The organism is Arthrobacter sp. 05T420 (assembly GCF_056396305.1).
The window spans coordinates 1-112,641 of sequence record NZ_JBFTLG010000006.1 but is presented as its reverse complement, the minus strand read 5'-3'; the positions used below and the strand labels follow the sequence as shown (position 1 = coordinate 112,641).

The following is a 112,641-nucleotide window of genomic DNA, read 5'->3' as shown; positions in this document are numbered from 1 at the left end:
GCCTTCGAAAAAGCCCGGGCCGAGCTCGACCGCAAGAGCGGCCACGTGACCATCTGGGCCACCGAGATCGACGACGACGGCGCCCCGATCGGCGAATTCGAAGACACCCCCGCGGGCTTCGGACGCATCGCGGCCAGCACCGCACGCCAGATCATCCTGCAGCGCCTTCGCGACGCTGAGGACGACAACGTGCTGGGCCAGTTCAAGGGCCGTGAAGGTGAGCTTGTGGCTGGCACCATCCAGCAGGGCAACAACCCGCACATGATCCAAGTGAACCTGGGCGCGGTGGAGGCACTGCTGCCGCCGCCCGAGCAGGTTCCCGGCGAGAAGTACATTCACGGCAACCGGCTGCGCGCCTTCGTGATCGACGTCCACCGCGGCACCAAGGGCCCGTCCATCACGCTGTCCCGCTCCCACCCCGGTCTCGTCCGGAAACTCTTCGAACTCGAAGTTCCCGAGATCGCGGACCGTTCTGTCGAGATCGTCGCGCTGGCCCGCGAGGCCGGCCACCGCACCAAGATCGCCGTCAAGGCCAACACCCCCGGCGTCAATGCCAAGGGTGCCTGCATCGGTGAAATGGGTTCGCGTGTCCGGGCGGTCATGACGGAACTGAACGACGAAAAGATCGACATCGTTGACTACAACGACGATCCTGCGACCTTCATCGCCAGCGCCCTCTCTCCGTCGCGCGTGAATTCGGTCACGATCACTGACGAGGCGACGCGTTCGGCACGGGTGGTGGTTCCCGACTACCAGCTCTCCCTGGCTATCGGTAAGGAGGGCCAGAACGCCCGTCTCGCCGCCAAGCTCACGGGATGGCGAATCGACATCGTCTCCGACGCCGCCGTCAACAGCGGCAAATAGCTCGCAAGCGGGCACGCGCGCAGGCGCACGCACCTCACGCGCACCGGGCCGCCGTCGCGGCTCGGTTCGCGTGCCCGCTCTCACGGGTCAACCGTGATTTCTCACCTGACCGGCACGTCTGGGTTCGGGACCCGGGCGCCGGAGGGGCTAGAATAGACATGACCGCGCCTAAGGGCCGGTATCCGTGTGTCTTTGGCGCGTCTGGGGTTTTCCCAGATTCGCGGGATGCGATGATTCACCAAGCAGTTGTACTGGCAGGAAGATACTCGAACGTGGCACATGTGCAACACCTCGGGAATCAGCCGCAGCGCACCTGCATCGGATGCCGACAAAAAGGGTCGCGGTCGGAGTTACTCCGGCTCGTCGCCGGCGCCGGTGGTTCGTCCGCCGTCGTGGTGGATGAACGACGCCGGATGGCTGGCCGGGGAGCATGGCTGCACCCCAGCGAAAAGTGCCTGGCACTGGCGGTCAAACGTCGAGCGTTCGGCCGCGCCCTCAACGGCGCAGCCGGTACAGCTGATGTTGAACGCCGGATCACTGCCGGCACGGAAGCCGTGGGCACCCCGGTGGCCGCAGCAACAACCGTCCAACCTGAAAGCGGGTCAGAAAACTGATGGAAACCCGATGAGTTCCCAGCGATGAGTGCGCAACGATGACAACTTTGTTGCGCTCTGCAATGGGCCTTTCAGCTGCACTCGCGGCGGAGGCCCGCAGTAAGAAGTAGACGGTTCGTGCCTGGCTCGGTGCGGACCGAGACAGGAGAAATGTGGCCAAGGTCCGCGTACACGAGCTTGCTAAAGAGCTCGGTATTACTTCCAAAGATGCAGTAACCAAACTGCAGGAATTGGGCGAATTCGTTCGCTCCGCCTCGTCAACAATCGAGGCTCCCGTTGTGCGGAAACTGCGCAACGCTTTCCCCGACGCCCCCGCAGCTTCGAAGTCCGAAGCTCCGGCGTCCGCCCCCCAGGCATCTGCCAGCCCGGCAGCGACCCGTCCGGCGCCTGCGCCTGGCCCCGCTGCGCCCAAGGCTGCGGAACCCAAGGCTGAAGCTCCGGCTCCGGCCGCTGCGGCACCTGCCGCCGCGCCCGCCGCTCCGGCAGCCCCCGCCGCCCAGGCCCCGGCAGCCCCTGCTGCCCAGGCCCCGGCTGCTCCCTCGACGGGCGTCAAGCCCGGCGCGCGTCCGGCCCCCAAGGCTGAAACCCCGGCTGCTCCGGCACGCCAGGGCGGATCGGCACCGCGTCCGGGCGGTCCCCGTCCCGGCAACAACCCGTTCGCCACGTCCCAGGGCATGCCCCGCGGCCGCGGCGGCGACAACGATCGTCCCTCGCGTCCGGGCAATAACCCGTTCGCTCCTTCCCAGGGCATGCCCCGTCCGGGACGCACCGAGGGCGAACGCCCCGGTGGTCCGCGCCCCGCAGCAGGCGCAGGCGGCCCCCGTCCGGGTGGTCCCCGTCCGGCAGCAGGCGCAGGCGGACCCCGCCCCGGTGCCCCGCGTCCGGCCGGCGCTCCCGGTGCTGGTCGTCCGGCAGGAGCCGGCGGCAACCGCCCGACTCCCGGCATGATGCCGAACCGCACCGAACGTCCCGCACCCGCTGGTGCCGGCCGTCCCGGCGGCGGAGGCCGTGGTCCGGGCCGTCCGGGCGGCGCTCCAGGTACCGGTGCTCCCGGTGCCGGTGGCGGCGCTCCGGCCGGTGGTGGCTTTGGTAAGGGCGGCCGCGGTCGCGGCGGCACCCAGGGTGCCTTCGGTAAGGGCGGCGCAGGCCGCGGCAAGCAGCGCAAGTCGAAGCGTGCCAAGCGTCAGGAACTGGAGCAGATGAGTGCTCCGTCGCTGGGTGGCGTGAGCGTACCCCGTGGCGACGGCAACACTGTAGTCCGGCTTCGCCGTGGCTCGTCCATCACGGACTTTGCCGACAAGATCGAGGCGAACCCCGCCGCACTGGTGACGGTCCTCTTCCACCTCGGCGAAATGGCCACGGCCACTCAGTCGCTGGATGAAGAGACCTTCGCCCTGCTGGGCGAGGAGCTTGGTTACAAGCTCCAGGTCGTGTCCCCGGAGGACGAGGAGCGCGAGCTTCTCTCCGGCTTCGACATCGACTTCGAAGCCGAACTGGAAGCCGAAGGCGATGAGGAACTCGAGGCGCGTCCTCCGGTTGTCACCGTCATGGGTCACGTTGACCACGGTAAGACCCGCTTGCTCGATGCCATCCGCAAGTCCGACGTTATGGCGGGCGAGCACGGCGGCATCACGCAGCACATCGGTGCTTACCAGGTCACGCATCAGCACGAAGGTACCGACCGCAAGATCACCTTCATCGATACTCCGGGCCACGAGGCGTTCACCGCCATGCGTGCCCGTGGTGCGAAGGTCACCGACATCGCCATCCTGGTGGTGGCAGCGGACGACGGCGTTATGCCGCAGACGATTGAGGCGCTCAACCACGCGCAGGCGGCCAACGTGCCGATCGTCGTGGCCGTGAACAAGATCGACAAGGAAGGCGCCAACCCGGAAAAGGTCCGCGGCCAGCTGACCGAGTACGGCCTGGTTCCGGAAGAGTACGGTGGCGACACCATGTTCGTGGAGGTCTCTGCCCGCCAGAACCTGCACATCGACGAGCTGCTCGAGGCTGTTCTGCTCACCGCGGACGCTGCCCTGGACATGCGCGCCAACCCGAACAAGGACGCCCGCGGTATCGCGATTGAAGCCAACCTGGACAAGGGCCGCGGCGCGGTTGCTACCGTCCTGGTTCAGTCCGGCACCCTGCACGTCGGCGACACCATCGTGGCAGGCACGGCCCACGGCCGCGTCCGTGCGATGTTCGACGACGACGGCAGCGCGCTGACCGAGGCCGGCCCGTCCCGCCCCGTGCAGGTGCTGGGTCTGTCCAACGTCCCGCGCGCCGGTGACACCTTCTTCGTGACCGCTGACGAGCGCACCGCCCGCCAGATCGCCGAGAAGCGTGAAGCCGCGGACCGCAACGCCGCACTGGCCAAGCGCCGCAAGCGCATCAGCCTGGAAGACTTCGACCAGGCCGTCGCCGATGGCAAGATCGACACCCTCAACCTCATCCTCAAGGGTGACGTGTCCGGTGCCGTGGAAGCCCTCGAAGACGCGCTGCTCAAGATCGACGTCGGCGAGGGTGTCCAGCTCCGCGTCATCCACCGCGGTGTCGGTGCGATCACGCAGAACGACGTCAACCTGGCAACGGTCGACAGCGCCGTCATCATCGGCTTCAACGTCAAGCCCGCCGAGCGTGTTGCCGAACTGGCAGACCGCGAAGGCGTGGACATGCGCTTCTACTCCGTCATCTACGCAGCAATCGATGACATTGAGGCAGCCCTCAAGGGCATGCTCAAGCCGGAGTACGAAGAGGTCCAGCTTGGCACCGCCGAGGTCCGCGAAGTGTTCCGTTCCTCCAAGTTCGGCAACATTGCAGGCTCGATCGTCCGCTCGGGTGTTATCCGACGCAACGCCAAGGCCCGCGTCACCCGCGACGGCAAGATCATCGGTGACAACCTCACCGTTGAGACGCTCAAGCGCTTCAAGGACGACGTCACCGAGGTCCGCACGGACTTCGAGTGTGGTATCGGTCTTGGCTCGTTCAACGACATCACCGAAGGCGACTTCATCGAGACCTTCGAGATGCGCGAAAAGCCGCGCGTCTAGATTGTCTTAGCGTTACAGGTGCGGGGCCGTTGGGTTTTTCCCGGCGGCCCCGCCCCTTCGCCGGCCGGTTTTCGATCTTCGATCGCAAACCGTCCGGCTCCGATAGGCCCGATGCCACTCCCAGGCCGCCGGAAAAAACCCAACGGGAGTCCGTCGTAGACTCGCCTTAGGGGCGTGGCATCAAAACCCAACAGTTGTGCGGCCACCGTTCCGGCGCCGTCGTACATCCAAATTTTTAGGAGTGGAAATGGCTGATCCCGCACGGGCTGCCAAGTTGGCGCAGCGGATTAAGGTTGTCGTTGCCGAGGCGCTGGGCCGGAGGGTGAAGGATCCCCGTCTGGAGGGCGTCACCGTGACCGACTCGCGGGTGACCAACGACCTGCAGCACGCGACTGTTTACTACACCGTCTTCGGTGATGAAGTGGCACAGGCCGATGCCGCCAAGGGGCTCGAGAAGGCCAAGGGCGTGCTGCGGCAGGAAGTAGGCCGGAACATCACCGTGCGGCTGACCCCGACGCTCGAGTTCGTGGCCGACCAGATCCCCGTCAACGCCTCGAACCTCGAGGAACTGCTCCGCGCCGCCAAGAAGCGCGACGCCGAGGTGGCGGCGCTGGCCGAAAGCGCCACGCACGCCGGGGAAGCCGATCCTTACAAGAGTGACACGCCCCAGGACGTGGAGCTCGACGAGGACGACTTCGACGAAGAGGACATCGACCTCATCGACACCGACGCGATCGACGAGGACCGCAACAAGTAAGTGTGCCTTCCACAGCAGGGGCCGGAACCGGAAACGGATCCGGCCCCTGCTGTTTCCGCATCCGGGGACCTTCGACCCTTGGCCCGTTCATGGGCAGGGGAGTCCCATGGAACCATGACTGCGGGTATGCGCAAGGGCGCCGGAGTGTCGTGGCATCCAGCCTGATCAAATGCCAGAACTGCGGGAAGACCAACCGGATTCCTGCGGCCGCTGCCGGGCACCCGCGTTGCGGCAATTGAGGGAAGGTCCTCCCCTGGATCGTGTCGGCGTCAGACGCCGACTTCCCGGTTGTTGCGGAGCAGTCTTCGGTCCCGGTTCTGGTCGATTTCTGGCCGGCTTGGTGCGGGCCATGCCGCATGGTCAGCCCGGTGCGGACAAGCTGGCGCAGGAACGGGCCGGGAAGTTCAAGCTCGTGAAGGTCGACGTCGACATCTCACCGGGCTTGTCCCGGCGGTTCGATATCCAGGCCATCCCAACGTTGCTTGTCATCAAGAAGGGGACGGTCGCGGCCCGTCAGGCTGGCGCGCCGCCGGCCGCGGCCCTCCGCAGCTGGCTCGACGAGGCATTGGCGGCAAGTCCGGGGTGACCACCGGGCAGATGCCGCCGAGAGGGCAGATCATGGCAGTGTGCGGGAGAAACATTGCCGCGAAATGCCTTCTCGAAATGCGCTAGCGGCGCCGAGAGCGCCCGACGCCCAAGCCGCCCAGCACGGGCGATCCTGCGCCGAGGAGGAAACCGAAGTCGTACCAGTTCCCGGCGCGGGCGGAGTTGTAGAACGGGAACTCGCTCCAGGCCCCGAAGACATGGGCGATCAGGACGATCCACGCCGTCAGCCCATTCCAGAAGCCCCACAGCAGGTCTTGCCACCACACGATGTACCCCCTTGGCTGGAATTCCAGGGCGCCCGGGCGAGCCAGGACAGCCCGAAGTCAGGATAACCAGGTCGGCTGGGAGCACCGTGTGATTAGGCTATGGCTCCAGAGGTGCCGGCAACAGGGCCGGTGGTCCCGGCGCGGTCAGCTGCCGGCTACGCGGGCCGGAAGGCGGCCAAGGCCCTCCTCAAGGTCCGCCTGGTTACCGCAGAGCGCAATGCGGATCCAGCCTTCGCCGATGGAGCCAAACGCCGTGCCGGGGGCGAAGGCCACGCCGGAATCCGCCAGGAAGCGTCGGGTCCAGGCCCGGACATCCCCGCCGCTGGCGTGGGAGACGTCCGCCCAAAGGTAGAAGGCACCTTGGGCCGCGAGGTAGGGGATGCCGTGGGAGCGCAGTACCGCCGAGGCCGCGTCGCGGTTGGCCCGGTAGTGGGCGTGGGCGTTGCTGACATAGTCCTGCGGACCGGTCAACGCCGCCAGCGCGGCATACTGCGACGGCGAGGCCACGCAGGACACGATCGACTCCATCACGTTGTTCATTTTCTGCTCCAGCCCGGGCGGGCAGATCAGCGCGCCGATGCGCAGACCCGTCAGCCCGTACGTCTTGGAGAGCGTGAGAGAGGTGAACACGCGCGCTTCGCCCGGAACGTCGCTGTCGAAGCTGGCCGGGCTGACGTGGGGGACATCGTAGGTGAACGCCTCGTAGCATTCGTCGGAGATAATCCACAGATCGCGCCGCCGCGCCAGCTCCACGAGGCGGCGGGTCAGGTCCTCGCCCAGGACCGCGCCAAGCGGGTTGGATGGAGAATTCAGGATCAACACCTTGGTTCGCGGCGTGATGAGCGCCTCGATGTCCTCAATCCGCGGCTGGAAATCGTGCTCCGGGTACAGCGGATAGCGGACGGGAACGGCATGCAGCAGGCTGCTGGTCATCGCGAAAGTGGGGTAGCCGGGGTTGGGAATGAGGATCTCATCGCCGGGGGAGAGCAACAGGCTCATGGCGAAGTGCAGGCCCTGCTGGGCGCCGTCGACCACGTAGACGCGCTCGGCGCCGACCGGCGTCGCGTTGTGTTCACTGAAACGGGCTGCGAAGGCCTCCCGCAGTGCCGGGATTCCGGCGTTCGGTGTGTAGTTGGTCTCGTCCCGGTCAAGGCAGGCCATCCCGGCCTCGAGGACGTGGCGGGGTACCGCAAAGCCCGGCTCCCCGATACTGAGCACGATTGCACCCGGCGTTCCCCACGCGGCTTCGGTGATCTCGCGGATCTGGTTGATCGGGACGTCGCGGACATGTGCGGCAAGCTCGGGCATGTGTGCCATCCTAACGCCCGGCGTCCACGGTGGGCTGTGAGGGCCGTGGGCAGTAGGGCAGGGCTGGCCCGCATATACTGGGAGGCGTGCTTTCTGGACTGGTGATAGTGGACAAGCCGCAAGGCTGGACCAGCCACGATGTGGTTGGACGGATGCGGCGGATCGCCGGTACCCGAAAGGTCGGCCACGCCGGGACACTTGATCCGATGGCCACCGGCGTTCTTGTGGTGGGCATCAACAAAGCCACCCGGCTGCTGACCTACATCGTCGGCACCTCCAAGACCTACACCGCCACCATCAGGCTCGGCGAATCCACCGTGACGGACGACGCCGAAGGCGAGGTCACCGCCACCCGCAGCGCCGCTGGGGTCACCGAAGACGCCGTCCGCGCCGGCGTCGCCGCACTGACCGGGGAAATCGAACAGGTTCCCAGCAGTGTCAGCGCCATCAAGGTCAACGGCGAACGCGCCTACGCCCGGGTCCGGTCCGGTGAAGAGGTCAAGCTCGCGGCCCGGCCCGTGACGATCCACCGCTTTGAAGTCCACCAGGTCCGCTTCGTGCGCGAGGCCGAGGCAGACAGGGAAGCCCTGGACGTAGATGTCACGGTGGAGTGCTCTTCCGGCACCTATATCCGTGCCCTCGCCCGCGACCTCGGTGACGCTCTCGGCGTCGGCGGGCACCTGACTGCACTGCGCAGGACGCAGGTGGGCCCGTACACCCTGGACCAAGCACACACCCTTGAGCAATTGGCGGAAAAGCTGGACGTCCTGGAGATCTCGGACGCGGCCCGGGCGCTGATGCCGAACCGTGAACTCAGCGAGGCGGAGACCACCGAGATTTCTTTCGGCCGGAGGGTCGCCGCAGGAGCCGCGGCCGGCACGCCGGAGGCAGCGACCGCGGACAAGCCGGCAGCGGCGTTCGCGCCGGACGGGACGCTCGTGGCGCTCCTGGCCGACGCGGGAAGCTACGCCAAGCCTGTCCTGGTGTTCGCGCCCGACAACGAAAAGCGCTCCAGTGAAAAGCAGGCCGACCAGTAGTGGACGCGTATTTCTACATCATTCTTGTGGTGGGCCTGCTCTCCAGCATTATCTGCGCCGCCGCGGGCCTCCTGAAGAAGGCACCCAACGACACGACGATCCTGTCGGTGGCCGCCGTCGAACTTGCCCTCCTGGTGTATCTGGTGGGATCGATTGTCCGGGTGGCCAGCGGGGAGCGCATCGCGGGGGAGTCCTGGGAGTTCTGGGGCTATCTGGCCACGGCGCTGATCCTCCCGATCGGCGCCGTGTACTGGTCCATCCTGGAGCGGACCCGCTGGAGCAACTTCGTCCTGGCCGCCGTCGGCGTCACCGCCCTGGTGATGGCAGCCCGCATGAACCAGATCTGGTATTGAGATGGAAGAGGCAGAAAACGTGAACGCAAAATCCTCGCAGGATGGCACGAACACCCCGGCGGGGCCGGCCTCCGGCATCACCGGGGCAGCGGATGCCCGACAGGCAGCCGCGGGCTCCACGGAAACTGCTCCGGCGGAAACTGGGGCGTCGGCGACTGGAGCCCCGGCTGGAGCGGCTGCGACCGGGGCTGCCCAAACTGCGCCGCCGGCGACCGACACCCGCAATACTGGGCCGGGACGGCTGCTTATTGCTGTCTATGCCGTGTTCGCGATTTCGGCGACGGCCCGGGCCGGCTACCAGATCCTCACCAAGTTTTCCGAAGCGCCGCTGGCGTACCTGCTGTCAGCCTTCGCCGCAGCCGTCTATGTCGTGGCCACCGTTTCCCTCGCGAAACCGGGCCGCACCGCGTTCAAGGTATCCGTGGCAGCAGTCCTGGTGGAGCTTGTGGGCGTCCTCGTGGTGGGGGCACTGAGCGTCTTCGACTCTGTGAACTTCCCGCACGAGACGGTGTGGTCCTTGTTCGGCCGCGGCTACGGATTCATCCCGCTCCTGCTGCCTATTCTCGGGCTCATCTGGCTGTATCGCCGGCGGCCCGCGCCCCGGCAACACTAGGCGGGCTGCGCGTCCGGGGCTCGCACCGAGGCTTCTCCGTCCTGGGGCCCGACCCGGACACGCGGCTGGGTGGACCGTGCCCGTTACGCCGGGCTGGTTACGCCTGGCCGGCGTTACGCCGGGCCTCCGTGAGCCTGCTTCGCAGTCCGGGCCAGGCGGCCGCGAAGCCCGGGTGCAGTTCCTTGCTGCCGACGGCGTCAATCCCCACCCATTGCAGGTCGAGGCTTTCCGGATCACTGATGGCGGCCTCGAAGGGCTCCAGTGCTTCGGCAACCACCGTGGTGTAGGACCAGTAGCCGACGTCGAACACCGACGTGAACAGGACGCGGACGTTTTCCGGGGGGACGGCGGCTTCTTCGCGTGCTTCCCGCAGCGCCCCGTGGATGGCCTCTTCCCCTTGGTGCAGGGCGCCTCCGGGGAGGCCCCAGGTGCCACCTTGATGGCTCCACAAGGCGCGGTGTTGGAGGAGGATCCCCTTTGCGGCGTCGTGGACCAGCAGCCCGGCGGAACCAAACCGACCCCAGAAGCGTCCGCGGTCGCCCTCGACCCAGGCGTCACCGGGATCGCGTGGACCCAAATGGTGGTGCGGATTGCCCGGCAGCGGTGGTGCAAAGGATGGTTCCCCGGCTTGGGGCGCGGCTGTGCTGTCCATCCCTACAGCTTGCCACGCGCCGGTCCGTAGGAGGGCGGGCAGCGTACGCAGTGTTACGCGCGGTGGGTGGCGGCCGGCGCCGTCTACCAAATTCTTGGAGCCCCGCGGCCAAATTCCTCGACCGAACCTCGCGACCCGAAATCCTCGGTACACGGAGTCACTCCGCGACCCAACCCACGTCAAAGCCGCCGTGGCAGCCTGGGCCGGCGTCACGGCCAGGCGTCATGGCCCGGCGGAACCGGGTCCATTATTTCTGTCGTACCCCTCTGGCAGAGTTTAGCTATGGAAGCCATTGGTGAGTTCATACCGGATCAGGCCGTGTGGGCCGATCCGGTGGTTTGCTCCCGGCCGCACCGGCTGGCTGCCGTTGCCGGCGCAGTCGGTGCAGCGGGCGATGCCGTGAATGGCGCGGCGAATGTTGGATCGGTCGGCGCTGTGCCTGGCACGGCGCGTGGCCCAGGAATGGGCAATAACACAGGCACAGCGGACCTCGCTGTCGGCGACGCCGTGGACTCAGCGCTGGCCATGCTGCAATCTGCCAGCCGGACGGTATGCGCTGAAGCGGAGCGGTTTGGCCTGTTGGAGGCCGCGGACTTCGCCGGCAGCGTGGAGGACATGTCCCGCACGCTGGAGTACCTGCAGCTCGTAGCCGCCGGCGCGGTGGACCGAACCCGTAAGCAATCCGCCGGGACCTGGCCGGCCGCCGCGGGCCAGAGTCCGGACGCGGTGGCGCCCGCGGGCTGGCTCACCGGCTGGACACATGAACCAGACACCGGATCCGGTACCAGAACTGGAGACGAAACTGGAGCGGGGACTGCTGCCGGGACTGACGCCGGGACTGACGGCGGTTCCGACGCCTGGGCAGACTCCCGCAGTGGCTTGGCCGGGCCGGGTGCCCTGTCGGCCGCAGACGACGGCTGCCGGAACGCCACCGAGTTCCTGCGGGACCGGCTGCGGATCAGCGCCGCCGAAGCCCGGCGCCGGCTCACGCTGGCCGCCGAGCTGCTGCCCCGCGCAGGTGCTGGCGGCCACATCGAACCGCCGGTGCGGGAGGAGCTCGCCGCTGCCGTCGCGTCGGGTACCATCGCGTCCCGCGCCGCTACCGTCATCACGCTCGCCCTGGACCGGGTCCGGCACACCTGCCGCCCCGAGGCCGCGGCCACGATGGAACACGCCCTGATCCTGACGGCGATCGATAACGACGCCGACTTCCTGGCGCGGATGGCCCGGCGATGGACCGACGCCCTGGACCAGGACGGCGCCGAACCCTCCGAGGAACTGCTGCGCCGGATCCAGGGCGCGTTCATCCGCAAACCCCGGCACGGATTGCACCACCTGGAAATCTTCGCCACCCCCGACCAGTTCGAACACCTGATCACGGTCATGAACACCGCCACCAACCCCCGCAGCGGACCAGCCACCGGAGAGGGAACCGGTGCGCGGGCGGACACCCGAGACGGCACAGAGCAGGCTGCCAACGCCACCACGGACTCGGACGCCGGCGGGAGCGCGGCGGGGGACACAGGTATGGGAGCGCCCGAGGTCTCGGCTGCGGCCGCCATGAGCGCCGGCGTGGGCGCCGACGCGGGCGCCGCCTTCGGCGACGCCGGTGCAGCTGCCCTGCTCGACCAGCGCTCCCGGCCGCAACTGCTGCTCGACGGCCTGGTCGGCGCCTGCAAGGCCGCACTCGCCACCGGCGGGCTGCCCGCGGCCGGCGGACTCCGGCCCCAGGTCATGGCCACCATCGACTACCGCGACCTCCTCAGCCGGCTCGAGGGCACGGGACCCCGCCACGAGGGCACCGGATCGCTGACGTTCACCGGTCCCATCACCGCCTCCACCGTGCGCAAACTCGCCTGCGACGCCGACATCATCCCGGTCCTCCTCGGCGGCGAGGGGCGGGTCCTCGACATCGGCCGCGCCTCCCGGGTGTTCCCGCCGCATGTCCGCAAGGCCATCACAGCCCGGGACCAAGGCTGCGCCTTCCCGCAATGCACCATCCCCGCGCCGTGGTGCGAGGCCCACCACATCACGTACTGGTCCCGCGGCGGGACCACCGGCACGGACAACGGCACCCTGCTCTGTTCCCATCACCACCACGTGATCCACAAGGAACACTGGACCGTCCGGCTCAAATCCGGCGTCCCCTGGTTCATCCCGCCGCCACACATCGATCCCGCCCGGACGCCCCGCAGGAATATCTACTTCCGCCTCGAGTGACCCTGCGCCGCGTCCGACCGTTCCGCCTCGTCTGCCTGAGCGTCTCGACTAACGCATGCGCTGGCGTCGGGCCCTCCGCCTCGTGGCCCCTACCGGGCAGGAGCCACGGACCTGAGGCGGGCCCGGACCGAATTCCTCTGAACCAAGGGCCCGCTGTGCACGCATGGCCCAATGACTAGGCTGGAGACATGGACCATCGCCGTCTGCTGCTTCGAGTAGTGAAGTCGATTCACACCATTGCCTGGTTCACGATCGAGGCCTGCATGGCCTACGTCCTGTACACCGGAGTCAGGGGCCGCGCCGACCGGAAGACGGGCGTTGCCGCCGTCGTGGTTGCGGGCGAAACCCTGATCTTTGCCGCCAACGGATTCCACTGCCCGCTGACCGCTGTCGCCCAGGACCTCGGCGACAGAAACGGCTCCGTCACGGACATCTACCTGCCGCGATGGTTCGCAAGAAGGCTGCCCGCCATCCACGTCCCGCTTATCCTTGCCGCTGCGCTGCTGAACTGGCGGAATTGGCGCAGTCGCGCTGTCCGGGACAGCCAGCGGAGGCTACTGCTCGGGAGATAGCAGGCTGTTCCCATCATCCGCTACGAACCCAGGGGCGAATCGCCTACTTCTTCCCGAACAGGCCGCCGAGGATATCGCCAAGGCTGCCCAAGCCGCCTTGTGCGTCTTGTCCCCCCGGTCCGCCCTGACCCGCGGCGCCGCCCTGGCCGCCGACCATTCCACCGAGGATCCCGCCTAGTACGCCGCCGAGGTCCATTCCGCCGCCCTGACCGGAATCGGCCGGAGCGCCGGCTTCGGTCTGGGAACCAGCCCCTGCCTGGTTTCCGCCGAGAAATTTCTTCGCCAGATAGGACATGACGATTGGCGCCAGGATGGGCAGCAGTTTGCGGACCAGGTCGCTTCCGGCGCCGCCCAGTTGTCCAGTCCCGGCGAGTTGGCTGGCCACCTGATCCTGCTGGCCGCCAAAGACGTGATTGACGATCTTCTCGCCGTCGGCCGTGTCCACCTGACCGACGTCGACGCCCCCGTCGATCAGTCCATCCTGGTGCTGGCCCAGGGCCGACTCGAGTGACGCAGCACCGTCAGGGGCCTGCGCATTATTATGCATACCGGCGAGGAGCGTGGGCACGGCGGCCTCTACTGCGGCGCGGGCTGTGGGTTCGTCAGTGCCCAGCATGCCGGCAATCTGGTCCATCGGGATCTGGCCGATGATGTCTTGGGGCTCTGTCATGGTCGTACTCCTTCAGCCCTGCGCAGCCGCGGGCATAGCGGGAAACGGCGTCTGCATGGACGCCGCCGAACTAGTGCCATTGAATCGTAGTCCTGCGGATCAGGCCGTGGAAGGCTCGCTCCGGGACCCGAGAACCGTCCGGGGGCGGGCCGGAATGCGGGTAATCTTAGAGAGTTCCGGGGCCGGCACGGTCGCTCCGGGGGAGTTCATGGCAGGCAGCAAAAGGCGAGGTTGATGGTCCACATTTGGAACGATCTGTCCGAAGTCCCGGCGGACTTTGGTCCTTCGGTTGTCACTTTCGGCAATTTCGACGGCGTGCACCGCGGCCACCAGCAGGTGCTGTCGCAACTGATCCGCACGGCCCGATTGAACCACGCCCGCGCCGTCGCGATCACCTTCGATCCGCACCCCGCGCAAGTGCACCGTCCCGAGTCGGCCCCCGAGCTGATCATGGGCCTGGAGGACAAGCTCGTGGCCTTGGGCGAGCTCGGCCTCGATGCCGTGCTGGTGATGAAGTACTCGATGGAACTCGCCAGCCTGACCCCTGAAGAGTTTGTCGCCACGGTTCTGGTGGACGGCCTGAAAGCGAGCCATGTGGTGATCGGCCACGACGCCCGGTTCGGCCGCGGCAATTCCGGGGACCTCTCCACCATGCAGGAACTGGGGCGGAAGCTCGGTTTCGAGGTGCTGGTCATCAGCGAGTTCGGCTCTGAAGGCTTCCCCATCCACGACGACGACGGAATGGACCGCCGCTGCTCGTCCACCTGGGTGCGCGAGGCCCTGCGCGCTGGCGACGTCGCCACCGCCGCTGCGGTGCTCGGCCGGCCGCACCGGATGCGCGGCGAAGTGGTGCACGGCGCCGCACGCGGCCGCGACCTCGGCTTCCCCACTGCAAACCTCGCCTCTACCGCCAGCGGCTACATTCCCGCGGACGGGATCTATGCCGGCTGGCTTGTGGACCAGGAGGGCACCCGCTGGCCCGCCGCCATCTCCGTTGGATCCAACCCCACGTTCGACGGCGTGAGCCGTCAGGTCGAGGCCCATGTGATCGACCGCCCGGAAGAGTCCGCCGACGACTTCGATCTGTACGACCAGACAGTTGTGGTCGAATTTGTCTCCAGGCTCCGCGGCATGGTGGCGTACCGTGGGGCGGAGGCTTTGGTGGACCAGATGCGCCTGGACGTCGTCCAGGCCCACGACATCCTGTTCGCCCGCTGAGAACCCGGCCGGACCGGCGTCGGCCCCCGCGCTGACGGCGTTCTGACTCACTGAACCCGCGCGCTGATTTGCAGCCATGCGGCAAGGAAGGCAAGAGACGTGACCATCGAGAAAAACACGAGGGAACTGGACCAGGACATTGTCCGGGATTTCAGTGCGCGGATGAGCTACGCGTCGTACCTGCAGTTGCCCACGCTGCTCAGCGCCCAGCAGCCGGTCAGCGCTCCGGAACACCACGACGAGATGCTGTTCATCATCCAGCACCAGACCACGGAGCTGTGGTTGAAGCTGGTACTGCATGAACTCCGCAGCGCCGCCGCGTGGCTGCGCTCGGACGATCTGGGGTCCGCCCTGAAGGCGATCGCCCGGGTCAAGCACATCCAGAAGACGCTCACCGAGCAGTGGTCCGTGCTGGCCACCCTGACGCCTACCGAGTACTCCCAGTTCCGCGGCTTCCTGGGCAACTCGTCCGGATTCCAGTCCAGCCAGTACCGTGCGGTCGAGTTCATCCTCGGCAACAAGAACGCCAAGATGCTTCCGGTCTTCGAATCGGACCCCGAGGCCCATGAGATGCTGCGCGAACTGCTCAACGCTCCCAGCATCTATGACGATTTCCTCGCCTATCTCAAGCGCCAGGGCTTTGATGTCCCGGCCTCCCTGCTGGAGCGCGACGTCACCAAGGCGCACGAGTTCTGCCCGGGACTGGTTCCGGTGTTCAAGTACATCTACGAGAACGCCGCCGACAACTGGGGCGCGTATGAAGCATGCGAGGAACTCGTGGACCTCGAGGACAATTTCCAGCTGTGGCGTTTCCGCCACCTTCGCACCGTCCAGCGCACCATCGGGATGAAATCCGGCACTGGCGGATCCAGCGGTGCCGCGTTCCTGCAGAAGGCCCTCGAACTGACCTTCTTCCCCGAGCTCTTCGCCGTGCGGACGGAGATCGGCCAGTGAACATCCCCGCCGCCAACGACGCAACGGACACCCTGCGGCAGCGCGCCCGGGATCTCGACGCCGCCGATCCGCTGGCCGGCTACCGTGACCACTTCGTCGGCACGGACACGGACCTGTCCTACCTGGACGGCAACTCCCTGGGCCGGCCCCTCAAGCGGACCGTCACCGACATCAGCAGCTTTATCCAGGACAGCTGGGGCGGCCGCCTGATCCGGGGCTGGGATGAGGAATGGCTCGAACTGCCCCAGGCCATCGGCGACCAGCTCGGCCGCTCGGTGCTCGGCGCGGCGCCGGGACAGACCATCATTGCCGATTCCACCACCGTGGTGCTCTACAAGCTCATCCGCGCCGCCCTGGCAGCCGTGACGGATCCGGCACGGACGGAAATCGTCCTGGACACGGACAATTTCCCCACCGACCGCTACCTGGTGGAGGGCATCGCCCGCGAAGAAGGCCTGACCCTGCGTTGGATCGACGCCGATCCCGCCTCCGGTGTCACCGTCGAGCAGGTGCGGGCCGCCACGGGCCCGGCCACCGCCGTCGTGGTCCTGAGTCAGATCGCCTACCGCTCCGGCTTCCTCGCGGACCTGCCGGCCATCACCGCGGCAGTCCACGACGCCGGTGCCCTGGTGGTGTGGGACCTGTGCCACTCGGCCGGGTCGGTGGAGATCGCCTTGGACGACGCCGACGTCGACTTCGCGGCCGGCTGCACGTACAAGTACCTGAACGGGGGACCGGGCTCGCCCGCGTTCGCCTACGTCAACAAGAGGCACCTGGCCGAACTGCAGCAGCCGATCTGGGGCTGGATGGGACGCAAGGACGCGTTCGAAATGGGTCCCGGCTACGAGGCCGCTCCCGGCATCCGGGGCTTCCTCAGCGGCACCCCGGCCATCTTCGGGATGCTTGCCATGCGCGGCACCCTGGACCTGATCGAGGAAGCCGGGATGGCCGCCCTCCGGGAGAAGTCACAGCAGCTCACGGCCTTTGCCCTCGAACTCTTCGACGCCTGGCTCGCACCGGCCGGGGTGCAGCTGTCCACCCCGCGTGACCCGGCCCTGCGCGGCAGCCACGTGACGGTGGACCACCCTGCGTTCCGTGCAATGACGGCCACCTTGTGGGATCAGGACGTGATTCCCGATTTCCGCGCCCCGCAGGGCATCAGGATCGGGCTGTCGCCGCTGAGCACCTCCTTTGCGGAGGTGTACCGGGGCGTCGCCGCCATCCGCGAGCTGCTTTCGGGCCGGGAAAGCGGAACACCGGGTCCGCCGCAGATAGACGGTGCAGTAGACGGCGAGGCAGGCGGCGCGGCAACCCGCGCGGCAACCGACGCGGCCGGCGGTTTCGACAAGACCGCGGACGTGCCACTAAACTGAACGTTGGATCCGGCTGCAGTCCGTGGCGGCTGGCTCCTGTTGTGTACGGGAAACCAGGCTTCGGCGAGGGATCCCGGGGCAACACCCCCGGCAGTGCATTACTGATTCGGGCCTCACGGCACATCTCTAGGAGTTATTGTGGCACTTGAAGCCGCTGTAAAGCAGTCCATCATCAAGGATTTCGCAACGTCCGAGGGCGACACCGGTTCGCCGGAGGTCCAGGTTGCAGTCCTGACTCAGCGGATCAAGGATCTCACTGAGCACATGAAGGAGCACAAGCACGATTACCACACCCAGCGCGGTCTGCTGGCCATGGTTGGTCGTCGCAAGCGCATGCTCACCTACCTCAAGAACACTGACATCACCCGCTACCGTAAGCTCATCGAGCGCCTCGGCCTGCGTCGCTAGTCAGCTTTAAGGGGCGGCCCCTTCCGGACCGGAAAGGGCCGCCCTCTTCAGGAAAAAACTAAACAGGAGGATCAACCGCATCACGCATTCGCGGTCCTCGGTAGTGATCCCCGGGAACGGCCTCAAGGAATGAGGCCCGGCCCGTGGGTCTCGATCGATGACCGGGTGCAGTGCAGGCCAGTAGACAGATGCTGGACTGGGTTGATGCGGCTGGGCTCCGTGAACCATGAAACGGAGGTGACTCTCTATGGAGGGTCCCGAAATCCAGTTCTCAGAAGCAGTCATTGACAATGGCCGCTTCGGCAAGCGTGTAATCCGCTTTGAAACCGGCCGCCTCGCCAAGCAGGCAGCCGGCGCAGCGATGGTCTACATCGACGAAGAGACCGCGCTGCTGTCCGCAACCACCGCCGGCAAGCACCCGCGTGAAGGTTTCGACTTCTTCCCGCTGACCGTCGACGTCGAAGAGCGTATGTACGCCGCCGGCCGCATCCCGGGCTCGTTCTTCCGCCGCGAAGGCCGTCCCTCCACGGAAGCCATCCTGGCCTGCCGCCTCATGGACCGCCCGCTGCGCCCCGCGTTCGTCAAGGGCCTGCGCAACGAGGTCCAGATCGTCGTTACCGTGCTGTCCATCAACCCGGACGAGCTCTACGACGTCGTCGCGATCAACGCGTCCTCGATGTCCACCCAGCTTTCCGGCCTGCCCTTCTCCGGCCCGATCGGCGGCGTCCGCGTTGCCCTCGTCGCTGACGAGAACGGCTCGCAGTGGGTTGCGTTCCCGAAGCACTCCCAGCTGGAGAACGCTGTCTTCAACATGGTCGTCGCCGGCCGCATCGCCGGTGACGACGTCGCCATCATGATGGTTGAAGCCGAAGCCACCGACAACTCCTGGAACCTCATCAAGGAACAGGGCGCCACCGCCCCGACCGAAGAGGTTGTCTCCGAAGGCCTCGAGGCTGCCAAGCCGTTCATCAAGGCCCTTTGCGAAGCTCAGTCCGACCTGGCAGCCCGCGCCGCCAAGCCGACCGTCGAGTTCCCTGTCTTCCTGGACTACCAGGACGACGTCTACGCCGCTGTGGAGTCCGCTGCCGCCGAGAAGCTGGCTGCTGTCTTCCAGATCGCCGACAAGCAGGAACGCGACACCGCATCGGACGAGCTCAAGGAAGAGGTCACCTCTTCCCTGGCCGGCCAGTTCGAAGGCCGCGAGAAGGAGCTGTCCGCAGCGTTCCGCTCCGTCACCAAGCAGGTTGTGCGCCAGCGCATCCTCAAGGACCAGATCCGCATCGACGGCCGTGGCTTGACGGACATCCGCCAGCTCACCGCCGAGGTTGAGGTTCTGCCCCGCGTCCATGGCTCGGCCATCTTCGAACGCGGCGAGACCCAGATCATGGGTGTCACCACGCTGAACATGCTCAAGATGGAACAGCAGATCGACTCGCTGTCTCCCGTGACGCGCAAGCGCTACATGCACAACTACAACTTCCCGCCGTACTCCACCGGCGAGACCGGCCGCGTCGGTTCCCCGAAGCGCCGCGAAATCGGCCACGGTGCCCTCGCAGAGCGCGCCATCATGCCGGTGCTGCCGTCACGCGAGGAATTCCCCTACGCCATCCGCCAGGTGTCTGAGGCCCTCAGCTCCAACGGTTCGACGTCGATGGGTTCCGTCTGCGCCTCCACGCTGTCCCTGCTCAACGCTGGCGTGCCGTTGAAGGCTGCCGTTGCCGGTATCGCCATGGGCCTGGTCTCTGACCAGGTCGACGGCCAGACCCGCTACGCCGCCCTGACCGATATCCTCGGCGCCGAAGATGCCTTCGGCGACATGGACTTCAAGGTTGCCGGTACCGCCGAGTTCGTCACGGCCATCCAGCTGGACACGAAGCTCGACGGCATTCCGGCCTCGGTCCTGGCCGCCGCCCTGAAGCAGGCCCGCGAAGCGCGCCTGCACATCCTGGACGTCCTGAACTCCGCGATCGACACCCCGGACGAGCTCTCCGAGTTCGCGCCGCGCGTCATCGCGGTCAAGATCCCGGTAGACAAGATCGGCGAGGTCATCGGCCCGAAGGGCAAGATGATCAACCAGATCCAGGAAGACACCGGAGCCGACATCTCGATCGAGGACGACGGAACTGTCTACATCGGCGCCACCAACGGCCCGTCTGCCGACGCAGCACGGTCCGCGATCAACGCCATCGCCAACCCGCAGATCCCGGAAATCGGTGAGCGCTACCTGGGCACGGTCGTCAAGACCACCACCTTCGGCGCCTTCGTTTCCCTGACCCCGGGCAAGGACGGCCTCCTGCACATCTCCGAGCTGCGCAAGATCGCCGGCGGCAAGCGCGTTGACAACGTCGAGGACGTCGTCGCCGTGGGCCAGAAGATCCAGGTGGAAATCACCAAGATCGATGACCGCGGAAAGCTTTCCCTGTCGCCCGTTGTGGCTGACGAGGCAGGCTCCGAGAACGTAGACAACGCTGAGGTCTCCGCGGACGCCGCAGAGTAGTCTCTCCTGAGTGAAACAGCGGGGCCGGTGGATCATCCACCGGCCCCGCTGCTGTTAAAGGTAGGATTGCAGGCAGATTTGGCACGTGTTCAATGAAAGGCCTCGATGACTGTCGTCCCCCTGCCGCTAGAGCAGAACCAGCACGCTGACACCCTGATCCACGGAGCCGACGGCGGCTCGGAAGTGCGTCGCTCGGTCCTGCCCGGCGGTGTCCGCGTGCTGACCGAAGCGATGCCCGGCCAGCGCTCCGCAACGATCGGTTTCTGGGTCGGGGTCGGCTCCCGCGACGAAGCCCCCGGCCAGCACGGCTCCACGCACTTTTTGGAGCATCTGCTCTTCAAGGGCACCAAGCGCCGCACCGCACTGGAGATCGCCTCGGCCTTCGACGAGGTCGGCGGGGAATCGAACGCAGCCACCGCGAAGGAGAGCACCTGCTACTTCGCCCGCGTGCTGGACTCGGACCTTCCCATGGCGATCGACGTCATCGCGGACATGATCACCGGCGCCGTCCTGGACCCTCAGGAGATGGAGCAGGAGCGGGACGTCATCCTCGAGGAAATCGCCATGGACAGCGACGACCCCACTGACGTCGCGCACGAGAACTTCGTTGCCGCCGTGCTGGGAACGCACCCGCTGGGCCGCCCCATCGGCGGTACCCCCGCAGCGATCCGGGCCGTGGCGCGCGACTCGGTGTGGGACCACTACCGCCGCTACTACCGTCCCGACGAGCTCGTGATCACCGCGGCCGGCGGGCTCGACCACGACGTCGTCTGCCGGCTCGTGGTGGATGCCCTGCACTCCGCGGGCTGGAACCTTGAGGCCGCTGCCGCCCCCGTGCAGCGCCGCTCCACTGAACGTGCGGCCATCACCGGCACGGCCGGCCTGCATGTGGTCAAGCGGCCGGTGGAACAGGCCAACATCATCATGGGTTGCCCCTCGCTGGTCGCCACGGACGACCGCCGGTTTGTCATGAGCGTGCTCAACGCAGTCCTCGGCGGCGGCATGTCCTCCCGGCTCTTCCAGGAAGTCAGGGAAAAGCGCGGCCTCGTGTACTCGACCTACTCCTTCGCCTCCTCCTACGCCGACGCCGGCTATTTCGGCATGTACGCCGGCTGCACACCGTCGAAGGTCCGGCAGGTCATCGACCTGCTCGGCGCCGAACTGGACAAGCTGGCAGCAGACGGCATCTCAGACGAGGAGCTCCGCAAGGCAGTGGGCCAGCTGTGCGGCGGAATCGTGCTGGCGCTTGAGGACACCGGTTCCCGGATGTCCCGGCTGGGCCGGGCGGAACTGGTCTCCGGCGAGTACCAGGACATCGATGAAACCCTCCGCCAGATCAAGGCCGTCACAGCGTCGGAGGTCCAGGAGCTCGCCCGTGAGCTCGCGGCAGCCCCGCGGACCGTCACGGTGGTGGGCCCGTTCGAGGAAACCGAGACGTTTGGGCTGTAGGTAGTTCGCCGGGGCAATTTCTGCACTGGCCAATTTCTTAGCAGGGGCCGTGCTCACGCCGGGCTGGGCACGGCCGGCTGGCGTGCGGCCGGTATTTACACCACAGTAGGCGCGGCGTCATGATGGTGGCGGGGCCACTCGGGAGGAACTCCACATGGGAGAAACTGTGCACCGGCCACTGCCAGGGAATGCATGCGAGGCGCTTGAGGCCTTCCTGGGCCATTGGACGGGGACCACGCATTGGGAGTCAACCGCGTGGGGTCCGGCGCGCAGCGCGGATACCGAGGTCATCTTTTCCCCGGCGGCTGCAGGGCGTGCCGTCACCCAGAGCTACCGGCATACGGATGCGGACGGGACCCGCTCCGAAGGCCATGGTGTTTTCACGACGGACCCCGACCACCCGGAGACCCTCTGGTACCACGTCAACAGCCTGGGACTGCCGCCCGAGGCACCGGCGCGCGCCAGCATGGAAGGGGACACCTTGACCGTGGAGCGGCGCAGCGACCGCGGCACCGCACGGCACACCTTCCGGGTGGACGACGGCGAACTGACGCACACCGCCGGTCTCCGCCTGGGCACGGCGAGTGACTTCACCACCCTCATGACCACCGTGTGCCGGCGGGTCGCCGAGGGCGCTGCCGTACCGGCGTGAGGTTTTAGGGGGCGGCCTGAAGGATCCGGGTCTTCGGAGTTCCCTCAAGGGTGGGGGCGGCCTCGGCGGAGTTCCAGAGCTTCGCCTGAAGATTGGCTAACAAGGCCTCCGCCTGCTCACGCTGCTCGAAATCCAACTCAACAACCACAGAGTGGGGGTCGTCCACGGGTTGGTTGATGCGGTACGCGGTGAGGCCCGACGCCGCGCGGTTCGCCGGATCACGGTCGAACGCCTTCCACGTGGCGAAATCCTTGATCCTATGTTCGATCTGCAAGGTGAACATGCTGCCCTCCTCAGTGGTGTTCGTTGCCCGCTGCGGCGGATACTCCACACTCTAGGACCGGCCAGGTAACTGCGATACGCCAGAACTTCTGGACCCGACACACCGGCTTCACGCCGCCGGCCATGCTGCGGCTAACCGCCGGCGAACGGCGGCAGGACGTCCACGACGTCGGCCGGCTTGAGCGCCGCGGCGTGGTCACGCACGGCAACTTCGTTGAGCAGGAAGCTGGAGCGGGACAGGATGCGGGCCAGCGGCGGCGTCCCGGCCGGCGGTTCGGGGCGCTCGACGGCGAGGACCGCCTCGAGCAGGGAGGCGAGGGTGTCGCCGTCGGCGAGCTCGTAATGTTCCTCATCCACGCCGGCGGCAGCGCGCGCTGCAGCGAAGTAGCGTACGTTCACGAAAAAATCAGCCTCCGATGGCGCTCATGCTGCGGTCCGGCTGGACGAAGTCGGGGGCGTCGAGCCCCACATGGTCCATGCCGTGGGCCTTGGGCTTGATCCACATCGCATCCTGCCAGCGTTCGGCGAGCTGTTCATCGCTGGCGCCCTCGCGCAGCAGCCCCAAAAGGTCCACTTCCTCGCGCGAGAACAGGCAGCTCATGATCTTGCCCTCGGCCGTGATGCGCGTCCGGCGGCAGTCTGAGCAGAACGGCTCCGTGACGGAGGCGATGATGCCCACCGTGCCGAGCACGGGGCCGGTGGCCCGGTCGGTGCCGGGAACCCGGGCACGGACCTCGAACCGTTCGGCAGGGGCGCCGTCGCGGTCCCGCGGGTCGGAACTGAGCACGTAATCGGTGGAGAGCAGTTCGCGGATCTCCGCGGCGGTGACCATGTTCCGTCGGGTCCAGCCGTGGTCAGCGTCCAGCGGCATCTGCTCGATGAAGCGCAGTTCATAGCCGCGGCCCAGTGCCCAGGCCAGCAGGGCCGGCGATTCGGTGTCGTTGATCCCGCGCATGAGAACGGCGTTGAGCTTGACGGGGCCCAGGCCTGCAGCCCAGGCGGCGTCGACGCCGGCGAGGACCTTGTTCAGGAAGGGGCGGCGGGTCAGCTGGGTGAAGGTCTCCTCGTGCAGGGAATCCAGCGAGACGTTGATCCTGGTGAGTCCAGCGGCCTTGAGTCGGGCGGCCTTCTTGTCCAGGCCCACGCCGTTGGTGGTCATCGAGATCGGCAGCCCGGGGTGGGCCTGGCGGAGCGCGGCGATGATCTCCAGCAGGTCCGCGCGCACCAGCGGCTCGCCGCCGGTCAGCCGCAATTCACGCACACCGAGCGTGTCGACGCCGATCCGCACGATCCGGACGATTTCCTCCGCGGACATCACCGCCTGCTTGGACAACCACTCCAGGCCCTCGGCGGGCATGCAATAGGTGCAGCGCAGGTTGCACTTGTCCGTCAGCGAGAGCCGCATGTCCGTGGCACGCCGGCCGTAGCGGTCCACGAGCCCGGCAGGCACGCCGTCCGGGCGCCCGGACAGTGCGGGCGCAGGAGGCATCCCCGTTCGGGGACTGCCTGCCACGCGGGGCTGGGGCATCCCCAGTTGAACTGTCATAGAGTCAGGCTACGCCACCTCGCGGCCCACGTCACAGCCGCATGCCGGCACGGATATTACGTGTTCGGGAAGGATGTCCCGCCGGGATCCGGAGCCCTGCCCGCGGCGCGGCCGCGAACCTATGCTGGAAGCGTGAACAACACCCAGCCGGCCGCGGACGCAACGGAACACCGGCGCATCCTCCTTGTCGAAGACGAGCCGACCATTGCCGGTGTGGTCCGCGACTACCTCGTCCAGGCGGGATTCCAGGTGGTCCTCGCCGCCGATGGCTTCACCGCCCTGCGCCTCGCGGACGAACGCCGCCCGGACCTGGTGCTGCTGGACCGGATGCTGCCGGGCCTGGACGGCGTGGAAGTCTGCCGCCGGCTCCGTGCCGCACACAGTGTCCCGGTCATCATGCTCACAGCCCTCGGGACGGAGGACGACCGCATCCTTGGCCTGGAAGCCGGCGCGGACGACTACGTCACCAAACCCTTCTCGCCGCGTGAGCTGGTACTGCGGGTCCGGTCGGTCCTGCGCCGGAGCGTTCCTGAATTCAGCCCGGAGCCCTCCGTCGAAGTGGGCGGATTCGACCTCAGCCCGGCCGCGCGCACCGTCTCCCGCCATGGCAGGCCCTTGGCACTGACTGCCCGGGAATTTGACCTGCTGGCCTTCATGCTCCGCCGCCCCCGGCAGGTCTTTAGCCGCGAGGAACTCATGAAGGCCGTCTGGGGCTGGGACTACGGGGATCTGTCTACGGTGACGGTGCACGTGCGCAGGCTGCGGGAGAAGATCGAGGACGACCCCACCCGCCCCTCCGTGCTGAAAACGGTTTGGGGCGTGGGCTACCGGCTGGACCCCAGCGACGAGGAAGAGTCCGCCGGTGCAGACCTCTGAGCTCCTGACCATCATCGGCTGGGCCCTGGCGTGGGGAGCCGTGATTGGGGCTGCGTCGCTGCTCATCCTGAAATCGCTGCGCAGGGCATCGTTCGCGGTCCAGATCTGCGTAGTGGTGCTCTCCGCCGTGGCGGTCCTGACGGCCGGAATGGTCAGCGCCTTCAACGCCATGTTCATCTCGGCACGGGATCTCGAGGTCATGTGGTACGTCCTGGCCGTGGCCTCGGCGGTGGCTGTTTCGATCGCCCTCGTGCTCGGATCAAGGGTTTCTCGGAACGCGAAGGCGCTGGCCGACGCCGCCCGGAGCATCGGCCGCGGCGAGAGTCCTGGGATCCAGTCCCCGGTGATGAGCCACGAACTTGCCACCCTCGCCGCCGAGCTCGAATCCAGCAGCCGCATGCTGGAGGCATCCCGGCAGCGTGAGGCCGCCGTCGAGAACGCCCGCCGCGAACTTGTCAGCTGGATCTCGCACGATCTCCGGACGCCGCTGGCCAGCATGCGGGCCATGACCGAAGCCCTGGAGGACGGCATGGCGGCGGACGTCCCCGGCTATTACCGCAAGATCATCGCCCAGACGGACCTCATGGCCGGCATGGTCAACGACCTCCTGGAGCTGTCGAAGATCCACGCCGGAACCATGCGGCTCAAGGCCGAACCGCTGGACCTGTACGACCTCGCCAGCGACGCCATTGCCGATCTCGCCGCGCTGGCGCAGCAGCACGGCGTCACGCTCGACGGCGGCGGACGGCGGGAAAGCCTGGCTCTCGCCGACGGCCCTTCGATGGGACGCGCCATCCGGAACGTTGTGCTCAACGCGATCGTCCATAGCGCGCCCGGTTCCCGCGTCACGGTGGAAGTCGGCAGGGAAGGGGACAGGGCCGTCGTCGCGGTCACCGACGGCTGCGGCGGGATCCCAGAGGCAGATCTCCCACACGTGTTCGAGACCGGCTGGCAAAAGGACCCGGCCCGGAGACGGCCCGGCCGTTGGGCCGCCGGGGACGGCGGGGACGGCGGGACCGGGGTGGACGGCGGCGGCCCGGACGACGGCAACCTGGTGCCCGGGATGGCTGAGACGGCAGGCGCCATGCGCTACAGCGGCGCCGGGCTTGGCCTGAGCATTGTCGCCGGAATAGTCAGCGCCCATCAGGGCACCGTCACCGTGGAAAACGTCGACGGCGGATGCCGGTTCTCGCTACTGCTTCCTGGCCAGGGACCTGGCGGTGAGGCATCACCTGCGGACGCGCTAGGCGCCGAGGTGGCGGCTGCAGAGCGAGCAACTGCAGCAGGATCGGCTGCAGAGCGAGCAACCGCGGAGCGAGCGCAGGACCGGATTGCGCGCGATGCCGCGGACGAACAACTCCGGGCGGGACGGGCACAGTGAGCAGCGGCGTTGGCTTTGACGGGCAGGGGAAGGACATGGACGAGACAATCGCGGGCAAGGACCACGAACAAGGGGGCGCGCAGGGGCAGCGAGGCTGGACCCGGCAACAGCCCACCCAGGAACCGCGCACCCGACAACCGCGCACCCAACAACCGCGCAGTCAACAATCACCCACGCGGCAACGACGTGAGCGGGACTTGTGGGCCGCCGTGGCCGGTCTGGTGGCCGTCGGCACGGCCGTGGTGCTCGGTGAGCTCGCGGCCAGCCTGGTGAGCCCCACGGTTTCTCCAGTGACAGCCGTGGGCGGGGCCGTGATCGACGCCGTCCCGCCGGGGGTCAAAGAGTGGGTTATCTCCGTGTTCGGCACGGCAGACAAGGTGGCCCTCCTGGTCGGCATGGCGCTGGTCATCGCCGCACTCGCGGCCTTGGCCGGTGTCCTCGAGGTGCGGCGCCGCTTCGCCGGCGTGATTCTCATTGCGGTGTTCGGCGCGGTAGGCCTCGTGGCCGTCCTGAGCCGGGCCGACCTGACCGCCAACGCCATCCCCGTCCCGGTGCTCGTGGCACTCGTGGGAATCGCGCTGCTGCGGTGGCTCATCCGGAAACTGTTGGAATGGCAGCCGGTGGCGGCCGACGTGCCCGCGCCGGACACCGACCAGTCAAATGCCCAAGACGCCGTGCAGCCTGTCGTGCAGGAGGCACCCTCCGCCGCACCGCAGCCAGCCGTGCAGCCTGTCGTGCAGGAGGCCCCCTCCGCCGCACCGCAGCCAGCCGTGCCGCAGTCTGTCGTGCAGGAGGCACCCTCCGCCGCGCAGCCTGCTCAACCGACAGCCAATGAAACCGGGCCCGCCCGCCGCCGGTTCCTGCTGGCCCTGGGCGGGACCGCAGCAGTCGCCGCCGTCGCCGGTGTGCTCGCCTCCACGCTCAGGGGAGCAGCCGCCGTCGTCAGTGACGTGCGCAGCAAGCTGGTCCTCCCGAGGCCGGCCGCTCCCGCGCCGCCCATACCGGCGGGAGCTGAAATACAGTTGGCTGGGCTGAGTCCGCTCGTGACGCCGAACAGGCAGTTCTACCGGATCGACACTGCCCTGCGGGTCCCACTGGTGGATCCGGCGGAATGGACCCTGAAGGTCACGGGCCTGGTGGAGCGCGAGATCGAGCTCGACTTCGCCACCCTCCTGGCCAAGCCCCTGACGGAACGGCACGTGACCATCGCCTGCGTCTCCAACGAGGTGGGCGGGGACCTGATCGGCAACGCCCGCTGGCTTGGGTGGCCGGTGCGCGAACTGCTCGCCATGGCCGGCCCCAAGGCCGGGGCGGACATGGTGCTCTCCCGCAGCACGGACGGCTGGACGGCCGGGACGCCGCTCGAGGCCCTCACGGACAGCCGCGACGCCCTGCTGGTGGTGGGAATGAACGGTGAACCGCTCCCGCTGGAACACGGATTTCCTGTCCGGCTGATCGTGCCTGGGCTGTACGGCTACGTCTCGGCCACAAAATGGGTCACCGAGCTGAAAGTGACCCGTTACGCGGACGACGTCGCCTATTGGACGCCGCGCGGCTGGAGCGAGCGCGGGCCCATCAAGACCTCGTCCCGCATCGACGTGCCGCGCGACGGCAGCAGCGTGACGGCCGGGACCGTGGTGTTCGGCGGCGTCGCGTGGGACCAGCACACCGGCATCGGCAAAGTGGAGCTGCGCGTCAACCGCGGCGATTGGCACCAGGCCGAGCTGGCGCCGGGCATCTCCAAGGACACGTGGTACCAGTGGAAGCTGGCGCTGCCCCTGACGCCAGGACAGTACGAGGTCCAGGTCCGGGCCACGGCCCTTGATGCTGTGCCGCAGGTCGAAGAGTCCACACCCGTCGCGCCCAACGGAGCCACCGGTTTCCACACGGTTAGAGTTGACGTGAAATCCTAGCGAGCCGAGCAAAGGTCAGGAAACGCATGCACCGCACCGAGACAAGGCACGTCAGCGTTCAAGCGCACCGGGACAAGGTGCGCGCCCTGCTGGCCCCGCTCCGCACCGAGGAGCGGGTGGAACAGCTTCCATTGTTCGAAGCCTTGAACCGGGGGCTCGCCGCCGACATCCTGGCGCCGCTGGACCTTCCCCCCTTTGCCAACTCGCAGATGGACGGCTTCGCGATCCGCAGCGGCGACGTCCCCGACGGCGGCACCGAACTGCGCGTCGTCGCGCCCGTCCCGGCCGGTGCCGCACCGGCCGCACTGGCCGCCGGCACGGCCGCCCCGATCATGACCGGCGCGATGATGCCGGCCGGCGCCGACGCCGTCGTGCCCATTGAACAGGCCGTGCCCGATTCCTTCCCCCCGCCCGGGGAGCCCGCCACGGTCCACCTGCCGGCCGCGGCTGCGGGAACGTTTGTGCGCGACGCCGGCAGCGACATCCGCTCCGGCGAGCTCGCCCTCGCTGCGGGGACCTTCCTGGGCCCCGGCCAGCTGGGACTGCTGGCGGCCATGGGCTACACGGATGCGCCCGTCCGTTTCCGCCTCCGGGTGCTCCTGGTCACCACCGGCGACGAAGTGGTCGAACCGGGCAACCCGCTGGGACCGGGCAAGATCTTCGACTCCAACGGCACGCTGCTCGAGTCCGCCATGCGCCAGGCCGGGCTCCGGGTCACCCGGACCGGCGTCTCCACGGACCAGCCGGAGGAGCTCGCCGCGTTGCTGCGCCGGCATGGCCCCGGCGTGGACCTGATCGTCACCACCGGCGGGGTCAGCAAGGGTGCCTATGAGGTGGTGCGGCAGGCGATGGCGGGGCACGACGTCGAGTTCGGCGCCGTGGCGATGCAGCCGGGCGGACCGCAGGGGATCGGCAGCTTCGACGGTGTTCCTGTGCTGGGATTCCCCGGCAATCCGGTGAGCTGCCTGGTGTCCTTTGAGATGTTCCTCCGCCCGGTCCTCACCGAGTTGTTCGGCGCTCCGGCGCTGCGGCCGGCCGTGCGCGCGCGCCTCGCCGAGCCGCTGACCTCCCCGCCGGGCAAGCACCAGGTCCGGCGCGGCACGCTGGCTCCGGACGGTACGGTCCGGCTGGAGGGCGGTGCGGGCTCGCACTTGGTCCATGCCCTGGCCCGCTCCAATGCCCTGGTCCACGTTCCCGAGGGGTCTGGGGCACTCGCAGCGGGCGACGAAGTGGAAGTATGGATCTTGTGAATGAAGCAGAAACCCCTGAAGCGGATGCCGCACCAGCGGCCAACACCGCGGCGGACCACCCCCGCCTGACCCACCTCCGCCACGACGGCACGGCCCAGATGGTGGATGTGTCCAACAAGGCGCAGTCCACGCGGGAGGCCACAGCCACCGCGACCGTCCGCAGCACGGCCGAGGTCCTTGCCCTCCTCGGCGGCGGCGAGCTCCCGAAGGGCGACGCCCTGGCCGTTGCCCGCATCGCCGGGATCATGGCGGCCAAGAAGACGCCAGACCTGATCCCGCTGTGCCACCCGCTGCCCATCGCCAAGGTCACCATCGATTTTGAGCTCGACACCGACTCCGTGACGGTCTTTGCCACGGTCAAGACCCGCGGCGTCACCGGGGTCGAAATGGAGGCCCTGACCGCGGCGTCGGTCGCGGCCCTGAGCGTGTACGACATGATCAAGGCCGTGGACAAGCACGCGGTCCTGACCGATATCAAAGTGCTCGCCAAAAGCGGCGGCAAGAGCGGGGACTGGATCCGATGAACATGCCCGAACCGCACCGCCACGGCGACGCCACGGGCCGTAAGGCCGGCGTCGTGATCGCCTCCACCCGAGCGGCCGCCGGAATCTATGAGGACCTCACCGGTCCTGTCATCATCGATTGGCTCACCGAACACGGCTTTGAGCCGTTTCCCGCCATGGTGGTGCCGGACGGGGCGCCTGTCGGGGCCGCGCTGAGGGCCCTGCTGAGCCAGCAGCCCGCCGTCATCATCACCAGCGGGGGCACCGGACTGAGCCCCACCGACGCGACGCCTGAGCAGACCCTGCCCCTGCTGGACCGGGAAATCCCGGGCATCATGGAGGGCATCCGGAGCGCCGGGGCAACCAAGACGCCGATGGCCATGCTCAGCCGGGGCCACGCGGGCGCGGCCGGCCAGACCTTCATCGTGAACCTCCCCGGCTCGCCGAAAGGCGTGATGGACGGCCTGGGCGTGCTGGACCCCATTCTTGGACATCTTTGCGACCAGTTGGAAGGCAGCCATGGGCACTGAAACCGGATTTGAAATCGTGCACGCCGTGCTGAGCGCCGAACCGATTTCCGTGGAGCAGGCCATCGCGGCGGTCGAGTCGGACACCGCAGGAGCGGTGGTCAGCTTCAGCGGCGTCGTCCGCAACCACGACGGCGGCAAGCAGGTTTCCCGGCTCAGCTACAGTGCCCACCCGACGGCGCACCAGGTGATGGCCGACGTCGTCGCCGGGCTCGGGGCGGAGCACTCGGTCCCGGCCGGCGGCCAGGCTTCCGGCGGATCCCCGGATGGTGGCGCCGCCGGTGCCGAGGGCGCCGGGGAACAGCAGCAGCCCGTGCGGATCTGGGCGGCCCACCGGATCGGCATGCTGGCGATCGGCGACCCTGCCCTGGTCTGCGCCGTCTCCGCGGCCCACCGCGGCCAGGCCTTCGAGGTCTGTGCCGAACTCGTGGACCGGATCAAGGCCCAGGTGCCGATCTGGAAGGAACAGTTTTTCGCCGACGGCACTGTGGAGTGGGTCGGGGCGGGGGAGTAGGCAGCGAGCCGGCTCGATGAGGAGTAGCCGGCCCGCGATCAGGAGGAAACGACCCTGCGCCGGACCTCGGCCCGGTCCACCCCCAGTTCGTTGAGGAGCGCGGCCGCCGGATCATGTTCTTCGCGGTCCAGCAGCGACAACAGAAGATTCGCCGTGGTGATCTGTCGTGACTTCTGGTCCATGGCGTACCGGAGCATGCCTTCCATTACCGACCGGGCACCTGAACTGAAGGGCGGCTTTTTTCCCCGCCCGGGCATGGTGACGCGTTCAAAGCCGTGGGTATCTATGCCGATTGACGCCAGTGCTGTGCGGTCTAGCGCCGCTGCCGCTGCCCTTGCCTGATCGAGCGTGACACCAAGAATGCCGGCCGGACCGGGATCGTGAAGCGCCCCTAGCAGCAGATGGTCCGTGCCCAGCCGCTTGTCGCCGCTGTAGCGGGCCTCTTCCATCGCAAAGCCAAGGATCTTACGGGTGTCGTCTGAAAATCGTTCGAACATCGCGGTCTCACTCTCGGTATTTTGCGTGAACGGACTGCCGCGAGACGCCCAGGGCGTCACCGATCTGCTCCCAGGTCCATCCCTGGTGTCGGGCAGCTCGCACCTGCGCGGCCTCGACCTGTTCTGCCAGGCGATGCAGGGCGCCGACCGCCCGCAGGCCGATGGCGGGGTCAAGTGAATGAATGTGCGCGGACAGGTCGTCGGTCTCCATGCCTGTCAGTCTAGGTTGACACGTAGCGGCCGTCAATCCAGCCTGACAGGCGTGGGGCTGCTGTGGTGTCGGGTGGGCCGGCGGGTCCGTGGCGTCGCGGAACGGTGCGGAGGCTTCCTAGCGATCAGGTTGTCCGGGGCGGGGGCCTGTAACCCAAGGCCGCCGGTTCCGGAACGCAACGCCCCCGGCGGTAGGGTTGATGGCATGATCGAACAACTCTCAGTCGCCGTGTTGGGCGCCAATGGGCGCATGGGCGAAGAGGCCGTAAAGGCCATCGACGCCGCCGCGGACCTGAACCTCGTCGCGGCCCTTGGCCGCAATGACTCCCTCGACACGCTGGTCAGCTCCGGGGCGCAGATCGTGGTGGACCTGACGGTCCCTGAAAGCACCGAAGCGAACGTCCGCTTCGCCGTCGGGCACGGCATGCACGCCGTGGTCGGCACCACCGGCTGGGACGCCGGGCGGCTCGCGGAGCTGGAGGAACTCCTCGCCGGCCGGCCCGGCGTCGGCGTCCTCATCGCCCCCAACTTCGCCCTCGGCTCGGTCCTTGCCTCCGCCTTCGCCGCCAAAGCGTCCAAGTACTTCGAGTCCGTCGAAATCATTGAACTGCACCACCCGGACAAGGTTGATGCCCCCTCCGGCACCGCTGTGCGCACGGCGCAGCTGATCTCAGCCGAGCGCACCGACGCCGGCGTCCCTTCCAGCCCGGACGCCACCACCACGGAGCTCGCGGGCGCCCGCGGCACGGACATCGACGGCATCCGGGTCCACAGTGTCCGGCTCAGCGGTCTCGTCGCGCATCAGGAGGTCCTGCTGGGCGGGCCGGGGGAGCAGCTGACCATTCGCCACGACTCCTTCGACCGCGCCTCCTTCATGCCCGGAGTGCTGCTGGGGATCCGCAACGTCGCCGCGCACCCCGGGCTCACCGTGGGACTCGACGGCTACCTGGACCTGGGGCTCTGAGCCCGGTGTCCGCCGCCTTGACAGCACTGAAAGCCAACCGCACGAAGATCTGGGTGGGGGCCGTCACGCTGCTGCTCGTGTTCTACCTGGTGGTGTCCCTTCAACGTTCCGTGCTCCTGATGTCGGACCCCAACCTCGTGGCGAAGGCGATCGGAGCCGCTTACCTGGTGCTGCCGGTCATCGGCGCGTGGGCCATGATCCGGGAGCTGCTGTTTGGGGCCCGGACGGAGCGCTTGGCGAAGATCCTCGAAGCCGAGGGGGGCCTGCCCGAGGACACCCTGCCGCGCACGCCCGCCGGCCGGATCATTCGCGAAGCCGCCGACCTCGAATTTGAGAAGTACCGCGCTGAGGCCGAAGCCGCCCCAGAGGACTGGCGTTCCTGGTTCCGGCTCAGCTGTGCCTACGATGCCGCCGGAGACCGCAAGCGGGCCCGCGCCTCCATGCGCGACGCCGTGCGGATGTTCCGCGCCGGGGTGCAGGAGTCGTAGGGTGCAGGAGTCGTAGGTGCAGGAGAGCTGGAAAGCAGGAGCCCCAGCAACTCGTGGCCGGCCGCTGAGCCCCGGCGGGTAGGGCTGTGGGGTCTCTGCGGCGTCTCTGTGGCGTGCCTCGCTCAGTGAACGCCGGCGGAGGCTAGCGGAAGCGGGGAGACTGGCGGACCTGAGCCGACTGGTAGCTGCCCGCCTGGTTGGCCGCATGAGTTACCCACTCCAATGGTCCGCGCCATGCCAGTGCCGCGAAAACCGCGCCTGTCACCAGCACTCCCATGAACTGCGCCCAGTACACACCCTCCACAGTCCAGCCGGGCAGCAGTGGCTGGCCGTGCAGGGCCCCCATGATGCACAGATGCGCCGTGTAGAGGCTTAATGTCATGGCCCCGGCTCCGCGCAGCGGGAGCAGCAGGTCAAGTTCCAGCCAGTTGCCCAGCCTGCCGAGCAGGAGACACGCGCCGATCACGGCGGACGCCGTCCCCAAGGTGTGCAGCAGATCCAGTGTGGTGCCGGCGTGCGGTGCGCTGGAAGCCAGCCACCACGCCGAGCCAGACTGGTTGACGCCGGCAAGGTTGACCTGCAGCAGGCTCGCCAGCGGGTAGGTGGGATCGCCGATCTGCGCTTCCAGCGCCTGCCTGCCGCCCCAGTCCTCCATCATGACTGTCCCCAGCCACTTGGAGATGATGGCCACCACCGTTCCGGCGGCCAACAGCAGGAACGACGCAGTTGCTTTCGACAGCGCCATCCGGCCGATCGCGAGCCCCACCAGGAGATAGGCAATCCACTGCAGTACGGGGTAGTAACCCGTGAGGAAGAGGTCGCCAAGCAGTCTGTCCGGGGTGGCCAGGTCCTCCCAGCCCGGGTTGTGCCCCAGCCGCAGGGGCGGATCGGCGGACAGCAGCCAGGGCCGCAGCAGGAAGGCCAGGACCGGGGCTGCCAGGATCCAGGCGGCGGCCAGCATCAGCAGGCGTTTCACCCCGAGCCCAACAAAAGGCAGCACGCACAGGAACAGGAGGGCATAGTGGACCAAAATGATGGCGATGTTGACTTTCAGGCCGCCCAAGGAGAGCCCGACGGCGCCGATCACGAGCGCCCGTAGGGCGATACCCCGGCGGGCCGCCCAGAGTTCGGAGCCTTGGAGGGGCTGCTGCTTCCCCGTGGACAGGGCCAGGCCGACGCCGGCCAGCACGGCGAACAGCGCGGCTGCCCGTCCGGAAAACGCAAGCCCGATCCAGGTGGGCGTGAGTTGCGAGTCCGACTCAAAGGTGGCCAGCACGTGGGTGGCCATCATGGCCAGCAGCGCCAGCCCGCGTGCGGCGTCAATGCCGGCCAGCCGGGTGCCGGAGGCCGTGCCCTTGACGGTCCGGGAAGCAGTGGTCGTTCCGCGCGCGGTCATCATGTGATCGTCTCATGTCCGGCCGGGCACGACTGGTACTTGCACCTGCCTAAGGGAACCGCGTCCGTTGATGGGCTGACCGGCGGCCTTAACGCCGCCTTGTCTGAGGGAAGAATCAGTTGCTAGTGGACGACGGTGCCGGTGGAATGCACAACGGTTCCGGTGCTTTGGCTTCGTCCGCTGATCTCGATCTGCAGCCGGCTGCGCTGCAGCGGCGCCTCCAGGGCGGCGGAGAGATCCGGCAGGGTGGATGTTTGGATGCTGTGGATGAGGTCCCGGACGTCGGCCCTGTCATTGACCGTCACCTTCAGGGTCAGGTCGGGGGCTCTGGCTGTTCCTCGCAGCAGGGCCGCGGAAGTCACGACACCCGGCAGGGTGTTGATCCGGTTTTCGACGACGGCGGCGAGGACGGACGGGTCGCAGACGGTGAATTCCTTACTGCCGTCGTCATGGAGGCGATACACGCCTGCCCTGTTTTTCCTTGGGATCTGGGCGATGATCCACAGCAGCCCCAGCACGCCGATGATGACTCCGATGATCAGTATGATGGCCGCCACCCACGGCGGCGCGAAGAGCGCGGACAGATCGCCAGTGACGACGGACTTCCAAGCGGGGGCGGTGTTGAAAGGAGCCTGCAGCGTCCCGTTGGCCTGGAGGAGCATCGCGGTGCCGGCGGCTAGGACAAGGATGCCGAGAACTGACAGCCCGATTCGGTTCAGGGTTCCTGCGGTCTGTCTCATCGGAAACCATCCTTCAAATAGTCGCTGCGGGTGGGCGCGCGAATGGTCTTAATCTCTGGACCGGACCGTGGCGGTAACCTGAGGAACTGGGGAGAGCCCGGTTTCTTCCAGGCGGGCGCGGACAGCGTCGGTGATCCTGGTGTGCAGGTCCCCTGGCTCGTGCAGGTAAGTCTTCACGCTCAGGCGTACGCGCCCTGTGGTGGCTGTCGCTGCGGCCGTGTCTACGCCGTCGATCTGCAGGCACCGGGCTTTCGCCAGGCGGGCTACGGCACGGCGGGTCATCACAGTTTCCTGCTCTTGCACCGGCCGCTCCCCATCTCCGGCGCCGGTAGTGCCGGAATCATCGATCGAGAGGGCACTGAACCCTCCGGGAATGACGGCGCACAGTAACAGGATCCCCCCTGCCACGATGGCCGCTATCCCGATCTGCCGTACGGCGGGGTCGTTCCACGCCAGCGCGGCGAGCCAGTCGCGTGGTCCCTGCAGCAGGGCGGGCCACGTGCCGTTGACCAGCCGGCTGATGGCCAGCCAGACCAGGGCGACGCCGACGGCCAGGAGCAGGATACCGGCGATGAGTGCCGGGACGGCGCGGCTGGGACGGTGCCGCAGGTGCGGGGACCGTCGCTCGTGCCTGCTCACAGCAATTTCCTTCGTCCGTTGGTGTCGGTGCCGGTGCTCAGCCACGAGATCCTGATGTCGATCTGTCGGACGTCAACTCCGGTCAACTCCGTCACCCTGGTCCTGATCCGGCGGCGCAGGGCCTCGGTGGCCTGGCGTAACGGCACCGGATACAGCATCCCGACCTCCACATTTAAGGTCGCAATGTTCCCGGAGAGTTCCACGGATGCCTTCGGCCGGGCGGAGAAACCAGCACGGGGTCCGATGCCCGGAAATCCGCCAGCGGATGATTCGTCGCTGACCACCTGGGCGGCGATTTTCTCGATCACCCTGGCCGCCATGACGGTCTGCCCCCGGGCGCCCGTCTCGCCGAAGTCCTCGCCGGCGTCCCCGGCCCCGGGCAAGGGCAGGGCGTGGGCTCCTTGCGGGATCATCGGCTCGATGCTCTACCGAACAGGGCCTGCAAATCGAGTTTTCCTTCCGCGACCCGACCGACCAGCAGGCCGACGAATCCGAGGATCACCGCGGCCAGCAGCGCCAGCCAACCGCCAAAGCCCAGAACGATTCCCAGAACTAGACCTATCGTCAGGCACCAACGTGTAGTAGACATAGCCATCCTTTTCCTCATCGTCCCGTTCCCCTTAGCGGAGGATACTGGGCGGGTGGTTACTGCAGTTGGGTCTTCTGGACCTGCTGGTCGCTGTGGTCGTCGTCGGGCAGGTGGACATCGGTGACATTGATGTTCACTTCGAGCACTTCCAGTCCGGTGGCGCGCTCAACGGACTGAATGATGTTGCGGCGGATGGCCTGGCTGACCTCCACCACGGAGAACCCGTACTCGATGATGATGGACACATCGACGGCCGCCTGGCGTTCGCCCTTTTCGACGCTGACGCCGCCGCTGACATTGGTCTGGGACCCGGGAATGCGTTCGGTCAGGGCGCTGAACGCGCGCCGGCCGGCACTGCCCATGGCGAACACGCCGGGAACCTCGCGGGTGGCCATGCCAGCCAGCTTCTGCACTACGGTTTCCTCGATCGTGGTGTCGCCGCGATCGGTGTGCAGTGCGTCCCTCGCCTTCAGATGTTCCAGCGCGCTGCCTTGCTTCTGCTCCTCGGGTGTGGTCATGACGCCGCTGGAAGCTCCGGGGGTCCTGGGTGTCTCTGTCATGGGAAACATCTCCTCGTGGGACTGGGGAATCGTGCTTACACCGATAAAGACGAAGCCCGACAGGAATCGTCACGTGATGCCGCAGATTATTTTCCTCACGGGGCAACAGAAGCGCGGTTCGGTTCCCGGCGTTGCCCGGCTGTGGCATATTGGGGCCAGGGGCGGGTATGTAACCGGACGGATGGGCAGCGAATGGGTGATCATGGCCCCGGCTTCGAACCGGACCTGGACGAGGGGAGTGTCGTCGCCCGTGCCCAGGACGGCGACCTGGCGGCATTCGAACACCTGGTGCTCACCTATCAGTACAGACTCTTTCGGCTGGCGTATCGGATGCTCAACGACCGCGGTGAAGCCGAAGACATCGTGCAGGAGACCCTGACAACGAGTTGGCGCGGTCTTCCCATGCTCGCTGATGTCGACGCTTTCTGTGGCTGGATCTACCGGCTGGCAACGAACAAATGCCTGGACCTGCTGCGCAAGCGGTCCGCCCATGCCGAGAACATCGTCGACTTGGAGGACATGGACACCATTGCCGAGGCCGGCTGCCGCGCGGTGTGGGCCGCATTGGATCCTGCCCAAGAGGCTGAATGGTCGGCCGAACAGGATGGCCTGATCGCAGTCCTGGACACTCTTCCGCCGGCACAGCGGGCATGCTGGCTGCTGCGGGAAATGCACGGACGCAGTTACGCCGAGATTGGTGTAACACTGAAGATAAGCCCGGCAGCAGTTCGCGGCACACTCGCGCGGGCACGGCACCAGATAGCAGAAGGGATGAGCCAATGGCGCTAGACGACGTCCCCCGGCTCGGCTGCGGCCGTAGCATCGACGGCATCTGGGGCGCGATCGACCGGCCACCCACCGCACACGAAGAACAGTGCGACCAATGCCAAACTGCCAGAACTCGGCTGCAAAGACTCAGCAAAGCAACCCGTTCGCTGCGCGAAAGCGACCTTCACAACCCCACACTGAAACCCCGTCCCGGGATCAAAAACGCCATCATGGACGTGGCCCGCGCCAAAGTCGCCCGCGGCAGCAGAATCCTCCTGCGCAGCGCAGACAACGGCACTACGGAGATCAGCGAACAGGCCCTGAGCTCCCTCATCCGGTCCGCGGCAGCAGCGATCCCCGGTGTCCACTCACGACGCTGCAGCATCGAATTAGGCTCAGCCGTTGCCAGCGCCGCCGATGAAGACCACCCGACCGGTACCTCCACCAATGCCGGTCCTCGCCTCATCATTAATCTTCGGGTTGCCGCCGCCCCGGGCATCGTCATCCCCCGAACAGTGGAGGCGCTGCGCCACGAGATCAGCAACGCGATTCCGGCCAGCGTCGGTATTGGCGCCGGAACCGTCAACATCACCGTCGAGGACCTTTACGATGTCTGACCAATTCCTCCAAGGCTCCGTCATCACCAGTCAGCTCATCGCCTCCATCGCCACCCGCACCACACTGGAAACACCCGGAGTCCTCAGACTTGAACCCACCATCCAAGGCTTCCTGCCCCGGCTCGGTCCCGCCGCCTTCCAAAACCTCCGCCATCCCGGCAGCCAAAACGGCACCTACCAGCACGACGGCGTCACCGCGACAATCAGCGACGGCACCGTACGCGTCCACCTCTATATCGCCACCGACATTGCCTTCACCGCCCTCCACGTCGCCGAAAAAGTGCAACAACGAGTGCGTGAAAGCATCAGCCACACCGGCCTCGTCGCAGGCGCGATCGACATCACCATCCTCGCCATAGAACGCCGCCGCGGAACAACAACCATGTAACTCGGGGGTAATCAACGGCGGCACACCGCCCATGCAATGCCGCAGAGTCCTTGCCATGAATGACCCTTGAATTCGAATATATGTTCGAATACGATGGGCGCATGAACAACGCCCCAGAGCCCGCCTTCCTGAATCCGGAATTCACAGGCCACGAAATCACACGTCGGGAACCTGCAGGTCGGCAATTTCCGGGCACAGATCATTCGGACCCTGACCGGGCCAGTACCCCGCCGGGCGGACGGGCGGGCGATGGCGAATCGGGGGCCGGTGTCCTCAAAGCCATGAGCCCGGGCGTCGTGGACTTCCTCTTCCGGCGCTTGGTCGCCGGTGAGCCGGCCGAGGACGTCCAGTGGGGCAAGGAGGGCACGGCGCTGGCTGTGCAGCCGCCGGGAGCGGAGCTGGCCCGGCGGCTGGCCGAGACCGACCTCGATGCCCTCACTCCGACAGAGCTGTTCCACTACGTGCGGGCGGCCCAGCGCCTGGCCGCCTGGGCGGAGGTCCTTCGCGAAACCGCCGTCGGGCGCTACTGCTCGGCACCATCGGCGCCCTCCGGCGAAAGACGAGGTGCCTAGGATGGCAGAGTGACTACTGGCTCAAGCACCGGCTCAATCACCGCACTGACGCTGTCCGCCATCCAATACGAGGCCCTGGACGGCGGCGTTGCCGCCAACGTGCCCGAGCACATACGGCTGATCGAAGACGCCGAGTCACACGGAGCCCGGCTGGTCATCTTTCCTGAGCTGTCCCTGACGGGGTACCGGCTGGACCTGCTGGACGGGCCGGGGGAGTGGCTGAGTACGGCTGACGGGCGGCTGGACGGCATCCGGGAAATCTGCCGGCGTACCGGAATCACCGCCGTGGTCGGAGCCGCGTTCAAGGAGGAAGACGGCACGCCGCGGCTGGCCGCCCTCGCCGTCCACCCTGCAGGCGTCATCGAGGCCAGCTTCAAGACGCACCTGCACGCTTCGGAGCAGGATCTCTTCGTGGCCGGCAGCCAACCCGCGATCTTGGAGATTGACGGGTGGAAGGTCGCCTTGGCTATCTGCTTCGACGCCGCCCGGCCCGGCCACGCGGAATGGGCCGCGGCAGCCGGCGCGGACATCTATTCTGTCTCGGCTCTCTACACCGCTGGCGAAGACCATCGGCTGGGACTCCATCTTGGCGCCCGCGCCATGGACAACCGGATGTTTTCCGTCCTGGCGAACCTGGCAGGCGCCACGCGGCTCGGCCCCTCTTGCGGGTTGAGCGGCTTCTGGGGTCCTGATGGGCTTCCGCTCCGGCAGTCGGCCGGCACCGGCACCGAGGTATTGACCGTGAGCCTCCAGCACAGCGTTCTGGAGCGGTTTCGGCGGCCCTGAGTCCGGCCGGACCGCGGAAACGTGACGTGCGGCCCGGCGAGTTTGACGTTCGTCACACCATCGCCATTGTCCTAACATGCCGCGGACAAGGTAACGTTTTTCATATGGCTGACTCTGATATTCGCTCTTACACGTTCGGGACCCTCGTGACTGCCATGGTCACGCCTTTCACAACGGACGGCGAGGTCGACTACCAGCAGTCGGCGGAACTGGCGAGCAAGCTCGTCGACGAAGGCAATGACGCCCTCGTCATCTCCGGCACCACGGGTGAGACCTCCACGCTGGAAGACGACGAAAAAGAGAAGCTCTTCCGCGTCATTGTCGAGGCCGTCGGCGACCGCGCCAAGGTCATCGCCGGAACCGGGACCAACCACACTTCGCACTCGATCGAGATGGCCAAGCGCGCCGCTAAGGCGGGAGCCCACGGCCAGCTGATCGTCACGCCGTACTACAACAAGCCGAGCCAGGCCGGCATCCAGGCGCATGTCGAGGCCGTTGCTGACGCCGCCGACCTCCCGGTCATGGTGTACGACATCCCCGGCCGCGCCGGCGTGCCCATCGAGCCAGAGACCATGATTCGGCTCGCCGACCATCCCAACATCGTTGCCTTGAAGGATGCGAAGGCCGATTTCGCGGCCATTACGCGCGTTCTGGCGAACACCGACATTGATGTCTACTCCGGCGACGACGGCCTCACGCTGCCGTGGATGGCTGCCGGCGCCGTCGGGGTGGTCAGCGTTTCCGCGCACGTCGCGTCGCCGCAGTTCCGCGCGCTGATCGATGCCGCACTTGCAGGCGATTTTGCTACCGCCCGCACCATACATTTCGAACTGGACCCCGTGGTCCGCGCAGTGATGACCCACATTCAGGGTGCTGTCGCTGCCAAGCAGGTTCTTAAGTGGCAGGGAGTCCTGCCCAACTCGGTTGTCCGTTTGCCCCTCGTGGAGCCGGGCGAGGCCGAGATCGCAATCATCCGCGAGGATTTGGCGGAAGCGGGGATGGTCTTTTCCTGATCCGGAGTCACTCCTGATCGTTGAGAACCAGCCCGGCCTCCGCCTGGAAAGTAGTGCACTATGACCCAAACCGCCCTTCCCGGCCTTGTCACGCCGCCGCGCCTCCCGAAAAACACCCTGCGGATCGTACCGCTCGGCGGACTCGGGGAAATCGGTCGCAACATGACCGTCTTCGAGATCGATGGCAAGCTCCTCATCGTTGACTGCGGTGTCCTCTTCCCCGAGGAGACCCAGCCAGGTGTCGACCTGATCCTGCCGGATTTCTCCTACATCGAGAACCGTGTCCAGGACATCGTCGCGGTCGTCCTGACCCACGGTCACGAAGACCACATCGGCGCCGTCCCGTACCTCCTGCGCCTGCGCGCCGACATTCCCGTCGTCGGTTCGCAGCTCACGCTGGCCCTCATCGAGGCCAAGCTGCAGGAACACCGGATCAAGCCGAACACGAAAACCGTCGTTGAAGGCGAGGTCGAGAAGTTCGGGCCCTTCGAATGCGAGTTCGTCGCCGTCAACCACTCCATCCCGGACGCCCTGGCCGTGTTCATCCGCACGTCGGGCGGCACCGTCCTGCACACCGGTGACTTCAAGATGGACCAGTTGCCGCTGGATGGCCGCATCACCGATCTCCGGCACTTCGCAAAGCTCGGCGAAGAGGGCGTGGACTTGTTCATGTCTGATTCGACCAATGCCGACGTTCCCGGCTTCACCACCGCCGAGAAAGAAATCGGACCTACCCTGGACCGGCTGTTTGGGCAGGCTTCCAAGCGCATCATCGTCGCCTCCTTCTCCTCGCACGTGCACCGCGTCCAGCAGGTCCTCGACGCCGCCGCCAACCACAACCGCAAGGTTGCCTTTGTGGGCCGCTCCATGGTCCGGAACATGGCCATCGCCGCGAAGCTGGGCTACCTTGAGGTGCCGGCCGGGATCCTGGTCGACATCAAGAACATCGACAACCTGCCGGACAACCGGGTTGTGCTGATGTCCACCGGCTCCCAGGGTGAGCCCATGGCCGCCCTGTCCCGCATGGCCAACGGCGACCACCGCGTCGTCGTCGGCGACGGCGACACCGTCATCCTTGCCTCGAGCCTTATCCCGGGCAACGAAAATGCGGTCTTCCGCATCATCAACGGCCTGTTGAAGCTCGGCGCCGACGTTATCCACAAGGGCAACGCCAAGGTGCACGTCTCCGGCCACGCTGCCGCCGGCGAGCTGCTGTACTGCTACAACATCCTTGAGCCGCTCAACGCCATGCCGGTGCACGGCGAAACCCGCCACCTGATCGCCAACGGCAAGATCGCTCTCGAATCCGGAGTGCCGGAGGAAAGCATCCTGCTGGCGGACAACGGCACCGTGATCGACCTTCGCGATCACCAGGCCGACATCGTGGGCCAGGTCGAGGTCGGATTCGTCTACGTTGACGGCTCCAGCGTCGGCGAAGTCACGGAAGCGGACCTCAAGGACCGCCAGACTCTCGGCGACGAGGGCTTCATCTCCATCATCACCGTTATCCACCGTGCCACCGGCAAGGTGGTGTCCGGGCCGGAGATCCACGCCCGCGGCGTGGCGGAGGATGATTCCGTGTTCGACGAGATCATCCCCAAGATCAACGAGGCCCTCGAAGAGGCCGTGCTGAACCGCACGGAGCACACCACGCACCAGCTGCAGCAGGTTGTCCGCCGGGTCGTGGGCACGTGGGTCAACCGCAAACTGCGCCGCAAGCCCATGATCATCCCGGTGGTCCTTGAGGCGTAAGCCTCAGTTGGTTCACCGGGCGTAAGCCCTTCACACGAACGGGGCGCATGCCTGGTAAACGGCCTTCCCGGCCAACCGCAGCCTGAGCGCCGCGGTAGGCGGGGGAGGCCGCTTTTCTGTAGGCGCTGGCGGCAACATGATCCCGGACGGCCCGGAAATTCGGGGTTTTCGGCCCGGCATCCGGTACCGTGGCGAGTATGGCGACTCGTACTTCTTCCGCGCCTAGAGGAAACTCAAGCGGCAAATCAGGCAGTTCTCCCGGCCGGGGGTCCAGTCCCGCCGCATCCAAATCCGCCCGGCCGCGCGGAACCGCGGGCGGAACCACCGGAACAGCGCGGACCCGGCAGTTGGCCGTAGTTGAGCCGCACCAGCCCTGGCTGGTGCGGGTGCTGGCCGGTGCATGGCTGGGCATGGCCCACGTCATCGGCGCCGGCATCAGACGGGTCGGCCACGACGTCAGCGACCTCGCTCCGGAGGACCGGCGCGACGGTGCCGCCCTGTTCAACCTGGCGCTGGGCGTCTTTGTCGCCACCTTCGCATGGTGGGGTTTCCGGGGCTGGTTCCCGGACCTCGTCTTCGCGATCGTCAACGGCACCTTTGGCTGGATGTCCCTGCTGCTGCCGCTCATGCTGTTCGTTTGTGCGTTCCGCCTGTTCCGCCAGCCCGACGACGGCCGCGGCAACAACCGGATCGGCATCGGCTTCCTCATCATGACGTTCGCCGGTTCCGGCCTGGCCCACGTCATCGGCGGCCAGCCGACGGTCGCCGACGGCTTCGACGGCCTGCGCAGGGCCGGCGGCATGCTCGGGTACCTCGCCGCCGCCCCGCTGGCCGCCCTGCACACCGCAGTTCCCGTGGCGGTGTACGGCCTGTTGGCCTTCACCTCGCTGCTGATCGTCACCGCGACCCCCTTCGGCGCCATCCCCGGCCGCCTGCGGGACGGATACGAGCACCTGATGGGCATCGACCTGCAGGACGACGACGGCGGCGACCGCCACGACCGCAGCTACCTGTACGAGAACGACGCCCCGGCCCCGCCCAAGAAGAAGCGCAAGCGCCTCTTCGGCAAGGACCACGACGACGAGTCCGGCCTGGAAGGCTACGTCGGCGACGAAGCGTTCGAGCGCGCGGTCATCGACGCTGAGGAAGCAGCCGACGAAGCGCCCGCCAAGGGCGCGAAGGGCATAAAGAACCAGGCCGGCGTCGCCCCCGGCGTCCGCCGTCCCACCCAGGCCGAGATCGCCGTCGAAAAGATCAAGGCCGCCCAGGGCCTCGGCACAGGGTCCGCTGGCGAAAACGCCACCGAGGCCATCCCGCTGGTCACCCCGGGGATGGTGGCTGCCGGATCCCTCAATCCAAGCGCCGTCGCGGCCGCCGCCATGGTCCCCTCCAACCCTGTGGCGCCGGCACCGCTGCCCACCCCGATTCCGCAGCGCACCGAACAGCTCTCCCTGGCCGGCGACGTCACCTACACCCTGCCGGCGTCGGACGTCCTGACACCCGGTTCCATCCCCAAGGAACGCACCGAGGCCAACGACGCGATTGTCGCCTCGCTCACCGAGACCCTCAACCAGTTCAACGTGGAGGCCCAGGTCACCGGTTTCAGCCGTGGCCCCACCGTGACCCGCTACGAGATCGAACTGTCCCCGGGCACCAAGGTGGAGCGGGTCACCGCCCTGTCCAAGAACATCTCCTATGCGGTCGCCAGCTCGGATGTGCGCATCCTGAGCCCCATCCCGGGCAAGTCCGCCATCGGCATCGAAATCCCCAACACGGACCGCGAAACCGTGTCCCTCGGCGACGTGCTCCGCAGCCAGAACGCCCGCCGCACCGACCACCCCATGGTCATGGGCGTCGGCAAGGACGTCGAGGGCGGGTACGTCGTGGCCAACCTGGCCAAGATGCCGCACTTGCTCGTGGCCGGTGCCACCGGAGCCGGCAAGTCCTCGTTCGTGAACTCCATGATCACCTCGATCCTGATGCGGGCCACCCCGGACGAGGTCCGCATGGTCATGGTGGACCCCAAGCGCGTGGAACTCACGGCCTACGAAGGGGTCCCGCACCTCATCACGCCGATCATCACCAACCCGAAAAAGGCGGCCGAGGCCCTGCAGTGGGTGGTCCGGGAAATGGACGCCCGCTACGATGACCTCGCCAATTACGGCTTCAAGCACATTGACGACTTCAACAAGGCCGTCCGGGCCGGCAAGGTCCACCCGCCGGTCGATTCCAAGCGCGTCATCAAGCCGTATCCGTACCTGCTGGTGATCGTGGACGAACTCGCCGACCTCATGATGGTGGCCCCGCGCGACGTCGAAGACTCGATTGTCCGCATCACCCAGCTGGCCCGCGCCGCCGGCATCCACCTGGTCCTGGCCACCCAGCGTCCGTCGGTCGACGTCGTGACCGGCCTGATCAAGGCGAACGTGCCCTCCCGCATGGCCTTCGCCACCTCTTCCGTCACCGACTCCCGGGTGGTCCTGGACCAGCCGGGCGCCGAAAAACTCATCGGCCAGGGCGATGCCCTGTTCCTGCCGATGGGGGCCTCCAAGGCGATGCGTGTCCAGGGTGCCTGGGTCACCGAGTCGGAGATCCACAAGGTGGTCGAGCACGTCAAGGGCCAGCTCAAGGCCGTCTACCGCGACGACGTCGCGCCCGAGGCGCAGAAGAAGCAGATCGACGACGACATCGGGGACGATCTCGAGGTCCTGCTCCAGGCCACGGAGCTCGTGGTCACCACCCAGTTCGGTTCCACCTCGATGCTGCAGCGCAAGCTCCGGGTCGGCTTCGCGAAGGCCGGGCGCCTGATGGACCTGCTCGAGTCCAGGGGAGTGGTGGGGCCCTCCGAGGGATCCAAGGCGCGCGACGTGCTGGTCAAGCCGGACGACCTCGCTGCCGTGCTGGCCGCGATGAAGGGGCAGGATGGGCCGGTGGCCGCTGACTCGCAGACCGCTGCCCTGAGCGATAACGCCAACGCGAACATCGCCCAGGGCGGCTACGCGGAGGACCTCGTGGCGGCCGACCTTGAGAACCGCACCCAGGCGATCGAGTACCACGACGGCGCCGACGGCGGCTCGGACGAGGACGGCTCAGAGGACGCCTGGTCGCTCACCGGACGGTAGCGTGCGAAGCGGGTAGCCTAGGAAGGTGAATAGCGCCAAAGCCAACGCCGGATCCGCCTCGCGGATCTGGAACCTGCCGAATATCCTGACGATGCTGCGGATAGTGCTGGTGCCGTTCTTCATTTGGTTCCTCATCCTCGATGCTCCGGGACTGCAGGCCCAGAACGGCCCTTGGCGCTGGGCGGCCGCCTTCGTTTTCGCGGTAGCCATTTATACTGACAAGCTCGACGGCGACATCGCCCGGTCCCGCGGCCTGGTCACCGACTTTGGCAAGATCGCCGACCCGATCGCCGACAAGCTCCTGATCGGCTCCGCGCTGGTCATGCTCTCGCTGCTCCAGGAACTGCCGTGGTGGGTCACCATCCTGATCCTCGTCCGGGAGTGGGGCATCACCGCGCTGCGGTTCTATGTCATCCGCTACGGCGTTATCCCGGCCTCGCGCGGCGGCAAGCTCAAGACGGTGGTGCAGACAGTAGCCATCTTCCTGTACGTCCTTCCGCTGGCATCCCTTGCCCCGTGGCTGGGCGTTGTGGCGTTCGTCGTGATGATGGCTGCGCTGGCCATCACACTATGGACAGGCGGCGAATACGTCATCGAAGCCCTCAAGCTGCGGGCCGCCGGCATCAGGGCAGAGAAGGAACGGGTAAGGGAGAACAAGCAATGAACCATCCGGACCCCCATCTGCACCCCAACCTGCACCGCCTGGCGGAGCAGGCCGTCACCGGCGCCCTCGGCCGCGGAATGACGGCCGCCACTGCCGAGTCCCTCACCGCCGGGATGGTCACCGCCGTGCTGGCCGACACGCCCGGCGCGTCCGGGATGCTGCAGGGCGGCGTGGTGTCCTACGCCAACAAGGTCAAGGCTGAGGTCCTGGGCGTCCCCGGCGAGCTGCTCGACGCCGTCGGCTCCGTGGACGGCCAAGTCGCCGCTGCCATGGCCGACGGCGCGCGGCGCGTCTGCGGCGCCGACATCGGCGTGTCCACCACCGGCGTGGCCGGGCCCGAACCGCACGACGGCAAAGCCGTGGGCACTGTCTTTATCGGCATCGCCACTGCGGGGGGATCGACGTCGTACCCCTATTCCTTTGAAGGGAGCCGCGCGGAGATCCGCGCACTTGCGTGCGGCGCGGCCCTGGAACGTCTGCTGGAAGCTCTATCTTCCGAAGGCTACCGGGCGTAAAGTTGCCGGGAACAAAAGTTGATTCCGAATAGTTGTTACATTGTGTCGCTTCCAAATAAGGGAGGCGCCTAGGATGAAATCATCAGCAGAGTCCGCCCCCACCGGCGGACTCGACAGTACGAGGAGCAAGGCGATACAGATGGTAAAGCAGCCCGTATCCGTAAACGGCGTTGTCCGCTGGAAGGATGTGGGCCTCGCCGATCAGGCCAAGAGCGAACAGAAGGAGCGCAAGATGGTTGTACTTCGTCACGAAATCGGTGATGTCCTGCGCGATGTCCGCCAGCGCCAAGGCCGTACGCTCCGCGAAGTCTCGCACAGTGCCCGTGTTTCCCTGGGCTACCTGAGCGAAGTGGAACGCGGCCAGAAGGAAGCCTCCTCGGAGTTGCTGTCCTCGATCTGCTCGGCCCTCGATGTTCCGCTTTCGAGCATGCTCCGCGAAGTCAGCGACCGCGTTGCGGTCGCCGAGGGCGTCGCGGTTCCGGACACCGTCCCCCAGGAGTTCGCGCAGCGCTACGGCCGCGACCTCGACCGAGAACTCAACTCCGACCTCAACGACGAGCTGGCGAAGGGCCTCCTTTCCGGAGCTCGCTAGACGCCAACTCACCTAAGACGCAAGAAAGGACCTCCGGCTCAGGCCGGGGGTCCTTTGACGTGTGCCGCGGATGACTTGTGCACCAGGCCGGGGGAGTCAGGCGGGCTCGTCCCGGGGGAACCCGTCACGTTCGTAGGTGGCATTGAGTTTCGCCATGTACATGGCAAGAGCCTGCAGGTCCTCGGCCGGCCACTCTGCCAGGCGTTCCCGAAACACTTCACGCCGGGCGTCCTGGACCTGATGCATCCGTGCCTCGCCTTCGGGGGTCAGCTGGATGGACTGCGCCCGGCCGTCCAGGGGGTCCGCCTCCTTCGATACCAGGCCAAGGCCCTCGAGGAAGGCGATCTGCCGGCTCACCGAGGGCTTGCCGACGCCGATGCAGGACGCGAGCTCGGTCAGCCTGATCGGGCCCTGCTTGCGGATCACACTGAGCAGCCCGTAGGCGGCGGGCTCCATGTCCGGGTGGACCTCGCGCGAGAGCTGATGGGAAATCGACCGGCCCCGGCGCCAGAGCAGGCTCAGCTGGTCCTCGACGGCGTCCAGGGCGGCGTCAGCGCCGGCAGTTTCGGGAGAGGAATCTCCCGCGGACTCAGTTGGGTTGCTCATGGCAACCATTCTAGAGTCCTGGGCCGTGAGAGACTTTACTCGTGCGAATCAGTGACTTTTGGCGGCTTATGGACGACGAGTTCGGGGCGGGGTACTCCCGCGTCCTGAGCAGCTCGCTGGTCCTGGCCGGAGTCGGGGGACGCACCGCTGACCAGGCCCTCAGCGCCGGCGTTCCTCCCCGCCAGGTGTGGCTTGCCCTGTGCGACGTCCAGGACGTCCCGCCGGAGCGCCGCTTGGGCCGGGACGTCAAACCCCGCGACACCACCGGACCCCACTGACGCTGACGCGCGCCTGCATGGGCTGGCGCCTGACGCGCCGCCTGCATGGGCTGGCGCCTGACACGCCGCCTGCTTGTTCGAATACCTGTTCGGATAGCGATATGCTTTTTTCAGAGCGTTTTCCACATACTGTGTTATCCATTCACGTGGTTTCCACATACGCGGCTCCCTCGACAACTTTGTCGGAGGGAGCAAGTAGCGTCAGTGATGACAGACGAAGGGCCTACTGGGCCACTCCACAGCGAGAAAGTATTAGAGGTGTGAATCATGGCCGCAGCCCCGGATCGCCAGAAGGCGCTCGACGCAGCGCTTGCCCAGATTGACAAGCAGTTCGGCAAAGGCTCGGTCATGCGCCTCGGCGATGAAGTCCGTGCGCCCATCGAGGTCATCCCGACCGGCTCCATCGCATTGGACGTCGCCCTGGGAATTGGCGGCCTGCCCCGCGGCCGCGTCGTGGAAATCTACGGTCCGGAGTCATCCGGTAAGACCACGGTCGCGCTGCACGCCGTTGCCAACGCCCAGCGCCTGGGCGGCATCGCCGCCTTCATCGACGCCGAGCACGCCCTCGATCCGGAATACGCCGCGAAGCTGGGCGTCGACACCGACGCGCTCCTGGTCTCGCAGCCGGACACCGGCGAGCAGGCGCTGGAAATCATGGACATGCTCATCGGTTCCGGTTCCCTTGACGTCATTGTCATTGACTCAGTGGCAGCCCTCGTTCCCCGCGCGGAAATCGAAGGCGACATGGGCGACAGCCACGTGGGCCTGCAGGCCCGCCTGATGAGCCAGGCCCTCCGTAAGATCACCGGCCGCCTGAGCCAGACGAAGACCACGGCTATCTTCATCAACCAGCTGCGTGAAAAGATCGGCGTCTTCTTCGGCTCTCCGGAAACCACCACCGGTGGTAAGGCGCTGAAGTTCTACGCCTCCATCCGCATCGACGTCCGCAGGATCCAGACCCTGAAAGAGGGCGCGGATTCCGTCGGCAACCGCACCAAGGCCAAAATCGTCAAGAACAAGATGGCTCCGCCGTTCAAGATCGCCGAGTTCGACATCATTTACGGCCAGGGCATTTCCCGTGAAGGCGGCATTATCGACATGGGCGTCGAGCACGGCCTGATCAAGAAGTCGGGCTCCTGGTTCACCTACGATGGCGACCAGCTGGGCCAGGGCATGGAGAACTCCCGCCGCTTCCTGCGCGACAACCCGGAGTTGGCGTCCGAACTTGAGCGCCTGATCAAGGAAAAGCTCGGCGTCGGCGTGAAGGCTCCGGCCGAAACCGAGGAGTCGCCGAAGCTGAAGGCCGTTGACGGCTTCTAACGCAGGAGCGAGCCGTGGGTCAGGGTTCCGTCAGAGGAACCCTGACTCGGACGGCGCTGGCGACCAGCGTGACGGTTCCGCCGGGTACAGTTCCGGCGGTTCCGGCGGGTACACTTCCCGCGGCTCTGGCGGTTCCCACGGTTCCCGCCGCTCAAAGGCGGCGCCGTCTCTGGAACTGGATCCAGACGCGGATCCGGCAGCAGTTGCTCGCGCCATCGTGTTGCGGCAGCTGACGACTTCGCCCAAGAGCCGGCTGCAGCTGGCGCGCAAGCTGGCCGAACGCAACGTTCCCGAGGACGTCGCCGAGGCCGTACTGGACCGCTTCGAGGAAGTGCGTCTGGTGGACGACGCCGAGTTTGCCGACATGTGGGTCCGCAGCAGGTCCCAAACACGCAAACTCGCCAAGGGTGCCCTGCGGCGCGAACTCGCGGACAAGGGCATCGACCCGGAAACCGCGGCCGGTGCGCTGGAACAGCTCAGCGACGCCGACGAAGAATCGGCGGCCCGTGAGCTCGTGGAGCGCAAGCTGCGGGGATTCACCGGCGGTGAGGACCGTGCGGAGCGCGACAAGGTCACCCGCCGCCTAGCGTCAATGCTGGCCCGCAAGGGATACCAGCCTTCGCTCGCCTTCCGGATCGTGGGCGAGGTCCTCGACGCTGTCATCGGCCGTGCGGAAGCCGGGGACTAAGGCCACCGATCAGGGGTCTTCGCAAGCCCGGCCACTGCCCGTGACCCATACCCGTTACCCTTAACAAGTGAGTTTTACCATTCCCTCCCCAGCAGCCGGCACCACTTCTCCAGCAACGCCTCCGGCAGTGCCGCCGGCAGCGACTCTGGCCATGCCACCAGCAGGGCCTGCGACATTCAGTGCAGACCCGGCTGCCGCAACGGAAACCTCGCGGCCAGCCCAGCCCCGCACCTACCAGGTGCGCACGTTCGGCTGCCAGATGAACGTGCACGATTCCGAGCGGATGGCCGGCATGCTGGAAGCCGCCGGCTATGTTCCGTCCGCCGGTGAGCTGGCTGACGTCGTGGTCTTCAACACCTGCGCGGTCCGGGAGAATGCCGACAACAAGCTGTACGGCAACCTCGGCATCCTCGCCCCGGTCAAGGCAGCCAATCCGGGAATGCAGATCGCCGTTGGCGGATGCCTCGCACAGAAGGACCGGGAGACCATCCTCAAGAAGGCGCCGTGGGTGGACGCCGTGTTCGGCACCCACAACGTCGGTGCCCTGCCGGCGCTGCTGGACCGGGCCCGCCACAACAACGAGGCCCAGCTCGAGATCCTCGAATCTCTGGACGTTTTTCCGTCCACTCTCCCCACCAAGCGGGACTCAGTCTATTCAGGCTGGGTATCGATCTCCGTGGGCTGCAACAACACCTGCACCTTCTGCATCGTCCCGGCCCTCCGGGGCAAGGAAAAGGACCGGCGCCCCGGCGAGATCCTGGCCGAAATCCAGGCACTCGTGGACGACGGCGCCATCGAAGTAACACTGCTGGGCCAAAACGTGAACTCCTACGGCGTCGAATTCGGTGACCGGCAGGCCTTCTCCAAGCTCCTGCGCGCCTGCGGCGACATCCCGGGCCTGGAGCGCGTCCGTTTCACCAGCCCGCACCCGGCCGCCTTCACTGACGACGTCATTGACGCCATGGCAGAGACCCCCAATGTCATGCCGCAGCTGCACATGCCCTTGCAGTCCGGCTCGGACAAAGTCCTCAAGGATATGAAGCGGTCCTACCGCTCCACCAAGTTCCTCGGCATCCTGGACAAGGTCCGCGAGAAGATTCCGCATGCCGCCATCTCCACGGACATCATCGTCGGGTTCCCCGGCGAGACCGAGGAGGACTTCCAGGCCACGCTCGACGTCGTGGAGAAGTCCCGGTTCGCCACTGCCTTCACCTTCCAGTACTCCAAGCGACCGGGCACGCCTGCCGCCGACCTGCCGGACCAGCTGCCCAAGGCCGTGGTCCAGGAACGCTTTGAGCGCCTTACCGCCCTGCAGGACCGGATTGCCGCGGAGGAAAACGCCCGGCAGCTCGGCCGCCGTGTCGAGGTCATGGTGACAGCCCAGTCGGGCCGTAAAGCCCAGGAAACCCACCGCCTCTCCGGCCGGTCCCAGGACCAGCGCCTGGTGCACTTCTCCGTGCCCGCCGGCGCCGAGGTGCCCCGGCCCGGCGACCTGGTGACCGTCACCATCACAGAGGCAGCGGCGTTCCACTTGGTCTCCGACCCTGCAACGGCCGACGACTACAGCCTGCGCCGGTCCCGTGCCGGTGACGCCTGGGACCGTTCCCAGGCAGATTCCTGCGGCGCCCCGGTCCCGGCCAGCGCGGCGGGCACCTCCGGTGTGTCGCTGGGCATGCCCAGCCTCCCGGTCCGTGGCCGCTAGCGCCTTGCCAGGCCCGCAGGGCACCGCCCTAGCCGATGCAGCCGCCACGGCCACGGCACAGCCGACTGAACGGCAGGATGCACTGCCAGGTGCGAGGCCGGCTGCACCGCCGGTGATCGCCGTCGTCGGCCCCACGGGGTCCGGCAAATCAGATCTGGCCGTCTCCCTCGCCCTCGAGCTCGACGGCGAAGTCATCAACGCCGACTCGATGCAGTTCTACCGCGGCATGGACATCGGCACCGCCAAGATCACCGACGCCGAACGCAGGGGCGTTCCCCATCACCTCCTGGACATACTGGACGTGACCGAGGAAGCATCCGTCTCGGACTTCCAGCAACGGGCACGTGCCCTGATCGCCGACATCCACAGCCGGGGGAAACGGGCCATCCTGGCCGGCGGCTCGGGACTCTACGTTCGAGCCGCGCTCGATGTCCTGGAGTTCCCCGGCACGGATCCGGACATCCGCCACCGGCTCGAGACGGAACTGGCCACGGCGGGACCTGCGCCGTTGCGGGAACGGCTGGAAGCAGTGGACCCCGTGTCGGCGGGCAGGCTGGTCGATGACCGCAGGATCATCCGCGCCCTGGAGGTCTTCGAACTCACCGGTCGCCCGTTCAGTTCCTTCATGCCGGCCCGCGAGTACTTCCAGCCCGCCGTCCAGATCGGCCTCGGCGTGGAACGGGAACTGCTGAGGGACCGCCTTGCCCAGCGCGTCCACGCGATGGTGGACCAGGGACTGCTGGACGAAGTGCGCCGGCTGGACGCCGCTGGGCTTCGCACCGGCAGAACCGCGCCACGCGCCCTCGGCTATGCCCAGTTCCTCCGGGTCCTCGACGGCGAATCCAGCCTGGAGCAGGCCGCGGACGAAACAATCATCGCCACCCGGCAGTTCGCGCGCCGCCAGCTGACCTGGTTCCGGGCCGATCCCCGGGTCACCTGGCTGGGCTGGCACGATCCTGACCTGGTGGCAGAGGCCGCCGCACTGTGCCGCACGGCGCCCGTTCCGCCGCCGGCGTAGCGTTCGTAACGGTCAGGGTATCTGTAACCGTCACGGTCACGGTGCCGGAGCGGTCAGGGCGGAACGGTAACCTTGGAGCATGGACGAATCCCAAGCCGTAGCCGCTGACCGCACTGCCGGCGATACCGCACCGCTCAGCGGTCTGAAGTTTTCCAAAGGCCACGGAACGGGCAACGACTTTGTCCTTATCGCAGACCCCAACGGCACACTCTCGCTCAGCCCCGAGCACGTCGCGGCGCTTTGCGACCGGCACCGCGGCATCGGCGGCGATGGACTGATCCGTGCCGTTCCTTCCCGGCTCCTGCCCGAGGGGCAGGAATTGCTGGCCGCGCACCCTGACGCCGAGTGGTTCATGGACTACCGCAACGGCGACGGCTCGCTGTCCGAGATGTGCGGCAACGGAGTCCGCGTCTTTGTGCACTTCCTCATCGCCGAAGGCCTCGTGGACCTTCCGGCAGGCGAGTCCCTCGTCATTGGAACCCGGGGCGGTGCCAAGACGATCGTGCGGACAGCTGCGGGCTACGCCGTGGACATGGGCCCCTGGGAGTTCATCTTCCCGGGCGAGGCCACCGCACGGGCCATGGATTCGCTCGTCAGCGCCGAGGGGCTCGAAGTTGCCCGGCCAGCCCTTTCTGTCAGCATGGGCAACCCGCACACGGTGGTGGCCCTGGCTGAGACCGCCGAACTCGAGGCCACGCAATTGTTCACGGCCCCCCGGGTGGACCCGACGCCGCCGCACGGCACCAACGTCGAATTCGTCGTGCCGTCCGAACCGCTGGTCCACGACGGCACCGGCACCATCACCATGCGGGTTCACGAGCGTGGGGTGGGGGAGACCCAGTCATGCGGTACCGGCGCCTGCGCCGCCGCCGTCGCTATTCGCCACTGGGCCGGCCAGGACGCACCGGACGCGTGGAACGTCCATGTTCCCGGCGGCGTCGTCGGCGTGAAATTCTTCCTGGGCCCGGAGGGGCACGAACACGTCGAACTCAGCGGCCCGGCTGTGATTGTCGCTAGCGGGACGCTTTCCTGACCCGAAGGATCCGGAACGACTTCGACGTGCTCTCCCGGGTCACGCTGAAGCTGGAGTCGAGCTCCGCCGCCAGCCAGCGCTGCAGCGAGTCCGAGCCGAGGTTCTTCTGCACCACGAGCCAGGCGGATCCACCCGGCGCCAGCCTGGGAATCCAAAGCCGCAAGAGCGCATGAAGCTCATCCTTGCCGATCCGGATCGGCGGGTTGGACCAGATAGTGTCAAAGCGCAGTTCGGGGTCCACGGCGTCCGGCGTGCTGGCGGTGACGTTGCTCAGCCCCAACAGCCCGGCGTTTTCGTTGGTGAGGGTCACGCAGCGTTCGTTCACGTCCACCGCGTAGACGTGGGCGTGCGGTGCCCGCAGGGCCATGGTCAGGGCGATCGGTCCCCAGCCGCAGCCGATATCCAGCAGGTTGCCCTGCGGCGCCGGAGCCGGAACGTCGGCGAGAAGTACGGCCGTTCCCTTGTCGATTCCGTCCGGGCTGAAGATCCCTGAGGACGTCTGCAGCCGGCGCGTTTCACCGGCAAGGTCCACGGTGAGCGGCTTGCGGGTAAAGGGCCCGGCCGGCTGGGCGCTGAAATAATGTGCAGACTCCATAATGGGCCAGATTAGTTGGCGGCCCACCCCCTTGGGAAACCGGGCGGGAGCCTTGACGTCTGCTAGGCTAAAAAACATGATCTTCATCTCCAAGTAGCCGGCACGGGCCTAGTCTCTCCCAGCAGCGACATCCCGTCCCCCCGGAGCGACGCAGGTAAACGCCTTCCGCTGAGTGCACCATCGCAAGGGTGAATTTTCTCACCCGCGGGGCACACGCACCACTTGGAATCCAGCCATTTTCCCGGGCACCTTGTTTTGCTGACACCGTGCTCCCTGGGCCGCTCCCGGGCCCGGCCTGGCGGACGGCTCCTACCTCCCTGTGATTTCTACAGGGAGCGTGTTCCACAGGCGCCGATCTCCACAATCTGTGGTTTCCCACAGCCGGGCGCATCTGTCTCTTCTACACTTCACCCAGCCACCGCTCCAGACGGAGCCAGCCCCGCCCCGGCACTGTTGCCGCGGGCATTCCAGGAGGCGTGCATGACCCCCCGCCGTCAGCCCAGCGCGAATACCGCCCCACAGAGCACCAATCGGCACTATTCTGAAAGTGCCGAACCCTTAAAGGAGACCATGACCAGCCACCCCAACACCGGACCCGATTCAGCAGCCCAGGACATGAGTCCTGAGGAGATTCAGGCTGTAATCGACCGGATCCTGTCCAAGGACACCCCGGCCCCGGGCGCAGGCCGTGGCAGCGGCCCCGGAACCGGCGCCAACGGAGGCGCCGGTGCGACCGGCAGCCCGACGTCGGTACTCGGCAAGGCGCAGGCCATCTCCCGCCTGGACGAGGTGTACACGAACTTCGACGGCGACCAGCAGGATCTCGAGGAACGCCACGCGCTGCGCCGCAAGGCGGGCCTGTCCACCGAACTCGAAGACGTCACCGAGGTCGAATACCGGCAGTTGCGCCTTGAGCGCGTCGTCCTGGCCGGCCTCTGGACCGAAGGCACCCTCGCGGATGCCGAGAACTCCCTGCGCGAACTCGCGGCCCTCGCCGAGACCGCCGGCTCCGAGGTCCTCGACGGACTCGTCCAGCGGCGGGCCAAGCCCGATCCCGGAACCTTCCTCGGCTCCGGAAAGGCGCAGGAACTGAAAGCCATCGTGGTGTCCACCGGCGCCGACACCGTAGTGGTCGACGCCGAATTGGCCCCGTCCCAGCGGCGCGGACTGGAAGACATCGTCAAGGTCAAGGTCATCGACCGCACGGCGCTGATCCTGGACATCTTCGCGCAGCATGCCAAGAGCCGCGAAGGCAAGGCGCAGGTGGAACTGGCGCAGCTGGAATACCTGCTCCCGCGTCTGCGTGGCTGGGGCGAATCGATGTCCCGCCAGGCCGGTGGCCAGGTGGGCGGCGCCGGCGCCGGCATGGGCTCGCGTGGTCCCGGTGAAACCAAGATCGAACTGGACCGCCGCCGGATCCGCACCCGGATGGCCAAGCTGCGCCGCGAAATCGCCGCCATGAAGCCGGCCCGGGAAACGAAGCGGGCCAACCGCCGTCGTAATGCTGTCCCCTCGGTAGCGATCGCCGGATACACCAACGCCGGGAAGTCCTCGCTGCTGAACCGGCTCACCGACGCCGGGGTGCTGGTGGAAAACGCCCTGTTCGCCACCCTGGACCCCACCGTCCGCAAGGCCGAAACCGCTGACGGTCTGGGGTACACCCTGGCCGACACCGTGGGATTTGTCCGGTCCCTGCCCACCCAGCTCGTGGAGGCATTCCGCTCCACGCTCGAAGAGGTGGCCGACTCGGACCTCATCCTGCACGTCGTCGACGTCTCGCACCCGGATCCGGAAGGCCAGATCGCCGCTGTCCGGACCGTGTTCAGCGAAGTCGACGCGCGCAAGGTTCCGGAAATCATTGTCCTGAACAAGGCTGACGCCGCCGACCCGTTTGTGGTGGAACGGCTCAAGCAGCGCGAACCGCGCCACGTGGTGGTCTCAGCCCGCACCGGTGAAGGTATTCCGGAGCTGCTCAAGGCCATCAGCGACGGCATTCCGCGTCCCAGCGTGAAGCTTGAACTGCTGATCCCGTACAACCGCGGGGACCTGCTCAGCAAGCTCCACGAGACCGACGCCGAGATCCTCAGCCTCGACCACGAGGAAACCGGGACCCGAGCCGTGGTGATGGTGCGTGAAGGACTCGCCGCCGAACTGGATCCCTTCATCAGCAATGACTGAGGCTGCGGTGACCAAGGCCGACGCCGAACCCGCGGACGCCAAAGCGTCTGACGTTGAATTGGACGCCGCCGGACCTGCGGACGCGTCGGAGGACATGGAGCCTGCGGACGCATCGGCCGACTCCGACGGCGGCCCAGATTCAGTTGCTGGCGCGGCCGGCGAGGAGTTTGTGGTTGAACTGCTCGACCGTGCCGTGTCTGGCATGGGCGGCCAGAGCCGCGATGGCCAGCACGAAATGGCCCGGCAGGTGGTGCGCGCGATAGACAGCGGCGACCACCTGCTGGTCCAGGCCGGCACCGGCACCGGCAAATCCCTGGCGTACCTGATTCCGCTGATCGCCCATTCGCTGACCAGCAACAAGCCCACCCTGGTCTCGACCGCAACGCTGGCGCTGCAGACCCAGATCGTGGGCCGGGACCTGCCCAGGCTGCTCAAGACCATCACGCCTGCGCTGGCACGGCCGGTCAAGATCGCCCTGGTGAAGGGCCGGTCCAACTACGTGTGCCGGCACAAGCTCGAGGGCGGGTTCCCGTCCGAGGAACCTTCCGAGGGACAGCTGTTTTCCCTCGGGGAGGACACCAGCGTGCCGCATTTCGCCGCCGCACTTGGCGGGCCGTCCTCGCAAATGGGCAAGGAAGTCGTCCGCCTGCGCGAATGGGCCGAGGGGACCGCAACGGGGGACCGCGACGAGCTCATGCCCGGCGTCACGGACCGGGCCTGGCGCCAGGTCTCGGTCACCTCCATGGAGTGCCTCGGCGCGCAGAAGTGCCCGCTCGCGGCCGAATGTTTCAGCGAGCTTGCCCGGCAGAACGCCGCCGACGCCGACGTCGTGGTCACCAACCACGCCATGCTCGCCGTCAGCGCCTTCGAAGGCCTGGCGGTGCTGCCCGAGTACGACGTCGTGGTGGTAGATGAAGCGCACGAACTGCAGGACCGCGTCACGGGTGCTGTATCCGGTCAGCTCTCGGTGGCGATGGTGCACGCCGCCGCGTCCGGGGCCCGGAAGCACACGGGCATCACGGTGGACGCGCTGAACAATGCCGCCGCCCACCTGGAGCTGGCCATCGACGGCGTCCCGAGCGGGTTGATGCCTAACGGGCTGAACAGCGAGCAACTGGACTGCATCGACCAGCTCCGCGACGCGTGCCGCGCCGCCCTGTCTGATTCGAAGGGGGACAGCTCCGTGTCGGCCGACGGCGGACGCCAGCTGGCCCGGTCACGCCTGATGGTCATCCTGGAACTCTGTGAGCGCCTCTTGGCCGCGCGCGAAAACCGCGAAGTGGTGTGGTTCTCCCGCAACAGCAGCTTCGACCCGGCGCAGGGCTACTCCCAGCCGGACGAGAGCTCGCCGGCCTTGATCAATGTTGCCCCGTTGAGCGTCGCGGGGCGTCTGCGCGAGGGTTTGTTCGCGGACCACACCGTCATCCTGACCTCAGCCACGCTGGCTATCGGCGCTGCCTTCGAACCTGCTGCCGGCGGTCTTGGCCTCGTTGGCAACGGCGCCCCGAGCTGGACCGGCGTCGACGTCGGATCCCCCTTCGACTATCCGAAGCAGGGCATCCTCTACGTCGCCCGGCACCTGCCCAAGCCCGGCCGCGGAACGTCCCCCGAGGCCTTGGACGAACTCGAGAAGCTGATCCGCGCTTCCGGCGGCGGTGCCTTGTGCCTGTTTTCCTCCCGGCGCGCAGCGGAGGAAGCCGCGGAGGCCATGCGGCCCCGACTGGGCCTCAGCATCCTGTGCCAGGGGGAGTCGACCATGACGGCGCTCGTGCGGCAGTTTGCGGACGAGCCGGACACCTGTTTGTTCGGCACGATGTCCCTCTGGCAGGGCGTCGACGTTCCCGGAGTGTCCTGCCGGCTGGTGGTCATTGACCGGATACCGTTCCCGCGGCCGGACGATCCGCTGATGACGGCACGCTCGCGGGCCGTCGCCCAGGCCGGCGGCAACGGCTTCATGTCCGTCTCGGCCACGCACGCCGCCATTCGGCTCGCGCAGGGCGCCGGACGGCTGATCCGCTCGACGTCGGACAAGGGAGTTGTGGCGGTGCTGGATTCGCGGCTATCCACGGAGCGCTACGGCGGATTCCTCCGCGCCGCGCTGCCGCCGTTCTGGCCCACCACCGATTCGTCGATAGCCATGGCGGCCTTGGAGCGCCTGGCGAAGGACTCCGCGAAGGGCTGAGTCCCAAGCTGAACCAGGAGCCGACCATCCTCGATGACGCGGCGACTCTGAGGGCCGGCGACTCTGAGGGCTGGCGACTCTGCCAGGGCGGCCCGACAGGGACGGCTAAAGGGAGCGGAGTACCGAGACGACCTTGCCCATGATGACGGCGTGGTCACCGAGGATTGGCTCGTACTGGGTGTTTTGCGGCAACAGCCAGGTGTGGCCGTCCCGCTGGCGGAAGGTCTTGACCGTGGCTTCGTCGTCCAGCAGTGCGGCAACGATGTCGCCGTTCACGGCATCACCCTGGCGGCGGACAACCACCCAGTCGCCGTCGCAGATGGCGGCATCGATCATCGAGTCGCCCGCCACCTTGAGCATGAAGAGTTCGCCATGGCCCACGAGCTGTCGGGGCAGCGGCATGACATCCTCCACCACCTGGTCCGCGAGGATCGGCCCGCCGGCGGCGATGCGTCCGACAAGCGGCACCATTGCAGTGTCCGTGGCGCTGGCGAGTTCAGTCACTGACAGGCCGCCGACGGCCCGCAGGCCACTGGACTTCTCGACACCCGAAATCGGGGTGGTTCCCTCGTCCAACGTCAGCGGCATGAGCACTTCCATAGCCCGCGGGCGCTTCGGATCGCGCCGCAGGTAGCCGAGCTTTTCAAGCTGGGAGAGCTGATGGGTCACGCTCGACAGGCTGGCCAATCCGACGGTGTCGCCGATCTCGCGCATGGACGGCGGGTAGCCCTTGTCCGTGACGGACCGCTGGATGGTCTCCAGGATTTTCTTTTGCCGGGGGGTGAGGCTCTTGGGCGCCCGGGCGGGCTGCGGGCTCCGTGAGGTGGCCCTGCCGCCGGTGGCTTGTGCTGCCATGTTCGCCAATGCCTTTCCGTTCCACCCGGCTGCCGTGGCTGCTGTCACCGGGAACTTCCGGTCTGAAATGTCAGACCCTGCTGATCAACTACTGATGATGTCCCGCAGGGAGTTCATCAGTGGTTGTCCTGTCCCTCAAAAATAGGCCAGCCGCAAGGCTTTTTCAAACATTTGTTCTAGCGAGTCTCGACATCGTTCGTTAGTAAGTGCTAAAACAGAACAAGCAGAGTTCGAATATGTGTTCGAGTTTCGAGTTTTCACTTCGGATCTGGTGTTCGGTTCTATGTTCGAAGGTTCGGCCGGTTGGCGGCGAGTACGTGGAGTACGCCGGGCGGCACCGTATGGTCCAGGAGGGCTCAGTTCATGTCAGCTTCAAACGCGTTTCAAGGCACGTTCGTTCAGGGTGTCACGAATCACCACCGCAGTGCAGGTGCCAGTGGGGTGGCGGATTTCGGCAGCATCGACCAGGGCAACATCGGCCACGGAGGTGTCGGCCAGGGAGGTGCCGACCGGGGAAGCGTCCGTCACGGCAATGTGTACCCGCTCAACGCCGGCCCCCGCATTTCCCCGACGTCGCCTGCACCGCGAGGGGCGATGGCCGCTGGTTCCGCCGGCCGGCCGAAGCAAGCGCCGCTGCGGCTCACCCGGCGCGGACGCTTCGTCTTCTTCGGCGTCCCGCTGATCCTGCTGACGGCGCTCATTCTGTCATTCAGTGGATTCCTCAACGCGCCTGCGAAGGCGGCGGATTCCGCGGATCAGCTCTCGGTGACGCCGACCATTACCGTCACGGTGCAGCCGGGGGAGTCCCTCTGGGCCATTGCAGGGTCCGTGGCCCCGGACCGGGATCCCCGCGACGTCGTGGCCGATATCGTGCAGCTGAACAACCTGGACGCCGCGCGTGTGCTGCCGGGCCAGCAGCTGTTCGTCCCGTCCAAATAGAGTCTGGCAAGCCAAGTACCTGCCCCCAACTAACCTCCCCCAATTGCCGTCGCAGGCGTCACAGTTTCAGCGCCCGTGCCGCTACCACTTAAACTGGTCGAGTGACTGACCAGCTTGAGCGCCTCAACCGACTGCCCCTCCGAACCAATCTGCGTGGCCTGCGTCCGTATGGCGCACCGCAGCTGGACGTCCCTATCCTGCTCAACGTCAACGAGAACACCCATGGCGTTCCGGCCGATGTCCGCGCGGCAATCACCGAGGCCGTCAGCGCCGCCGCCGCAGGGCTGAACCGGTATCCGGACCGCGAGTTCACCGAATTGCGCGAAGCCCTCGCCGAATACCTTGGCCATGGCCTGGACGCGGAGAATATCTGGGCCGCGAACGGTTCCAACGAAGTCCTTCAGCAGATCCTCCAGGCATTCGGCGGCCCCGGCCGGACGGCCCTTGGGTTTCCTCCCACGTATTCGATGTACCCGCTGCTGGCCTCCGGCACGGACACCGAATACATCGTCGGTGCCCGAGCGGCGGACTACGGGCTCAGCGCGGAATCGGCGGCCCGGCAGGTCCGCGAGCTGCAGCCCAACATCGTTTTCCTCTGCTCCCCGAACAACCCCACCGGCACGGGGCTGGGGCTTGATGTCGTCGAGGCCGTCTATGACGCCGGCGAGGCCAGTCAAACCATCGTGATCGTGGACGAGGCTTACCACGAGTTCGCCCACGACGGCACGCCCAGCGCCCTCACCCTGTTGCCCGGCCGGGAACGGCTCATCGTCTCGCGCACCATGAGCAAGGCCTTCGCCCTCGCCGGCGCGCGGCTCGGCTACATGGCCGCGGCCCCGGAGGTCGCGGACGCCCTGCGCCTGGTCCGTCTCCCGTACCACCTCTCCGCCATCACCCAGGCCGCGGCCCTGGCCGCCCTGCGCCACCGGGGGGCACTCATGGCGGACGTCGAGGACATCAAACGCCAGCGCGACAGGATCGTCTCCGAACTGACGCGGCTGGGGCTGAGGCCGGCCGCCTCCGATTCCAACTACGTGTTCTTCGGCGGTCTGGAGAATCCCCACGAGGTCTGGCAGGGCATGCTGGACGCCGGTGTCCTCATCCGCGACGTCGGCATTCCGGGGCACCTTCGCGTGACCGCCGGCACTGAGACGGAAACCACAGCCTTCCTTGAGGCCCTTGAAAGCATCCTGAACGGCTCCGCAAAGCCGCAGGCCTAGACTTGGTGGGGAGCCCGCGCGCCCCGCCGCACTGCCCAACACCCTGCCTTCTTCCAAAGGACACATCTACATGAGCAACATGGGATCCACCGCCGCCGAGGGCCGGACCGCACGCATGGAACGGACCACCACTGAGTCCTCGGTCCTGGTCGAGATCAACCTGGACGGCACCGGCGTTTCAGACATCAGCACGTCGGTCCCGTTCTATGACCACATGCTGACAGCCCTCAGCAAGCACTCCCTGATTGACATGACCGTCAAGGCCACCGGTGATACCCACATCGATGTGCACCACACTGTCGAGGACGTGGCCATCACGTTCGGCGAGGTGCTGCGGACCGCCCTGGGCAACAAGGCCGGAATCCGCCGGTTCGGCGAGGCCACCGTGCCCCTGGATGAGGCCCTCGCGCAAGCCGTCGTGGACGTCTCCGGCCGTCCCTACCTGGTCCACGCCGGGGAGCCGGCAGGCCAGGAATACCACCTGATCGGCGGCCACTTCACGGGCTCCCTGACCCGTCACGTCTTCGAGGCGATCACACTGCACGCCGGGATCTGCCTGCACATGAACGTCACCGCCGGGCGCGACCCCCACCACATCGTCGAGGCCCAGTTCAAGGCCTTTGCCCGGGCGCTGCGCGCAGCCGTCGAACCGGATCCCCGCGTCGAGGGCATCCCGTCCACAAAGGGTGCCTTGTGAGCGCCCCGCTGCTCCGCGACGGGGCCATCATCGATCCCGCCGCCGCGACCAAGCCGGTGTCCCCGGAGGGAAAGCCCACTGTTACGGTGCTGGACTACGGCTCCGGGAATGTCCGGTCCGCCGTCCGCGCGCTGGAGCGGGCAGGCGCCGAAGTCATCCTCAGTTCCAAGCCCGAAGACGTCCTTAACGCCGACGGCCTCGTCGTCCCCGGTGTCGGCGCCTTCGAAACCGTCATGCGCGAACTCAAAGCTGTTGACGCCATCCGCATGATCGGCCGCCGTGTCGCAGGAGGCCGCCCCGTGCTGGCCATCTGCGTTGGGCTCCAGGTGTTGTTCGAGGCCGGCGTCGAGCACGGCACCGAAGCGGAGGGCATGGGGGAGTGGCCTGGCAAGGTGGAGCTGCTGCCTGCCGACGTCGTGCCGCACATGGGCTGGAACACCGTCTCCGTCCCTGAGGGGTCCAAGCTGTTCGCCGGAGTCGAGGGCGAGCGCTTCTACTTCGTACACTCCTACGGTGTCCAGCAGTGGGACTTCGACGTCATCCAGCCGCGGATGGCCGCGCCGCTGGTCACCTGGTCCGACCACGGTGCCCCGTTCATCGCGGCTGTGGAAAACGGCCCGCTGTGCGCCACCCAGTTCCACCCAGAGAAGTCCGGCGACGCCGGCGCCCGGCTGCTGCGCAACTGGGTCCAGGGCCTCCGCCCCGCATCCCCGGAACAAACCGCATCCCCGGAACAAACCGCCGCCCCGGAACGGACCGCCTAGATGTGGTCCCTGGTACTGATGGGCGTCGCAGGCCTGCTGGTTGGCGGCGCGATCTCCTTCCGGCAGCAGAAAAGTCCGCTCTGGGTGCAGATCGTTTTCTACGTCCTGGCCGGAATGTCGCTGCTGGCCGCCTTCCTCCTGACCCTGCCGGCGTCCTGACGGCCCCGCTCCCACCTACCATCCCCAAGCTGAGGACTCCACGATGACCACCGAAACCCCGCTGCCCGTACTTGAGCTCCTGCCCGCCGTCGATGTCGTCAACGGCCAGGCCGTCCGGCTCGTCCAGGGCGAAGCCGGCAGCGAGACGAGCTACGGCACCCCGCTGGAGGCCGCCCTCAACTGGCAGCAGCAGGGGGCCGAGTGGGTGCACCTGGTCGACCTGGACGCCGCGTTCGGGCGCGGCTCCAACGCCGAACTCCTGCGCGAGGTGGTTGGGCGGCTCGACATTAAGGTGGAGCTCTCCGGCGGACTGCGCGACGACGAATCTCTCGAGAAGGCCCTCAGCCTCGGCGTCGCCCGCGTGAACCTGGGCACCGCGGCACTGGAGAACCCGGACTGGACGGCCCGGGTGATCGAACGCTTCGGCGACAAGATCGCCGTCGGCCTGGATGTCCGCGGCACCACCCTCGCCGGCCGGGGCTGGACCAAGGAAGGCGGGGACCTCTGGGAGGTGCTCGGCCGCCTCGAGGACGCCGGCTGCGCCCGGTACGTCGTGACCGATGTGACCAAGGACGGCACCCTCCAGGGCCCCAACGTCGAGCTCCTTCGCCAGATGGTCGAAAAGACAGGCAAGCCGGTGGTCGCTTCCGGCGGCATTTCCAGCCTTGAGGACCTCCTGGTCCTGCGTTCCCTGGTGCCGCTCGGGGTCGAAGGCGCCATCATCGGCAAAGCCCTCTACAACGGCAACTTCACACTGCCTGAGGCCCTCGACGCCGCCGGCCGCCGCTAGGCTGTCCGTGCCCATGACGCACACCGAGAATCCTCACGGCCCCCACGATGCAGTGCAGACGGGCACCGGGGCGGGGCCCGTCCGGCATCTGCCCGGACACATCGCGGCCGCCCTGGCCGGCTCCGGCGGGGCCACCGACTCCGCCGGCCAGCCCTGGGCAGGCCGCAGCCTGGCCGGCGATGACGCAAAGATCCACAATTTCGAGGACGACGACGGCACCGCCGACGCCGGATACCTTGCCGCCTTGGCCGATCTCGCCGCGGGCACGGGCGACGAGGCGGCCGTGGTGGCCGCGCTTGCCACCGCAAGGGTATTCGTGCCAATCCTCGCCCAGCTCGCCGAAGAGGGCGAAGCCGCCGCCGGGGCGCACGGGGACCAGCTGCACGGTGATAATCTTCGCTCCGACAAACAGGCAGACATGGCCCTCGTGACGCTCAAGGCGCCCGACGGGCGGACGGCCATGCCGGTGTTCACCTCGGCGGCGTCATTGACAGCGTGGCATCCGGAGGCCAGGCCGGTCGCCGTGTACGCGGCCCGGGCGGCCCTGTCCGCGGTCGCGGAAGGCGCCGAGTTGCTGGTGCTCGATCCCGGCTCCGAGCTGACGTTCGTGGTGCGCCGGCCGGCGGTTTGGGCCCTCGCCCAGCAGCAGGCCTGGACGCCGTCGTACGCCGACCCCGACCTCGCCGCGGCCCTCGGGGAGAGCGCAGTTAGCTTTCCTGCGGTCCGCCGTGGTGAAATTCATCCGGGGGGAGGAGTTGCCACGGCCACGGCCGATGGCAAGCGGCTCCCCGGTGGGGGAGCCGGCCCGGAACTCCGGGTGGTCCTCTACCTTGAAGACGGGCTCGACGCCGCCGGCGTGCAGTCCATTGTCGCTGGCCTCAACAACGCCTGGGCCCGGAATGAAATCTTTGCCGAGCGGGTTGATTCGATCGAGGTCAAGCTGCAGCGCGCAGCACCATAGCTTTCGGCCCAACGGGGGGACTTCCCGGTGCTGCCGTGGGCAGTACCAGAAGGAAGTAGTTTCGTGAATTTCGCGCTTTACCGTCAGCTGCTGGCCGTTCGGCCCATCCGGCGACTCCTGCTGGTTGGCATGATCGCCCGCGTACCGCACTCGGCGGCCGGAGTCTTGCTGACCCTGCACATCGTCCTGACCCTCGGCCAGGGCTACGCGGCCGCCGGCGCGGCCGCCGCCGTGATGACGATCGGAATCGCCGTCGGCGCCCCCTGGCGCGGGCGCCGGGTCGACACGGTGGGGCTGCGTAAGGCGCTCATCCCGTCTGTCGTCTCCGAGACCGTGATCTGGTCGATTGTCCCGCACGTCTCCTACGAGGTGCTGCTGCCCCTGGTGTTCGTCGGAGGCCTGCTGACCCTGCCCATCTTCAGCGTGGTGCGGCAGTCCCTCGGCGTGCTCGCCCCCTCGGAACAGCGCCGCACGGCCTTCACCCTGGACGCCATCGCCACCGAACTGGTCTTCATGATCGGCCCCGCTGTCGGAGCCGTCGTCGCCACCAGCGGCCAGTCCGTCCTGGGCCTGACAGTCGTGGGAGTTGCAACATCCGTATCGGGACTCTTCCTCATGTGGTTCAACCCGCCCACCCGGAGTGCTTCTCCCGACGCCGGGCTCGAAGCACAGGAGCTGGAATGCGCGGAAGCCGCCGTCGTTGCCGCCGCCCCGGCCCACCTGCAGGAAGCCGCGGCCGAACTGGCGCCCCTGGCAGCCGCAGCCGAGGAACGGCGCCGGCGGGGCTCCGGCCTGCGACACAGAGTCATCCACAACTTCAGCTGGTTCACCGCCGCCGTGGCCTCCGTATTCGCCGTCGCGGCCGGTGCGGGCATGGTCCTCAGCGGCACCGACGTCGGCATCGTCGCGGCCCTCCAGACCGGCGGCCACCAGGCCGAAATCGGCCTCGTGTTCCTGTTCTGGTGCGCGGCCTCGGTGGTGGGCGGCATCCTCTACGGCGCCATGCACCGGCCCATCTCCCCGATCCTCCTGTTGCTGGGGATGTCAGCGCTGACAGTCCCGATGGCCTTCGCGACCGACGTCTGGACGCTCAGCCTGCTCGCGTTGCTGCCGGGTCTGCTGTGCGCGCCGGTGTTGTCCGCAGCCTCGGAAAAGGTGGCCGAACTGGTCGATGAAAGCCGCCGCGGCGAGGCCATGGGCTGGTACGGTTCATCGCTCACCGGGGGAGTAGCCCTGGGTGCGCCGCTGGCGGGGCTGTTCATCGACCTCATCGGCCCCTCGGCCGGCTTCGTGTCCGTGGGGCTGGCGGGAGTGACTCTCTGCCTGGTGGGACTCGTCCTACAGCGGGTGCGGCGCCGCCGGCTGGCCCACGTATGACTGTCCGCTGTCGCCGTTTGCGGCCCGCGAGCCGGATAGCGCGGGCGTTAACGACGGCGGCGGGCGGACCGAAGTGGTCCGCCCGCCGCCGCTTTATGGCTGATGCCTATCCTTAGTTGGCTGTGCTTAGCTGCCTGTGCTTAGTTGACCGGGCCGGTGTACTTCTCGCCCGGACCCTTGCCCGGAGCATCCGGAATGATCGATTCCTCACGGAAGGCCAGCTGGAGCGAGCGGAGTCCATCGCGCAACGGTCCTGCGTGCTGGGAGCCGATTTCCGGCGCCGCCGCAGTCACCAGCCCGGCAAGGGCGGTGATCAGTTTCCGGGCCTCGTCCAGGTCCTTGAGTTCCTGGGCATTTTCCTCGGCGGCGAGGCCGAGCTTTACCGCGGCGGCGCTCATCAGGTGCACGGCGGCTGTGGTGATGACCTCGATTGCGGGGACTTCTGAGATGTCGCGGATCTGCTGCGAGACGTCGGCCTGGGCGGCTGCGGGCTCGAAGACGTGGGAATTACCTTCTGATGTGCTCATGCTGGTAAGCTTGTCACAGACCGACTAAATGTCGTTATTCTCAGGCTTTTATAGAATGCAGTGCTTCTGGCTGAACTTTGAGCCCGAAATGGCGCCCGGCGACGCACATGTGCGTCGAACGGGTATCTTTCTGTAGAGTTGACTTTTAGTTTGCAAGCGGAGTTCTCTCCCACCCGCGTCAGCCGCGAAACTTCCTTCGGGAAGCCCCTCCCCTCTGGGAGTCAAGGTTGCCGGGTACCTGGTCGGGCACATCCTCGGACTCCGGTCCGGAGGAAAGTGCATGCCGCCTCATTGAGGGCGGCAGCTCCGATCTCGAGGCCTTCGATTGCTCCGGCAATTGGGGGCCTTCTCTTTTTGCCGGTGGAATACCCCTCACGAACACAGGAGCTTTAACATTAGCGAGCCAAGAATCAATGAGCGTATCCGCGTCCCCGAGGTGCGGCTGGTCGGCCCTGCAGGCGAGCAAGTAGGCGTTGTCCGTATTGAGGATGCCCTGCGTTTGGCTGCCGAGTCCGATCTTGATCTCGTTGAAGTTGCACCGCAGGCCAAGCCTCCGGTGTGCAAGCTGATGGACTTCGGCAAGTACAAGTACGAAGCCGCCGTCAAGGCACGCGAGGCCCGGAAGAATCAGACCAACACGGTCCTGAAGGAAATCCGCTTCCGCCTGAAGATCGACACGCATGACTACGAGACGAAGCGCGGCCACGCCCTCCGCTTCCTCGGTGCCGGTGACAAGGTCAAGGCCATGATCCAGTTCCGCGGCCGTGAGCAGCAGCGCCCCGAGATGGGTATCCGTCTGCTCCAGCGTTTCGCGGACGACGTCGCCGAAGTCGGCGTTGTGGAGTCCAGCCCGCGGATCGATGGCCGCAACATGGTCATGGTGGTGGGCCCGCTGAAGAACAAGGCAGAAGCCAAGGCTGAGGCCCGCCGTGCATCGCAGCGGGCGGAAGCCAAGGCGGAGAACGAAGCCAAGGCTTCGGGTGGAGGCCGCGTTGATACGTCCGGCCCCGAAGCGCCCCTGACGCAGTCGCTCGCCGATCTGCTGCCGGAAGGCTACCAGGTCCGGACTGAGGCAACGGCGACCGAGGCTGAGGCTCCGGCAACGGAAGCTCCGGCCAGCGAAGAAGCCAAGGCCGAAGAGACCACGCAGGCCCCGGTCGAGGAGACCAAGGCCGACGAGGCCCCGGTCCAGGAAGCACCCAAGGAAGCTGCCCCCAAGGCGGCCGAGAAGCCGGCGGCAGCCAAGGCTCCGGCGGCTCCGAAGGCTGAAAAGCCCGTGGCCGCCAAGGCAGCCGAGGCTCCGAAGGCGGCCGAGAAGCCGGCAGCAGCCAAGGTTCCCGCGGCTCCGAAGGCCGCTCCGGCCAAGGCTCCCGAGGAAAAGGCAGCCGCTCCGGCCACTCCGGCGGCAGCACCGAAGCCGGTTGCTGCTCCGAAGCCGGTGCCGAGGCCTTCAGCGCCGAAGCCCGCTGCACGGCCGGCCGCCCCCCGGGCTGCCGCCAAGCCTGGCAGCAAGAAGACCAACTAGTTCACGGCTGCCGGACAGCAATGTCCGGCAGTAGGCAACCAGCATGCCGCCCGCAGGGGCGGCTGCACGAAAGAGCTGCAGACTTTTCTGCGGATACGTAAGGAGATCGGTTCCCATGCCGAAGATGAAGACCCACAGCGGTGCTAAGAAGCGCTTCAAGCTGACCGGTAGCGGCAAGCTGCGCCGCCAGCAGGCCAACCGCCGCCACTACCTGGAGCACAAGTCCTCCCGGCTGACCCGTCGCCTTGCCGGCGACAAGATCGTCTTCAAGGGCGACGCCAAGGTCATCCGGAAGATGCTCGGCATCTAAGTTCCAAGTTTTCTGACTGTTCGCCGCCTGGCAGCAGTCAACTACCAAAAAGGCTTCTCAGGCCAGCCGGACCGATCCGGCAGTAGACGCTTGGGATCAGAATTTTCTAAGGAGTACGCACGTGGCACGTGTGAAGAGGGCGGTTAACGCCCACAAGAAGCGCCGGGTTATCCTCGAACGCGCAAAGGGCTACCGCGGACAGCGTTCACGCCTGTACCGCAAGGCAAAAGAGCAGCTGCTGCACTCGTTTGTGTACAGCTACGGTGACCGCAAGAAGAAGAAGGGCGACTTCCGCCGTCTTTGGATCCAGCGCATCAACGCTGCATCCCGCGCCAACGGCCTGACCTACAACCGACTGATCCAGGGCCTGAAGGCCGCTGAGGTTGAGGTTGACCGCCGTATGCTGGCCGAGCTGGCCGTTTCCGACGCCAACGCCTTCGCCGCGCTGGTCCAGGTCGCCAAGGACTCGCTGCCCGCCGACACGTCCGCTCCGGCCGTCCAGGCTGAGGCCGCTCCGGCTCCGAAGGCTGCCAAGAAGGCTCCCGCGAAGAAGCCTGCTGCCAAGAAGGCTGACGCCGAGGCCGCAAAGTAGTACTGCCGTAGTCGAAAGACTGCTTCGTTCAAGAACCGGCTGTGAAAGCAACTAAGGTTCTTATATGAACGAAACCGGGCGCCCGCAAGATTTTCCACTTTCCAATCCTCGAGCTGATCGGGTGAGGAAGGTGGCACAACTTGCCGGGCGCCCGGCGCGTTTAAAGCGCAGAGAGTTCCTGGCAGAGGGCCCGCAGGCCGTCCGGGAGGCCCTGGTCCTGCACCAGAAGAGGATTGCCGCGGGGGAGCCCGGCATCGTCTACGAGGTGTACGCGAGCGAGGCCTGCCTGGACCGGCACCCGGACCTGGAGACACTCGCAGAGGGCACCACCGCATTCCTGGCCACCGACGAAGTGCTGGCCGCTATGGCGGACACGGTCACCCCGCAGGGCATTCTCGCGGTCTGCGGTTTTCTGGACGTGAGTCTTGAACAGGTACTCGACGCCGGCCCGCAGCTGATCGCGGTGCTGTGCCAGGTCCGCGACCCCGGCAACGCCGGAACCGTGCTCCGGGCTGCCGACGCGGCCGGCGCGGACGCCGTTATCCTGACCGCATCCAGCGTTGACATCTACAACCCGAAGGCCGTGCGCTCGACGGCGGGATCCCTCTTCCACCTGCCCGTGGTGCTGGGCGCTGATGTCGAGGACCTGGTGGCCCGCTGCAAGGAACGTGGCATCGGAGTCCTCGCGGCGGACGGCCAAGGCCAGCTGAACCTGGACCGTCTCCAGGACGAGAATGCGGCCCGGCGCCTGGGGGCCCCCGCGGCCGAGTCGGTCTTCGCGCTGGAGAACCCCACGGCCTGGCTCTTCGGCAACGAGGCTCAGGGACTGTCCGAGGACGAGATCGCGCTGGCCGACCACCGGGTGGCCGTGCCGGTTTATGGGGGAGCGGAAAGCCTGAACCTCGGCACCGCAGCCACCGTCTGCCTCTACGCCAGCGCCCGCTCCCAGCAGGCGTCCTAGGGACTCTGCAAGGAGCTTGCACGTCCGGCAGGGAAATCCGGCCAGAAGCCCTTCAAACAACGAACGGCGGGGCCCACCGAATGGTGGGCCCCGCCGTCGTACTGTCACTGCCGCCCCACACACAGTGTGCGGTCAGTGCCTTGCAGAATTATGTGGTCTTGTTGCGCCCTGTGATGGCGCCGTAAATGCCCGCTACGGCGAGGCCGCCGACAATGGCCAGGAGCCAGGAACCGAGATTCCAGAATTCCATCTTGCCGCCGCCGAACAGAAGGTCCCCGATCCAGCCGCCGACAATTGCGCCCACGACGCCGAGCACGAGGCTGGTAACCCAGCCGCCGCCGACCCTGCCGGGCATGACTGCCTTGACGATTGCACCTACTATGAGTCCGAGAATGATCCAGCCGAGAAAGCCCATGTCTCCTCCTACATATTCGTCGGCACCCAAATTGTGGATCCCGAATATGGCTTCAAGCTAACATAGGGCGGATTCGTTGTCAGCAGGGGACTACCCAATCGTTACGTGGACCGGTTGGCCCCCGCCGCGGTTCGGCTGCGGCCCGGAAACGGGTACGGTATTTCTTGTGGGCGCTGGGTTCTTCCGGTGTTCGCGTACACCCTGAAGAACCCCACAAGGAGAAGCTCACGTGGCTGCAAATGGCGGTACTAAGGCGATTCTCGCGGCGCTGGCCGCAAACCTGACCATCGCCGTTTTGAAATTCGTCGCTTACTTTCTGACGTTTTCCTCGTCCATGCTGGCCGAGGCGATTCACTCGCTCGCAGACTCCGGCAACCAGCTGTTGCTCCTGGTCGGCGGCAAGCGCGCGCAGCGGAAAGCCAGCCCCGAGCACCCCTTTGGCTACGGTCGCGAGCGGTACATTTACGCCTTTATCGTCTCGATTGTGCTTTTCAGCGTCGGCGGCCTGTTCGCCCTGTATGAGGCCTGGGGAAAGATCCAGCACCCGCACGCCATCGAAGGGGACTTCTGGTGGGTGCCGCTTGCCGTCCTGATCGGCGCGATCATTGCCGAGTCCTTCTCCTTCCGGACAGCGATCATCGAATCCAATCCCCTCAGGGGAAAGCAAAGCTGGGTCAAGTTCATCCGCAATGCGAAGCAGCCGGAACTCCCCGTGATCCTCCTCGAGGATTTTGGCGCCCTCGTGGGTCTGGTGTTCGCGCTCTTCGGCGTGGGGCTGACGCTCCTGACTGGGAACGGCATCTGGGACGCCCTCGGCACCGCGATGATCGGCCTGCTGCTCGTGGCGATCGCTGTGGTGCTGGCCATGGAGACCAAGTCCCTGCTGCTGGGCGAGTCGGCCACTCGCGATGACGTGGCCAAGATCCGCGGCGCGATCGAAGCCGGCGGCACCACCATCATTCACCTCAAGACCATGCACCTTGGTCCTGAGGAACTGCTGGTGGCGGCCAAGATCAGCATCGGCCGCTCGGACTCGGGCCAGGACATTGCGAAGGCGATTGATGACGCCGAGGTCCGGATCCGCGAGGCCGTCCCGATTGCCCGGGTCATCTACCTGGAACCGGACGTGCAGCGCGTCAACGCCCCCTGAGCCGACCGGGAGCCCTGCGCCCACATAGGACCTCGGCCCTAAAGACAACGTCAGTACCTAAAGAAAACGGCAGTCCTGTCCAGTGCTCCACTGGACAGGACTGCCGTTCTTTTTGAGCATGTCCGCCTTTAGCCCGGCCGCTTTGCCGCGGCTGAGGGGATGGCCAAGGGCGGCTAAGAGGCCAGCGGCCGCCTGCGTTCCACGGCGCCGCTGATGGCAGCAACCCCGAGCCCCAGCACGGCAAGGACCGCGCCTACGAGGGCCGGCGCGACGTAGCCCCAACCCCAGGCAATCACAAGGCCCCCCAGGAAAGCGCCCAGGGCGTTGGCGACATTGAGCGCCGCATGGTTGAGTGAGGAGGCCAGCGACGGTGCGTCGGGAGACGCATCCAGAAGCCTGGTCTGCAGCGCCGGAACCAGCATGGACCCGGCAGCGCCAACCACGAACACCATGACCAGCGCGGACCAGGCCCAATGGACGCCCACGGCGTAGACCACGAGTGCCACCGCAGTACCGGGCAGCACCCAGTAAATCGTGCCCATGACGGACCTATCGGCGATCCTGCCGCCCACGATGTTGCCCGCCACCATGCCCACGCCGTACAGCGCCACAACCAGCGGCAGCCAGGGCGCCGGGACGCCGGCAACGGAGGTCATGGTGTGCGAAATGTACGTGTAGGTCGCGAAGAAACCGCCGAAGCCGACGATGCCGACCAGGATGGCAAGCCACACCTGGAGCCGCTTGAGCGCGCCGAGTTCACGGCGGAAGCTGGCATCTGCGTGCGGCTTCTGGAACGGGACGAACTTCCACAGCATGGCGAGCGTCATGATGCCGATCAGGCCCACCAGCAGGAACAGGAGCCGCCACCCGTAGCTCTGGCCCAGCCAGGTGGCGAAGGGGACGCCAATGACGTTGGACACCGTCAGCCCGGCCATGACCATCGAAATGGCCCAACCCCGCTTGGTCGGTGCCACCAGGGAGGCAGCAATCACGGCCGCGACTCCGAAAAAGGCGCCGTGGGGCAGTCCCGCGGCAAACCGGGACACCAGCATGGAGCCGTAGTCCGGGGCAAGGAAGGAACTGAGATTGGCGATGCTGAAGAAGAACATGAGTCCCAAAGCCAGGTATTTCCGCGGGAGTTTGGCCCCGACGGCGGCCAGCACGGGCGCGCCGATCACGACGCCGAGGGCGTAGGCCGAAATAAGGTGGCCGGCCTCGGGCGTGCTGATGTTCAGGCCCTGTTCGATCTCCTTGAGCAGGCCCATCATGGTGAATTCTGTGGTGCCGATGCCAAATCCGCCCATCGCCAGGGCAATGATGGCCAGGGCAACGTGACGGGTGCCGGTCTTGGACGGCGCCGGGGCGTGTGTGGTGGTTGTCATTCGTCTTTTCGGGGAGATTTTCCGGAAGGGCCGGGAGGATCGGACAGATTAAATATGCTTTAAAGAACTGGGGGGCGGCGCCAAATATTCCGCAACGGGGCGAAACCGGTCTGCGCGGCCGCCTCCACCATTGTCCCCTACCCGGCCGTTCGCGGGTCGCCGGGCCGGGCGCGGGACCCGCTCCCAGCTCCCCGGCCACCGCCCGCGCCCGGCTGCTCGCGGGACAGGGACCGGCCAACCCGGCTGGAGACCTTGCGGCCGCAATAGACTGGTGGGCGTGACTGGACTCGTTGGCGTCGTTGGCGGCGCAGTAGTGGACTCCCTGGCTGAACCGGGCCTGCTCCTTGTGGCGCGGCGCACAGCGCCGCCGCAGTTTGCCGGAATGTGGGAGTTCCCGGGCGGAAAGGTGGAGCCAGGCGAAGCAGCGGAAGACGCCTTGCACCGCGAGCTCCGCGAAGAACTGGGCGTGCTGGTGCGGCTCGGGTCTGAGCTGCCGGCGGAAACCGCCACGGGCTGGCCGCTCAACGAGAAGGCGGCGATGAGGGTCTGGTTCGCCGAACTGGCTGAGGGAGAGCCGCGGCCGCTGGAGGACCACGACGAACTGCGCTGGCTTGACCTCCGCAGTCCGGCGGAGGTCCTGGGCCTGCCATGGATCCCGGCGGACTTCCCCATCGTAGAAGCCCTGCTGGCCGCAGTCCGGGCCACCGGGCCGCGCGGAGTGGGCGCCGGGCTTAGCCACTGACCCGGACGGGCCGGCAGGCTTCGAATGCCCGACGCTCGCCAAACGGTCAGGCATGTGCCTACTCTGAACGCAATCGAGAGGAGTGGCCGTGCAGGTCGGTGTCGGACGAGAGCGGCGAGCCGGAGAACGCCGCGTTGCGGCCACACCGGAGACAGTCCAGCAACTGACAGCCCTCGGGCTCCATCTCCTGGTGGAGAGCGGCGCCGGAACCGAAGCAGGGTTCGTGGACGCCGCCTTCAAGGAGGCGGGCGCCACTGTGATCTCCGAACTCCCGTTGGAGGCCCTGGACGTCCTGCTGCACGTCCGCCCGCTCACCCCGGAGGTCGCAGCCCGGCTCCGTCCCGGCGCTGTCACCATCGGCCTGGCGTCGCCGGCCTCGGACCTGTCGACTGTCCGCGCGCTGGCCGGCGCCGGGATCACCTCGTTCGCCCTCGAACTGCTCCCGCGGATTTCCCGGGCACAGTCCATGGATGCGCTCAGCTCGCAGTCCCTGGTCACCGGCTACCGTGCAGTGCTGGAAGCCGCCATGCGCTACCCGCGGTTCTTCCCGCTTTACATGACCGCAGCGGGGACCATCCCGCCGGCGAGAGTGCTGGTCCTCGGCGCCGGCGTCGCCGGGCTGCAGGCGATCGGCACGGCGAAACGGCTCGGCGCCCGGGTGTCGGCCAACGACATCCGGGCCGCCTCCGCCGACGAGGTCGCCTCGATGGGTGGAACTTTCATCAATCTGGACGTGGACGCCGCGGCCGAAGGAGCCGGAGGCTACGCCCGTGCCCTCGGCGAGGACCGGGCACAACGCCAGCGCAGCCTCCTTGCCCCGCACGTCGCTGCAGCGGACATCCTGATCACCACCGCTGCCATCCCGGGCCGGGCCGCCCCCTTGCTGGTGACCACCGCAATGGTGGCCAGCATGCGGGCCGGGTCGGTCGTGGTGGACCTCGCCGCGGAGTCCGGAGGCAACGTCGAGGGCGTGATCGCCGGCCAGGACGTCCAGGTGCCGGCCGACGGCGGGTCGGTCACCCTCGTGGGCCTGCAGGACGCGGCGTCCGCCGTGCCGTCGGACGCGTCCCGGCTTTTCGCCCGGAACGTCAGCAACTTCCTCGCCCTCCTGACCGACGCCGGTTCCGTGGCCCCGGACTTCGACGACGACGTGGTTGCCGGAACGTGCCTGACCCACGGCGGCGCCGTGCGGCATGAACCCACCGCGGCATTACTGGATACGGAGGCATGATGGGCCCGGTCGCATTGCTGACAGTGGTGGTGCTGGCTGTGTTCGTCGGCTTCGAAGTTGTCTCCAAGGTCACCAGCAAGCTGCACACACCACTGATGTCCGGCGCCAACGCCATCCACGGCATCATCCTGGTCGGCGCCATCATTGTGGCCGGACAAGCCACCGACCCCTGGGTGCTCGGCATCGCGTTGCTGGCCGTGGTCCTGGCAACCGTCAACCTGGTGGGCGGCTTCGTGGTCACGGACCGGATGCTTGAGATGTTCAGCGCCCACAAGCGGGCCCGCGTACGAACCGGGGCCGCCACAGCCGGCGGAGCCGCGGGGGAAGGACGCTCAGGTAACGGAGGCTCCGGCGGCGGGGCGGGGGAGGACCGATGAGTCTCCTGAGCCCCGAATGGACAGCCCTGCTCTACCTTGCGGCCGCCGTCTGCTTCATTCTGGCGCTCAAGGGTCTCAGCTCGCCACGGACCGCGCGCCGCGGCAACGCCATCGGTGCCGCCGGGGCGCTTCTCGCCGTCGTCACCGTGTTCTTCTCCGCGCGGCTGGAAAATATTCCGCTCATCCTGGCAGCCATTGCCGTGGGCTCCGCGATTGCCGTCCCCGTGGCCCGGCGGGTGCAAATGACCCAGATGCCCCAACTGGTGGCGCTGTTCAACGGTGTAGGAGGCGGGGCCGCCGCCCTCGTCGCCGTACTGGAACTTGGCCACAACGAGGATCCATGGGTCCGCCTGGCCGTGGTCTTCACCATGCTGGTGGGTGCGGTGTCCTTCGCCGGCTCTGCCGTGACTGTGGGCAAGCTGCAGGAGCTCATCAGTACCCGTCCGCTCCTGTTTCCCGGCATGCCCTGGGTCATGGGGGCGGTGCTGCTGGGGGCGGTCATCTCGGGAGCGCTGGTGGTCCTGACCGGGTCGCTCGGCTGGTCGCTCGCGCTGCTAGGCTTTGGGCTCGCCGCCGGGCTGCTCCTGGTGTTGCCCGTCGGCGGGGCGGACGTGCCGATCGTGATCTCCCTGCTGAACGCGTTCACTGGCCTGGCGGTGGCAGCGTCCGGCGTGGTCCTGGGCAATGTCCTGCTGCTCGTCGCCGGGACGCTTGTCGGCGCGAGCGGCACAATCCTGACCAAGGCAATGGCCTCGGCCATGGGACGCGGAGTGGCCGGGATCCTGTTCGGGGCGTTCAAGGGCGGCTCGACGGCGGGTTCCACCGCCGTGAGCGACCGGCCTGTGCGTTGTGCGTCGCCGGAGGACGTTGCCGTTCAGCTTGGCTATGCCCAGCGGGTGGTCATTGTTCCGGGGTACGGACTCGCGGTGGCGCAGGGCCAACACACCGTGGCGGAACTCGCCACGGCCCTGGCTGCCCGCGGCGTGGAGGTGGTCTTCGCCATTCACCCCGTGGCGGGACGCATGCCGGGGCACATGAACGTGCTGCTGGCCGAGGCCGACGTGCCCTACGAGTCACTGCGGGAGCTGGCCGAAATCAATCCCGAGTTCGCGAACACGGATATCGCGCTGGTGGTCGGCGCCAACGACGTCGTCAACCCGGCGGCCAAGACGTCCCCCGGCTCGCCGATCTACGGGATGCCGATCCTGGAAGTGGTCCAGGCCCAGCAGGTCGTGTTCCTGAAGCGGTCGATGCGCCCGGGGTTTGCCGGCATTGAGAACGAGCTTCTGCACGATCCCAAGACCACGCTCCTGTTCGGGGATGCCAAGGATTCGCTGTCGAGGGTGCTCGGCGCGGTCAAGGCGCTCTAGGTTTATGGCAGTCCGGGTTCACGGCGCTTCTAGGTTCACGGCGCTTTAGGTTCACTGCGCTCTAGGTCCACGGCGTAAACCGTTCACGCCGCGCGGCGCCCAAGGTTCAGGGCGCCTCGTGGTAGGAACGGGCGTCAAAACAGTGTGGGCTGGGCTGAGCTGGGAAGGGCTCTGCCGGAAGAGGCTGCACCGGAGTGGGCTGTGCCCGCGTGGCCGGCGAGCCGGCCGTCTGCGCGCCGGGCGCTCGCGTGCCCGGCAGTGTCCGGGATGCTGCCGGCCGGGTACTGGGCTTCTTCCTCGCGGGCATCGTGGTGGTCGGTGCCGCCGTCGAGATCCCTGTGGCTGAATCCCTGCGAGCCGGAAAAGCCGTGCAGGTCCTTGAAATGGCGGATGCGGCCGGCCAGCCATTCCCGGTATTCCTTGGACGCATAGGACCCGCTGCCGTACAGCCGGCGGTACTTGCCGGCCAGCTGCGGATGTTCGCGGGCGATCCACTGCATGAACCATTCACGGGTGCCCGGTTTCAGGTACAGCGCGCCGGCCGTGACCCCTGTGGCGCCGGCCGCCGCCAAGGCTCCGAAGAGGGAGTCCAGGGCCTCGTCGCTGTCCGAGAGCCACGGCAGGATGGGCATGGCCATGACACCGCAGGGCAGGCCCGCCTCCCGCAGCCGGGCGATGAGCTTCAGCCGCGCGCGCGGGCCCGGCGTGCCCCGTTCCACGGCTTCGGACAGTTCTTCATTGGTCATGGCCAGCGATATGCCTACCCCCACCGGCACCTGGGCGGCGGCATGCTTCAGGAGCGGGATGTCCCGGGCAAGGAGCGTGCCCTTGGTGAGGATGGACAGGGGAGTGCCGGAGTCGGCCAGGGCGCCGATGATGCCGGGCATGAGCTGATAGCGGCCCTCGGCGCGCTGGTACGGGTCCGTGTTGGTGCCAAGGGCCACGTGCTCGTGCTGCCAGGAGGGCTTGGCCAGCTCCTTGCGCAGGATCTCGGCGGCGTTGATTTTGACCACCACCTGGCTGTCAAAGTCCAGGCCGGCGTCGAAGTCCAGATAGGTGTGGCTCTTGCGCGCGAAGCAGTAGACGCAGGCATGGCTGCAGCCGCGGTACGGGTTGATGGTCCACTCGAACGGCATGCGCGAACCGGCGACCACCTTGTTGAGCACCGATTTGGCGGTGACCTCATGGAAGGTGATCCCGGCAAAGTCCGGGGTAGTGACGGACCGCACCAGCCCGGCCAGCGGCAGCAGGGCCGGTGCGGCCGGCGAATCGGCAGAAAGGGCGGCCGGGGAATCGCCGCGCTCAAGTGCTTGTGCGTCCCATCTCATGCCTATATTCGAATATATGTTCGACTAAAAGTCAAGGGTGCCGTCAGGCCGGCGGGGCGCCATGTCTCCAGGTGGGCGTGCCGGATCGCAGGGCCGGCGAAGCCAGAAGGCAGCGTGAGGGCATTGCTAGGCTGGGGCGATGATTCTCCTGACCGGGTTCGAGCCGTTCGGCGGCGATACCGCCAATCCGTCCTGGGCCGCGGCCCGGTCGGCGGCCCGTTTGCTCCAAACCGAGGGGCTGGATGTCCAGGCGGTGGAATTGCCCTGCGTCTTTGGGGACTCGGCCAAGGTATTGGCGGAGGCCCTCGAGCGGTTCCGGCCCGAGCTTGTGCTGTGCGCCGGCCAGGCCGGCGGGAGGGCGCGCATTTCGCTGGAACGGGTGGCCATCAATTGTGACGACGCCCGGATCCCGGACAACGCCGGCAACCAGCCCGTGGACGAACCCGTGGTCCAGGGCGGACCGGCGGCCTATTTCACGTCGCTGCCTGTCAAAGCGGCGCTCGCGGCGCTGACGGCCGAGCAGATTCCAGCTGTTGTGTCCCAGAGTGCCGGGACCTACGTCTGCAACCACGTCTTCTATGCGCTCATGCACGCCCTGCGGCGCCGTCCCGGCACCCGGGGAGGGTTTGTCCACATTCCGTACGCGGACACCCAGCTTCCGGCCGGGAGCAGCACCCCGTCGCTGCCGGCGCACCAGATGGCGGCGGCGCTCGCCGTCGTCGTCCGCACCACGTTAGCGACGACGGCGGATCTCAGGCTCGCTGCCGGCGCAATGCACTAGCGGCCGGCGGGCCGTTAGTTGGGCTCTTGCCGGTTGCGGCCGCCGTCGGTGATTCGAGGACAACCCGAACAATTACCCGAGCAACTACTCCAAATTAGTTGAGCAGTTCCCACACGACGCCGACCGTGGCGGTGACGCTCGACTCGCCGGCCTCAACGGTGAGCGCGTCCGCCGCTACCGCGCGCTGCATCTTCGCCACCGGGATCGGCGCCTGGAACCCGGTGTGCTGGGTGAGGGAAAGGACCCTGCCCAGGCTGGCTCCGGAGAGCGCGGCATAGTGCGCGGCGGTGGTGCGGGCGTCCTGCCAGGCGGCCTCCCGCGCGCGTGCCTCGACGGCGGCGGGGTCCGCGAAGCCGAGGCTCAGCCCGTTCAAGCGGACGGAGTCGCCGCCGGCAGCAACGGCGCCGGCAAGAATCTGTGAGGACGCGGACAGCGCGCGGATCCTGACGGTGAGCGTGTTGGAGGCCAGATAGCCGGTCACGGTCTGGCCGCGGCCCTCCTGCCAGTTCAGCTCGGCCCGGACATTCAGCCCGGAGGTGGACATGTCAGTGCTGTCCACCCCGTGGTGCCGGAGCTCCGCCGTGATGGCGGCCGACCGTGTTCCTGCCTCGCTGTAGGCCTCGGCCACGGTGTCGCGGCGGCATTCAACGCCGATCGACAAGGTCAGCAGGTCCGGTACCGCCTCGGCGCTGCCGGTTCCCGTGACCGAGATACTTCTGGGGGTCTCTGTCATCTCAGGCCTCATAACGGTTGGGGGCAGCCGTGCCCATTCTTCGGTGCGTCCCAGGAGTGGCCCCGGGCCTGGCGGTCCCGGGCGCGCCCGTCCCGGGAACGCCGGGGCGGGGGTATCCGCCTGCCTCGAGTCCGGCATGCCGCTCGAAGAAGTTGGCGCTGCCCGGGTTGCCGGTCCGCCAGAGGGACCAGCCCGCGGCGATGAAGTACAGCGGAAGGAAGGGCCAGCCAAGGCACCACGCGTACTGGGTGCTGTGCCGCTCCTCGTGTCCCAGCAGTGCCGGGTTGGCGCCGGCGGATTCGGGGCCGGCGCGGAACAGGATGACGTTGCCCACCGTGAAGGCCGCGGCAAACGGAAGCCGCCAGCGGTAGTGGCTCGCAATCAGCAGTCCCCGCGGGCCGGAGCTGACGTTCGCCCGGGCGCACGCTGCCAGCAGCAGGCCCAGGAGCGTGGACCCGTTCAGCAGGTTGGCAATCTGGCGCAGCCGTTGTCCGGACGTCATGAGGCCATGGTAGCCGGGGGCGTGCCCGGCGGTCAGGGTCCCGGCAGGACGCCCCAGTGCCCGCGGGCCATGTTCGCGGGTTCAGCGCTCGTGTCCAACGTCCGGGTTCAGCGTCCTTGGGGAGGCTGCGGGGGCGAAGTGTCACGAACGCCTGATGTTCGCCTGACGATTGACTGGCGGCCGACGGCCGTCTACTAGACTGGGGACAGTGACCATAAGCCTTGCCGAGAACCCGCGCCGTGCCCTGTGCCCGTACCGTGTGCTGTCGGCATGATCCGACTCGTAGCTAAGAACAGTAGATGACTGAAACTTTGCCGGGCGCCGCCGTCCCGAACCCTCTGGATGAAGCCGCCATTACCGCCGCCGTAGACCAGGCCGTTGCCGCCATCGCCGCTGCAGCGACCCTCGATGAACTCAAGGCCGTGCGCCTCGCGCACACGGGAGAAAAGTCCGCGCTGAGCCTCGCCAACCGTGAGATCGGCGCGCTCCCCAAGGACCAGAAGGCCGCCGCCGGCAAGCTCATGGGCGCCTCCAGGGGACGCGTCAACAAGGCGCTCGCGGACCGCACGGTGGCGCTCGAGGCCGAGAACGACGCGCGGATCCTCGTCGAAGAGACCGTGGATGTCACGGCGGCCCCGCGTAGGCGCCGGGCCGGAGCACGCCACCCGCTGTCCACGCTGCAGGACCGCGTGGCGGACATCTTCGTCGGCATGGGTTGGGAAATCGCCGAGGGGCCCGAGGTCGAGTCCGAATGGTTCAACTTCGATGCCCTGAACTTCAAGCCGGACCACCCCGCCCGCGACATGCAGGACACGTTCTTCGTTGAGCCGCCCGAGGCCCACCTGCTCATGCGCACGCACACTTCGCCGGTGCAGGTCCGCTCCATGCTGGAACGGGAGCTGCCCATCTACGTGCTGTGCCCGGGAAAGGTGTTCCGCACGGACGAACTCGACGCGACCCACACCCCGGTGTTCCACCAGTTCGAGGGCCTGGCCATCGACAAGAAGCTGAGCATGGCGGATCTCCGAGGCACGCTGGAGCACTTCGCACGCCAGATGTTCGGCGCGGAAGCCCAGATCCGGCTGCGCCCCAACTATTTCCCGTTCACCGAGCCGTCCGCGGAGCTCGATATCTGGCACCCGGGCGCCAAGGGCGGCCCCAGCTGGATCGAGTGGGGAGGCTGCGGCATGGTCAACCCCAACGTTCTGCGCGCCGCCGGCATCGACCCGGAGGTCTATTCAGGTTTTGCCTTCGGCATGGGCATCGAGCGCACCCTCATGTTCCGTAATGAGGTTGGCGACATGCGCGACATGATCGAAGGCGACGTACGTTTCAGCGAGCACTTCGGGATGGAGATCTAACAGTGCGTATCCCACTTTCCTGGCTGCGTGAATTCGCGCAGGTACCGGCCGGAGCATCGGCCGAAGACGTCATGGCCGAGCTCGTCAAGGTCGGCTTTGAAGAAGAAGCAGTCCACCGCCCCACGGACACCCTCCGGGGGCCCATCGTGGTGGGCCAGGTGCTCAGCATCGTCAAGGAGCCCCAGACCAACGGCAAGACCATCAACTGGTGCCAGGTCCGGGTTGTCCCCGAGGGCCAGCCGCAGTCCCTGACCGGCGACGGCATCGATCCCTCAGGCGTCCAGGGCATCATCTGCGGCGCCCACAACTTCGTCGAGGGCGACAAAGTGGTGGTGACGCTCCCGGGCGCGGTGCTGCCGGGCGACTTCCACATTTCCGCGCGGAAGACCTACGGTCACCTCTCGGCCGGCATGATCGCCTCCGTGCGCGAACTGGGCATCGGTGAGGACCACGACGGCATCCTGGTGCTGTCTCGGATCGGGCTGGATCCGGAACTGGGCACCGACGCCATGGAGCTGCTGGGCCTCTACGACCAGGCGGCTGAGATCAATGTGACGCCTGACCGCGGGTATGCGTTCTCCATCCGCGGTGTGGCCCGGGAATACGCGCACGCCACCGGCACCGTGTTCACGGACCCGGTGTCCAAGGTCAAGGCCCCGGCGCCGCTGTCCGGCGGCTACGGCGTCAAGCTCAACGACGACGCCCCCATTTACGGCAAGCCCGGCTGTGACCGCTTTGTGGCCCGCACCGTGCGCGGCGTGGATGCCACCCGGCCCACCCCGCCGTGGATGGCCTCCCGTCTCCGGCTCGCCGGCATCCGGTCCATCTCCTTGCCGGTGGATATCTCCAACTACGTCATGCTCGAACTCGGGCAGCCGAACCACTGCTACGACCTGGACAAGCTGGCCGGCGACATTGTGGTCCGGCGCGCCACGGCAGGGGAGAAGATCACCACCCTTGACGACAAGGAGCGCACGCTCGACGCCGAGGATCTGCTGATCACGGACGCATCCGGCCCCATCGGGATCGCCGGCGTCATGGGCGGTGCCCACACCGAGGTCTCGGACGCCACTACAAACATCCTGGTCGAGGCCGCACACTTCGACGAGGTCTCGATCGCCCGCGCCCGCCGCCGCCACAAGCTGCCCTCCGAGGCGTCCAAGCGCTTCGAACGCGGCGTGGACTGGCAGGTGGCCGATGTTGCCGCCCAGCGGGTGGTCGACCTGCTGGTCGAATTTGCCGGAGGCACGGCGGATGAGGCCGGGACCGACGTCGGGACCGCGCCGGACGCGGTCACCATCGAACTGCCGGCAGGGTACGCCGCAGCCCGGATTGGGATCGACTTCACCGAGGAACACATCGTGACCTCGCTGGAAGACCTCGGCGCCGTCGTCGAGCACAACGGCAACGGCCACACGGTGACCGCGCCGAGCTGGCGCAGCGACCTCGAAACCAAGGACGACCTCACCGAGGAAATCGCCCGCCTGGTCGGCTACGACCAGATCCCGGCGACCCTGCCGGTGGCGCCGCCGGGCCGTGGCCTGACCCGCGTCCAGCAGCAGCGCCGCCGCCTGATCCAGGCCCTCGCCGACGCCGGACTCACCGAGGTATTGAGCTACCCGTTCGTCTCCCAGGCGGCCAATGACACCTTCGGCGTCCCGGCCGAGGGCGCGGAGCGCAAGGCCCTCAGGCTGGCCAACCCGATCAGCGAGGAGCACGGCTTCCTGCGGACTTCCGTCCTGCCGGGCCTCATCGAGGTAGCCAAGCGCAACCACTCCCGCGGCTTCCGCGACCTCGCCCTCTTCGAGGCCGGGCTCGTGTTCCTGCCCGGCGACCAGCTTGGCACCGCCACGATCCCGCCGCTCGGCGTCAAGCCCAGCGACGAGATACTGGACGGCCTGTACGACGGCGTCCCGGACCAGCCGCTGCACCTCGCCGCCGTGCTCACGGGGCACGACTCTCCCGTCGCCCCGGGCCACACCCCGCGTGCTTGGGACTGGGCGGACGCGCTGGACATCGCCCGGATCGCCGGCGACGTGCTCGGCGTCGAACTCCTGGTCACCCAGGGCCGGCACCAGGCCTTCCACCCGGGCCGGGCAGCACAGCTTGAACTGCGCACCGGCGAAGTAGTGGGCTACGCCGGCGAGCTGCACCCAAAGCTGCTGGCGGCACAGGACATGCCGGCCCGTTCCGTGGCGCTGGAACTGAACGCCGACGCCCTCTTCGAGGCTGCTGCCGACGTGATCGTGGCCCGCCACATCTCGACGTACCCCGTGGCCACCCAGGACGTGGCCCTCGTGGTGCCGCAGGACGTCCCGGCGCAAGAGGTGCTCGCCGCCCTGCGTGAAGGCGCAGGCGAGCTGCTCGAAGACGTCGCCCTGTTCGACGTTTATGCGGGCAAGGGCATCGAGGAGGGCAAGAAGTCGCTGGCGTTTAGCTTGCGTTTCCGCGCCAACGACCGCACCCTGACGGCCGACGAGGCCTCGGCGGCGCGTGAAGGTGCCGTTGCCGCTGCCCACGAACGCTTCGGAGCGGTGCAGCGCTGAGAACTGCGCTGGCGACAGCGCTGATGAGCTGAAAGGGGGCGGGTCATGGCATCACACCTTGTTGTGCGTGCCTGCCCGCCCCTTGGCGTTTCCGGGGTCCCGGGTGTGCCGGAAACCGCGGCAACCGCTGCTGCGTCCGAGCTGGAACGCGAGGCGCGTTCCCTGCTGGCTGGGGCCGAGCTCGAGCGCGCCCGGGCCATGACCCCGCGAACCCGGCGGGAGTTCCTCGCCGGCCGGCTCGCGCAGCGGCGGTTCGCCGCCGGCCTGCTCGGCGTCCCGGCGTCCGACCTCACCGCCTGGTACAGCTGTCCACGCTGCGGCACCGGCGCGGACATCTCACACGGCAAGCCAGGCTACCGGCTCCGCGGCGAGGCCGTGCCGTTGTTGCTGAGCCTGTCCCGCGCTGCCGGCTGGACACTTCTGGCCGGGCTCGTGGACCCGGAACCGGGCCAGCGCCTGGGCGTCGACGTCGAGGACCCCGCCCGGGCGGACTTCGATGGGTTCGACGACGTCGTGTTGACTACGGCGGAACAACTCCACCTCGCCGGGCTGGACGGCATCTCCTTGCTGCGGGGCCGGGCCCGGTTGTGGGCGCGCAAAGAGGCATGGCTCAAGATGCTGGGCACGGGGCTGCAGACGGCCCCGGACACCCTGGACGTGCTGGGCACGAACGTGGACGGCCGTGCCGGGCTCCGGGACCTGGCGCCGGCAGAGACCGGACTGCCCGCGGACCTCGTGGCCGCCGTCGCCGTCGCTGTCCTGCCCTAGCCCTGCCGGAAGGGCAGTCCTTCCCTCAGGGCCGGGACGGTGCTGGCTGCGGGAGCGGCGGGAGGGCGTGTTCGAACAGCCACGGGTGCAGCAGCGCCTCTGCGTCGAGGCCGGTGGTGTGGGCGGCCGCGACGATGAAGTCGGCAGTGGTCACCGTGCCGTGGCGGAAGCGGTCCGTCCAGTCGTGCAGCAGGGCGAAGAACGCGAGGTCGCCGGAGCGTACCCGCAGCGCGTGCAGGGCCAGGGCTCCGCGTTTGTAGACGCGATCGTCGAACATCAGCTCCGGGCCGGGATCGCCCACCATCAGGTCCTGCGGAGCGGCGGAGAGCTTGCGCCAGGCGGCGCGGGCGCGCCCCGCCACCGACATGACGCCGGCCTCCTCAGACCAGAGCCATTCCGCGTAACAGGCAAAGCCCTCGTGCAGCCAGATGTTCTTCCACGTCGCCGTGGTGAGCGAGTTCCCGAACCATTGGTGGGCGAGTTCGTGGGCGATCATCCGCTGCGAATCCCAGTCCTGCCGCAAATGATTTGGGCCCAGGATGGACAGCGTCTGCGCTTCCAGCGGGATTTCCAGCACGTCGGAAGTGACCACCACGGTGTACTCCGGGAACGGATACGGCCCAAAGCAGTTGGTGAATTTCCGCATCATCTCGGGCTGCCGGGCCAAGGCGGCCCGGGCCGCCGCCGCCAGCGCCGCTGGAACGGCCACATATTGCGGAACGTGTCCTGACGGCCGCTCGGCATTGAGCGTCAGGAGCTCATAACGGCCGATCTGGACCGTTGCCAGGTAGGTGGCCATGGGTTCGGCCTGCTCGTACACCCAGGTCTCGCGGCTCGCCCCGCTGGTGCGGGAGAGCAGCACGCCGTTGCACACCGCCCGGTAGTTCGCGTCGGTGGTCACCGTGATGAGGTAGCTCGCCTTGTCCCGGGGGTGGTCATTGCACGGGAACCAGGAAGCGGCGCCGTTGGGCTGGCCGGCCACCAGCACACCATCGGAGAGCTCCTCCCAGCCGACCTCGCCCCACAGGCCGCGGCGCGGCGCGGGGTAGCCCTCGTAGCGGATGTCCAGGGTGAAGGCCTCGTTGGCCAGCAGGGGAACGTCGGGATAGACCACGAGCTGCTCGGCCCGCTGGGTGAACCTGCGCACCCGCCGTCCGTCGAGCTGGATCTTCGTGGCCCGCAGTCCGGCCAAGTCCAGGACGATCGCCGCCGTCGGGAACTTCGTGACGGCGTGCAGGACGGCGTGCCCGGCAAGGCGGTTGCTGCTGACGCGGTAGTCCAGATTCAGTTCGTACCGGGTGACCCGGTAGGCATTCGTTCCATGGCCCGGCATATAGGGGTCCGGGGCGCCCGTTTCCGGGGCGGTTGCCCTGCTGATCTCGCGGCTGATTTCCCGGCTGATTTCGCCGCCTGTGGCGGCGCCGCTGCTTGGTGCGCTGGTGCTCAATGGACGGACCTTCGGGTTGTTGTCGTGCTGGTGGACGTGCGCAGGCCGGGCCTACCGGGGCTTGGCGGGCGGTGCCGGCCCGTCCCACGGGCTGACCGGATTGCCCATCCAGTACGTCCCGGCGGGGACGGTTTCGCCCCGCATGACGAGGGATGCCGGCCCCACCGTGCCGCCGCTGCCGATCCTGGCCTGCGGCAGGATGACGCCGTGCGGCCCCATGGTGGCTCCGTCATCGAGCGTAACAGTGTCGATGCTCATGACCCGGTCATGGAACAGATGGGTCTGGACGACGCAGCCGCGGTTGACGGTCGAGTTCCTGCCCAGGGTGACAAGGTCCGCCTCGGGCAGCCAGTAGCTTTCGCACCAGGTCCCCGCACCGATTTTCGCGCCGAGTGCCCGCAGCCACCACACCAGTGCCGGTGTTCCGGTGGCGGCGCGCGCGAACCACGGGGCGCTGACCATCTCGATAAAGGTGTCCACCACCTCGTTCCGCCAAATGAACGAGCTCCACAGCGGGTGCTCGCCGGGGCGGATGCGGCCCACCAGCAGCCACTTGGCCACCACGGCACTGCCCGCGGCCGTGGCCCCGGCCAGCAGGACCACCACCCCGCTCAGGACGGCTGCGATTCCGTAGTTGAAAATTGTCGCCATCGCGTCGAAGGCGAGCATCACACCGGCGGCGATCGCGACCGTCAGCATGACGGGGACGAACCTGCACAGCTCCCACAGGGCGCGCGCCACCTTCAGCTTCCGGGGTGGCTGGTACGTCCGCGTGTCGTCCGAGGCGATGGCGGTGCGTCGCAGCCGCACGGGCGGGCTGCCCAGCCACGATGTCCCGGCCTTCGCCTTGGCCGGCGTCGCGGAGAGGACCGCCACAAGGGAGTTCTTGGGTACGTTGCGCCCGGCCGCCGTCATGCCCGAGTTGCCCAGGAAGGACCGTTTGCCGATCTTGGCCGGGGCAATCCGCATCCAGCCGCCGTCGAGTTCGTAGGACGCCACCATGGTGTCATCGGCCAGGAACGCGCCCTCGCCCACGGTGGTCATGCTGGGGATCAGCAACACTGTCGAGGCTTCCACGTTGCGGCCCACCTTCGCGCCGAGAAGCCGAAGCCAGACCGGCGTAAAGAGGCTGGCGTAGACCGGGAACAGCAGGTCCCGGGCCAGATCCAGTACCCGCTCGGTTGCCCAAACCTGCCATCCGATCCGGCTCCGGACCCGGTAGTAGCCCTCTGCGAGGCCCACGCTGAGGAGTCTCGTCGTCGCCAGGATCAGCAGCAGGTTGGTCAGGAACCACGCCAGCGCCGCCAGGGGGATCGAGAGCACAATGCCGGGCAGGGCTGCGGGCAGGGACGGGCTGCCCTGGATGAACGCGAAAATCACGAAGGCCGCGACGGCGGCGGAGACATAGGGGATGAGCGCCAGCACGGCAGATGCCGCGGCGAAGCCGGCGAACCACAGCCGGCCCATCAGCCGGTGCTCGGACGGGGAGTCCGGCCATGAGTGCCGCGCCTTGCCGCGGCGCTCGGCCGGCGACCCGGCCACCAGCTGCCCTGCCTTAACCTTCCCGATCACCGCCGAGCCCGGCTCCACCTGCGCCCCCGCACCCACGGTGGCACCAGGCATGAGCGTGCTGCGGGCGCCGACGCTTGCGCCGGCGCCTATCCGGATGGCGCCGATGTGCACACGGTCGCCGTCAATCCACCAGCCGGACAGATCGACTTCAGGCTCGATGTTGGAACCGGCGCCCAAGGACAGCAGCCCGGTGACCGGCGGGAGCGAATGCAGCTGGACGTTCTCGCCGATCTTCGCACCGAGCGCCTTTGCGTAGTAAGGCACCCAGGGCGCGCTGGCCAGGCTGATGGCGCCGGCCAGGTCCTGGATCTGTTCCGCGAGCCAGAGACGGAGGTGCACCCGGCCGGAGCGTGGATATGTGCCGGGCACGACGTTGCGGAGCAGGATGCGGGCGGCGGCAACGGAGATCAGCATCCGCCCGGCCGGGCTGACAAAGACCAGCCAGGACGCGCCCACCCACCACCACGAGACAGTTGGTGCGGCGCTGAATCCGGCGAAGGCGGCCAGGAGATTGTTGGCGGCCATCAGGTAGGTCAGCCAGCGCATGCCGACCAGGATGTGCAGCGGAACGCCCATGAGGGTCTGGAAGGCCTGGGACTTGCGCGCGGTGGGCCGGACGGTGCGCTCCGGGGTGGCGACTGTTCCGCCTTCGGGGAGTGACTGGCGCGCCTCGTCCACCAGCGCGCCCACCCGGGGTGTTGCATAGATGTCGGCCACGGTAATGGTGGGGTAGCGGACGCGCAAGGCGGATACCAGCTGCGCGGCAGCCAGCGAGCCGCCGCCGTAGGCGAAGAAATCGGCGTCGAGGCTGGTGACCGGGCTTCCGAGCACGGCGCTCCACTGTTCAACGATCCACTGCGCGTCGTCGGGCAGGTTCAGCGGGGCACCTTCGGCCTCGGCAGCTCCTGTTCCGCTAAGCGGCCAGGGCAGGGCATGGCGGTCCACTTTGCCGCTGGTTTTGGTCGGCAGGGAATCGACGAGCGTCAGCAGCGGGATGAGGGGCGCGGGCAGGCTCTCGCCGAGCAGTTCGCGCGCGGCCGCGAGGTCGATGTCCTTGCCCGTTTCTGCGGCCAGGTAGCCGACCAGTATCTGGTTGCCGGCGGCGGTGGTCTGGACGGCGGCGGCGGCGCCTGCGACGTCCGGCAGCGACTGCAGGGCGGCGTCGATTTCTCCGAGCTCGATCCGGCGGCCGCCGAGCTTGACCTGTTCATCGGCGCGGCCCTGGAAGATGAGTCCGGCTGCTTCGTACTTGACGAGGTCGCCGGAGCGGTAGGCGCGCGGCCAACCCAGGGACGGCATGGGGGCGTATTTTTCCTCGTCCTTGACCGGGTCAAGGTACCGGGCCAGTCCCACACCGCCGATGATCAGCTCGCCCACCTCACCTTCGGCAACGGGCAGCGAATCGGCGTCGACGACGGCGAGGTCCCAGCCGTCCAGCGGCAGGCCGATCCGGACGGGGCCGGGCGCGCCGAGCCGCGCGGCACACGCAACCACGGTGGCCTCGGTGGGACCGTAGGTATTCCAAACTTCGCGTCCTTCGACGGCGAGCCGCTCGGCAAGGTCCGGCGGACATGCCTCCCCGCCGAAGATGAGCAGCCGGACGCTTTCCAGCGATTCCACGGGCCAGAGCGCGGCGAGTGTGGGGACGGTGGAGACAACAGTGATGCCGTGGCTGATGAGCCAGGGGCCCAGGTCCATCCCGGTCCGGACCAGCGCCCGCGGTGCCGGCACAAGGCAGGCGCCGTGGCGCCACGCGAGCCACATCTCCTCGCAGGAGGCATCGAAGGCAACGGACAGGCCGGCCAGCACCCGGTCCTGCGGGCCCACCGGATCGCCCTGCAGGAAGATGCGGGCCTCGGCGTCCACGAACGCGGCGGCCGAGCGGTGCTGGACAGCGACGCCCTTGGGTGTGCCGGTGGAGCCGGAGGTGAAGATGACCCACGCGTCGTCGTCGGGGCCGGGCGGCCTGGCGTCGGGGAACGGCCTGGGGTGGTTGCTGTCCGTGACGATCTTCCCGCCGGCGCGGAGGATGCCGGCCACCCTGGCCTCGCCGAAGACCAGTTTGGCCCGCTCATCCGGATCGTCCGCGTCTACCGGGACATAGGCCGCACCGACCAGCAGTACCGCCAGGATCGAGACGTAGAGTTCGTTGGTGCCGGACGGGATCCGGACGCCGATCTTGTCGCCGGCGCCCAGCCCGGCGAGGTGCAGTTTCCTCGCGGTTGCCCGGACTTCGTCCATGAGCTGGGCGTAGCTGAGCGAGCGGTGGCCGTCGTCGAGGGCGGAGGCATCCGGGAACCGGGCGGCACTATCGCGGAGGATATCGATGAGCGTCCGCTCCGCCGGAGCGGAGAGCGCCCCCGGCAGTTGGGGCGCATAGACGGTGGCACGGGGTGCCGGAAGACTCTGCACCGTAGCGGCGTCGGGGGCTTCACTCGGAGTCAGTCGTTGCTCGGTCACTGGCGCATTGTCCCTGCGAGAGATGAACGGATGGTGTTGCCGCGGCTTGGGGGACCGTGTGGCTTAGGGGACCAGGATGACTTTGCCGGTGGTGCGGCGCTGTTCCAGGTCATCGTGGGCGCGGGCTGCCTCGGCGAGGGAGTAGCGGGCGCCGATCCGGACCTTGAGGCTGCCGTCGGCGGCGGCGGCAAAGACTTCGTCGGAGCGCCAGCGGCGTTCCCGGGCGTCGCGAAGGTAGTGGCCCATGGTCGGCCGGGTAAGGTACAGCGAGCCGCCGGCGTTGAGCCGCTGCGGGTCGAACGGCGGGACCGGGCCGGACGCTGCGCCGAAGAGCACCAGCATGCCCCGGATGCGCAGCGACGCCAGGGAGGCGTCGAAGGTGTCTTTTCCGACGCCGTCGTACACCACGTCCGCGCCGGTGCCGTTGGTCAGATCCCGGACCCGCTCAGCGAAACCGTCGTAGCGCAGCACGTGGTCGGCCCCGGCGTCGCGGGCCAGCTGCTCTTTCTCGTCCGTCGAAACAGTGGTGATGACATGGGCGCCCTTGGCCTTGAGCAGCTGGATCATCAGGAGCCCGACGCCACCGGCGCCGGCGTGGACCAGGACCGTGTGGCCGGACTCGACCTTGAAGGTGGAGTTGATCAGGTAATGGGCCGTCACGCCCTGCAACGGCAGGGCCGCGGCAGTGAAATCGTCCAGGCCGTCCGGAACAGGGAGGGCCTTGTCCTCATCGACGAGGGCATAGCCGGCGTAGCAGCCAGCGCCCTCGGCCGTGGCCACCCGGTCGCCGGGAGCGAACCCGGTGACGGCGTCGCCGACCTCCTCCACGGTGCCTGCGGCCTCGGAACCGGGCGTGAAGGGGTAGCTGACCTTGTAGACGCCGCTGCGCTTGTAGGTGTCGATGAAGTTCACGCCGGCGGCGGCGACCCTGACGAGCAGCTGGCCGGGCCCGGGAACGGGGCGGGCTGCTTTCTCGAGCTCCAGGACCTCGGGGCCCCCGGCCTGGCGGGCGACGATTGCGTGCATCATGTGGCTCCTTTTCCGGGCGGGAAAGTCTGTCCCGGTCCCTGGGTCCATCCTAGGGACACTGGCGGTAACCATGAAGGGGCGTTCCGTAACCATCCGTCACGAGATGCTTCACCTGACGCCGTCCGGACGCGGCGGGTCCTGCGCGGCCGCCGGGTGATGCGTCCTTAGCAGCGGCGGCAGACTAGTAGCGGCGGGTGACCGTTGCCATCGGGCATTCGAAGTGGCGGCCCGCGGCGAGCCCGACGTCGTTGAGGTAGCGGACGATGATGGCGTACGACTGCATCAGCGTGGTTTCCGTGTAGGGGACCTGGTGCTTGGCGCAGTACTCGCGGACGATCTTGGCGGCCTTGTCCAGCTGGGGGCGGGCCATGTCCGGGAAGAGGTGGTGTTCTGCCTGGCGGTTGAGGCCGCCGAGGAGGATGTCCATGAAGCGGCCGCCCGAGATGTTCCGGGAGGTGAGGACCTGGCGGCTGAAGAAGTCGACCCGGCTGTCCGCCGGCAGGACCGGCATGCCCTTGTGGTTCGGCGCGAAGGACGCGCCCATGTAGAAGCCGAACACGGCCAGCTGGACGCCGATGAAGGCGAACGCCATGCCCAGCGGCAGGAAGGAGAAGGCGAGAACCGGCAGCAGGCTGAGCCGGACGGCGAGGATCGGGATTTCAACCCAGCGGTGCGTGACCTTGGCGTGGCGGACGATGAATTTCACGGAATCGATCTGGAGGCCCAGGCCCACCAGGAACAGGAGCGGGAAGAAGAACCAGCCCTGCTTGCGGGTCAGGAATGCGAGGCGGCCCTGGCGGTCGGCTACGGCTTCGGCGTGGAAGGCGATGGGCCCGGGCGCGATGTCCGGGTCCTTGGAAATGACGTTCGGGTGATTGTGGTGCGCACCGTGCTTCTGCTCCCACCAGGAGTAGCTGATGCCCGCCACGGACGTGGCGAGCAGCCGTGCGGCCCAGTCGTTGGCGCGGCGGGACGCGAAGATCTGCCGGTGCCCGGCCTCGTGGGCCAGGAAGCTCAGTTGCGTGCAAATGATGCCCAAGGCGGCGGCGATCAGGAGCTGGAACCAGCTGTCACCGATCAGCGCAAAGCCGAACCAGGTCGCGGCCATGAGGAGGGCAAGCACCGAAAACACGGTGATGTAGAAGCCGACACGGCGTTCCAGGAGACCGGCTGCCTTCACGGTCTTGAGCAGTTCCGAATAGCTGAGAACGACGGCGTTGGGTTGCCTGACTCGCGATTTAGGGCGCTCTGGGGTGGTGAGCGTAGTGGTCATAGGGGTTGCCTCGTTGCTGTTTGCGGGCAACGCTGCAGCTGGCATTTGCAGCGGCACGGTCTGGATCACCCTTTACCAAGCATACGCCCCAGGGGTTCTGCGGGCCGCCGATCGGGCTCCACACGCGGGTGGATTCAGGCACAGACGGGTGCATTTAGGCACAAGTGCATTCATGCATAAATATCGGCACCTATGCATACTCTTGCTGTATAGTCGTGCTTATGACTATTTCTGTTGCCGTTTCCGGGGCGAGCGGCTATGCCGGCGGCGAGGTCCTGCGGCTCCTCGCCGGCCATCCCGACGTCACCATCGGTGCCATCACGGCCCACAGCAACGCCGGTTCCAGACTAGGGGAATTACAGCCGCATCTCCATGGCCTGGCGGACCGGATCCTTGAAGACACCACCGTGGATAACCTGGCCGGCCACGACGTCGTGTTCCTGGCGCTTCCGCACGGGGCATCCGCCGAGATCGCGGCGCAGCTGCCCGCCGGAACCGTGGTGATCGACGCCGGGGCGGACCACCGCCTCGAGGACCCCCAGGCCTGGGAGAAGTTCTACGGCTCCGCGCACGCCGGGACCTGGCCCTACGGCCTTCCGGAACTGCCCGGCCAGCGTGACGCCCTCCGCGGCGCCACCCGGATCGCCGTCCCCGGCTGCTACCCGACGTCGGCCCTGCTGGCCCTCACGCCCGGCTTCAGCAGCCAGCTGCTGGACGGCGACGACGTCGTGATCGTCTCAGCATCCGGCACCTCGGGGGCCGGCAAGGCCGCCAAGGTCAACCTGATCGGCGCCGAAGTCATGGGCTCCATGAGCCCCTACGGGGTAGGCGGGGGACACCGGCACACCCCGGAGATCGAGCAAGGACTCTCCAAGGCGCTTGGCGCTCCGGTCACCGTCTCCTTCACGCCCACGCTGGCACCGATGAGCCGGGGCATCCTCACGACGGCGACAGCCAAGGTCCGGCAGCAGCCAGGACGCAGCGTCACCGCCGAGGAGCTCCGCCGTGCCTGGGCCGAGGCCTACGACGACGAACCGTTCGTGCACTTGCTCCCGGAGGGCCAGTGGCCGTCCACCAAGTCGGTCCAGGGATCGAACCACACGGTCATGCAGCTTGCCTTCGATGAGCACACCGGCCGCGTGATCGTGTGCTGCGCCATCGACAACCTGACCAAGGGGACCGCCGGCGGGGCCGTGCAGTCCATGAATATTGCCCTCGGCCTGGCGGAATCCGCCGGCCTCAACCTCCAGGGAGTCGCACCGTGAGCATCACCGCACCGCAGGGATTCCGCGCCGCCGGCGTGACGGCCGGCCTCAAGGTTTCCGGCAAGCCGGACGTTGCCCTCGTGGTCAACGACGGCCCGTCCAAGGCCGCCGCGGCGGTCTTCACGTCCAACCGCGTCGCCGCGGCCCCCGTGCACTGGTCCCGCGAGGTGGTCAAGGACGGCCGCGTGGACGCCGTTTTCCTCAACTCCGGCGGGGCGAACGCCTGCACCGGGCCCCAGGGCTTCCAGAACACCCACATCACCGCGGAGAAGACCGCGGAGGCCCTCGGCGTCTCGGCTACCGACGTCGTGGTCTGCTCCACCGGACTGATCGGCGAACAGCTGCCCATGGAGAAGATCCTGGCCGGGATCGGTTCCGCCTCCGCGGCCCTGGCGGCGGACGGCGGTCCCGCGGCGGCCACCGCGATCATGACCACGGACTCCGTGTCCAAGCAGGCCGTCTTCACCGGCGCGGACTCCAAGGGCACCGAGTTCACCATCGGCGGCATGGCCAAGGGTGCCGGCATGCTGGCCCCTGGCCTGGCCACCATGCTGGTGGTCCTCACCACGGACGCCGACGTCCCGCCGGACATGCTCGACGCCGAACTCCGCAACGCCACCCGGGTCACCTTTGACCGGGCGGACTCTGACGGCTGCATGTCCACCAATGACACCGTGGTGCTGCTGGCATCCGGGGCCTCCGCTGCCGTGCCGACCGCCGCCGACTTCGGCGCGGGCCTGACCCAGGTCTGCGCCGAGCTGGCCCGCAAGCTGATCGGCGACGCCGAGGGCGCCAGCCACGACATCGCGATCCGGACGTTCAACGCCGCGAGCGAGCGGGACGCCGAAATCGTCAGCCGCGCCGTCGCCCGTTCCAACCTCTTCAAGACCGCGATTTTCGGCAAGGACCCCAACTGGGGCCGCGTGCTGTCCGCCGTCGGCACCACCGACGCGGCCTTCGATCCTGACCAGCTGAACGTGTCCATGAACGGCGTGCAGATCTGCCGCAACGGCAGCATCGGCGATGACCGGAACCTCGTGGACCTCGAACCGCGTGAGGTCCTCGTCGAAATCGACCTGCAGGCGGGCGGGGCCGAGGCCACGATCCTCACGAACGACCTCACCCACGACTACGTCCACGAAAACAGCGCCTACTCCAGCTAGGCGGTTCCGGGAAGGACGAACAGCATGAACACCCAGACACGCGAGACCACCTCCCAGTCGGACGCCCGGGACAAAGCCGCCACGTTGATCGAGGCGTTGCCCTGGATCCAGCGCTTTGCCGGCAGCACCATGGTGATCAAGTACGGCGGCAACGCCATGGTCAACGACGAGCTCCGCCGCGCCTTCGCCGAAGACGTCGTGTTCCTGCACCACGTCGGCATCCACCCCGTGGTGGTGCACGGCGGAGGCCCGCAGATCAACGCCATGCTCAGCCGGCTCGGGATCGAATCCGAGTTCAAGGGCGGCTTGCGCGTCACCACGCCCGAGGCCATGGACGTGGTCCGGATGGTCCTCACCGGGCAGGTGGGGCGCGAGCTCGTGGGCCTGATCAACTCCCACGGCCCTTACGCCGTCGGCATGTCCGGCGAGGACGGGGGACTGCTCCGCGCGGTCCGCACCGGCACCGTAGTGGACGGTGAGGAAGTGGACTTGGGCCTGGTCGGGGAAGTGGTTGGCGTCAACCCGGAAGGCATCGTCGACATCCTCGCGGCCGGCCGGATCCCGGTGGTCTCCACCGTTGCCCCGGAAATCTCCGCAGACGGTTCCACCACCGGACAGGTACTGAATGTCAACGCGGACACGGCGGCGGCGGCGGTCGCGTCGGCGCTGGGTGCATCCAAGCTGGTCATCCTGACCGATGTCGAAGGCCTCTACGCCAACTGGCCGGACAGGTCATCGCTGATCTCGTCGCTGACGGCTTCGGAGTTGCGCGAGATGCTGCCGCGCCTTGAGTCCGGCATGATCCCGAAGATGGCGGCCTGCCTGAAAGCGATTGACGACGGCGTCGAGCGCGCCCACATCGTGGACGGCCGCCTGCCGCACTCGATGCTGCTGGAAACCTTTACGACCGCCGGCATCGGCACCCAGGTCGTCCCCGACGAGGAAAGCAAATGAACCAGATCGAAACCGCACCTTCCACGGATCTTGAACATTCTCCGGTAGGGGAGTTGGTTCACTCGCGCGCCACCGGCGCACAGTGGCTCTCCCGCTACTCGTCCTCCTTACTGGGTGTCTTCGGCACGCCGCAGCGGGTCCTGGTCCGCGGCGCCGGCTGCCTCGTATGGGACGCCGATGGCAAGGAGTACCTGGACCTGCTCGGCGGCATCGCCGTGAACGCGCTCGGGCACGCCCACCCGTTCGTCACCTCGGTGATCTCCAGCCAGCTGGCCACTCTGGGCCACGTCTCGAACTTCTTCACGAGCCCCACCCAGATCGCCTTGGCCGAGAAGCTGCTGGAACTGTCCAAGGCGCCGGCCGGCTCCAAGGTGTTCTTCGCCAACTCCGGCACCGAGGCCGTTGAGGCGGCCTTCAAGCTGGCGCGCCGGAACACAGGCGCCAGCACAAAGAGCGCAGGCGGGGACAGTGCAGAGAAGCCGCGCACCAAGATCATCGCGCTCGAAGGCGCGTTCCACGGGCGCACCATGGGTGCCCTCGCGCTGACGGCGAAGGAGGCGTACCGGGCGCCGTTCGCACCGCTGCCCGGCGGCGTCGTGCATGTGCCGTTTGGTGACATCGAGGCCCTCCGCGCGGCCGTGGACGAGACAACCGCAGCCGTCTTCCTCGAACCGATCCAAGGCGAGGCCGGCGTCCGGCCGTTGCCCGCCGGCTACCTCAAGGCCGCCCGGGAGGCCACGAGCGCGTCCGGCGCCCTGCTGATCCTTGACGAGGTCCAGACCGGCATCGGCCGCACCGGCAAATGGCTGGCCAGCGAGGACGCCGGAATCGTGCCCGACGCCGTGACCCTCGCGAAGGGCCTCGGCGGCGGCTTCCCGGTGGGCGCGCTCGTGACATTCGGACCGGAAACGTCCGCCCTGCTGACCGCCGGCCAGCACGGGACCACCTTTGGTGGCAACCCGGTGGCCACCGCGGCCGCCCTCGCAACCCTGCACGTCCTCGAAAACCAGGACATCCTGGCCCACGTCCGGAGCCTGGGGGAGCACCTGCGCGCCGGCCTCGCCGGAATCCCCGGCGTCACCGAGGTCCGCGGCGAGGGGCTGCTGATCGGCTTCGACCTCGACGGCGACGTCGCCCCCGGCGTCGTCACCGCCGGCCTCGACGCCGGGTTCATCGTCAACAGCCCGGGCCCGCGCACCATCCGACTCGCGCCGCCGCTGATCCTGACCACCGAACAGGCCGACCGCTTCCTGGCGGCGCTGCCGGCCTTGCTCGAAACCGCCAAGGCCACTGCCGAAAACACCGCAGAAAAAACTGCCGAACAGACTGCCGATCAGGTCCAGGCCGAACAGCCCGCCACTTCAAGTAACAACGCCGCAAAGGACGCCAAGTGACCGCCGCCGTGACCACATCAGTGCCCACCCGCCACTTCCTCAAGGACACGGACCTCAGCCCGGCCGAACAGGCCGAAGTCCTCGAGCTCGCCGTCCGGATGAAGGCCGCGCCTTACAGCGTGCAGCCCTTCGCCGCGGCGGGCAGCGGCCGCCAGACCGTGGCCGTCATCTTCGACAAGACCTCCACCCGGACCAGGGTCTCCTTCGCCACCGGAATCGCGGATATGGGCGGCAACGCGCTCATCATCAACCCCGGAGAGGCGCAGATCGGGCACAAGGAATCGGTCGAGGACACCGCCAAGGTGCTCGAACGCATGGTGTCCACCATCGTGTGGCGCACCGGCGCGCATGCCGGACTCGTCGCCATGGCCGCGAACTCACGCGTTCCGGTCATCAACGCCCTGTGCGATGACTACCACCCCTGCCAGCTCCTCGCCGATCTCTTGACCGTCAAAGAGCACAAGGGCTCGCTCCAGGGCCTGACCATGGCGTACCTGGGCGACTCGGCCAACAACATGGCCAATTCCTACCTGCTGGCCGGCGTCACGGCGGGCATGAACGTCCGGATCGCCGGACCCGTTGGCTTCCTGCCGTCCGCGGAGATCATCGCCGCCGCCGAGGACCGCGCCGCGGAGACCGGCGGCTCGGTGCTGGTGACGGTTGACGCCGCCGAGGCGCTCCTTGGCGCCGACGTCGTGGCTACCGACACGTGGGTGTCCATGGGCCAGGAGGCGGAGAAAGGAGCGCGGATGAAGTTGTTCCGCAACTATGCCGTGGACAGCGCGGCGATGAAGCTCGCGGCGCCGGACGCCGTCGTGCTGCACTGCCTGCCGGCCTACCGGGGCTACGAGATCGCCGCGGACGTCATTGACGGCCCGCAGTCGGTGGTCTGGGACGAGGCCGAAAACCGGCTCCATGCCCAGAAGGCGCTCATGGCCTGGCTCATGCACCGCTCCGGCCTGGCTGTTGTCGATGGGCTGGCGCCGGCGGACGGCTTGGCCTGATGACCGTCCAGCCAGCCTCTCCGGGGGCCAGCCCGGCCACCAAGACAGCCCGGCAGGCACGGATCACGGCGATTCTGACAGGCGAATCGGTCCGTTCCCAGGCCGAGCTCGCGGCGCTGCTCGCGGACGACGGCGTCCAGGTCACCCAGGCCACGCTCTCCCGCGACCTCGTGGAACTCGGCGCCGTCCGGGTCCGCGGCAAGGACGGCGTGTTGGTCTACGCCGTCCCGGGCGAGGGCGGCGAACGGGCGGCCAAGAGCGGCGTCACGCAGGAAATCCTCGATGCCCGGCTGACCCGGCTGTGCGGGGAACTGCTCGTCACCGCCGAAGCTTCGGCCAACCTTGTGGTACTCCGGACCCCGCCGGGCGCCGCGAACTTCCTTGCCCTCGCCATCGACCACTCCGTGATGCCCTCGATCCTGGGCACCATCGCTGGGGACGACACCGTCCTGCTTGTCACCCGCGACCCCCTGGGCGGCGCGGACATCGCCGCACGCTTCCTGCAGTTCGCCGAGGAAGCCGGCCAATAAGCCGCACCACGAGCCTTTCAAGGGACCGGGCGCACCGGGCTTGTGACAGGCTTGCAACAGAGATTTTTCCCAGACTTACAGCATCACCAAACAACTAAGGAGCATTTCCGTGACTGAGCGTATTGTTCTGGCCTACTCCGGTGGCCTGGATACTTCCGTAGCCATCGGCTGGATCGGTGAAGCCACCGGCGCCGAGGTCATCGCCGTGGCGGTCGACGTCGGACAGGGCGGCGAATCGCTGGAGACCATCCGCCAGCGCGCGCTGGGCTGCGGCGCCGTTGAAGCCTACGTCGCCGACGCCAGCGACGAGTTCGCCAACGAGTACTGCGTGCCCACGCTGAAGGCCAACGCCCTCTACCAGGGCCACTACCCGCTGGTCTCGGCCATCTCCCGCCCGGTGATCGTCAAGCACCTGGTCAAGGCCGCCCGCGAATTCGGGGCCACCACGGTGGCCCACGGCTGCACCGGCAAAGGCAACGACCAGGTCCGCTTCGAAGTCGGCATCCAGACCCTCGGCCCGGACCTGAAGTGCATCGCCCCGGTCCGCGACCTCGCCCTGACCCGCGACAAGGCCATCGCCTTCGCCGAGGAAAAGGGCCTGCCCATCGAGACCACCAAGAAGAACCCGTACTCGATCGACCAGAACGTCTGGGGCCGCGCCGTCGAAACCGGCTACCTCGAAGACATCTGGAACGCCCCCACCAAGGACATCTACGACTACACCGCCACCCCGGAATTCCCGCCGGCGCCGGATGAGGTCACCATCTCCTTCGAAGCCGGCGTGCCGGTGGCGATCGACGGCGTCAAGGTCACCCCGCTGCAGGCCATTAAGGAACTCAACCGCCGTGCCGGCGCCCAGGGCGTCGGCCGGATCGACGTCGTCGAGGACCGCCTCGTGGGCATCAAGTCCCGCGAAATCTACGAGGCACCGGGCGCCATGGCGCTCATCACCGCACACAAGCACCTCGAGGACATCACCATCGAGCGCGAGCAGGCCCGCTTCAAGGCGACCGTCGGCCAGCGCTGGGCCGAGCTGGTCTACGACGGGCAGTGGTTTTCACCGCTCAAGCGCTCCCTCGACGCCTTCATCGAGGACACCCAGCGCTACGTCACCGGCGACATCCGCATGGTGCTGCACGGCGGCCAGGCGATCGTCAACGGACGCCGCTCCGAGACCTCGCTCTACGACTTCGACCTCGCCACGTACGACACCGGCGACACGTTCGACCAGTCGATGGCGCGCGGCTTCATCGAGCTGTGGGGCATGTCCGCCAAGGTTGCCGCCCGCCGCGACATCCGCGTCACAGGACAGTAGCCCCTGTGGCTGAGCATAAGTCCGAAGCTACAAATACGGGAGCGCTGTGGGGCGGCCGGTTCGCCGGCGGCCCCGCCGACGCCCTCGCAGCCCTGAGTAAGTCCACGCACTTTGACTGGCGGCTGGCCCGCTACGACATCGCCGGGTCCAAGGCGCACGCCCGCGTGCTGCACAAGGCCGGGCTGCTGGACGACGCCGAACTCGAGGGCATGCTGGCCGCGCTGACCCAGCTGGATGAGGACGTCGCCTCCGGCGCCTACCTGCCGGCGGAGTCCGATGAGGACGTGCACGGTTCGCTGGAGCGCGGCCTGATCGAGCGCGCCGGCACCCAGCTCGGCGGCAAGCTCCGCGCCGGCCGGTCCCGCAACGACCAGGTGGCCACGCTGGGACGGATGTTCCTGCGCGACCACGCCCGGATCATCGCCCGCGGCGTGCTCGCCACGATCGACGCCCTGGTGGACCAGGCCAAGGCGCACCAGGGGGTGGCCATGCCCGGCCGCACCCACCTGCAGCATGCCCAGCCGGTCCTGCTTAGCCACCACCTGCTGGCCCACGCCTGGGCACTGCTGCGCGACGTGCAGCGGCTGGCGGACTGGGACAAGCGCGCCGGCGTTTCGCCCTACGGCTCGGGCGCCCTGGCTGGCTCGTCGCTGGGACTGGACCCGGAGGCCGTCGCAGCCGATCTCGGCTTCTTCTCAGCGACGCACAACTCGATCGACGGCACCGCCTCCCGCGACGTCTTCGCCGAGTTCGCCTGGATCACGGCCATGATCGGCGTGGACCTCTCCCGGGTCTCGGAGGAAGTGATCCTGTGGGCCACGAAGGAGTTCTCCTTCGTCACCCTGCACGATTCCTACTCCACCGGCTCCTCGATCATGCCGCAGAAGAAGAACCCGGACGTGGCGGAATTGGCGCGAGGAAAGGCGGGCCGGCTGATCGGCAACCTGACAGGGCTGCTGGCCACCCTGAAGGGCCTGCCGCTCGCGTATAACCGCGACCTGCAGGAGGACAAGGAACCGGTCTTCGACGCCGCCGACACGCTGGAGGTCCTGCTCCCGGCAGTGTCCGGCATGATCGCGACGCTGACGTTCAACACCGAACGGATGGAAGCGCTGGCACCACAGGGCTTCGCGCTGGCGACCGACATCGCCGAATGGCTGGTCCGCCAGGGCGTTCCCTTCCGCGAGGCCCACGAGCTTTCCGGCGCCGCGGTGAAGCAGGCCGAAAGCCGAGGCGTCGAGCTTTGGGACCTGACGGACGGGGAATACGCGGCCATCTCGGAGCACCTGACGCCGGAGGTCCGCACGGTCCTGTCCACTGAGGGTTCGCTCAACAGCCGGAACTCCCAGGGCGGCACCGCGCCGGCCGCCGTCGAACGCCAGTTGCTGGTCCTCGCCGGCGAGCTCGCCGGCGTGCGGGAGTACGCGGGGTAGCACCCTTTGGTCTGTGCGCGAGGGGGCACTTCACGGCAATGTTTTTCGTAAACACTGCCGTGAAGTGCCCCCATCCGCACCCTAACCTCGCAAGCTCGGCCAGGGAACCCTGCGGGCCTGGGCCCCGTCTCGCGGCGTTTAAGGTGGGTGCATGAGCGAAACGTTCCGGCAAATGCTCCGTGCCCTGCCCGATTTCCCCGAAGTGCTCCCGGACTTCGATCCGGCCTCAGCGCCCGAAGACCCGGTGGAGCTGTTCCGGCTATGGCTGGACGAGGCCCTGGCCGCCGGGGTGCCGCAGCCGAACGCCTGCAGCCTGGCCACCTCCGACGCACAGGGCCGGCCGTCGTCGCGGATGCTGATCCTGAAGGACATCGACGCCGACGGCTGGCACTTCGCGACCTCCCGGGGATCCCGGAAGGGGCTGGAGCTCGCGGCCAACCCGAACGCGGCGCTGAACTTCTTTTGGCAACAGCAAGGCCGCCAGGTGCGGGTAGCCGGGGACGTCGTAGAGCTGTCCGCCGAGGCGTCGGCCGCTGACTGGCAGGCCCGGCCGGGAGCAGACGGTGGCGAGAATCCGGACTGGCAGCTGTACGCCATCCGGCCCCGCGAAATCGAATTCTGGCAGGCCCGGCACGACCGCCGGCACATCCGGCACCGCTACGCGCCCCGCTGATCGGGTTCCGCTCAGTTAATCCGAGCTAATTGGGTGGCTCGGTTTAGGATGGGCGCCATGACCTCAATCACACCAGAGAACCTTCGGGCCGAACTGCACCGCGCCGCCGACGTCGTGACCGGAATCGCCGCGAAACTGACGGAACAGGACATCAAAGCGCCCTCGGAACTGCCCGGCTGGAGCCGCGGGCACGTGCTGGCCCACATCTGCGGGATCGCCAACGCGATGGGCCGCCAACTGGAATACGCCGCCCGCGGTGAGAGCGTGGAACTCTACGACGGCGGCTCCGCGGGGCGAAACCGCGCCATCGACATGGCGGCCGGCCACAGCCTGGCTGAGCACCGGGCCGACCTCGACGCAGCGCTGGGCAGGGCCCTGCGCGCCTTCGACTCGCTTGACGCCGCTGGCTGGCGCGAGCCCATCACCTACCGCGGGGGAGTCGTGTTCGACGGCGGCCTGGCACTGTGGCGCGAACTCGTCATCCATGCGGCCGATCTCGGCACCGGCCACGGACCGGAAACCTGGAGCCGGCCCTTCTGCGGGCACCTCTTCGATTTCCTCTCCGCCCGGGTGCCCGAGGGCCAGCGCTTCATACTGCAGCCGCTCGGCCTGCCCGCGGTGGCCATCGGGAGCGGCGGGACATCTACGGTGATCAACGGGATGCTCACGGATATCGCCGCGTGGCTCGCCGGGCGCACCCCCACGCTCGGCAGCCTTCGCGCCACCGCCGCGGCCGACGGCGTCGACCTCCCGGAACTTCTGCCCTGGCCCGCCGGAGTGCCCGTCAACAACTAGGTTTCGGACCTTTGCGGCCAGCTCTCGGCCGGCGGGGTGCCCGGCGCCCCTGCCCGCTGCCCCTTGCCCGGGCCCCTCTAGGCCTAGGGCCTTACCGTTGCGAGGGCGAGTTCGTGCTCCCGGTCCAGCAGGCTGCCCTTGACGGCCAGTCCCCAGCGGAACCCGCCCAGGGTCCCGTCGGTGCGGATGACGCGGTGGCAGGGAACAAACAGGGCCGCCGCGTTAAAGGCGCAGGCACTGGCCGCGGCCCGGACGGCCTTGGCGTTGCCGGACAGCTCCGCGTACTCCGTGTAGGTCACCGGGCGCCCGGGAGCGACCGTGCGCAGCACGTCCCAGGCGTGGCTGCGGAAGGGACCTGACTTCTGCAGCACCGGCACCGCCATAGCCGGCACCGGATCGCCGGCGTAGAACGCCTCCACTGCCTCAGAGATGGGGCCCAGCCCGGAAACGGTTTCGAATTCACCCGGCAGCAGGTCCGCGTGGATCTGCCCGGTCAGTTCGCCGGGAACAGCGGTCCAGCCCGAGGAAAGGACGGCGCCGTCGCGGGCAATGATGGTGAAAGGACCGTCCGGGGTGGACATGGTCAACAGCTGGGCTTTCATGGTTTCGCTTTCTTCGGAGCCTGTTTTTGAGTCTGCTTTTGAGTTAAAGACAGCGCACGCGCCGCGGCCTGGGCAGCCGCTGCTGCACGCCAAAGATGCATGGTGGCGTAGGAGCGCCACGGGCTGACCTCACGGAAATCGGGGGTCAGTGTGGCCCCGGTGGGGGTCCGGGCGAGTGACCGGATGCCGTTGCGGACCGCGGCATCGTTGGCCAGGAACACGTCCGGCGCCCCGATGACCCGCATCGCGACATATCCCACGGTCCACGGCCCGACGCCGGCCAGTGGCAGGAGCTTGGCCTCCAGCCCGTGGACGTCGTCGCCATAGCCGAAGTCCAGGTCGCCCGAGGCCATAGCCGCGGCTGCGCCGCGGACGGCATCGATCCGCCGTTGGGGGCCGCGGAGCAGTTCGAAGCCGGTCTCCGCAATCTGGGTGGCCGTCGGGAACAGCCGGTGGAGGCCGTCGTCGGGCACCAGGCTCGCGCTCCCGACAGCGGAAAGTTGGACCAGGGCGGTCCGCGCGGCGGCCACCGTGATCTGCTGGCCAATCATGGCCCGGATCAGCAGTTCCTGCGGATCAACGGCGCCGGGCATTCGCATGCCGGGCGTGCGCGCCACCGCGGCGGCCAGCCGGGGATCGGCCGTGAGGGCGGCATCGATGGCGACCGGATCGGCGTCCAGGTCCAGCAGGCGGCGGACCCTGCTCAGCAGGGCGGCCAGGTCGCGGAGATCGACGGCGCCGATGGTCAGCACGAGCGGGCGCCCGGGCGCCCCGGCGTCGTAGTCCACCCGGAAGCGGGCATCGCCGTGCGTCAGCCGCAGGGTCCGGGCGTAGGAACTGGACGTACCTTCCTCGACCCCGGGGATGGCGCGGACGGCGAGGAAGTCGAAGACGCCTGGGTCGAACGGTTCGCGGTACGGAAGGTTCAGCGTGAGCGCGGTGGTCGCCGCGGGGGAGCGGTGATGCCGGGCTGTGGCCCGGAGCGCGGAAGGCGTCATCGCAAAGACCTCGCCGATGGTCTCGTTGAACTGGCGCACGCTGCTGAATCCGGCGGCGAAGGCGATGTCCGAGACCTTCATGGCGGTGGAGACCAGCAGGGTGCGGGCGGTCTGCGCGCGGCTCGCCCGCGCCAGGGACAGCGGACCGGCGCCGAGTTCGTGGCTGAGGATCCGGTTGAGTTGGCGCGAGGAGTAGCCGAGCCGGGCCGCCAGCCCCTCGACACCGTCGCGGTTGATCACGCCGTCGTTGATGAGCCGCATGGCCCGCCCGGCGATATCGGAGCGCACGTTCCACGCCGGCGTGCCGGGCACGGCCTCGGGCAGGCAGCGTTTGCAAGCCCGGTAGCCGGCGTCGTGCGCGGCAGCGGACGTCTCATAGAACGTGACGTTGTCCGCCTTGGGCGTCCGCGCGGGGCACGAGGGCCGGCAGTAGATGCCGGTGGTCCGGACAGCGGTGTAGAACTGCCCGTCGAAACGGGTGTCGCGGGCGTCGATTGCCCGGTAGCGCTGCCAGAAGTCCATGACCCCATCCTGCCAGCTTCGCTGGACAGCTGCTAGCGGAATTCGGACACGGCCGTGTGGGCCTCCGGCGGCGTTTGTTAAAGTCTGAGCATGACTTCGAGCCCGCTTCCTGCCCAGCCCGGCACGTTCACTGGCGTACAGACCGGCACGGAAGAAGATGTCCAGCCTGGCACGGTTACAGGCACGGCTGCGTCGCTCCGGGAGCTGCTCTCGGCCGATGCGCGGCACGTGGCGCCACTGATCCTCGGCGCCGTGTTGACGCATGACGGGCGCGAGGGCTCCGTCTCCGTCCGGATAACCGAAGTGGAGGCGTACCTCGGCCCGCATGATTCGCGCCACCCTGATCCCGGCTCCCATACCTTCCGGGGCCAAACGGCCCGCAACACGCCGATGTTCGGCCCGGCCGGCCACCTGTACGTGTATTTCACGTACGGGATGCACCATTGCGCCAATATCGTGTGCGGGCCCGAGGGCGTTGCGTCCGCGCTGCTGCTGAGGGCCGGCGAGGTGGTGGCGGGTCATGAGCTGGCCGGGGCCAGGCGCCCGACGTCGAAATCGGACACCGACCTCGCCAGCGGCCCGGCCCGGCTTGCCACCGCGCTGGGATTGACGACGGCGGACAGCGGGCGGGACGCGCTGGCGCCGCCGTTCCGGCTGGAGCTGCCCGCGAACCCGCCGGAAGGGGTCGCTGTTGGCATCAGCTCTGGTCCCCGTGTCGGTGTCTCCGGCGCCGGCGGCAGCCACGACTACCCCTGGCGGTTCTGGCTCAGCGGCGACCCTACCGTCTCCCGCTACAAGGCGGCCAAGGCGCGCAACGCCGGCGGCGTGTAGCGCGCCAGACACTGTGCTGGCACACTCTGATGCCGGCGGGCGCGGTGCGGGATGATGGACCATTATGGGCGAGGGGAAACGCGGAAAACCGGGCAGTGAGCTGGAACGGCTTCAGATCTTTGCGCAGCTGGCCACCGAGTACTTCCGCATGGTCGAGCTGTTCTCGCCCGACGGCGGGCAAGTCGCCGTGGACTCCCTCGAGGCAGAGCGAAGGCACTGGGTTGAGCTCTTCCGGGCCGCCCTGCTGCGCAAATTCATCGTTCCGGAAGAACACGTTTCACTGAAACTCGTCGTCAGGGCCCTACGCCTGTGCAACTACTCGGCGGACGTCCGGATAGCCGGGGGCGCGGCAGAAGCGGCCAGTTTGTTCACGAACGGGATGATCCGGGACCGCCAGGCGCTGATGGCCGAAATCGCATTGGATGACCACGACCTGTTTGAGGACGTCCTCTACGGGCGGCTCCTCCATGGTGACGCCGACAGGTTCCGCCGGTCCGGGTGGGCCGGGGACTACGCCCGGCTGAGCCGCGTGGCGGCCGGACGGTTCGATGCCGAGCGCGCGCTGAGGAAGGCGCTGGGCGTGGTCTCCTATGGCCTTGCCAACGCCCTCCTGCGCCCGCCGGAACCGGGCGGCGGCGCCGAGCCTCCGCCGCCAGAGGCATAGGGATTTCTGGGAGGTCGCGAAACTGGCCCATCCGGTGCGGCTCCGGACGCCGCCGCCCGGGAAACGTCCAGCGGCCAGCCAGTAGGGTGGATGGGTGAATCACAGCGAACCGAACCAGACGAAGAGTGCAATGCCGGTGGATGAACTGATTAAAGGCCTATGCGCCACCATCCCGGACTATCCCAAACCAGGCATCAGCTTCAAGGACCTGACCCCGGTGTTCGCCGACGGCGCCGCCTTCGGGGCCGTCGTCGATGCCCTGGTGGGACCGTTCCAGGGCCAGTTCGACGCCGTGGCCGGAGTGGAAGCCCGCGGCTTCCTGCTCGCGGCAGCCGCCGCCTACGCCACTGGGACCGGAGTCATCACGGTGCGCAAGGCCGGCAAGCTGCCTCGCGAAGTGTTCTCCGAGGATTACGCGTTGGAATACGGCACGGCCACCCTTGAGCTGCACACCACCGACCTGGCGCCCGGGAGCAGGGTGCTGATCCTCGACGACGTGCTCGCCACCGGCGGTACGCTCGGCGCCGCGGCACGACTGTTCGAGCGGTGCGGGATCCACGTGGCCGGCATTGGTGTGGTCATGGAACTGGACGAACTTGCCGGCCGCACGGCGCTGACCGGCCACAACGTCCGCTCCCTGCTGCGGATATAGCGGGGCTGGCGAGGCTGGACCATCCGGGACGTGTCGGTAGAATTCCCTGACGAAGACTGCCTTGGCATTGTTTGGCGACATGCAACAGCCGTGCCCGCCGAAATGGCTGTAGAATGGTGGGTCCGTCTTTTTCGATAGGGGAACGTTCGATGCACGACGCTGATTTGGCCCATGAACGCGACTATGTGGCCGGACTTTACGCCCGGCTCGATGAGTTGCGGGTGGAGAAGCGCACCCAGCTGGCCCAGGTGCGCCGTGCCGGTGCCGTGGGCACCATGCAGAACGTTTCCGAACGCGATGCCTTCGCTGCCCTCTACGAGGACCGCCTCGCCCAGCTCGACGCAGTCGATGACCGGCTGGTTTTCGGCCGCCTGGACCTGGATTCCGGGGAGGCCCAGTACATCGGCCGCATCGGCCTGACCACCGAGGACCTGCAGCGGCTCATGGTGGACTGGCGTGCGCCCGAGGCCGGCCACTTCTACCAGGCCACGGCATTCGACCGGCAAGGCGTCCGCCGCCGCCGTCACCTGATCCTGCAGGGGCGCGAGGTCAAGGCAATCGAGGATGACGTGCTCGACGCCGACATGCTCGCGGACAATGATTCGCTCCAGGGCGAAGGCGCCCTGCTGGCTGCCCTGAACTCCAAGCGGACGGGCCGGATGTCAGACATCGTCGGCACCATCCAGTCCGAGCAGGACCGGATCATCCGTTCCTCCATCTCCGGCGCGCTCGTGGTCCAGGGTGGTCCAGGCACAGGCAAGACCGCCGTCGCCCTGCACCGCGCCGCGTACCTGCTGTACACGCACCGGGACAGGCTCAAGAGCGCCGGCGTCCTGCTGGTGGGGCCGACGTCGTCCTTCATGAAGTACATCGAACGCGTGCTGCCCTCGCTCGGCGAGACCGGCGTCGTGATGGCGAGCCTGGGTCGGCTCATGCCGGGCATCACCGCCGTTGCCGAGCCGGACTCCGCCGTCGCCGCCATCAAGGGCCGGCTGGACATGGCCGAGGTGATTGCCAACGCCGTGGCCAACCGGCAGCGCATTCCGGCCGGAAACCGGATCCTTGAGGTCGACGGCCGCAAGCTGGTTCTCACGCCGCGGCAGGTCCGTCGCGCCAAGGAAAGGGCGCGCGCCACTGGCAAGCCGCACAACGAGGCCCGCGTCTCCTTCGTCAAGATCCTGCTCCGCGAACTGACCGAGCAGCTGACGGAACTGGTGGAGGCCGGCAATATCGGCAACAACGCCGACCGCTCGTACCTGGCGGAGGATGTCCGCTCCGCCCGGGATGTCCGGATCGCCCTGAACCTGTGCTGGATGCCGATGACTCCCGAGAAGCTCGTGGGGGAGCTGCTGAGCAAGCCGGCCATCCTCGAGGCCTGCACCCCGAACCTCACCCCGGAGGAACGCGCGCTGCTGCTGCGCCCTGCCGGTTCGCCCTGGACCGAGTCCGACGTTCCGCTGCTCGACGAGGCCGCCGAACTGCTCGGCGAGCTTGATGCCGCCGCAGGACGGGGCCTGGCCCAGCAGGAACAGGACCGTGCCCGCGACCTCGCCAACGCCAAGCAGACCCTGGTCAACATGGAAACCGCCGGCGTGGACGTCCTCGTCACGGCCGAAGACCTGGTGGACCAGAACCAGGAGCGCGAGACGAGGCTGACCGCCGCAGAGCGCGCCACCACGGACCGTTCGTGGGCCTTCGGGCACATCGTGGTGGACGAGGCCCAGGAGTTGTCACCCATGCAGTGGCGGCTGCTGGTCCGCCGCTGCCCGCTGAAGTCGTTCACGATCGTGGGCGACATCGCCCAGACAAGTTCCGTGGCCGGCGCCAACTCCTGGCACAGCGCCCTGGGCCCCATGTTCGGCGACCGTTGGCAGCTCGAGGAACTGACCGTCAACTACCGCACACCGTCCCAGATCGCCGAGGCCGCGGCCCGCATGGCCACCGCGGCCGGACTGGTGGTCTCGGCGCCCAAGGCCGTCAGGGAAGGGCGCTGGTCCCCGGTCATCGACAACGTCGGCAAGGGCCAGATCGTCAACAAGCTCGTCGAAGTGCTTCCCGAGGAACTGGACGCCATCGAGGGCGGCCTGATGGCGGTCATCGCCGACGGCGATCTTCTCCCGGAGGCCAGCGCAGCACTGCGGGCCGTGTACGGTCACCGCGTCGGGACCGGAGCGGGAAGTTACGCGCAGGACATCGTAGTGATCAGTCCCCGCGAGGCAAAAGGACTGGAATTTGACGGAGTCGTGGTCCTGGAGCCGATGGACATGCTCAACCACGAGCACGGCCGGGTGGGCGACCTGTATGTGGCCATGACCCGGCCTACGCAGCGCCTGCGGCTCATCGCCGCCGCCGGAATCCCGGCAGGCATCGAGGAGTAGGCCGGCGGCCGGGCGACATTGGCTGTCCGCCTGCCGGGCTGTCCGCCTGCCGGGCAGCAACACGGCTGCCCGGCGGTATTGGCCGTCCGCCCGCTGGGCGTACGGCGTCAACTGCGATGCGGGTCCCTTGATCCTGCTAACTTAGATTCCGTGTCCCAGCTAAATATTCTCGATGCCCAGCAGAACGACCCCAGCTTTGCCAATATCTGGCAGGAGCTGAAATGGCGCGGCCTTGTCCACGTCTCCACGGATGAGGCGGAGCTCGAGAAGCTCCTCGCCGGCGAGCCCGTGACGTATTACTGCGGCTTCGATCCGACCGCGCCGAGCCTGCACCTGGGCAACCTGGTCCAGCTGCTGCTCATGCGCCGGATCCAGCTGGCCGGCCACAAGCCCCTCGGACTGGTGGGCGGATCCACAGGCCTGATCGGGGATCCGCGTCCGACGGCGGAACGCACCCTCAACACCAAGGACACCGTGTCCGAATGGGTGGGCTACCTGCAGGCCCAGGTCCGTCGCTTCCTCAGCTTCGAGGGCGACAACGCCGCCCAGATGGTCAACAACCTGGACTGGACGGCGCCGCTGAGCGCCATCGACTTCCTGCGCGAGATCGGCAAGCATTACCGTGTCGGCACCATGCTCCGCAAGGACGCCGTCGCATCCCGCCTCAGCTCTGAGGAAGGCATCAGCTACACGGAGTTCAGCTACCAGATCCTGCAGGGCATGGACTACCTGCAGCTGTTCCGCGACTACGGTTGCATGCTGCAGACCGGTGGCTCGGATCAGTGGGGCAACCTCACAAGCGGCACCGAACTCATCCGCAAGGTTGAGGGCAAGCACGTCCACGCCCTGGGTACGCCGCTGATCACCAACTCTGACGGCACTAAGTTTGGCAAGAGCGAAGGCAACGCGATTTGGCTGGATCCGGCCATGTGCAGCCCGTACGCCTTCTACCAGTTCTGGCTTAACACGGCCGACGCCGACGTCGCGGACCGCCTCAAAGTGTTCACCTTCCTGAGCCGGGCCGAGATCGAGGCTCTGGAACTGGCGATCGCCGAACGTCCGTTTGCCCGGGAGGGCCAGCGGAAACTGGCATACGAAGTGACCTCGCTGGTCCATGGCGTGGACGCCACGGAGAAGGTCATTGCGGCGTCGGCCGCGGTGTTCGGCAACGGCGATCTCTCCGTGCTGGATGAAGCGACCTTGCAGGCGGCGACCTCCGAGCTGCCGTCCGCCACTGTCGACGCCGGCGCCCTGGGCATCATCGAGCTGCTGGTCGCCTCCGGTCTGTCAGAGAGCAAGTCCGCCGCACGCCGAACTGTGGGGGAGGGCGGGGCCTACGTCAACAATGCGAAAGTGACCGACCCCGACGCCGTTATTGACTCCAGCCAGTTGCTGCATGGCCGCTACCTGCTCCTGCGCCGGGGCAAGAAGAACCTGGCGACGGTGGAAGTCGCCGCGTCCTGATTAGCCTCGAAACGCACCCTGCACGCTCCTCCCCGGCCGATTTGCACGGCCGGGGAGGAGCGTGTATTGTTTTCTGAGTCGCCGCCGTTGAGTGGTGACAAACCCCCACAAATGAGAAGCAATTTTTCATGCGCTAGGCGCACATAATGGAAATTGCTTCAATTCTGCTGGGCGGATTCACTCCACAACGTGAAATTCGGATGAAAATCCCGAATTTGCAAAGTGGAAATGAATGAAATAAGCTGTAAACATCGCAGCGAAGAAAAGCGAAATAAAGAATTCATGGAAATGAATTGTTTCGACAAGTATTCGAATGTGTCTGTTGTTTGAGAACTCAATAGTGTGCCAAGTTTGTTGATACCAATTTATTGTATTGAATTGGTTGAATTGACCAGGTTGCGCCATCCCGTGGTGTGGTCTGGTTTTTACAGCTGGTTTCAAATTTTGTGCATTGTGTGCATCC

111 protein-coding genes and 1 pseudogene (1 of these 112 only partly in view) are annotated in these 112,641 nt (G+C 67.4%); 81 read left to right on the top strand and 31 right to left on the bottom strand.

The genetic code is table 11. The features are described 5' to 3' along the window. The 5 genes and pseudogenes from nusA to trxA form a co-directional block, all read left to right on the top strand. Positions 1-864: the 3' portion of a transcription termination factor NusA gene (gene nusA, locus AC1DEM_RS07875; protein ID WP_476883944.1), read on the top strand. It extends 117 nt beyond the left edge of the window; only the last 864 of its 981 coding nucleotides appear in the window; its start codon lies off the left edge, out of view; the stop codon is at positions 862-864. After that, positions 816-1,478: a YlxR family protein gene (locus AC1DEM_RS07870; RefSeq protein WP_476883943.1), complete on the top strand. Its 663-nt coding sequence runs from the start codon at positions 816-818 to the stop codon at positions 1,476-1,478. Before nusA ends, AC1DEM_RS07870 begins: the two co-directional genes overlap by 49 nt. A 152-nt stretch (positions 1,479-1,630) precedes the next feature. After that, positions 1,631-4,528: a translation initiation factor IF-2 gene (infB, locus tag AC1DEM_RS07865; RefSeq protein WP_476883942.1), complete on the top strand. Its 2,898-nt coding sequence runs from the start codon at positions 1,631-1,633 to the stop codon at positions 4,526-4,528. 247 nt (positions 4,529-4,775) lie between these two features. Further along, on the top strand, positions 4,776-5,285 hold the full coding sequence (rbfA, locus tag AC1DEM_RS07860) for a 30S ribosome-binding factor RbfA (protein ID WP_476883941.1): 510 nt from the start codon (positions 4,776-4,778) through the stop codon (positions 5,283-5,285). Between the two features lie 149 nt (positions 5,286-5,434). Then, a pseudogene (gene trxA / locus AC1DEM_RS07855) lies at positions 5,435-5,871 on the top strand (thioredoxin). Positions 5,872-5,953: 82 nt separating this feature from the next. Here the strand turns inward: trxA and AC1DEM_RS07850 are convergent. Together AC1DEM_RS07850 and AC1DEM_RS07845 are read right to left on the bottom strand one after the other, a co-directional pair. Beyond that, positions 5,954-6,157 (bottom strand): hypothetical protein, encoded by a 204-nt coding sequence (locus tag AC1DEM_RS07850; RefSeq protein ID WP_377988345.1) that lies wholly within the window; start codon positions 6,155-6,157, stop codon positions 5,954-5,956. Positions 6,158-6,301: 144 nt separating this feature from the next. Beyond that, complete coding sequence (locus AC1DEM_RS07845; RefSeq protein ID WP_476883940.1) at positions 6,302-7,465, bottom strand: pyridoxal phosphate-dependent aminotransferase; 1,164 nt, start codon at positions 7,463-7,465, stop codon at positions 6,302-6,304. Between the two features lie 86 nt (positions 7,466-7,551). Here AC1DEM_RS07845 and truB point away from each other — a divergent pair, with 86 nt between their 5' ends. From truB to AC1DEM_RS07830, 3 genes are all read left to right on the top strand, one after another. Next, positions 7,552-8,502 (top strand): tRNA pseudouridine(55) synthase TruB, encoded by a 951-nt coding sequence (truB, locus tag AC1DEM_RS07840; protein WP_476883939.1) that lies wholly within the window; start codon positions 7,552-7,554, stop codon positions 8,500-8,502. After that, positions 8,502-8,855: a hypothetical protein gene (locus AC1DEM_RS07835; protein WP_476883938.1), complete on the top strand. Its 354-nt coding sequence runs from the start codon at positions 8,502-8,504 to the stop codon at positions 8,853-8,855. The genes truB and AC1DEM_RS07835 overlap by 1 nt, the downstream gene beginning before the upstream one ends. A gap of 76 nt (positions 8,856-8,931) precedes the next feature. Further along, a complete protein-coding gene (locus tag AC1DEM_RS07830) occupies positions 8,932-9,468 on the top strand; it encodes a hypothetical protein (RefSeq protein WP_476884030.1) in 537 nt (178 codons plus the stop codon). Positions 9,469-9,565: 97 nt separating this feature from the next. Here AC1DEM_RS07830 and AC1DEM_RS07825 read toward each other — a convergent pair whose 3' ends face one another. Then, entirely contained in the window at positions 9,566-10,120 is a 555-nt protein-coding gene (locus tag AC1DEM_RS07825) for an NUDIX domain-containing protein (protein ID WP_476883937.1), read from the bottom strand. Between the two features lie 462 nt (positions 10,121-10,582). On the opposite strand from AC1DEM_RS07825, the gene AC1DEM_RS07820 reads away from it, so the two are divergent. Both AC1DEM_RS07820 and AC1DEM_RS07815 read left to right on the top strand, forming a co-directional pair. After that, positions 10,583-12,340, top strand: coding sequence for a DUF222 domain-containing protein (locus AC1DEM_RS07820; RefSeq protein ID WP_476883936.1), 1,758 nt, complete (start codon positions 10,583-10,585; stop codon positions 12,338-12,340). A gap of 188 nt (positions 12,341-12,528) precedes the next feature. Continuing rightward, on the top strand, positions 12,529-12,912 hold the full coding sequence (locus AC1DEM_RS07815; protein ID WP_476883935.1) for a hypothetical protein: 384 nt from the start codon (positions 12,529-12,531) through the stop codon (positions 12,910-12,912). A 43-nt stretch (positions 12,913-12,955) separates the two neighbouring features. Here the strand turns inward: AC1DEM_RS07815 and AC1DEM_RS07810 are convergent, their stop codons facing one another. After that, positions 12,956-13,582, bottom strand: a complete 627-nt coding sequence (locus AC1DEM_RS07810) for a DUF937 domain-containing protein (protein ID WP_476883934.1) — start codon at positions 13,580-13,582, stop codon at positions 12,956-12,958. Between the two features lie 234 nt (positions 13,583-13,816). Between AC1DEM_RS07810 and AC1DEM_RS07805 the strand changes: the two genes are divergently transcribed. The 7 genes from AC1DEM_RS07805 to AC1DEM_RS07775 all read left to right on the top strand — a co-directional run bounded on the left by AC1DEM_RS07805 (position 13,817) and on the right by AC1DEM_RS07775 (position 22,133). After that, a complete protein-coding gene (locus tag AC1DEM_RS07805) occupies positions 13,817-14,800 on the top strand; it encodes a bifunctional riboflavin kinase/FAD synthetase (RefSeq protein WP_476883933.1) in 984 nt (327 codons plus the stop codon). Positions 14,801-14,899: 99 nt separating this feature from the next. Further along, the gene (gene kynA, locus AC1DEM_RS07800) at positions 14,900-15,754 is read left to right on the top strand and encodes a tryptophan 2,3-dioxygenase (RefSeq protein WP_476883932.1); all 855 of its coding nucleotides are present in this window, start codon (positions 14,900-14,902) and stop codon (positions 15,752-15,754) included. Then, complete coding sequence (gene kynU / locus AC1DEM_RS07795; RefSeq protein ID WP_476883931.1) at positions 15,751-17,127, top strand: kynureninase; 1,377 nt, start codon at positions 15,751-15,753, stop codon at positions 17,125-17,127. Before kynA ends, kynU begins: the two co-directional genes overlap by 4 nt. A 138-nt stretch (positions 17,128-17,265) precedes the next feature. Continuing rightward, complete coding sequence (gene rpsO / locus AC1DEM_RS07790) at positions 17,266-17,535, top strand: 30S ribosomal protein S15 (protein ID WP_018774485.1); 270 nt, start codon at positions 17,266-17,268, stop codon at positions 17,533-17,535. 247 nt (positions 17,536-17,782) lie between these two features. Continuing rightward, entirely contained in the window at positions 17,783-20,032 is a 2,250-nt protein-coding gene (locus tag AC1DEM_RS07785; protein ID WP_476883930.1) for a polyribonucleotide nucleotidyltransferase, read from the top strand. A 105-nt stretch (positions 20,033-20,137) separates the two neighbouring features. Next, the gene (locus AC1DEM_RS07780; protein ID WP_476883929.1) at positions 20,138-21,481 is read left to right on the top strand and encodes a M16 family metallopeptidase; all 1,344 of its coding nucleotides are present in this window, start codon (positions 20,138-20,140) and stop codon (positions 21,479-21,481) included. 154 nt (positions 21,482-21,635) lie between these two features. Further along, positions 21,636-22,133 (top strand): DUF1579 domain-containing protein, encoded by a 498-nt coding sequence (locus AC1DEM_RS07775; RefSeq protein ID WP_476883928.1) that lies wholly within the window; start codon positions 21,636-21,638, stop codon positions 22,131-22,133. A gap of 4 nt (positions 22,134-22,137) precedes the next feature. Here the strand turns inward: AC1DEM_RS07775 and AC1DEM_RS07770 are convergent, their stop codons facing one another. From AC1DEM_RS07770 to moaA, 3 genes are all read right to left on the bottom strand, one after another. After that, positions 22,138-22,416, bottom strand: coding sequence for a hypothetical protein (locus AC1DEM_RS07770; RefSeq protein ID WP_476883927.1), 279 nt, complete (start codon positions 22,414-22,416; stop codon positions 22,138-22,140). Positions 22,417-22,547: 131 nt separating this feature from the next. Next, positions 22,548-22,814: a MoaD/ThiS family protein gene (locus AC1DEM_RS07765; protein WP_476883926.1), complete on the bottom strand. Its 267-nt coding sequence runs from the start codon at positions 22,812-22,814 to the stop codon at positions 22,548-22,550. A gap of 7 nt (positions 22,815-22,821) precedes the next feature. Beyond that, positions 22,822-23,961 carry a GTP 3',8-cyclase MoaA gene (gene moaA, locus AC1DEM_RS07760; RefSeq protein ID WP_476883925.1) on the bottom strand — a complete coding sequence of 380 codons (1,140 nt, stop codon included), beginning with the start codon at positions 23,959-23,961 and terminating at the stop codon, positions 22,822-22,824. 132 nt (positions 23,962-24,093) lie between these two features. On the opposite strand from moaA, the gene AC1DEM_RS07755 reads away from it, so the two are divergent. The 7 genes from AC1DEM_RS07755 to AC1DEM_RS07725 are packed head-to-tail and all read left to right on the top strand — an operon-like array spanning position 24,094 to position 30,925. Further along, a complete protein-coding gene (locus AC1DEM_RS07755) occupies positions 24,094-24,837 on the top strand; it encodes a response regulator transcription factor (RefSeq protein WP_476883924.1) in 744 nt (247 codons plus the stop codon). After that, entirely contained in the window at positions 24,824-26,218 is a 1,395-nt protein-coding gene (locus AC1DEM_RS07750) for a sensor histidine kinase (RefSeq protein ID WP_476883923.1), read from the top strand. Before AC1DEM_RS07755 ends, AC1DEM_RS07750 begins: the two co-directional genes overlap by 14 nt. Positions 26,219-26,253: 35 nt before the next feature. Continuing rightward, positions 26,254-28,131: a molybdopterin-dependent oxidoreductase gene (locus AC1DEM_RS07745; protein ID WP_476883922.1), complete on the top strand. Its 1,878-nt coding sequence runs from the start codon at positions 26,254-26,256 to the stop codon at positions 28,129-28,131. A gap of 26 nt (positions 28,132-28,157) precedes the next feature. Continuing rightward, complete coding sequence (locus AC1DEM_RS07740; RefSeq protein WP_476883921.1) at positions 28,158-29,381, top strand: molybdopterin molybdotransferase MoeA; 1,224 nt, start codon at positions 28,158-28,160, stop codon at positions 29,379-29,381. After that, complete coding sequence (gene moaC / locus AC1DEM_RS07735; RefSeq protein ID WP_476883920.1) at positions 29,369-29,905, top strand: cyclic pyranopterin monophosphate synthase MoaC; 537 nt, start codon at positions 29,369-29,371, stop codon at positions 29,903-29,905. Before AC1DEM_RS07740 ends, moaC begins: the two co-directional genes overlap by 13 nt. After that, positions 29,902-30,414, top strand: coding sequence for a MogA/MoaB family molybdenum cofactor biosynthesis protein (locus AC1DEM_RS07730; protein ID WP_377988368.1), 513 nt, complete (start codon positions 29,902-29,904; stop codon positions 30,412-30,414). The genes moaC and AC1DEM_RS07730 overlap by 4 nt, the downstream gene beginning before the upstream one ends. Then, positions 30,404-30,925: a molybdenum cofactor biosynthesis protein MoaE gene (locus AC1DEM_RS07725; RefSeq protein ID WP_476883919.1), complete on the top strand. Its 522-nt coding sequence runs from the start codon at positions 30,404-30,406 to the stop codon at positions 30,923-30,925. Before AC1DEM_RS07730 ends, AC1DEM_RS07725 begins: the two co-directional genes overlap by 11 nt. 38 nt (positions 30,926-30,963) lie before the next feature. On the opposite strand, the gene AC1DEM_RS07720 is transcribed toward AC1DEM_RS07725, so the two are convergent. Both AC1DEM_RS07720 and AC1DEM_RS07715 read right to left on the bottom strand, forming a co-directional pair. Further along, entirely contained in the window at positions 30,964-31,422 is a 459-nt protein-coding gene (locus AC1DEM_RS07720; RefSeq protein ID WP_476883918.1) for a Clp protease N-terminal domain-containing protein, read from the bottom strand. Between the two features lie 7 nt (positions 31,423-31,429). Continuing rightward, complete coding sequence (locus AC1DEM_RS07715) at positions 31,430-31,633, bottom strand: hypothetical protein (protein ID WP_476883917.1); 204 nt, start codon at positions 31,631-31,633, stop codon at positions 31,430-31,432. Positions 31,634-31,837: 204 nt separating this feature from the next. Between AC1DEM_RS07715 and dapB the strand changes: the two genes are divergently transcribed. Continuing rightward, the gene (gene dapB / locus AC1DEM_RS07710) at positions 31,838-32,596 is read left to right on the top strand and encodes a 4-hydroxy-tetrahydrodipicolinate reductase (protein WP_476883916.1); all 759 of its coding nucleotides are present in this window, start codon (positions 31,838-31,840) and stop codon (positions 32,594-32,596) included. A 17-nt stretch (positions 32,597-32,613) separates the two neighbouring features. After that, the gene (locus tag AC1DEM_RS07705; protein ID WP_476883915.1) at positions 32,614-33,084 is read left to right on the top strand and encodes a hypothetical protein; all 471 of its coding nucleotides are present in this window, start codon (positions 32,614-32,616) and stop codon (positions 33,082-33,084) included. Between the two features lie 142 nt (positions 33,085-33,226). Here the strand turns inward: AC1DEM_RS07705 and AC1DEM_RS07700 are convergent, their stop codons facing one another. The 6 genes from AC1DEM_RS07700 to AC1DEM_RS07675 form a co-directional block, all read right to left on the bottom strand. After that, on the bottom strand, positions 33,227-34,480 hold the full coding sequence (locus tag AC1DEM_RS07700) for a heparan-alpha-glucosaminide N-acetyltransferase domain-containing protein (RefSeq protein WP_476884029.1): 1,254 nt from the start codon (positions 34,478-34,480) through the stop codon (positions 33,227-33,229). A 122-nt stretch (positions 34,481-34,602) separates the two neighbouring features. Then, complete coding sequence (locus AC1DEM_RS07695) at positions 34,603-35,220, bottom strand: hypothetical protein (protein WP_476883914.1); 618 nt, start codon at positions 35,218-35,220, stop codon at positions 34,603-34,605. A 48-nt stretch (positions 35,221-35,268) separates the two neighbouring features. Next, on the bottom strand, positions 35,269-35,859 hold the full coding sequence (locus tag AC1DEM_RS07690; protein WP_476883913.1) for a DUF6286 domain-containing protein: 591 nt from the start codon (positions 35,857-35,859) through the stop codon (positions 35,269-35,271). Beyond that, positions 35,856-36,272 (bottom strand): Asp23/Gls24 family envelope stress response protein, encoded by a 417-nt coding sequence (locus tag AC1DEM_RS07685; RefSeq protein ID WP_476883912.1) that lies wholly within the window; start codon positions 36,270-36,272, stop codon positions 35,856-35,858. Before AC1DEM_RS07685 ends, AC1DEM_RS07690 begins: the two co-directional genes overlap by 4 nt. Then, positions 36,269-36,448, bottom strand: coding sequence for a hypothetical protein (locus tag AC1DEM_RS07680; RefSeq protein WP_091558811.1), 180 nt, complete (start codon positions 36,446-36,448; stop codon positions 36,269-36,271). Before AC1DEM_RS07680 ends, AC1DEM_RS07685 begins: the two co-directional genes overlap by 4 nt. A 56-nt stretch (positions 36,449-36,504) precedes the next feature. Next, positions 36,505-36,966 carry an Asp23/Gls24 family envelope stress response protein gene (locus AC1DEM_RS07675; protein ID WP_476884028.1) on the bottom strand — a complete coding sequence of 154 codons (462 nt, stop codon included), beginning with the start codon at positions 36,964-36,966 and terminating at the stop codon, positions 36,505-36,507. A gap of 234 nt (positions 36,967-37,200) precedes the next feature. On the opposite strand from AC1DEM_RS07675, the gene AC1DEM_RS07670 reads away from it, so the two are divergent. From AC1DEM_RS07670 to AC1DEM_RS07620, 11 genes are all read left to right on the top strand, one after another. After that, positions 37,201-37,797: an RNA polymerase sigma factor gene (locus AC1DEM_RS07670; RefSeq protein ID WP_476883911.1), complete on the top strand. Its 597-nt coding sequence runs from the start codon at positions 37,201-37,203 to the stop codon at positions 37,795-37,797. Continuing rightward, entirely contained in the window at positions 37,788-38,393 is a 606-nt protein-coding gene (locus tag AC1DEM_RS07665) for an Asp23/Gls24 family envelope stress response protein (RefSeq protein WP_476883910.1), read from the top strand. Before AC1DEM_RS07670 ends, AC1DEM_RS07665 begins: the two co-directional genes overlap by 10 nt. Continuing rightward, the gene (locus AC1DEM_RS07660) at positions 38,386-38,781 is read left to right on the top strand and encodes an Asp23/Gls24 family envelope stress response protein (RefSeq protein ID WP_476883909.1); all 396 of its coding nucleotides are present in this window, start codon (positions 38,386-38,388) and stop codon (positions 38,779-38,781) included. The genes AC1DEM_RS07665 and AC1DEM_RS07660 overlap by 8 nt, the downstream gene beginning before the upstream one ends. A gap of 101 nt (positions 38,782-38,882) precedes the next feature. Further along, positions 38,883-39,353, top strand: a complete 471-nt coding sequence (locus tag AC1DEM_RS07655; RefSeq protein WP_476883908.1) for a hypothetical protein — start codon at positions 38,883-38,885, stop codon at positions 39,351-39,353. Positions 39,354-39,362: 9 nt separating this feature from the next. After that, the gene (locus AC1DEM_RS07650; protein WP_476883907.1) at positions 39,363-40,139 is read left to right on the top strand and encodes a carbon-nitrogen hydrolase family protein; all 777 of its coding nucleotides are present in this window, start codon (positions 39,363-39,365) and stop codon (positions 40,137-40,139) included. 104 nt (positions 40,140-40,243) lie between these two features. After that, positions 40,244-41,152, top strand: a complete 909-nt coding sequence (gene dapA / locus AC1DEM_RS07645; protein ID WP_476883906.1) for a 4-hydroxy-tetrahydrodipicolinate synthase — start codon at positions 40,244-40,246, stop codon at positions 41,150-41,152. Positions 41,153-41,212: 60 nt separating this feature from the next. Continuing rightward, positions 41,213-42,904, top strand: coding sequence for a ribonuclease J (locus AC1DEM_RS07640; RefSeq protein ID WP_476883905.1), 1,692 nt, complete (start codon positions 41,213-41,215; stop codon positions 42,902-42,904). 197 nt (positions 42,905-43,101) lie between these two features. Beyond that, a complete protein-coding gene (locus tag AC1DEM_RS07635) occupies positions 43,102-46,026 on the top strand; it encodes an FtsK/SpoIIIE family DNA translocase (protein WP_476883904.1) in 2,925 nt (974 codons plus the stop codon). Between the two features lie 25 nt (positions 46,027-46,051). Next, positions 46,052-46,690, top strand: coding sequence for a CDP-diacylglycerol--glycerol-3-phosphate 3-phosphatidyltransferase (gene pgsA, locus AC1DEM_RS07630; RefSeq protein WP_476883903.1), 639 nt, complete (start codon positions 46,052-46,054; stop codon positions 46,688-46,690). Then, positions 46,687-47,205, top strand: a complete 519-nt coding sequence (locus AC1DEM_RS07625) for a CinA family protein (RefSeq protein WP_476883902.1) — start codon at positions 46,687-46,689, stop codon at positions 47,203-47,205. The genes pgsA and AC1DEM_RS07625 overlap by 4 nt, the downstream gene beginning before the upstream one ends. A 139-nt stretch (positions 47,206-47,344) precedes the next feature. Continuing rightward, positions 47,345-47,797, top strand: coding sequence for a helix-turn-helix domain-containing protein (locus tag AC1DEM_RS07620; protein ID WP_066434909.1), 453 nt, complete (start codon positions 47,345-47,347; stop codon positions 47,795-47,797). Positions 47,798-47,893: 96 nt separating this feature from the next. On the opposite strand, the gene AC1DEM_RS07615 is transcribed toward AC1DEM_RS07620, so the two are convergent. Continuing rightward, positions 47,894-48,403 carry a MarR family winged helix-turn-helix transcriptional regulator gene (locus AC1DEM_RS07615; RefSeq protein WP_476883901.1) on the bottom strand — a complete coding sequence of 170 codons (510 nt, stop codon included), beginning with the start codon at positions 48,401-48,403 and terminating at the stop codon, positions 47,894-47,896. Positions 48,404-48,444: 41 nt separating this feature from the next. On the opposite strand from AC1DEM_RS07615, the gene AC1DEM_RS07610 reads away from it, so the two are divergent. The 6 genes from AC1DEM_RS07610 (at position 48,445) to dapF (ending at position 54,442) form a co-directional block, all read left to right on the top strand. Beyond that, positions 48,445-48,681, top strand: coding sequence for a DUF3046 domain-containing protein (locus tag AC1DEM_RS07610; protein ID WP_277526000.1), 237 nt, complete (start codon positions 48,445-48,447; stop codon positions 48,679-48,681). A 267-nt stretch (positions 48,682-48,948) separates the two neighbouring features. Beyond that, positions 48,949-50,001, top strand: coding sequence for a recombinase RecA (recA, locus tag AC1DEM_RS07605; RefSeq protein WP_277525999.1), 1,053 nt, complete (start codon positions 48,949-48,951; stop codon positions 49,999-50,001). Positions 50,002-50,218: 217 nt separating this feature from the next. After that, the gene (locus AC1DEM_RS07600; RefSeq protein WP_476883900.1) at positions 50,219-50,689 is read left to right on the top strand and encodes a regulatory protein RecX; all 471 of its coding nucleotides are present in this window, start codon (positions 50,219-50,221) and stop codon (positions 50,687-50,689) included. Positions 50,690-50,756: 67 nt separating this feature from the next. Next, positions 50,757-52,391 (top strand): tRNA (N6-isopentenyl adenosine(37)-C2)-methylthiotransferase MiaB, encoded by a 1,635-nt coding sequence (gene miaB / locus AC1DEM_RS07595; protein ID WP_476883899.1) that lies wholly within the window; start codon positions 50,757-50,759, stop codon positions 52,389-52,391. A gap of 82 nt (positions 52,392-52,473) precedes the next feature. Beyond that, the gene (gene miaA / locus AC1DEM_RS07590) at positions 52,474-53,409 is read left to right on the top strand and encodes a tRNA (adenosine(37)-N6)-dimethylallyltransferase MiaA (protein WP_476884027.1); all 936 of its coding nucleotides are present in this window, start codon (positions 52,474-52,476) and stop codon (positions 53,407-53,409) included. A gap of 79 nt (positions 53,410-53,488) precedes the next feature. Continuing rightward, positions 53,489-54,442, top strand: coding sequence for a diaminopimelate epimerase (gene dapF, locus AC1DEM_RS07585; protein ID WP_476883898.1), 954 nt, complete (start codon positions 53,489-53,491; stop codon positions 54,440-54,442). On the opposite strand, the gene AC1DEM_RS07580 is transcribed toward dapF, so the two are convergent. Next, positions 54,423-55,037 carry a class I SAM-dependent methyltransferase gene (locus AC1DEM_RS07580; protein WP_277525996.1) on the bottom strand — a complete coding sequence of 205 codons (615 nt, stop codon included), beginning with the start codon at positions 55,035-55,037 and terminating at the stop codon, positions 54,423-54,425. The genes dapF and AC1DEM_RS07580 overlap by 20 nt on opposite strands. Before the next feature lie 570 nt (positions 55,038-55,607). Between AC1DEM_RS07580 and hflX the strand changes: the two genes are divergently transcribed. Next, entirely contained in the window at positions 55,608-57,215 is a 1,608-nt protein-coding gene (gene hflX / locus AC1DEM_RS07575) for a GTPase HflX (RefSeq protein ID WP_476883897.1), read from the top strand. Positions 57,216-57,309: 94 nt separating this feature from the next. Next, the gene (locus AC1DEM_RS07570) at positions 57,310-59,397 is read left to right on the top strand and encodes an ATP-dependent DNA helicase (protein WP_476884026.1); all 2,088 of its coding nucleotides are present in this window, start codon (positions 57,310-57,312) and stop codon (positions 59,395-59,397) included. A 105-nt stretch (positions 59,398-59,502) separates the two neighbouring features. On the opposite strand, the gene lexA is transcribed toward AC1DEM_RS07570, so the two are convergent. Next, positions 59,503-60,252, bottom strand: a complete 750-nt coding sequence (gene lexA / locus AC1DEM_RS07565; RefSeq protein WP_476883896.1) for a transcriptional repressor LexA — start codon at positions 60,250-60,252, stop codon at positions 59,503-59,505. A gap of 594 nt (positions 60,253-60,846) precedes the next feature. Between lexA and AC1DEM_RS07560 the strand changes: the two genes are divergently transcribed. The 8 genes from AC1DEM_RS07560 to AC1DEM_RS07525 all read left to right on the top strand — a co-directional run bounded on the left by AC1DEM_RS07560 (position 60,847) and on the right by AC1DEM_RS07525 (position 67,159). Next, entirely contained in the window at positions 60,847-61,191 is a 345-nt protein-coding gene (locus tag AC1DEM_RS07560; RefSeq protein ID WP_476884025.1) for a LysM peptidoglycan-binding domain-containing protein, read from the top strand. A 101-nt stretch (positions 61,192-61,292) separates the two neighbouring features. After that, positions 61,293-62,411 (top strand): histidinol-phosphate transaminase, encoded by a 1,119-nt coding sequence (locus tag AC1DEM_RS07555; RefSeq protein WP_476883895.1) that lies wholly within the window; start codon positions 61,293-61,295, stop codon positions 62,409-62,411. A gap of 70 nt (positions 62,412-62,481) precedes the next feature. After that, positions 62,482-63,108 (top strand): imidazoleglycerol-phosphate dehydratase HisB, encoded by a 627-nt coding sequence (gene hisB, locus AC1DEM_RS07550; RefSeq protein ID WP_476883894.1) that lies wholly within the window; start codon positions 62,482-62,484, stop codon positions 63,106-63,108. Further along, positions 63,105-63,872 carry an imidazole glycerol phosphate synthase subunit HisH gene (gene hisH, locus AC1DEM_RS07545; RefSeq protein ID WP_476883893.1) on the top strand — a complete coding sequence of 256 codons (768 nt, stop codon included), beginning with the start codon at positions 63,105-63,107 and terminating at the stop codon, positions 63,870-63,872. Before hisB ends, hisH begins: the two co-directional genes overlap by 4 nt. Then, entirely contained in the window at positions 63,873-64,031 is a 159-nt protein-coding gene (locus AC1DEM_RS07540) for a hypothetical protein (protein WP_476883892.1), read from the top strand. A gap of 43 nt (positions 64,032-64,074) precedes the next feature. Beyond that, entirely contained in the window at positions 64,075-64,821 is a 747-nt protein-coding gene (gene priA, locus AC1DEM_RS07535) for a bifunctional 1-(5-phosphoribosyl)-5-((5-phosphoribosylamino)methylideneamino)imidazole-4-carboxamide isomerase/phosphoribosylanthranilate isomerase PriA (protein ID WP_476883891.1), read from the top strand. Positions 64,822-64,834: 13 nt separating this feature from the next. Then, entirely contained in the window at positions 64,835-65,782 is a 948-nt protein-coding gene (locus tag AC1DEM_RS07530; protein WP_476883890.1) for an SseB family protein, read from the top strand. 63 nt (positions 65,783-65,845) lie between these two features. Beyond that, on the top strand, positions 65,846-67,159 hold the full coding sequence (locus AC1DEM_RS07525) for an MFS transporter (protein WP_476883889.1): 1,314 nt from the start codon (positions 65,846-65,848) through the stop codon (positions 67,157-67,159). Between the two features lie 140 nt (positions 67,160-67,299). Here AC1DEM_RS07525 and AC1DEM_RS07520 read toward each other — a convergent pair whose 3' ends face one another. Beyond that, complete coding sequence (locus AC1DEM_RS07520; protein ID WP_476883888.1) at positions 67,300-67,686, bottom strand: DUF1844 domain-containing protein; 387 nt, start codon at positions 67,684-67,686, stop codon at positions 67,300-67,302. 436 nt (positions 67,687-68,122) lie between these two features. Here AC1DEM_RS07520 and infC point away from each other — a divergent pair, with 436 nt between their 5' ends. The 4 genes from infC (at position 68,123) to AC1DEM_RS07500 (ending at position 71,074) form a co-directional block, all read left to right on the top strand. Further along, positions 68,123-69,211: a translation initiation factor IF-3 gene (gene infC, locus AC1DEM_RS07515; protein WP_476883887.1), complete on the top strand. Its 1,089-nt coding sequence runs from the start codon at positions 68,123-68,125 to the stop codon at positions 69,209-69,211. Positions 69,212-69,326: 115 nt separating this feature from the next. Continuing rightward, positions 69,327-69,521: a 50S ribosomal protein L35 gene (gene rpmI, locus AC1DEM_RS07510; protein ID WP_009358635.1), complete on the top strand. Its 195-nt coding sequence runs from the start codon at positions 69,327-69,329 to the stop codon at positions 69,519-69,521. A gap of 121 nt (positions 69,522-69,642) precedes the next feature. Next, complete coding sequence (gene rplT, locus AC1DEM_RS07505) at positions 69,643-70,113, top strand: 50S ribosomal protein L20 (RefSeq protein WP_476883886.1); 471 nt, start codon at positions 69,643-69,645, stop codon at positions 70,111-70,113. 64 nt (positions 70,114-70,177) lie between these two features. Then, positions 70,178-71,074 carry a TrmH family RNA methyltransferase gene (locus AC1DEM_RS07500; RefSeq protein WP_476883885.1) on the top strand — a complete coding sequence of 299 codons (897 nt, stop codon included), beginning with the start codon at positions 70,178-70,180 and terminating at the stop codon, positions 71,072-71,074. 148 nt (positions 71,075-71,222) lie between these two features. Here AC1DEM_RS07500 and AC1DEM_RS07495 read toward each other — a convergent pair whose 3' ends face one another. Further along, positions 71,223-71,489, bottom strand: coding sequence for a GlsB/YeaQ/YmgE family stress response membrane protein (locus AC1DEM_RS07495; protein ID WP_090956472.1), 267 nt, complete (start codon positions 71,487-71,489; stop codon positions 71,223-71,225). A 229-nt stretch (positions 71,490-71,718) separates the two neighbouring features. On the opposite strand from AC1DEM_RS07495, the gene AC1DEM_RS07490 reads away from it, so the two are divergent. Then, positions 71,719-72,639 (top strand): cation diffusion facilitator family transporter, encoded by a 921-nt coding sequence (locus AC1DEM_RS07490; RefSeq protein ID WP_476883884.1) that lies wholly within the window; start codon positions 71,719-71,721, stop codon positions 72,637-72,639. Positions 72,640-72,812: 173 nt separating this feature from the next. On the opposite strand, the gene AC1DEM_RS07485 is transcribed toward AC1DEM_RS07490, so the two are convergent. Next, positions 72,813-74,021, bottom strand: a complete 1,209-nt coding sequence (locus AC1DEM_RS07485; protein WP_476883883.1) for an MFS transporter — start codon at positions 74,019-74,021, stop codon at positions 72,813-72,815. A gap of 277 nt (positions 74,022-74,298) precedes the next feature. On the opposite strand from AC1DEM_RS07485, the gene AC1DEM_RS07480 reads away from it, so the two are divergent. The 4 genes from AC1DEM_RS07480 (at position 74,299) to AC1DEM_RS07465 (ending at position 77,741) form a co-directional block, all read left to right on the top strand. Further along, positions 74,299-74,763 (top strand): (deoxy)nucleoside triphosphate pyrophosphohydrolase, encoded by a 465-nt coding sequence (locus tag AC1DEM_RS07480; protein WP_476883882.1) that lies wholly within the window; start codon positions 74,299-74,301, stop codon positions 74,761-74,763. Between the two features lie 88 nt (positions 74,764-74,851). After that, positions 74,852-75,994: a Re/Si-specific NAD(P)(+) transhydrogenase subunit alpha gene (locus AC1DEM_RS07475; RefSeq protein WP_476883881.1), complete on the top strand. Its 1,143-nt coding sequence runs from the start codon at positions 74,852-74,854 to the stop codon at positions 75,992-75,994. Next, positions 75,994-76,371, top strand: a complete 378-nt coding sequence (locus tag AC1DEM_RS07470; protein WP_476884024.1) for an NAD(P) transhydrogenase subunit alpha part 2 — start codon at positions 75,994-75,996, stop codon at positions 76,369-76,371. Before AC1DEM_RS07475 ends, AC1DEM_RS07470 begins: the two co-directional genes overlap by 1 nt. Next, positions 76,368-77,741: an NAD(P)(+) transhydrogenase (Re/Si-specific) subunit beta gene (locus AC1DEM_RS07465; protein WP_476883880.1), complete on the top strand. Its 1,374-nt coding sequence runs from the start codon at positions 76,368-76,370 to the stop codon at positions 77,739-77,741. Before AC1DEM_RS07470 ends, AC1DEM_RS07465 begins: the two co-directional genes overlap by 4 nt. 134 nt (positions 77,742-77,875) lie before the next feature. On the opposite strand, the gene AC1DEM_RS07460 is transcribed toward AC1DEM_RS07465, so the two are convergent. Continuing rightward, entirely contained in the window at positions 77,876-79,069 is a 1,194-nt protein-coding gene (locus tag AC1DEM_RS07460; RefSeq protein WP_476883879.1) for an Rv2578c family radical SAM protein, read from the bottom strand. A 139-nt stretch (positions 79,070-79,208) separates the two neighbouring features. Here AC1DEM_RS07460 and pcp point away from each other — a divergent pair, with 139 nt between their 5' ends. After that, positions 79,209-79,850, top strand: coding sequence for a pyroglutamyl-peptidase I (gene pcp / locus AC1DEM_RS07455; RefSeq protein WP_476883878.1), 642 nt, complete (start codon positions 79,209-79,211; stop codon positions 79,848-79,850). A 94-nt stretch (positions 79,851-79,944) separates the two neighbouring features. Here pcp and AC1DEM_RS07450 read toward each other — a convergent pair whose 3' ends face one another. Both AC1DEM_RS07450 and AC1DEM_RS07445 read right to left on the bottom strand, forming a co-directional pair. Continuing rightward, the gene (locus AC1DEM_RS07450; RefSeq protein ID WP_476883877.1) at positions 79,945-80,583 is read right to left on the bottom strand and encodes an SIMPL domain-containing protein; all 639 of its coding nucleotides are present in this window, start codon (positions 80,581-80,583) and stop codon (positions 79,945-79,947) included. Position 80,584: 1 nt separating this feature from the next. Next, on the bottom strand, positions 80,585-81,085 hold the full coding sequence (locus tag AC1DEM_RS07445; protein WP_476883876.1) for a hypothetical protein: 501 nt from the start codon (positions 81,083-81,085) through the stop codon (positions 80,585-80,587). A gap of 299 nt (positions 81,086-81,384) precedes the next feature. Between AC1DEM_RS07445 and pheS the strand changes: the two genes are divergently transcribed. From pheS to AC1DEM_RS07430, 3 genes are read left to right on the top strand one after another with little or no spacing between them, the layout of a single operon-like run. Continuing rightward, positions 81,385-82,446 carry a phenylalanine--tRNA ligase subunit alpha gene (gene pheS, locus AC1DEM_RS07440; protein ID WP_476883875.1) on the top strand — a complete coding sequence of 354 codons (1,062 nt, stop codon included), beginning with the start codon at positions 81,385-81,387 and terminating at the stop codon, positions 82,444-82,446. Positions 82,447-82,448: 2 nt separating this feature from the next. Continuing rightward, positions 82,449-84,992, top strand: coding sequence for a phenylalanine--tRNA ligase subunit beta (gene pheT, locus AC1DEM_RS07435; RefSeq protein WP_476883874.1), 2,544 nt, complete (start codon positions 82,449-82,451; stop codon positions 84,990-84,992). A 45-nt stretch (positions 84,993-85,037) separates the two neighbouring features. Next, positions 85,038-85,760, top strand: a complete 723-nt coding sequence (locus AC1DEM_RS07430) for a 4'-phosphopantetheinyl transferase family protein (RefSeq protein WP_476883873.1) — start codon at positions 85,038-85,040, stop codon at positions 85,758-85,760. Positions 85,761-85,785: 25 nt separating this feature from the next. On the opposite strand, the gene AC1DEM_RS07425 is transcribed toward AC1DEM_RS07430, so the two are convergent. The 4 genes from AC1DEM_RS07425 to AC1DEM_RS07410 all read right to left on the bottom strand — a co-directional run bounded on the left by AC1DEM_RS07425 (position 85,786) and on the right by AC1DEM_RS07410 (position 93,541). Next, positions 85,786-87,207, bottom strand: a complete 1,422-nt coding sequence (locus AC1DEM_RS07425; protein ID WP_476883872.1) for a M1 family metallopeptidase — start codon at positions 87,205-87,207, stop codon at positions 85,786-85,788. Between the two features lie 51 nt (positions 87,208-87,258). Further along, entirely contained in the window at positions 87,259-91,191 is a 3,933-nt protein-coding gene (locus AC1DEM_RS07420) for a Pls/PosA family non-ribosomal peptide synthetase (RefSeq protein ID WP_476884023.1), read from the bottom strand. 111 nt (positions 91,192-91,302) lie between these two features. Then, positions 91,303-92,268 carry a quinone oxidoreductase family protein gene (locus AC1DEM_RS07415; RefSeq protein ID WP_476883871.1) on the bottom strand — a complete coding sequence of 322 codons (966 nt, stop codon included), beginning with the start codon at positions 92,266-92,268 and terminating at the stop codon, positions 91,303-91,305. A gap of 181 nt (positions 92,269-92,449) precedes the next feature. Next, entirely contained in the window at positions 92,450-93,541 is a 1,092-nt protein-coding gene (locus AC1DEM_RS07410; RefSeq protein ID WP_476883870.1) for a fatty acid desaturase family protein, read from the bottom strand. A 221-nt stretch (positions 93,542-93,762) separates the two neighbouring features. Between AC1DEM_RS07410 and argC the strand changes: the two genes are divergently transcribed. The 10 genes from argC to AC1DEM_RS07360 all read left to right on the top strand — a co-directional run bounded on the left by argC (position 93,763) and on the right by AC1DEM_RS07360 (position 104,067). Beyond that, complete coding sequence (gene argC, locus AC1DEM_RS07405; RefSeq protein ID WP_476883869.1) at positions 93,763-94,806, top strand: N-acetyl-gamma-glutamyl-phosphate reductase; 1,044 nt, start codon at positions 93,763-93,765, stop codon at positions 94,804-94,806. Next, positions 94,803-95,969: a bifunctional glutamate N-acetyltransferase/amino-acid acetyltransferase ArgJ gene (gene argJ, locus AC1DEM_RS07400; protein WP_476883868.1), complete on the top strand. Its 1,167-nt coding sequence runs from the start codon at positions 94,803-94,805 to the stop codon at positions 95,967-95,969. Before argC ends, argJ begins: the two co-directional genes overlap by 4 nt. A 24-nt stretch (positions 95,970-95,993) precedes the next feature. After that, the gene (gene argB, locus AC1DEM_RS07395) at positions 95,994-96,923 is read left to right on the top strand and encodes an acetylglutamate kinase (protein WP_229993930.1); all 930 of its coding nucleotides are present in this window, start codon (positions 95,994-95,996) and stop codon (positions 96,921-96,923) included. Then, positions 96,920-98,317 carry an acetylornithine transaminase gene (locus AC1DEM_RS07390; protein ID WP_476883867.1) on the top strand — a complete coding sequence of 466 codons (1,398 nt, stop codon included), beginning with the start codon at positions 96,920-96,922 and terminating at the stop codon, positions 98,315-98,317. The genes argB and AC1DEM_RS07390 overlap by 4 nt, the downstream gene beginning before the upstream one ends. A gap of 8 nt (positions 98,318-98,325) precedes the next feature. After that, on the top strand, positions 98,326-99,321 hold the full coding sequence (argF, locus tag AC1DEM_RS07385; protein ID WP_476884022.1) for an ornithine carbamoyltransferase: 996 nt from the start codon (positions 98,326-98,328) through the stop codon (positions 99,319-99,321). Beyond that, on the top strand, positions 99,321-99,851 hold the full coding sequence (locus tag AC1DEM_RS07380; RefSeq protein ID WP_476883866.1) for an arginine repressor: 531 nt from the start codon (positions 99,321-99,323) through the stop codon (positions 99,849-99,851). Before argF ends, AC1DEM_RS07380 begins: the two co-directional genes overlap by 1 nt. 109 nt (positions 99,852-99,960) lie before the next feature. Then, a complete protein-coding gene (locus tag AC1DEM_RS07375) occupies positions 99,961-101,166 on the top strand; it encodes an argininosuccinate synthase (protein WP_476883865.1) in 1,206 nt (401 codons plus the stop codon). 5 nt (positions 101,167-101,171) lie between these two features. Then, positions 101,172-102,599, top strand: coding sequence for an argininosuccinate lyase (gene argH / locus AC1DEM_RS07370; protein ID WP_476883864.1), 1,428 nt, complete (start codon positions 101,172-101,174; stop codon positions 102,597-102,599). 151 nt (positions 102,600-102,750) lie between these two features. Beyond that, positions 102,751-103,272 (top strand): pyridoxine/pyridoxamine 5'-phosphate oxidase, encoded by a 522-nt coding sequence (locus AC1DEM_RS07365; RefSeq protein WP_476883863.1) that lies wholly within the window; start codon positions 102,751-102,753, stop codon positions 103,270-103,272. A 57-nt stretch (positions 103,273-103,329) separates the two neighbouring features. After that, a complete protein-coding gene (locus tag AC1DEM_RS07360) occupies positions 103,330-104,067 on the top strand; it encodes a maleylpyruvate isomerase family mycothiol-dependent enzyme (RefSeq protein WP_476883862.1) in 738 nt (245 codons plus the stop codon). A gap of 83 nt (positions 104,068-104,150) precedes the next feature. On the opposite strand, the gene AC1DEM_RS07355 is transcribed toward AC1DEM_RS07360, so the two are convergent. Both AC1DEM_RS07355 and AC1DEM_RS07350 read right to left on the bottom strand, forming a co-directional pair. After that, the gene (locus tag AC1DEM_RS07355) at positions 104,151-104,669 is read right to left on the bottom strand and encodes a methylated-DNA--[protein]-cysteine S-methyltransferase (protein WP_476883861.1); all 519 of its coding nucleotides are present in this window, start codon (positions 104,667-104,669) and stop codon (positions 104,151-104,153) included. Beyond that, positions 104,666-106,189 carry an AlkA N-terminal domain-containing protein gene (locus AC1DEM_RS07350; RefSeq protein ID WP_476883860.1) on the bottom strand — a complete coding sequence of 508 codons (1,524 nt, stop codon included), beginning with the start codon at positions 106,187-106,189 and terminating at the stop codon, positions 104,666-104,668. The genes AC1DEM_RS07355 and AC1DEM_RS07350 overlap by 4 nt, the downstream gene beginning before the upstream one ends. A 90-nt stretch (positions 106,190-106,279) precedes the next feature. Between AC1DEM_RS07350 and AC1DEM_RS07345 the strand changes: the two genes are divergently transcribed. The 5 genes from AC1DEM_RS07345 (at position 106,280) to tyrS (ending at position 112,178) form a co-directional block, all read left to right on the top strand. Further along, entirely contained in the window at positions 106,280-107,020 is a 741-nt protein-coding gene (locus tag AC1DEM_RS07345; protein ID WP_476883859.1) for a DNA-3-methyladenine glycosylase, read from the top strand. Between the two features lie 64 nt (positions 107,021-107,084). Next, positions 107,085-107,684, top strand: coding sequence for a hypothetical protein (locus AC1DEM_RS07340; RefSeq protein WP_476883858.1), 600 nt, complete (start codon positions 107,085-107,087; stop codon positions 107,682-107,684). A gap of 130 nt (positions 107,685-107,814) precedes the next feature. Beyond that, positions 107,815-108,336, top strand: a complete 522-nt coding sequence (locus AC1DEM_RS07335; protein WP_476884021.1) for an adenine phosphoribosyltransferase — start codon at positions 107,815-107,817, stop codon at positions 108,334-108,336. A gap of 149 nt (positions 108,337-108,485) precedes the next feature. Beyond that, positions 108,486-110,714 (top strand): HelD family protein, encoded by a 2,229-nt coding sequence (locus AC1DEM_RS07330; RefSeq protein ID WP_476883857.1) that lies wholly within the window; start codon positions 108,486-108,488, stop codon positions 110,712-110,714. Positions 110,715-110,864: 150 nt separating this feature from the next. Continuing rightward, positions 110,865-112,178, top strand: coding sequence for a tyrosine--tRNA ligase (gene tyrS, locus AC1DEM_RS07325; RefSeq protein ID WP_476883856.1), 1,314 nt, complete (start codon positions 110,865-110,867; stop codon positions 112,176-112,178). A 177-nt stretch (positions 112,179-112,355) separates the two neighbouring features. Here tyrS and AC1DEM_RS07320 read toward each other — a convergent pair. Beyond that, the coding region (locus AC1DEM_RS07320) for a hypothetical protein (protein ID WP_476883855.1) at positions 112,356-112,641 on the bottom strand (286 nt) is incomplete at its 5' end.

Bases quoted from the DNA above. Each gene is read 5' to 3' on its own strand.
- AC1DEM_RS07460 (WP_476883879.1), bottom strand. From the start codon at position 79,069: ATGAGATGGGACGCACAAGCACTTGAGCGCGGCGATTCCCCGGCCGCC.
- AC1DEM_RS07520 (WP_476883888.1), bottom strand. From the start codon at position 67,686: ATGAGCACATCAGAAGGTAATTCCCACGTCTTCGAGCCCGCAGCCGCC.
- AC1DEM_RS07450 (WP_476883877.1), bottom strand. From the start codon at position 80,583: ATGACAGAGACCCCCAGAAGTATCTCGGTCACGGGAACCGGCAGCGCC.
- AC1DEM_RS07675 (WP_476884028.1), bottom strand. From the start codon at position 36,966: ATGACCACACCCGAGGAGCAGAAGCAAGGCAGCGCGCTGGAACATCTG.
- AC1DEM_RS07730 (WP_377988368.1), top strand. From the start codon at position 29,902: ATGAACATGCCCGAACCGCACCGCCACGGCGACGCCACGGGCCGTAAG.
- AC1DEM_RS07560 (WP_476884025.1), top strand. From the start codon at position 60,847: ATGGCCGCTGGTTCCGCCGGCCGGCCGAAGCAAGCGCCGCTGCGGCTC.
- rpmI (WP_009358635.1), top strand. From the start codon at position 69,327: ATGCCGAAGATGAAGACCCACAGCGGTGCTAAGAAGCGCTTCAAGCTG.
- AC1DEM_RS07620 (WP_066434909.1), top strand. From the start codon at position 47,345: ATGGTAAAGCAGCCCGTATCCGTAAACGGCGTTGTCCGCTGGAAGGAT.
- pheS (WP_476883875.1), top strand. From the start codon at position 81,385: ATGACTGAAACTTTGCCGGGCGCCGCCGTCCCGAACCCTCTGGATGAA.
- AC1DEM_RS07870 (WP_476883943.1), top strand. From the start codon at position 816: ATGGCGAATCGACATCGTCTCCGACGCCGCCGTCAACAGCGGCAAATA.
- dapA (WP_476883906.1), top strand. From the start codon at position 40,244: ATGGCTGACTCTGATATTCGCTCTTACACGTTCGGGACCCTCGTGACT.
- argB (WP_229993930.1), top strand. From the start codon at position 95,994: ATGAACACCCAGACACGCGAGACCACCTCCCAGTCGGACGCCCGGGAC.
- AC1DEM_RS07625 (WP_476883902.1), top strand. From the start codon at position 46,687: ATGAACCATCCGGACCCCCATCTGCACCCCAACCTGCACCGCCTGGCG.
- moaA (WP_476883925.1), bottom strand. From the start codon at position 23,961: ATGACAGTTCAACTGGGGATGCCCCAGCCCCGCGTGGCAGGCAGTCCC.
- AC1DEM_RS07615 (WP_476883901.1), bottom strand. From the start codon at position 48,403: ATGAGCAACCCAACTGAGTCCGCGGGAGATTCCTCTCCCGAAACTGCC.
- AC1DEM_RS07355 (WP_476883861.1), bottom strand. From the start codon at position 104,669: ATGAAAGCCCAGCTGTTGACCATGTCCACCCCGGACGGTCCTTTCACC.
- AC1DEM_RS07380 (WP_476883866.1), top strand. From the start codon at position 99,321: ATGACCGTCCAGCCAGCCTCTCCGGGGGCCAGCCCGGCCACCAAGACA.
- AC1DEM_RS07345 (WP_476883859.1), top strand. From the start codon at position 106,280: ATGACTTCGAGCCCGCTTCCTGCCCAGCCCGGCACGTTCACTGGCGTA.
- AC1DEM_RS07485 (WP_476883883.1), bottom strand. From the start codon at position 74,021: ATGACAACCACCACACACGCCCCGGCGCCGTCCAAGACCGGCACCCGT.
- AC1DEM_RS07410 (WP_476883870.1), bottom strand. From the start codon at position 93,541: ATGACCACTACGCTCACCACCCCAGAGCGCCCTAAATCGCGAGTCAGG.
- AC1DEM_RS07745 (WP_476883922.1), top strand. From the start codon at position 26,254: ATGGACGAGACAATCGCGGGCAAGGACCACGAACAAGGGGGCGCGCAG.
- lexA (WP_476883896.1), bottom strand. From the start codon at position 60,252: ATGGCAGCACAAGCCACCGGCGGCAGGGCCACCTCACGGAGCCCGCAG.
- AC1DEM_RS07335 (WP_476884021.1), top strand. From the start codon at position 107,815: ATGCCGGTGGATGAACTGATTAAAGGCCTATGCGCCACCATCCCGGAC.
- AC1DEM_RS07810 (WP_476883934.1), bottom strand. From the start codon at position 13,582: ATGACAGAGCCCCAAGACATCATCGGCCAGATCCCGATGGACCAGATT.
- AC1DEM_RS07495 (WP_090956472.1), bottom strand. From the start codon at position 71,489: ATGGGCTTTCTCGGCTGGATCATTCTCGGACTCATAGTAGGTGCAATC.
- AC1DEM_RS07820 (WP_476883936.1), top strand. From the start codon at position 10,583: ATGGGCAATAACACAGGCACAGCGGACCTCGCTGTCGGCGACGCCGTG.
- AC1DEM_RS07825 (WP_476883937.1), bottom strand. From the start codon at position 10,120: ATGGACAGCACAGCCGCGCCCCAAGCCGGGGAACCATCCTTTGCACCA.
- hflX (WP_476883897.1), top strand. From the start codon at position 55,608: ATGACCAGCCACCCCAACACCGGACCCGATTCAGCAGCCCAGGACATG.
- AC1DEM_RS07665 (WP_476883910.1), top strand. From the start codon at position 37,788: ATGGCGCTAGACGACGTCCCCCGGCTCGGCTGCGGCCGTAGCATCGAC.
- AC1DEM_RS07695 (WP_476883914.1), bottom strand. From the start codon at position 35,220: ATGAGACAGACCGCAGGAACCCTGAACCGAATCGGGCTGTCAGTTCTC.
- hisB (WP_476883894.1), top strand. From the start codon at position 62,482: ATGAGCAACATGGGATCCACCGCCGCCGAGGGCCGGACCGCACGCATG.
- AC1DEM_RS07725 (WP_476883919.1), top strand. From the start codon at position 30,404: ATGGGCACTGAAACCGGATTTGAAATCGTGCACGCCGTGCTGAGCGCC.
- AC1DEM_RS07670 (WP_476883911.1), top strand. From the start codon at position 37,201: ATGGGTGATCATGGCCCCGGCTTCGAACCGGACCTGGACGAGGGGAGT.
- AC1DEM_RS07680 (WP_091558811.1), bottom strand. From the start codon at position 36,448: ATGTCTACTACACGTTGGTGCCTGACGATAGGTCTAGTTCTGGGAATC.
- AC1DEM_RS07640 (WP_476883905.1), top strand. From the start codon at position 41,213: ATGACCCAAACCGCCCTTCCCGGCCTTGTCACGCCGCCGCGCCTCCCG.
- dapF (WP_476883898.1), top strand. From the start codon at position 53,489: ATGGACGAATCCCAAGCCGTAGCCGCTGACCGCACTGCCGGCGATACC.
- dapB (WP_476883916.1), top strand. From the start codon at position 31,838: ATGATCGAACAACTCTCAGTCGCCGTGTTGGGCGCCAATGGGCGCATG.
- AC1DEM_RS07540 (WP_476883892.1), top strand. From the start codon at position 63,873: ATGTGGTCCCTGGTACTGATGGGCGTCGCAGGCCTGCTGGTTGGCGGC.
- AC1DEM_RS07500 (WP_476883885.1), top strand. From the start codon at position 70,178: ATGAACGAAACCGGGCGCCCGCAAGATTTTCCACTTTCCAATCCTCGA.
- AC1DEM_RS07780 (WP_476883929.1), top strand. From the start codon at position 20,138: ATGACTGTCGTCCCCCTGCCGCTAGAGCAGAACCAGCACGCTGACACC.
- priA (WP_476883891.1), top strand. From the start codon at position 64,075: ATGACCACCGAAACCCCGCTGCCCGTACTTGAGCTCCTGCCCGCCGTC.
- AC1DEM_RS07770 (WP_476883927.1), bottom strand. From the start codon at position 22,416: ATGTTCACCTTGCAGATCGAACATAGGATCAAGGATTTCGCCACGTGG.
- AC1DEM_RS07715 (WP_476883917.1), bottom strand. From the start codon at position 31,633: ATGGAGACCGACGACCTGTCCGCGCACATTCATTCACTTGACCCCGCC.
- AC1DEM_RS07430 (WP_476883873.1), top strand. From the start codon at position 85,038: ATGGCATCACACCTTGTTGTGCGTGCCTGCCCGCCCCTTGGCGTTTCC.
- AC1DEM_RS07445 (WP_476883876.1), bottom strand. From the start codon at position 81,085: ATGACGTCCGGACAACGGCTGCGCCAGATTGCCAACCTGCTGAACGGG.
- AC1DEM_RS07655 (WP_476883908.1), top strand. From the start codon at position 38,883: ATGAACAACGCCCCAGAGCCCGCCTTCCTGAATCCGGAATTCACAGGC.
- AC1DEM_RS07415 (WP_476883871.1), bottom strand. From the start codon at position 92,268: ATGATGCACGCAATCGTCGCCCGCCAGGCCGGGGGCCCCGAGGTCCTG.
- AC1DEM_RS07350 (WP_476883860.1), bottom strand. From the start codon at position 106,189: ATGGACTTCTGGCAGCGCTACCGGGCAATCGACGCCCGCGACACCCGT.
- moaC (WP_476883920.1), top strand. From the start codon at position 29,369: ATGGATCTTGTGAATGAAGCAGAAACCCCTGAAGCGGATGCCGCACCA.
- AC1DEM_RS07580 (WP_277525996.1), bottom strand. From the start codon at position 55,037: ATGGAGTCTGCACATTATTTCAGCGCCCAGCCGGCCGGGCCCTTTACC.
- AC1DEM_RS07360 (WP_476883862.1), top strand. From the start codon at position 103,330: ATGACCTCAATCACACCAGAGAACCTTCGGGCCGAACTGCACCGCGCC.
- AC1DEM_RS07390 (WP_476883867.1), top strand. From the start codon at position 96,920: ATGAACCAGATCGAAACCGCACCTTCCACGGATCTTGAACATTCTCCG.
- AC1DEM_RS07700 (WP_476884029.1), bottom strand. From the start codon at position 34,480: ATGACCGCGCGCGGAACGACCACTGCTTCCCGGACCGTCAAGGGCACG.
- AC1DEM_RS07740 (WP_476883921.1), top strand. From the start codon at position 28,158: ATGCACCGCACCGAGACAAGGCACGTCAGCGTTCAAGCGCACCGGGAC.
- AC1DEM_RS07470 (WP_476884024.1), top strand. From the start codon at position 75,994: ATGGGCCCGGTCGCATTGCTGACAGTGGTGGTGCTGGCTGTGTTCGTC.
- AC1DEM_RS07785 (WP_476883930.1), top strand. From the start codon at position 17,783: ATGGAGGGTCCCGAAATCCAGTTCTCAGAAGCAGTCATTGACAATGGC.
- AC1DEM_RS07660 (WP_476883909.1), top strand. From the start codon at position 38,386: ATGTCTGACCAATTCCTCCAAGGCTCCGTCATCACCAGTCAGCTCATC.
- AC1DEM_RS07530 (WP_476883890.1), top strand. From the start codon at position 64,835: ATGACGCACACCGAGAATCCTCACGGCCCCCACGATGCAGTGCAGACG.
- AC1DEM_RS07570 (WP_476884026.1), top strand. From the start codon at position 57,310: ATGGAGCCTGCGGACGCATCGGCCGACTCCGACGGCGGCCCAGATTCA.
- AC1DEM_RS07805 (WP_476883933.1), top strand. From the start codon at position 13,817: ATGGTCCACATTTGGAACGATCTGTCCGAAGTCCCGGCGGACTTTGGT.
- AC1DEM_RS07635 (WP_476883904.1), top strand. From the start codon at position 43,102: ATGGCGACTCGTACTTCTTCCGCGCCTAGAGGAAACTCAAGCGGCAAA.
- AC1DEM_RS07365 (WP_476883863.1), top strand. From the start codon at position 102,751: ATGAGCGAAACGTTCCGGCAAATGCTCCGTGCCCTGCCCGATTTCCCC.
- AC1DEM_RS07685 (WP_476883912.1), bottom strand. From the start codon at position 36,272: ATGATCCCGCAAGGAGCCCACGCCCTGCCCTTGCCCGGGGCCGGGGAC.
- AC1DEM_RS07815 (WP_476883935.1), top strand. From the start codon at position 12,529: ATGGACCATCGCCGTCTGCTGCTTCGAGTAGTGAAGTCGATTCACACC.
- rbfA (WP_476883941.1), top strand. From the start codon at position 4,776: ATGGCTGATCCCGCACGGGCTGCCAAGTTGGCGCAGCGGATTAAGGTT.
- AC1DEM_RS07465 (WP_476883880.1), top strand. From the start codon at position 76,368: ATGAGTCTCCTGAGCCCCGAATGGACAGCCCTGCTCTACCTTGCGGCC.
- recA (WP_277525999.1), top strand. From the start codon at position 48,949: ATGGCCGCAGCCCCGGATCGCCAGAAGGCGCTCGACGCAGCGCTTGCC.
- AC1DEM_RS07775 (WP_476883928.1), top strand. From the start codon at position 21,636: ATGGGAGAAACTGTGCACCGGCCACTGCCAGGGAATGCATGCGAGGCG.
- AC1DEM_RS07330 (WP_476883857.1), top strand. From the start codon at position 108,486: ATGCACGACGCTGATTTGGCCCATGAACGCGACTATGTGGCCGGACTT.
- AC1DEM_RS07845 (WP_476883940.1), bottom strand. From the start codon at position 7,465: ATGCCCGAGCTTGCCGCACATGTCCGCGACGTCCCGATCAACCAGATC.
- AC1DEM_RS07720 (WP_476883918.1), bottom strand. From the start codon at position 31,422: ATGTTCGAACGATTTTCAGACGACACCCGTAAGATCCTTGGCTTTGCG.
- argC (WP_476883869.1), top strand. From the start codon at position 93,763: ATGACTATTTCTGTTGCCGTTTCCGGGGCGAGCGGCTATGCCGGCGGC.
- pcp (WP_476883878.1), top strand. From the start codon at position 79,209: ATGATTCTCCTGACCGGGTTCGAGCCGTTCGGCGGCGATACCGCCAAT.
- AC1DEM_RS07340 (WP_476883858.1), top strand. From the start codon at position 107,085: ATGGGCGAGGGGAAACGCGGAAAACCGGGCAGTGAGCTGGAACGGCTT.